Here is a 113707-nt window from a genome sequence, read left to right on the forward strand (position 1 = left end):
CCTGCGCGTGCAGGATGAGGCCGGCGGCATAAAAGAGAGCGGTGATGACCGCGACGCCGGCGAATCGGAGTGCTGCTGGAAGCGCGGCACCGATGAAAAGGGCGCCGGCAGCCACCAGCAGCAGGCTCGCGACGTAGAGGGTGATATTGATGTTCTGCCGATCCCGCTTCTCCTTGCGGGCGGCCCGGTCCGCGGCGTGGTCCTTAGCGGGCAGAAGCGGAGGCACCAACGGACGCCGGGGCGCCGGCAGCGGTGGACGCTGTTCCCGGGAGACCGGGCGCGACTGTGGGAACGGGGGCACTCCGGGCCGGAGGGCTGGAACCGGCCGGTCGACGGGCGGTTGCCGGCGTGGCGGGACGGGAGCCGCCGCGGATACGGGAGCCGGCGCGGATACGGGAGCCGGCGCGGATACGGGAGCCGGCGCTCCGGGAGTTTCTGCCGCACGGCTGTCGGCCCACCCCTGGACGTGGCCGGCGCGGTAGCCGGCGGCGAAGGAGCTGCTGGTAGCTGCTCCGGACCGGGTCTTTTCCCGCTCCTCCCCCCAGCGCCTGCCCAACAGGAGCGCTCCCGCCAGCAACAAAAGCACCAGCAGGAGAGAGACAGCGGTCGACATAGTGGTCCTTCGTAGTTCCGGCTGTCCGTACCCGCCCAGCCTTAGTATCTCCAATGACTAGATAAAATATAGCACCGGGCAGGGGCTCCGTGGTCCCGGCACCAAAAAGAACAGCCCCGCTGCGAGTGCAGCGGGGCTGTTCCTTGCGTTCCGGCGACCGTCAGACGGCCGTTCCGGTCAGCAGCAAACTCTGATCAGCAAGAACTACTTGATGATCTTGGTGACGCGTCCTGAACCAACGGTGCGGCCGCCTTCGCGGATAGCAAAGCCGAGGCCGTCTTCCATGGCGATCGGCTGGATGAGCGCAACGGTCATCTCAGTGTTGTCGCCGGGCATAACCATTTCCGTGCCTTCCGGCAGGGTGATAACGCCGGTTACGTCCGTGGTGCGGAAGTAGAACTGCGGGCGGTAGTTGGAGTAGAACGGGTTGTGACGTCCGCCTTCGTCCTTTGAGAGGATGTAGACGTTAGCCTCGAAGTCGGTGTGCGGGGTAATGGAACCCGGCTTGACGACAACCTGGCCGCGCTCAACATCGTCACGCTTCAGACCGCGAAGCAGCAGGCCACAGTTCTCGCCGGCCCATGCTTCGTCGAGCTGCTTGTGGAACATCTCGATACCGGTCACCGTGGTCTTCTGGACCGGGCGGATGCCGACGATCTCGACCTCGGAGTTGATGGCGAGAGTTCCACGCTCGGCGCGGCCCGTAACAACGGTGCCACGGCCGGTGATCGTGAAGACATCTTCGATCGGCATCAGGAACGGCTTGTCGCGGTCACGAACCGGGTCCGGAACGGACTCGTCGACGGCAGCCATCAGGTCCTCAACGGACTTGACCCACTCCGGGTCGCCTTCGAGTGCCTTCAGGCCAGAAACGCGGACAACCGGTGCTTCGTCGCCATCGAAGCCCTGTGAGCTCAGGAGCTCACGAACTTCCATTTCAACGAGGTCGAGGAGTTCCTCGTCATCGACCATGTCAGCCTTGTTCAGGGCCACCAGCAGGTAGGGAACACCAACCTGGCGGGCGAGCAGAACGTGCTCACGGGTCTGAGCCATCGGACCGTCAGTAGCGGCAACCACGAGGATCGCGCCGTCCATCTGAGCAGCACCGGTGATCATGTTCTTGATGTAGTCAGCGTGACCGGGGGCGTCTACGTGTGCGTAGTGGCGCTTCTCGGTCTGGTACTCAACGTGGGAGATGTTGATGGTGATGCCGCGCTGACGCTCTTCGGGAGCAGAGTCAATGGACGCGAAGTCACGCTTCTCGTTGAGAGTCGGGTACTTGTCGTACAGCACCTTGGAAATCGCGGCCGTCAGCGTCGTCTTACCGTGGTCAACGTGACCAATGGTGCCGATGTTGACGTGCGGCTTAGTCCGCTCGAACTTTGCCTTTGCCACAGGTTCCTCCTAGAACGTTTTCAAATGACTTACTCTTCGACCGCGCTTGTCGCGGCGAAACCTCAGTAAGTCTACTTGGGGGGCTTTGGATTGATGAAATTGCAGATTCAGGAACTAATACTAGTCCCTCGAGTCTGTCGGTGCAGGCAGCCGGCCCGGCGGACCGGAGCCGGCCGTCTGCACCAGGCGGATTTCCGTCACCGGAAAAGCGCCGAGTCTGTTGCTGCGGAAGCCCTGGGGACTACTCGCCGCGGTTCTTCTGGATGATCTCGTCGGCAAATGCCTTCGGGACCTCCGCGTAGCTGTGGAACGTCATGGAGTACACAGCGCGGCCCTGGGTCTTCGAGCGCAGGTCGCCGATGTAGCCGAACATGCCGGACAGCGGAACGTGCGCGCGGATGACCTTGACGCCCTGGGCATCTTCCATGGACTGCATCTGGCCACGGCGGGAGTTGAGGTCACCGATAACTTCACCCATGTATTCCTCAGGGGTGCGGACCTCGACATCCATCAGCGGTTCGAGCAGGACAGGATTCGCCTTGCGTGCAGCTTCCTTGAAAGCCATACGGCCGGCGATCTTGAACGCCATTTCCGAGGAGTCGACATCGTGGTACGCGCCGTCAATCAGCGTCGCCTTAATGCCGACCACCGGGTAACCGGCCAGGACGCCGTCGTTCAGCGCACTCTGGATGCCGGCATCAACCGACGGGATGTATTCACGCGGAATACGGCCACCGGTGACCTTGTTCGAGAACTCGTACATCTCACCATCGGACGTGTCCAGCGGCTCGATCGCGATCTGGATCTTCGCGAACTGGCCTGAACCACCGGTCTGCTTCTTGTGCGTGTAGTCATGACGCTCAACCGCGCGCTTGATGGTTTCGCGGTAGGCAACCTGGGGCTTGCCCACGTTGGCCTCGACCTTGAATTCGCGGCGCATGCGGTCCACCAGGATGTCCAGGTGGAGCTCGCCCATGCCGGCGATGATGGTCTGACCGGTGTCTTCGTTGAGGGAGACCTGGAAGGTCGGGTCCTCAGCGGAGAGCTTCTGAATGGCGGTGGAGAGCTTCTCCTGGTCACCCTTGGTGTTTGGCTCGATCGCAACAGAGATCACAGGCTCCGGGAAGCTCATGGACTCCAGGACGATCTGGTTGCTGGAGTCGCACAGGGTGTCGCCCGTGGTGGTGTCCTTCAACCCGATTGCTGCGTAGATGTGGCCAGCGGTGGCGCCGTCAACCGGCATTTCCTTGTTGGCGTGCATCTGGAACAGCTTGCCGATGCGCTCTTTCTTGCCCTTGGTGGAGTTGACCACCTGGGAGCCTGCTTCAACGTGACCGGAGTACACGCGGATGAAGGTGAGCTGACCGAAGAACGGGTGCGTAGCGATCTTGAACGCCAGAGCCGAGAACGGCTCTTCCGAGGACGGCTTGCGCGTCAGTTCCTTCTCTTCGTCGCGGGGATCGTGACCGATCATCGGCGGGACGTCGAGCGGGTTCGGCAGGTAATCGACAACAGCATCAAGCATCGGCTGGACGCCGCGGTTCTTGAAGGCCGAGCCGCAGAAGACCGGGTACAGTTCGGAGTTGATCGTCATCTTGCGGATGCCGGCCTTGAGCTCGTCTTCGGTGATTTCTTCACCCTCGAGATACTTGTCCATGAGCTCTTCGGAGGACTCTGCGACGGTCTCAACGAGCGTTGCGCGGTACTCTTCGGCCTTTTCCTTGAGGTCAGCCGGGATCTCCTGGATCTCGTACTTCGCACCCATGGTGACGTCACCCTTGGAGTCGCCGGGCCAGACCAGTGCACGCATGTACAGGAGGTCGACGACGCCGACGAAGTCGTTCTCGGCGCCGATAGGCAGCTGCATGACCAGGGGCTTGGCTCCGAGGCGGCTGATGATGGTGTCGACGGTGAAGTAGAAGTCAGCGCCGAGCTTGTCCATCTTGTTGACGAAGCAGATGCGCGGGACGTTGTACTTGTCAGCCTGGCGCCAGACAGTCTCAGACTGCGGCTCCACGCCTTCCTTGCCATCGAACACGGCAACTGCGCCGTCGAGGACGCGCAAGGAGCGCTCAACCTCAACCGTGAAGTCCACGTGGCCGGGGGTGTCAATGATGTTGATCTGGTTGTTTTCCCAGAAGCAGGTCACGGCGGCAGACGTGATGGTGATGCCGCGTTCCTTTTCCTGTTCCATCCAGTCGGTCGTCGAAGCGCCGTCGTGCGTTTCGCCGATTTTGTGGTTCACACCCGTGTAGAACAGGATGCGCTCGGTAGTAGTGGTCTTGCCGGCATCGATGTGGGCCATGATGCCGATATTTCGGACCTTGCTAAGGTCGGTAAGCACGTCCTGTGCCACGGTGTCTCCCTTTCGGATGGACTGCACGTCCGCCGCCGGCTCGGTTGAGCCGGCGGCGTGCGGGAAGTATTACCAGCGGTAGTGTGCGAAGGCCTTGTTGGACTCGGCCATCTTGTGGGTGTCTTCGCGGCGCTTCACAGCGGCACCGAGACCGTTCGAGGCATCCAGGATCTCGTTCTGGAGGCGCTCGGTCATGGTCTTCTCGCGGCGGGCCTTGGAGTAGCCGACCAGCCAGCGGAGTGCGAGGGCGGTGGAGCGGCCCGGCTTGACCTCAACCGGAACCTGGTAGGTTGCGCCACCGACGCGGCGGGAGCGGACCTCGAGGGAAGGCTTGACGTTCTCCATGGCCTTCTTGAGGGCCGCAACGGGGTCGCCGCCGGACTTGGCCCGAGCACCTTCGAGGGCACCGTAAACGATGCGCTCCGCGGTGGACTTCTTGCCGTCAACGAGGACCTTGTTGATGAGCTGGGTGACCAGCGGGGAACCGTAAACGGGATCTAGAACTAGCGGCCGCTTGGGGGCCGGACCCTTGCGAGGCATATTACTTCTTCTCCATCTTTGCGCCGTAGCGGCTACGAGCCTGCTTACGGTTCTTGACACCCTGGGTATCGAGGGCACCACGGACAATCTTGTAACGGACACCCGGGAGGTCCTTAACGCGACCACCGCGGACGAGCACAATGGAGTGCTCCTGCAGGTTGTGGCCTACACCGGGGATGTACGCGGTCACTTCAACGCCGCCGTTGAGGCGAACACGCGCAACCTTACGCAGAGCCGAGTTCGGCTTCTTCGGGGTCGTCGTGTACACGCGGGTGCAAACACCGCGGCGCATCGGGCTGCCGTTAAGCGCGGGGGCCTTGGTCTTTTTGACCTTCGGCGTGCGGCCCTTGCGGACCAGCTGGTTAATCGTAGGCACTCTCGTGTTCTCCGTTTTATCCGGAGCGGCCGTTGGCAGCCGCTCTCTCGTCGCTGCGCCCCGCCGCTCGAGCGTTGAAGATCTCCAGAGCAGCTGGGCGAAGCCTTAATAGTCGGGCCGCACGCCGGGGTCCGTGGATTGCTCCCCGGATTGCCCCTAGGCATGCGAAAATGTGGCATACGCTGCACAAGAACCGTGCAAACCGGAAACGTCGTCCTGGTTCAGCCTTTCAGCTGCACCGGCGCACTCATCCACTGCCACAATAACAATTAGTACCAAGCCTACCACGGGCAAGTCCCAGCCCTTAATCGGCGGGGTCCAGGACCGGAAAAGCCCCGCCCCCACCGAGGTGGGAACGGGGCCTTTCAGTCACTCAGCGGCCGGTAAAGGCAGGGCGGCCGGGTTCCTGCGTGGTGCGGAACGCAACACGTCAGGGAACGCCCTGCCCGCTAGCGGAAGTCGCTGCCCAGGTCGTAGTCATCCAGCGGAATGGCGTGGAACTCAGGAGCTCCGTCGCCGCCCAGGGAATCGTAGGAGAAGTCACTGAACGCGCTGGGGCCGGTGAACAGGTTGGCCTTCGCTTCTTCAGTCGGTTCCACTGTGACCTCGGTGTAGCGCGGGAGACCCGTGCCGGCCGGGATGAGCTTACCGATGATGACGTTTTCCTTGAGGCCGAGCAGCGGATCGCTCTTGCCTTCCATGGCCGCCTGCGTCAGGACGCGGGTGGTTTCCTGGAAGGAAGCTGCGGACAGCCAGGACTCGGTCGCCAGGGAGGCCTTGGTGATGCCCATGAGCTCGGGACGGCCGGAAGCCGGCGTCTTGCCCTCGGACACAACGCGGCGGTTGGCATCTTCGAAGCGGCTGCGCTCGGCGAGCTCGCCGGGCAGCAGGTCCGATTCGCCGGACTCGATGACCGTGACGCGGCGCAGCATCTGGCGGACGATAACCTCGACGTGCTTGTCGTGGATACCGATGCCCTGGCTGCGGTACACGCCCTGGACTTCGTCGACGAGGAACTTCTGCGCGGCACGGGGGCCCATGATGCGCAGCACCTGCTTGGGGTCGACCGGACCGTTGATGAGCTTCTGGCCGACACTGACGTGGTCGCCGTCTTCAATGAGAAGACGTGAACGGCGCAGCACCGGGTAGGCAATCTCTTCAGATCCGTCATCCGGGGTGATGACCAGGCGCATCTGGCGCTCGGACTCTTCGATGGTGATGCGGCCGGCTGCTTCAGCAATCGGCGCAACACCCTTCGGAGTACGGGCTTCGAAGAGCTCCTGGATACGGGGCAGACCCTGGGTGATATCGTCGCCGCCGCTGGAGGAAACAGCACCACCGGTGTGGAACGTACGCATGGTCAGCTGGGTACCCGGCTCACCGATGGACTGTGCGGCGATGATACCGACGGCCTCACCGATGTCCACAGTCTTACCCGTGGCAAGCGAACGGCCGTAGCACAGGGCGCAGGTGCCGACGCTGGACTCACAGGTGAGTACGGAGCGGACCTTGACCTCGGTGATACCGGCAGCGAACAGTTCGGCAATGACGACGTCGCCGCAGTCGGTGCCGCCGGCTGCCAGAACCTTGCCCTTGGAGTCAACGACATCCACGGCCAGGGTCCGGGCGTACGCACTGTTCTCGACGTTCTCGTCCAAAACCAGCTCACCGTTGGCGTCGGCCACGGCGATCGCGGTCATGAGGCCGCGTTCGGTGCCGCAGTCCTCTTCCCGGACGATAACATCCTGCGATACGTCGACCAGACGGCGGGTCAGGTAACCCGAGTTGGCGGTACGAAGCGCGGTGTCAGCCAGTCCCTTACGGGCACCGTGCGTGGCGATGAAGTATTCCAGCACCGACAGGCCCTCGCGGTAGGAGGACTTGATCGGACGCGGGATGATCTCGCCCTTAGGGTTGGCCACCAGGCCACGGATACCCGCGATCTGGCGGACCTGCATCCAGTTACCACGTGCACCGGAGGAGACCATGCGGTTGATGGTGTTCATCGGCGACAGGCTGTCACGCATCGCCTGGGCGATCTCGTTCGTTGCCTTGTTCCAGATCTCGATCAGTTCCTGGCGACGCTCGTCGTCGTCGATCAGGCCCTTGTCGTACTGGCCCTGGATCTTGGCGGCCATGGTTTCGTAACCGGCGAGGATCCGCGGCTTGTCCTTGGGAACCTCAATGTCCGAAATCGCGACGGTGACGCCGGAGCGGGTGGCCCAGTAGAAACCGGCATCCTTGAGGTTATCCAGCGTCGCCGCCGTGATGACCTTCGGGTAGCGCTCGGCGAGATCGTTGACGATCGTGGACAGTTCGCCCTTGTCAGCAACGTTCTCGACCCACGGGTAGTCCGCCGGCAGGGTCTCGTTGAAGAGAACCTGGCCCAGGGAGGTCTGGACGAGTACGGTCTGACCCGGCTCGTAGCCTTCCGGAGCTTCCCAGCCGGCGTAAGGCACGAAGCCTTCGAGCCGGATCTTGACCTGGGAGTTCAGGTGCAGCTCATGCAGGTCGTACGCCATGATGGCTTCCGACACCGAGGAGAAGATCCTGCCTTCGCCAGCTGAACCGACACGCTTGGTGGTCAGGTGGTAAAGGCCGATGATCATATCCTGCGACGGCAGGGTCACCGGGCGGCCGTCGGACGGCTTCAGGATGTTGTTCGAGGACAGCATCAGGATCCGGGCTTCCGCCTGGGCTTCGGGGCTCAGCGGCAGGTGAACTGCCATCTGGTCGCCGTCGAAGTCCGCGTTGAAGGCGCCGCAAACCAGCGGGTGAAGCTGGATTGCCTTGCCTTCGACCAGCTGCGGTTCGAACGCCTGGATACCGAGACGGTGCAGGGTGGGTGCACGGTTCAGCAGCACAGGGTGCTCGGTGATGATCTCTTCCAGGACATCCCAGACCTGCGGGCGGTAGCGCTCAACCATCCGCTTGGCTGACTTGATGTTCTGCGCGTGGTTGAGGTCAACCAGGCGCTTCATCACGAACGGTTTGAAGAGCTCAAGAGCCATCTGCTTCGGCAGACCACACTGGTGCAGCTTCAACTGCGGGCCAACGACGATAACCGAACGGCCGGAGTAGTCGACGCGCTTACCCAGGAGGTTCTGGCGGAAACGGCCTTGCTTGCCCTTGAGCATGTCGGACAGGGACTTCAGCGGACGGTTGCCCGGTCCGGTGACCGGACGGCCGCGGCGGCCGTTGTCAAAGAGGCTGTCAACGGCTTCCTGAAGCATGCGCTTCTCGTTGTTGACGATGATCTCCGGAGCACCCAGATCAAGCAGGCGCTTGAGCCGGTTGTTGCGGTTGATCACACGGCGGTAGAGGTCGTTGAGGTCGGAGGTCGCAAAGCGGCCACCGTCCAGCTGGACCATCGGGCGCAGTTCCGGCGGGATGACCGGGACGGCGTCCAGCACCATGCCCAGCGGGCTGTTGTTGGTGGTCAGGAACGCGTTGACCACCTTGAGCCGCTTCAGGGCACGGGTTTTACGCTGGCCCTTGCCATTGGCAATGATGTCCCGGAGCATGTCCGACTCGGCCTGCATGTCGAAGTTCTCAAGACGCTTCTTGATGGCTTCGGCACCCATGGAGCCTTCGAAGTACATGCCGTAGCGGTCGCGCAGTTCCCGGTACAGGCCTTCGTCACCTTCGAGATCGGCAACCTTGAGGTTCTTGAAGCGGTCCCAGACCTGCTCGAGCCGTTCGATCTCAGCATCCGCACGCTTGCGGACGTTGGCCATCTGGCGGTCAGCGGAGTCGCGGGCCTTCTTCTTGTCCGCAGCCTTGGCGCCTTCGCCTTCGAGACGGGCAAGCTCGTTCTCAAGGTCGCGGGCGATCGTGGCGATGTCCGAGTCGCGGTTGTCGATCAGCTGCTTCTTTTCGATGTCGTGCTCAACCTGGAGGTTGGGCAGTTCTTCGTGGCGGCTGTCGGCGTCGACGCTCGTGATCATGTAGGCAGCGAAGTAGATGACCTTTTCGAGGTCCTTCGGCGCCAGGTCAAGGAGGTAGCCCAGACGGGACGGGACACCCTTGAAGTACCAGATGTGCGTGACCGGGGCGGCCAGTTCGATGTGGCCCATGCGCTCACGGCGGACCTTTGCGCGGGTGACCTCAACGCCACACCGCTCGCAGATGATGCCCTTGAAGCGCACGCGCTTGTACTTGCCGCAGTAGCATTCCCAGTCGCGGGACGGGCCGAAGATCTTCTCGCAGAAGAGGCCGTCCTTCTCAGGCTTGAGCGTGCGGTAGTTGATGGTTTCCGGCTTCTTAACCTCGCCGTAAGACCAGCCACGGATGTCTTCCGCGGTGGCGAGGCCGATCTGCATGAGGCCGAAGGAGGATTCGCTGGACATATGGTCCCTGTTCTCTCTTGTTCTCTAAATTCTGAAGTCTTGGGTTACGGGAAGAGGGAGGAACCCGGGAAAGGCAGCGCGGCGGGCGCATCTGCCTTTCCCGGACGCCTGCTAAACCTCTTCTACGGAACTGGGCTCTGCACGAGACAGATCGATGCCCAGTTCTTCCGCAGCCGTGAAGACTGCGTCATCAGAGTCACGCATTTCAATTGTGGTTCCGTCCGTGGAAAGCACTTCCACGTTCAGGCACAGCGACTGCATTTCCTTGATCAAGACCTTGAAGGACTCAGGAACGCCCGGCTCGGGGATGTTCTCGCCCTTGACGATGGCTTCGTAGACCTTCACGCGGCCGTGGATATCATCGGACTTGATCGTGAGGAGCTCCTGAAGCGTGTAGGCGGCGCCGTAAGCTTCGAGCGCCCACACTTCCATTTCACCGAAGCGCTGGCCACCGAACTGTGCCTTACCACCCAGCGGCTGCTGCGTGATCATGGAGTACGGGCCGGTGGAGCGGGCGTGGATCTTGTCGTCCACCAGGTGGTGGAGCTTCAGGATGTACATGTAGCCGACCGAGATCGGATCCGGGAACGGCTCGCCGGAGCGGCCGTCAAACAGACGGGTCTTGCCTGAGGAGTTGATCAGGCGGACGCCGTCGCGGGTGACGTTGGTGGAATCGAGGAGACCAGTGATTTCCTCTTCGCGCGCACCATCGAAGACCGGCGTTGCAACAGTGGTCGAACCACTCTCGCGCGGCAGGTTCGGCAGCTGCTTGACCCACTCGGGCTCGCCTTCGATCTTCCAACCGGTCTTGGCAACCCAGCCGAGGTGGGTTTCCAGGACCTGGCCGACGTTCATACGGCCCGGAACACCCAGCGGGTTCAGAACGATATCAACGGGGGTGCCGTCGGCAAGGAAGGGCATGTCCTCGATCGGAAGGATCTTGGAGATGACGCCCTTGTTGCCGTGACGGCCGGCCAGCTTGTCGCCGTCGGTGATCTTGCGCTTGGCAGCGACGTAGACGCGGACCAGCTGGTTGACGCCCGGGGGCAGCTCGTCGTCGTTGTCGCGGTCGAAGACGCGGACACCGATGACGGTGCCGGACTCGCCGTGCGGAACCTTCAGGGAGGTGTCGCGCACTTCGCGGGACTTCTCACCGAAGATGGCGCGCAGCAGACGCTCTTCCGGGGTCAGCTCAGTCTCGCCCTTGGGCGTGACCTTGCCGACCAGGATGTCGCCGGCTTCGACTTCGGCACCGATGTGGATGATGCCGCGCTCGTCCAGGCCCGCCAGGACTTCCTCGGACACGTTCGGGATGTCACGGGTGATTTCCTCGGCACCAAGCTTGGTGTCGCGGGCATCGATCTCGTGCTCCTCGATGTGGATGGAGGAAAGAACGTCCTCAGCCACAATCCGCTGGGACAGGATGATGGCATCCTCGAAGTTATGGCCTTCCCATGACATGAACGCCACGAGCAGGTTCTTACCGAGGGCCAGTTCGCCCTGGTCCGTTGCCGGGCCGTCGGCAATGATGCCGCCGACTTCCAGGCGCTGGCCTTCGTTCACCAGAACGCGGTTGTTGTAGCAGTTGCCCTGGTTGGAGCGGGCGAACTTGTTGATGCGGTAGTTGGTTTCCGTACCGTCATCGTTGAGCACGATCACGAGCTCGGCTGAGACCTCGGTCACCACACCGGCCTTCTTCGCGATGGTGACGTCACCGGCGTCGACTGCAGCGGCGCGCTCCATGCCGGTGCCGACGAACGGCGCCTCGGAACGAACCAGCGGCACGGCCTGGCGCTGCATGTTGGCACCCATGAGTGCGCGGTTTGCGTCGTCATGCTCGAGGAACGGGATCAGGGCCGTAGCCACAGACACCATCTGGCGCGGGGAGACGTCCATGAACTCGACGTCGGCGGCGGGAACCAGAACCGGCTCGCCTCCACCGCCGCGGGCACGGACAAGGACGGTCTCTTCGGCGAACTTCTTGTTCTCATCAAGCGGAGCGTTGGCCTGGGCAATCAGGACCTCTGCTTCGTCGTCGGCCGTGAGGTACTGGACCTCGTCGGAGACGACACCCTCGGCGACGAGCCGGTACGGGGTCTCGATGAATCCGAACGGGTTGATGCGTCCGTAGGATGCCAGCGAACCGATCAGGCCAATGTTCGGGCCTTCAGGAGTTTCGATGGGGCACATACGGCCGTAGTGCGACGGGTGGACGTCGCGGACTTCCATGCCTGCACGGTCACGGGACAGACCGCCCGGGCCAAGCGCCGACAGGCGGCGCTTGTGGGTCAAACCCGACAGCGGGTTGTTCTGGTCCATGAACTGGGACAGCTGGGACGTTCCGAAGAACTCCTTGATCGCTGCCACAACAGGGCGGATGTTGATCAGGGTCTGCGGCGTGATGGCCTCGACGTCCTGGGTGGTCATCCGCTCGCGGACAACGCGCTCCATCCGGGACAGGCCGGTGCGGACCTGGTTCTCGATGAGCTCGCCGACGGCGCGGATGCGGCGGTTGCCGAAGTGGTCGATGTCATCGATCTCGACGCGCAGCTCGTGGTCCTGGCCGTCGCGCTTTCCGGTGAGGGTCTTCTCACCGGCGTGCAGGGCAACGAGGAACTTGATCATGGCGACGATGTCTTCAACGTGCAGGACAGACGCTTCCTTGTCACCAAGGGAGCGGTCGATGCCGAGCTTGCGGTTGATCTTGTAACGGCCAACCTTGGCCAGATCGTAGCGCTTGGAGTTGAAGTACAGGTTGTCCAGCAGGGACTGGGCAGCCTCGACCGTGGGCGGCTCGCCCGGTCGCAGCTTCCGGTAGATATCCAGCAAGGCGTCTTCGCGGGTCTCGGTGGCGTCCTTCTCCAGCGTGGCGCGCATGGAGTCGTACTGGCCGAACTCTTCGAGAATCTGGCCTTCGGTCCAGCCGAGGGCCTTCAGCAGCACCGTGACGGACTGCTTGCGCTTCCGGTCGAGGCGGACGCCGACCTGGTCGCGCTTGTCGATTTCGAGTTCGAACCAGGCGCCGCGGGACGGGATGATCTTCGCGGTGAAGATGTCCTTGTCGCTGGTCTTGTCGGCGGTGCGCTCGAAATAGGCGCCCGGGGAGCGGACCAACTGTGAGACGACGACACGCTCGGTGCCGTTGACCACGAACGTGCCCTTCTCGGTCATCAGCGGGAAGTCACCCATGAACACGGTCTGCTGCTTGATTTCGCCCGTGTTGTTGTTCATGAATTCGGCCTTGACGTACAGCGGAGCCGAGTACGTAGCGTCCCGGTCCTTGCACTCAGCCATGGTGTACTTCGGATCAGCGAACTCCGGCTCCGAGAAGCTCAGGGACATGGTGCCCTGGAAATCCTCGATCGGGGAGATCTCTTCGAAGATGTCGGACAGACCCGAGGAGGTGGCGACGCTGAGGTCGCCTTCTTCGACGGCCTTGGCTACGCGGGCCTGCCAGCGTTCGTTTCCGACCAGCCAGTCAAAGCTGTCCGTTTGCAGGGCAAGCAGATTCGGAACGTCAAGAGGTTCGTGAATCTTTGCGAATGAGAGCCGGCGGGTTGCACCGTCGGTGCTGTCGGCGTTGATAGCGGTTGCAGCGTTGTTTACATTAGAGGTGCTCGAGGCGACCAAGAGGGATCCTTCCACAGACCTTCAGGCGTTGTCAGATCTCCCCCGTTATGCACCCTGCGGAGTGACTCCGCAGTGCTACCAATCCGGTTCCGCTATATGACCCGGGACCCGCGCTGGCCATGGGTGGTGCACGTTGTAGACGGCACATTGATGGCGCAGCTGCCAGGCTAAGCCCACCGCTATATGAAGGCTGAAGGTAAACAGGGAAGACGCAAATATCTACGATACGGCAAAGCAACCTACTTGTCTACCCCACTTCGCGCGGGATTGCAAGCACACTCCCCCGCCCCCGATCCCCGCCCCATTCCGGCCGCGGCCCGGCTGCGGCTCTCTGCCGGCAACAGGACAATGGCCCGGCCACTGGCATCGCGATAGCCTTGCTGTACATCGTTCACGATTGGAAGAGAAAACCATGAGCAACTCTGCAGACAACAATGATGTTGTCATCCTCGCCGCCGCACGCACTCCCCAGGGACGCCTCAACGGTCAGCTTGCGAGCTTCACCGCCGTGGAACTCGGCTCCCACGCGATTCGAGCGGCCCTGGCTGCAGGTGGAGTGAAGGCCGAGCAGGTGGACTCGGTGATCATGGGCCAGGTGCTGCAGGCCGGCGCCGGCCAGAATCCCGCCCGCCAGAGCGCCATCGGCGCCGGGATCGGCTGGAACGTCCCGACGCTGACCATCAACAAGGTCTGCCTGTCCGGCTTGACCGCCGTGATCGATGCGGCCCGCATGATCCGCAGCGGTGATGCCACCGTCGTGGTCGCCGGCGGCCAGGAATCCATGACCCGAGCTCCGCACCTCCTCCCTGGATCACGGCAGGGCTGGACCTACGGGTCCATCCAGGCCCTCGACGCCGCCGCCCACGACGGACTGACCGACGCCTTCGACGGGCAGTCCATGGGCCTGTCCACCGAGGCAAAGAACCTGACGCTGGGCATTGACCGGACCTCCCAGGACGAGGTGGCAGCAGCGTCCCACCAGCGCGCCGCCCGGGCCGCCAAGGACGGCGTTTTCGACGGCGAAATTGCTCCGATCAGCGTGAAGCAGCGCAAAGGCGAGCCCATTGTGCTGTCCGCGGATGAGGGCATCAGGCCGGACACGACCGTGAACTCGTTGGCGGGCCTGCGGGCGGCGTTCGTCACGGACGGCACCATCACCGCCGGCAATTCCTCTCCCCTGTCCGACGGCGCCTCCGCCCTGGTGCTGTCCTCCCGGAAATTCGCCGAGGACAACGGCCTTGAGTACCTGGCCGTCGTCGGCAAGCCCGGGCAGGTGGCCGGCCCGGACAACTCCCTGCACTCCCAGCCCTCCAACGCCATCAAGAGCGCCCTGGACAAAGCCGGCTGGTCCGCCACGGATCTGGACTTCATCGAAATCAACGAGGCCTTTGGGTCCGTCGCCGTGCAGTCACTCAAGGACCTCGCCTACCCGCTTGAGCAGTGCAACATCCACGGCGGCGCCATCGCCATGGGCCACCCGATCGGCGCCTCCGGTGCCCGGCTGGCCCTGCATGCAGCGCACGAACTGAAACGGCGCGGCGCTGGCAAGGCTGCTGTGTCCCTTTGCGGCGGCGGCGGCCAAGGCGAAGCGCTCCTGCTGTTCCGCGACTGATCCCCATGACGGGCCCCGCCGTGCCTGACGGTGCCGTTCCGGACGGTGCCGTGGCTGACCACGCAGGGGCGGCCAGCGGTCCCGGCGGCTCCGGCCGGGAACGGCCGGGAACGGTTTCTGGCGGACGCCGCTGCCCGCGGCGTGGACGTTCAGCTCGTGGAGCGTCCCGCCGCCAGCAGCCTCGTGGAAGCGGCCCGGATACTCGGAATCCGAGAGGAAGATATCGTGAAGTCCCTTGTGGTCAAGCGCAAGGACGGCAGGTTCCTCTTCGCCCTCATCCCGGGCGGCCGGCAGATTTCCTGGCCCAAGCTCCGTGCCCTGGTCGGCGTGAACAAGCTGTCACTTCCGGCGGCGGAGGTCGCCCTGGAAGCGACCGGCTACGAGCGCGGCTCCATCACACCGCTTGGAAGTACCGGTGCCTGGCCGGTTTACGCGGACCGGAGCATCGCCGGGCGCAGGATCTCCCTGGGCGCGGGCGACCACGGTTACAGCGCCTTCGTGGACGCAGACGCCCTGACCGCCGCCCTCGACGCCGTCGTCGCGGACATCTCCGAACCGGGCTAGACGGGACTTAGCCCGGCCGGGTTAAATCCCGCTACGGGGTGATGGTGAGGGCCGCTCCGTTGACCGTGAGCCGCCAGTTGGCCTGGCTAAAGACGGCCACATCCAGTGTGCCGCGGTCCACAACGAAGTCGATGATCCGCTGCCGGATTTCCTGCTGGCTGTTGGAGAGCACCGGAGCCGTCTTCACGGCCGGGAAGTTGCCGCCGCCGCTCTGCCGGTAGTTGTTGATGGCCAGGGCGAATTCCTGGTCCATCCGGAGGGCCCCGGTGCCGTAGGTCAGCCCGGTGATGCGCTGCCCCACTGGCTTAGCGAGGTCGATCTCGTAGTTCAACGGTGCGTCGAGGCCGTAGACGACGTCGTAGTTGTAATCCGGTGTCCCTCCCGGTGCTGCGGCGGTGACCGCGTTGGTGACATCAGCAGCGCGGGCCGTTGTGGTGGTGACCGGTTGGAAGAACTGCGCGGACCATTCCAGGTAATCCTTGACCTGGGCGCCAGTGACCTTGATGGAGAGCAACGTGTTGTCGAAAATATACAGTCCGGCGACGTCCCGTATGGTCAGCGGCCCGGCCTTGACGTCCACGGAGCGGGAAAAGGCCGCAGCAATGGAGAGCACCGGGAGGTCGGCGGCCGGCCCGTTGGCAAGCTCGGCCTTGATGGTGATCGCCTGGACATAGTTAATCGCGTCGATGGCCGCGGAGTCCTCCCAACAGGCCGTAGCCGTAGTGAGCGGAGCAGTGGACGTTCCGATGACCTCGTTGACGTACTTCACGGTGGCCTCGTGGCCGGACCGGACGGCACGCACGACGGCGGGGTCAGCATCGACCGTTTTGGCGTCCAGCAGGTGCGAGTGTGCCGCGGTCACCGTCCACTGCCCCTTGTCCTTGGCTAGCTCCAAATCCATGACAGAGACCCGCATGCCCCACTTGAGCGGTTCGGTCAGGAGGACCTGCTTGCCGGAGGATTTGTTGGTGACGAAGCGTTCCGGGATCTCCAGATGGGCGTGGCCGACCAGGATGGCATCGATGCCGGGAACCTCTTCAGCGAGCTGCGTGGAGGCGTTCTCCGGGAACGGCAGGGCATCCCCGTACGAGGAGCCCGGAGTTGCGCCCGAGTGGCTCGTGACAATGACGACGTCGGCGCCCGCCGCCTTAAGCTGCGGGATAACGGTCCTGGCCTCCTCCACGATGCCGTTGAAGTCCAGCTTTCCCTGGACATTGTCACGGTCCCAGAGCGCGCACCCGGGGGTAACGAAGCCGACCAAGCCCACGGTCAGCCAGCCGTTGTCCGTCTTCACGCGTTTGAGGACGTAGGGCGTGAAAGCACGCTGGCCGGTGCCGGCGTCGTGGACATTGGCGGCCAGCAGCGGGAAGTCGAGCTGCCGTTCCCAGGTCCGCAGCAGCGGGATGCCATAGTTGAATTCGTGGTTGCCGAGGCCGGCGGCGTCGTAGCCCACGGCGTTCATGGCCAGGGCCATGGGGTGCGTCACCGTCGCGGAAATGGGGCGGATTTTGGCGAAGTAGTAGGCCAGGGGCGTTCCCTGGATGGTGTCGCCGGCGTCGATGGTGAGTGTTTTCGCGGCTCCACGTTCGGTCCGCATCGCTTTGATCAGGGTGGATGCCTGCGCAATGCCGATCTTGTTTCCCGCGGTATCGGCGTACGGCAGGTTCTTGAAGTAATCCCAGTTGAAGACATTATTGTGCAGGTCGGTGGTGCCCAGCACGGTCAGCGTGAACCGCTTCCGGGCTGATGCAGGGCCGGCTTGGGCGGCCGGGGCTCCGGCCAGCGTCGCGGCGGCAGTGCCGCCACCCACGAGGGCCGCGGCAAGCATGGCGCGGCGGGAGAGCGAGGGGTTGGCGTCGGTCATTTGTGTGAGCTCCTCAACGGTGGCGGCCTGTCGGCACGAAGCCTCAGTCTAGGCGCGCGCCTGCGCGGGAGAACAGAGAGCCAACGGTCTTTTCTAGAATTTCATGTGCCGTTGGTTCGCCCGAAACGCAGGAAACCCCGCCCACCGGAGTGGACGGGGTTTCCCGGAGCGGAACGGGAACTGAAGGTTCCCGGACAGTTCCGGAAGCGGTGAGTTACTTGAGGGTAACGCGTGCGCCGGCTTCTTCGAGCTGTGCAACAGCCTTCTCGGCAGCTTCCTTGGTGACACCTTCGAGGACGGCCTTCGGAGCGCTGTCAACAACGTCCTTAGCTTCCTTCAGACCCAGGGAAGTGATGGCACGAACTTCCTTGATGACTGCAATCTTCTTGTCGCCCGGGTGCTCCAGGATGACGTCGAATGCGGTCTGCTCTTCTTCTTCTGCAGCGGCACCGGCAGCGGGGCCAGCAACAGCAACAGCAGCAGCAGTAACTTCGAAGGTCTCTTCGAAGAGCTTTACGAACTCAGAGAGTTCGATGATGGTCAGTTCCTTGAAAGCTTCAATGAGCTCTTCGTTGGTGAGCTTCGCCATGGTGTGGCGTCCTTCCTATAGTGGTGCTCGGCGGCCGGAGCCGTGCCCTCGCACCGGAGTCTGGTTTAGAGAGTTAGTTCTCTTCGGGGGCTGCGGCGTCAGCCGGAGCTTCAACTGCTGCATCGGCGGCCGGGGCTTCTTCAGCGGCGGGCGCTTCGGCTTCAGCCGGTGCGCCGTTCTCTTCTTCAAGCTTGAGGCGCAGTGCGTCGATGATGCGAACAGCGGCGGCAGCAGGAGCCTTGAGGATGCCTGCAACCTTGGCGAGCTGCAGCTCGCGGGACTCGAGTGCTGCCAGGGCAGCAACTTCGCTGGCGTTCAGAGCCTTGCCCTCGAAGTAACCGGTCTTGATAACCAGCTGCTTGTTGGTCTTGGCAAAATCCGTCAGGCTCTTGGCAGCGGCAACTGCGTCACCCTTGATGAACGCGATTGCAGTGGGGCCGGCGAGCTGGCCGTCGAATGCTTCGACACCAGCTTCCTTGGCTGCAATGGCGGTCAGGGTGTTCTTGACGACCGAGAACTTGGTGTCCTGGCCGAGCGAGACACGCAGCTGCTTGAGCTGTGCAACGGTGAGCCCACGGTATTCGGTCAGGACAGCGGCGTTCGATTCCTTGAAATCGTTAGTGATCTCAGCTACTGCTGAAACCTTGCTAGGCGTTGCCATAACCCTCCTTCCGGGGATAGTGCCGGTGAGTCCCGGTCCCCGCTCAAAAGAGCTAAAAACTAAAAACGCCCCGCGCAGATGCACGGGGCTTGTCTCGACGCAGTCCATGACTGCGGAGCTTTGCTTCGTTCACCTGCGCCGGCCGCCCTCTGTTCAGGGTCCTTCGTCTGGAGATCCACTGGCCCTCCCGGCGCGACTGCAGAAGTGAGCCTTGCCTGGGAGAGTGAATTTCCAACAACCGACGGTCTTTGGTTCACCCAGCCTACGCGAATCGGGGCGGGTGTTCCAAATCGGACCCCGGGTGCCCCGTTCAGCTGGTGCTGGGCCCGAAGTCCGGGAGTTCCTTTTGCCAGAGGCCCGTGACTCCGGCTGTGGTGAACCCCAGCTGCTGGTTGACCTTGAGCAGGTACCGGTTTTCCGGCGCATTCCAGGTGTAGAGGACCCGGGCGCCCGGGAACTGCTCGGCTAGCCGTTCCATGTTTGCGACCTTGATCAGCAGGCCCAGCTTGTTCCCCCGGTGCTGGCGCAGGACCACGGTGTCATCCTGGAAGACGACATCGGGCCTGAGGGCGAGGACGCTGATCGTCGTCAGTCCAACGAGCTCGCCGGTGGCGATCTCCTCGACGGCGGTGACCACCGTCCGGCGGCCCTGCGCGATGGCGACCTCTTCCGCCTCGCGGAGTATGCCGCCGTCGAACACCATATCCGTGTCATCGGCCCCCGGCACGCCGTCTTCGCCCGCACTGTTTTCGAGCTTCACGACGGCCTCAAGCCATTGATCCGGGCACTGATCTGTCCAGTGGTGCAGGCGGTAGCGGCCTGCGTTGGCTTCCTGGGCCTCGGTGTGCAGCTCCTCCACGAGCACGCTGTCCAGGGGCAGAGTGCAGGCACTGAATTGTTCGATGTGCTGAAGGGTATAGCCGCTGTGGCGGGCGAATTCGACCTCCCGGCTGTTCATTGGCACGAAGCCCAGGCCGGCGCCGGGAACCAGCTGCCCGGCGCCGCTCTCACCCAGGGAGGCGCGCGAATGGTTCGTGTCAATCAGGATGGTGTGCCTGCCTTCGCCCCGGGCGAAGTGCTCGGCAGCCTCCAGCAGTCGCCTGCCCACGCCCCGCCCTTGGAATTCCGGCAGAATATCCAGGGCGAACTCCGCGAGGTCCAGGTTGTCCGCCAGAGGCAAGGCAATGTCGACGGTTCCGACGATGTCCCCGTCCACCCTGGCCACCAGAATGACCTGGCGCTCGTAAGGGTCAGCCATCTCGAGCAACTTCTCCTGCGGCGCGTACGCGAGGTCGTCACTCCCCCACGTCTGCATCCGCACCCTGCGTCCGACTTCGACCGCGGTTATGAAGTCGGCAGCGTCCGCGCCGTCCAGCGAATCGGGAATCCACAGCTGTTCTATCCGTACGTCATTTGCCATCACGGGCATCATCCCCAGCTGTTCTGCCATCCATGGGCGCCGGAAACCCGGCGAAAACCGGGCTACCACCGCCAGCATATGCCGGTTTGGGCTGCCGTTCCATCAGCATGTTCGACAAAATTTGTTCCGCCAAAAATGGGCGGCGCAACCTTTTTTGCGCTCCAGGCGGCGCTGACGGTCCACTGCCAGTCCCTGTCCCGGCCGGCGGCCCGGACGTCCAGGGCAACACTGATGGCGGGCATGTGCCCGTTTTCCGCTGCCCCGGTGCCGGGCGGCTGCCACGAGGGACGCCAAGCCGGCGCGCTGCCGGGTGTCCTCGATATGGCGCACCCGTGCTACATCACATTGCTCCGGATCGTGGCTGAGGCCGCCCGTGGGGGCATCCGCGCTCATCGGGGACATCAGCACGGGGAGCTGTCCGGCATACCGTTCCGGGCAGCGGGCGCTCCAGGTCACCAGCGCTGCAGAGGTTGTCCCGCAGTTCACAGCGGACCCAGGACCGGACTGCCACCCGGCCTTCCTGGCCCACGAAAAATAGCTGGATCCGCTGGCAGCCGTCGTCCCGCCAGAATGACAACCCGGCCTCAGGAGGCGTGGACCGGTCGAGGGTTCCCCGGGTCCGCGGTGTCAGCTCATCGCATCATTCTCCGACGTCGAGGAGGTCACCGGCGTCGAGGAGGTCCCCGCCGTCGGGAGCACCAATGCGCCCAGGCAGCTGAAGGCGTTCGATCTGCCAGGGCGCTGTCGTCACCGGGACAGCGTATCCGGGGCCGGAACGCAGGAAAGACCGCCCCGCGAATGCGGGACGGTCTTTCCAACTACCTGGTGCTGCTGCCGACTGAACGGCGGCTGCGATTAGACCTCGGTCAGGACCTTGGTGACGTTGGGGTCAACCGAGATGCCCGGGCCGAACGTGGTGGCAACGGTGGCCTTCTGGATGTACCGGCCCTTGGAAGCGGACGGCTTGAGGCGAAGAACCTCTTCCAGGGCGGCGGCGTAGTTCTCCGCCAGCTTGAGGGCGTCGAAGGAAACCTTGCCAATGATGAAGTGCAGGTTGGAGTGCTTGTCGACGCGGAAGTCGATCTTGCCGCCCTTGATGTCGTTGACGGCCTTGGTGACATCAGCGGTCACGGTACCGGTCTTCGGGTTCGGCATCAGGTTACGCGGACCCAGGACCTTGCCAAGACGGCCAACCTTACCCATGAGGTCAGGGGTCGCGACGGCGGCGTCGAAGTCGGTCCAGCCGGCGGCGATCTTCTCGATCAGGTCATCGGAACCAACGAAGTCGGCGCCGGCAGCAATTGCTGCCTCAGCCTTGTCGCCCGTTGCGAAAACGAGAACGCGGGCGGTCTTACCGGTGCCGTGGGGCAGGATAACGGTGCCGCGGACCATCTGATCGGCCTTGCGGGGATCAACGCCGAGGCGGAAAGCGACCTCAACGGTGGCGTCAAACTTGGACGGGTTGGTGTCCTTGGCGAGCGTCACTGCCTCGAACGGCGCGTAGAACTTCTCCGCGTCGATCTTGGCTGCGGCTGCCTCATATGCTTTGCTGCGCTTTGCCATGCTGCTTATTTCTCCTTGTGCAGTTGTGGTCTGCGGACCGCGCTGGGCCCTGCCACAGCCGGGATTCCTGCAAGGAACCGCCGACATTTCAATGTGTAGGTGGTGCCGGTTGCCCGGCGGGGAAGGCTATTAGCCTTCGACGGTGATACCCATGGAGCGGGCGGTGCCGGCGATGATCTTCGCAGCGCCTTCAAGGCTCGTGGCGTTGAGGTCTTCCATCTTGGTGGTGGCGATCTCAATGACCTGGGCCTGGGTCAGCTTGGCGACCTTGACGGTGTGCGGGGTCGGTGAACCCTTGGCCACGCCTGCAGCCTTCTTGATCAGTTCCGCGGCCGGCGGCGTCTTGGTGATGAACGTGAATGAACGGTCCTCGTAGACCGTGATTTCAACCGGAATAACGTTGCCGCGCTGGGCTTCCGTCGCAGCGTTGTACGCCTTGCAGAATTCCATGATGTTGACACCGTGCTGGCCAAGCGCAGGACCGATCGGCGGGGCCGGGTTAGCGGCACCTGCCTGGATCTGCAGCTTGATGAGGCCGGTGACCTTCTTCTTGGGAGCCAATGTAGGGTCCTTCTCTCAATTACTTCCTGGGACACAGGAGCGTGCCTCAGGTTCTTGGCCGCCATGGCGAGGCGACCGGCCGCCCCTGGCTGCTAAAGCAGGCAGCCCGGAGCGAATTCTGTGGGGAAACTAGATCTTGCTGACCTGGTTGAAGGCCAGCGTGACCGGGGTTTCGCGCTCGAAGATGGACACCAGCACCACGAGGGTCTGGGAATCAACCTTGATCTCGGAGATCGTGGCCGGGAGGGTTTCGAACGGACCCTCCTTGACGATGACCGACTCGCCAACCTCGAAGTCGACGTCGATCTGCGCGGCAGCGTGCTTGACCGGCTTGCCCTTCTCGGCCTGCTCTTCTTCGAAGACCGGGGCGAGCATGGAGAAGACCTCATCAAGGCGCAGCGGTACCGGGTTGTGGGCGTTGCCCACGAAGCCGGTGACACCAGGGGTGTGGCGGACCGCGCCCCAGGAGGCATCCGTCAGGTCCATGCGGACCAGAACGTAACCGGGAATGCGGACGCGGTTGATGACCTTGCGCTGAGCGTTCTTGATCTCAACGACTTCTTCCATCGGAACCTGGATTTCGAAGATGTAATCTTCCATGTCCAGGGTCTGGATGCGGGTTTCCAGATTGGCTTTGACCCGGTTTTCGTAGCCGGCGTAGGAGTGGATGACGTACCAGTCACCCTCCTGGCGGCGCAGCTTGGCTTTGAACTCGTCAGCCGGATCCACCTCAGCGGCAGCGGCGGCGGCGGCCAGCGCGTCGTCCGATCCGGCTTCTTCTTCGCCTGCCGGTTCGTCGCCGGCTACTGCGGCGTCAGAGTCCGCTTCGGCCGACTCATCTGCCGCGGCCTCTTCTTCTGCGTCGGCTTCGGCCGTTTGAGCGGCCTCGTCAGCGACGTCGGATGCGGGCGCAGCGGATACGGCCTCGGACAGCTCCCCGGTTTCCACCGCGGCGTCCTGGCTCTTATCCAGCTCAGTCTCAGTTACCTCGAGCTCCTGCTCAGACACTTGGTCTCCTGCTTCCTCATTGCCTAACATGCCTATTTAAATGACTCAATTCCGCACACCCCGCGGCACCGCCGGAATCCCGGGGGTTGTCCACGCAGTCTGCGGACCGGTCGCCTTAGCGGTCGGAGGGGCCCGTGCCGCCGAAGACCCAGCCCACGCCGACCCCGAAAGCCAGATCCAGCACGGTGACGATGAGCATCATGATGACGACGAACACCAGCACCACGAGCGTGTAGTTGATCAGTTCTTTGCGGGTGGGTGCAACGACCTTCTTCAGCTCGCCGATCACCTGGCGGACGAAAAGCGCGATACGAGCGAAGAAGCCTGCCTTGGGGGCATTCTTGGCGGGGCGGCCACTGGAGCTGCTTGCAGCCGTTTCGGTCACCTGGATCTCACTCATCCTCGCAATGTCGGATTTCCCGGCTCTGAACTGAACCATGGTTGCTGCGCTTGTTCCGGAGAAACCGGAACAGCTTGCGCAGGGCAGACAGGACTCGAACCTGCAACCTGCGGTTTTGGAGACCGCTGCGCTACCAATTGCGCCACTACCCTATGGTTCGAAAACCCGCCGCGGCCGGCATCCCAGACTTTCCTGAGGCGCAGACCATCATCGTGTTTTCAACACCGGAGAACCAGTCTACGCAACAACTGCGGCTACGTCGAACCGGCCCCTCCAGGGCGCGCGAGGCCCCCGGAATTCCCGGGCAGGTACCGAACTAATACCGGGAAGTCCGGGTGTGGGGCGGGCCGGACTGCTGGCCGCCGAAGGACCTCGCGGCGAGGCAGTCACATTTTGCCTGCCGGCACCGCAGTCGATCCGGTGAACGGCTTAGAGTAGATTCTGTCGAATCCCCACCAACAGCCACTGAGGCTGCTAGCGAAGAATGGACCCGCGATGCCTGCCGCCCGCATTTCACAGCGAATTTCCGCTATTGCCGAATCCGCCACGTTGGCTGTCGATGCCAAGGCAAAGGCGCTGAAGGCGGCCGGCCGGCCGGTTATTGGCTTCGGCGCCGGCGAGCCGGACTTCCCGACCCCCGATTACATCGTGCAGGCAGCCATCGCCGCCGCGACGCAGCCCAAGTACCACCGGTATTCCCCGGCCGGCGGCCTGCCTGAGCTGAAGCAGGCAATCGCCGAGAAAACATTCCGCGACTCCGGTTACCGGGCCGACGCAGCTCAGGTGCTCGTCACCAATGGCGGCAAGCAGGCCGTGTACAACACCTTCGCCACACTGTTGGATCCGGGCGACGAGGTCATTGTCCCGACGCCGTTCTGGACCACCTACCCGGAGGCCATCCGCCTCGCGGGCGGCGTGCCGGTCGAGGTGTTCGCCGGACCGGAACAGGGGTACCTGGTGACGGTCCAGCAGCTCGAAGCCGCGCTCACGGACCGCACCAAGATCCTCCTTTTTGTCTCCCCCTCCAACCCCACCGGCGCGGTGTACTCCCCGGAGCAGGTCCGCGAGATCGGCCAGTGGGCGGCAGCCAGGGGCCTGTGGGTGGTTACGGATGAGATCTACGAGCACCTGACTTATGACGGGGTGCCGTTCACCTCGATCGCCACGGCCGTTCCGGAGCTCGGTGACAAGGTGGTCATCCTCAACGGTGTGGCGAAGACCTATGCGATGACCGGCTGGCGTGTGGGCTGGATGATCGGCCCGGCCGATGTCATCAAGGCCGCCACGAACCTGCAGTCGCACGCCACCTCCAATGTCTCGAACATTCCGCAGATGGCGGCCCTCGCTGCGGTCTCGGGCCCCCTGACCGCCGTCGATGAGATGAAGCTCGCTTTCGACCGGCGCCGGAAAGCCATCGTGGCCGGGCTGAACGCAATCGAGGGTGTGGAATGCCCGACGCCGACGGGCGCCTTCTACGTCTACGCCGACGTCCGCGCCCTCCTTGGGAAGGAGTTTCCCTCCGCGAACGGGCCTGTCCGGCCGTCGACGTCCGCGGAGCTGGCTGCCCTGATCCTTGATGAAGTCGAGGTGGCTGTAGTTCCGGGTGAGGCTTTCGGCCCGTCCGGCTATCTGCGCCTCTCCTATGCCCTGGGCGACGATGACCTCGCAACCGGCGTCGCGCGCCTGCAGGACTTCCTCGGCGAGGCCAAGTAACGACCCGCCCGCAGGTTTCGCAACGCGGAGACGAACGCTCCGCACTTTTGCCGCACGAAACCCGAGCGCTCCCGCAGCCGTCGCCTGCTGCTGCGGGAGCGTCCGCCGGATAGCCGGCGGAAGTGCGGGAGCGTCGGTTTTGGTGGCGTCCCGGGTCAGAGGAGCCTGCGTTCGGCGGCCCAGCGGGTAAGTTCGTGGCGGCTGGAGAGCTGGAGCTTGCGTAAGACCGCGGAGACATGTGTCTCGACCGTCTTAATGGAAATGAAGAGCCCCTTGGCGACTTCCTTGTAGCTGTAGCCGCGCGCGATGAGCCGCATCACCTCCAGTTCCCGGACGGACAGCCTGTCCAGTTCGTCGTCGGCAATGTCGGCCGGGGCGGTCCCGAAGGCATCCAGGACGAACCCTGCCAGCCGGGGCGAAAAGACAGCGTCCCCGCCGGCCACCCGGCGGACGGCGTCGGAAATCCCGGCGCCGGAGATGGTTTTTGTGACATAGCCGCGGGCCCCGGCGCGGATAACCGAGACAACGTCCTCGGCCGCGTCCGAGACGCTCAAGGCAAGGAACCGGGTGCTGCCCATCAAGGGCGCCGAACTGGCGAGCACCTCGCGTCCTCCACCGCCCAGCCCGCCGGGCAAGTGGACATCGAGGAGCACGACGTCGGGCCGTACCGCTGCGATCACGGCAAGGGCCTCTTCCACCGTCCCGGCCTCCCCCGCGACCTCGATGGCCGGGTCCAGGTCGGCTTTCAGACCCGAGCGGAAGATCGCATGGTCATCCACGATCACCACGCGGATGACGGGCGGGGCAGCCTCCGCTTCGGCGTTGGTCACAATGTTGCCTCTCGATTGCTGTTGTTGTTGGCGGCGGCGCCGATGGATGGTCCGGCCGAGAGCGGCAGCCTCAGCCGGACCTCGGTGCCCTCCGGGCTGCTGCTGATGCCGGCGGTACCGCCGTGGCGTTTCATCCGGCCCATAATGGATTCCCGGATTCCCAGCCTGTCAGTCGGGACAGCGTCCGGGTCGAAGCCGGGGCCGCGGTCCTTGACGAAGACCTCGGCCGCACCATCGGTGACTTCCAGGTACACCGACACGGCGCCCCCGCCGTGGCGGGCCGCGTTCAGCATCGCCTCACGCGCGGCCTGCACGAGCGCCTCCAGGCTTTCAGTCATGGCACAGTCACCCACGGCCACCACCTCCACCGCGTTGCCCAGGGTGTCCTCCACTTCTGCAGCTGCAGCTTTGACGCCCTCGGACAATTGACCCGCGTCCTTGCCCGGATCCCGGTACAGCCAGCCGCGCAACTCGCGCTCCTGGGCGCGGGCGAGGCGGACGACGTCGGTCTCGTTGCCGGCGCGCCGCTGGATCAGTGCAAGTGTCTGCAGTACGGAGTCGTGGAGGTGCGCGGCGATCTCGGCGCGTTCGGTGGCACGGACCCGGCCGGCGCGTTCTGTTTCCAGATCGCGCCAGAACTTCAGCCCCCAGGGCAGCAGGACCAGGGCCACTCCGCCCAGCACTGCCACCGAGGCCAGCAACGCAAGCCAGGTCTGTTCCCAGGAACCGGAGCCGGACACCATGAGCAGGACCCCGGTCACCACCAGGGCCAGTCCGGCGGCCAGCCTGGCCCAGCCGCCGGCCTGGTCCGCCTTCGTGCGGTCCACAAGGCCAGCCCGCCGTGTCTCGTCCAACTGCATCCACGCGATTGCGGCGCCACCCAGGATGGCCGCAACAGGGATCAAGGTGCCGAGGGGAACCTCCACGCCGAGCAGGCGGGCGATCAGGATGCCGGCGGCCAGCAGCAGGCCCGCCCCGAGGAGGATCTCCTTGCCGTAACGCATGGCGGTGACCCGTCCCTGCCAGGAATTGGCGGACGGGTTGCCTCCCACGGCGGTGGTGGGTCCCGCTGCTGGACTTCCCGCCGCTGCCCCTGCGGCCGCCGGCCCCGGGAAGGTTGCCGCCGTCGGGTGCCACTGACGGGAGCCGGCATTGGGTCCCGGGTACGGCTCGCTCACCGCGGGAGCGATGGGCGACGCCGGGCGGCGGGCGTTGCGTTTGGCGCTTTCGTCCGCGGTGGGGACCATAATCCACAGCCAGGCGTAGAACGCGATGCCGGCGCCGCCGGCGAGCGCCGCAATCGCCATGCCGATCCGCACCATCTTCACCGGCCAGCCCAGGTGCAGCGCGAGGCCGGCGCAGACGCCGGCGATCACCCGGTCGCCGCCGCGGACCAGCGGCGGGCGGGAAGCGGCGGTTGTCATGCGTCAATCCAAACACGGATCAGGGCTCCCCGGAGGTGTGGCCGGCGCGAACCGGGGGCGACTCAGGGGCGGTTCAGGGTGTTCCCCAGTAGAGCGGATCCGGAACGGGCGGGAGGATCGAAGTATGAATCCGCACACTGAGCACCCCGATGACGGTCCCGCCCCGGCGGGCGGCACCGCCGGACAATCTGCCGGACAATCGCTTGGGCCCGTCGCGGCGCCCGTCCCGGACCAAACGACCGGGCAGCCCGGGGCGCCCGTCGCGGACCAAACGACCGGGCAGCCCGGGGCGCCCTCCGCGGGGATCCCAGCAGAGACTGCCGCGACCGCACCGGTGGACATGTCCGCGACCCTTCCGTTGGACTTTTCCGCCGGCGCCGGCGCAGGAACTCCTCCGCCACCGCCCTATCTCGGCCCGTCCTTCGGCCCGTCCTTCGGCCCGACACCCCCGCCGGCTGGCAGCCAGCCGGGGAACTTCTTCGATTGGATCCGCCGCCAGGGCGTCCGCCGCGGCCGGGAGCGGTGGGTCGGCGGGGTGGCCAGCGGCATCGCCGAGCGCTTCGGCGTCGACCCGCTCATTGTCCGCGGCATCCTCATTGTCCTGACCGTCTTCGCCGGCGTAGGCGTCGTCCTCTACGGCATCGCATGGGCACTCCTGCCCGAACCCGACGGCCGGATCCACGTCCAGGAAGCGGCCGCAGGCCGCTGGTCGTCAGGGATGACGGGGGCCCTGATCACCACAGTGATCGGCTTCCCCAGCCTGGGCACCGGGTTTTGGGGCTGGGACCGTTACGGCGTGGGCCCGTTCATCTGGACCGTTTTCTGGGTGGGTGGGGTCATCTACCTCATTTACTACCTGACCCAGCGCAACAAATCCCGGGATGAAGGAACCCCCATGACAGCCACCCCCCCGACGGGTCCCTATACAGCGGCGGATTACCGCGGAACGCCCTTCCCCGGCTACGGCGGCCCGCCAGCGTCCGCAGCCGGTTGGGGCACGCCCCCGCCGTCCACTCCCGCCCCACCGCCCGGCGGCGGCTACCCTCCGGTCCCCGGCGGGCCATCCGTCCCGCCGGTCAAATCCCGGACCCCCGGTCCCGGCTCTCCCGCAGTGGCGGTGACCGTTGGCCTGGCGCTGCTGGTGGGCGGCGGCCTCAAAGCCCTCGACGCCGCGAACGTCATCGATCTCGGCACCTCCAGCAACGCCATCGTCTGGGCCAGCGGCGCCGTCATCCTGGGTCTCGGCATCCTCGTGTCCGGGTTCAGGGGCCGTACCTCGGGCATCCTTGGGTTCTTCGCCGCGGTGGCCCTGATCGTGGGCGGCATCTTCAATGTCCTCCCCAACGGGGACCGCTTCCGCCCGCAAAACGCCGACTGGTACCCGGCGAGCATCGACCAGGCCCGCGGCGGGTTCGACATCACCGCCGGAACCGGAACCGTGGACCTGACCCGGCTCGCGCTGAACCCTCCGTTGGGAACGGACCTTGTGGTCCCTATCGACGCCACGGCCAGCAACCTCACGGTGGTCATCCCGGACACGGTACCGGTGGAGGTCCGCGCCGACATCACCATGGGCAACCTCAATGAAGGCAGCCAAAGCCACGGAGGCATGACCAGCCAGCAGCGCACCTACAACACCGGCAAGCCGGGGGCGGCGCTGATCGTCACCATCGACGGCACCTTCAGCAACGTCACCATCAAGGAAGGCAACTGACATGAGTACTTACGACGCGCCGGCCAGTGGGCGGAAAGGCAGCAGTCCGGGCGCCCCGTCCGGTCCCGACGTACCGCAGCAGGACTCCTCACCCCGCGTGGGTACCGTGGTCTGGGGGCTGATCGTGGTGGCCCTCGCAGCGCTCATCATCGTCGCCCAACTCGGCATCGTGGCCCTCAATGGCACCTACGTGCTGATCGGCCTGATGATCGGCGCGGGCGCCGCACTCGTGGTCGGCGGGCTGATGTCCGCCCGCGGACGTGACAAAGCCACCTCAACACGGAAGTCTTAGGCCATGGAAAAGTTCTACAGCACCGTTAGGGGCCTCGGCCTGAAACGTGGTCCGCAGCGTTGGTTGGGCGGAGTCTGTGGCGGCATCGCCGCCAAGCTCAATGTGGACGTGGCGTTCGTCCGGATTGCTTTCCTGCTCTTCGCGCTGCTCCCCGGACCGGCATTTGTGTTCTATCTCGTGGCCTGGCTGCTCCTGCCCGACCAGCGAAACGGCATCGTCCTTGAGTCATTCCTGGCGAACCGCTCAGCGCGCCCGTAAGAACACCTGTCCCGAAGAAAGAACGACTGCCCGAAACGAACCCCTGTGCCCCTGCCTCCGGCGGGGGCATCTCGGCATGGCCACCGTTTGTGTCCTGCCCCACATGCGCCACTAGACTCTAGGGTGAGCTCAGCGTGGCGCTCTGCCTGTACACCTTCGAACCAGGATTTGAGCCGAGACATGAAAATAGGAATCCTCACCAGTGGCGGCGACTGCCCCGGGCTGAACGCCGTCATCCGCGGCGCCGTCCTGAAGGGCATCGCCGTCCATGGCCACGAATTCGTGGGGTTCCTGGACGGCTGGCGCGGCGTCGTCGAGGGCGACACCATCGAGATCCCCCGCACCATGGTCCGCGGCATCGCCAAGCAGGGCGGGACCATCCTGGGCACCTCCCGCACCAACCCGTTTGAAAACAACGGCGGCCCCGAAGTCATCAAGGCCAACATGGACCGGTTGGGCATCGACGCCCTTATTGCCATTGGCGGCGAAGGTACCCTGGCCGCAGCCAAACGCCTCACGGACGCCGGGCTGAAGATCGTCGGGGTTCCCAAGACCGTCGACAACGACCTCGACGCCACGGACTACACCTTCGGTTTTGACACGGCCGTGGAAATCGCCACCGAGGCGATCGACCGCCTGCGGACCACGGGAGAATCGCATCACCGCTGCATGATCGCGGAGGTGATGGGCCGCCACGTGGGCTGGATCGCCCTGCACGCCGGCATGGCCTCGGGTGCCCACGCCATCCTGATCCCGGAGCAGAAAGCCTCCATGAAGCAGATCGCCGAATGGGTCACCTCGGCCCGCGACCGTGGCCGCGCCCCGCTCGTGGTGGTGGCGGAAGGATTCGTCCCGGACGATCAGGAAACCCCGCACTCAGAACGCGGGCTGGATACCTTTGGCCGTCCGCGCCTCGGCGGAATCTCCGAGCGGCTGGCTCCCGAGCTTGAGGCCATGACCGGCATCGAGACCCGGGCGACTGTCCTGGGCCATATCCAGCGCGGCGGCGTCCCGACCGCGTTCGACCGTGTGCTGGCCACCCGCCTGGGCATGGCCGCGATCGACTCGGTCGTCGAACAGCGCTGGGGCACCATGGTGTCCCTGAACGGAACCGACATCGTCCATGTTGGCTTCGACGCCGCCCTGGGCAACCTCAAGACGGTCCCGCAATACCGTTACGACGAGGCCGCCGTCCTCTTCGGCTGAGCCCCGGACGGGCGACGCCACACCGGTGGGTAGGGTGGATGCATGACACTTGAGCCCGGTTCGGTCGCCATCATCCAGCTCGCCTGGGCCCGCCGTCTGGGACTCGACGACGACGCGTTCGCTACTGCCGCGGGCGAACGCATCTTCCATGCCGACGATTCCGCCCGGGCTGTCCACTTCGTTCGGCTGTTCGGCAATTCCGCTCTGGTGGGCCCGCAATGGGTGCTCGACGCCGCCGCCGGGCTGCCCGACGGCGATCTGGCGCAGCACGGCACCCTGCTGACCCTTACGCGGGACCACGGCGGGCACGGGCTCGGAGCCTCGGCACTGTTCTTTGCGGACGACCTGCCCCTGCGCCAGCCCTCCGGCGAACTGACCGTCTCGCAGGGAAGCCCGGAAGCAGTGGAGCTGGAAGCCTTCTGCCCGCCGGACGACGTCAACGAAGTAAGCCTCTCGGACCTGGAGCACCGCTTCACCATCATGCACATGGAGGACGCCCGGCGGACCCCGGTGGCCTGCGGAGCCTACACCGAGTGGGAGGGCATCCTGGCCCAAATGGGGGTGCTGGTGGCCCCGCAATGGCGCCGCCGCGGGCTGGGCTCCCTGGCCGCCTCAGTAGCGGCACACGAAGCCCTCGCCTCCGGGCTGACACTGCAGTGGCGCGCCGAGGTCAGCAACAAAGGGTCCCTGGCCGTCGCCCGCAGCCTGGGTTTCACCGCCGGCGGCATCCAAACCAGTGTGCTGCTGGGCTGACCCGGCAGCACACCGGTTCAGCGTCAGCGGGACTTTACTGCGGACCCCTCAGGCGTTGCCGGAGCAGAAGCAGGCGCGCCCCAGCTTTGCACCGGCTGGGGCTTGGCGAAGAACAGCGCCACCGCCGCGCCGACCAGGATGACGGCAGCGGGCAACAGGATGGACTGGCCCATCGCCGTTGAGAATCCCTCCTGCAGCGCCTCGGGCAGCGCACCGCCGAAGGCCATGGGGCTGGCCTCGCCGGAGGCACCCGGGGCGGCCGGAAGCTCTGCCGCGAGCCGGGACTGGATCAGGACGGCAATGGCGGCACTGCCCAAAACGGCTCCGATCTGCCGGGTGGTGTTGTAGACACCCGAGCCGGCGCCCGCCTGGCGTGGGGGCAGATTGCGGGTGGCCGTAGAGCTCAGGGGGGCCCAAATGCCCGCGTTCGCGAACCCCAGCACCGCGCTGGGCAGCAGGAACAGCCAAATCGGCGTGTCCGGGTGCATCAGGGTCGCGTTCCAGACCAGCGCCACCGACATCAGGACCAGCCCGGCCGCGGTGATGAACTTCGGGTTGACCCGGTCGATGATCTTGCCGACCACCGGCGCGAGGCCACCGGAAATCAAGGCCATCGGGACCATCATGAGCGCGGACTCGGTGGGGGTCAGGCCACGGACGATCTGGTAGTAGAAGATCAACGGCAGGCTGAACGCAGTCACCGTGAAACCGACGGTGGTGATGCTGATATTGGCCAGCGAGAAGTTGCGGTCCTTGAACAGGGACAGCGGCAGGAGCGGTTCACCCTTGTTCAGCTTCTGCCAGACGACGAAGACCACCAGGACGGCGATCCCGGCGATTATGAGCCCCCATACCGTGATGGGACCGGCGATGGTGCCCCAGTTGTAGGTCTCGCCCTCCTGGATGCCGAACACCAGCAGGAACAGCCCGACCGCACTGAGCAGCACACCGGGGATGTCGAACTTGTGCGGGTGGGTGCTCAGGGACGGCACGTAGCGCAGGGCCAGGAAGAACCCGACGACTCCCACCGGGAGGTTGATGAAGAAAATCCATTCCCAGCCGAGACCGTCGACGAGAACGCCGCCAAGGATCGGTCCCACGAGGGTGGCGACGCCGGCAGTGGCACCCCAGATGCCCATCGCAGCTCCGCGCCGGTCCGGCGGGAAGATCCGGGTGATCACGGCCATGGTCTGCGGCGTCATCAACGCCGCTCCGAAGCCCTGGAAGACGCGGGCCAGAATCAGCGTCTCCACGTTCCCGGAGAGCCCGCACCACAGGGAAGCCAGCGTGAAGACGACCAGCCCCGTCAGGTAGAGCTTCTTCGGGCCGAAACGGTCGCCCAGCCGGCCGGTGATCAGCAGCGGCACGGCGTAGGCCAGCAGGTAGGCACTGGTTACCCAGATGACTGAGTTGATGTCAGCGTTCAAGCCCTCCATGATGCGGGGATTGGCCACCGAGACAATAGTGGTGTCGATCAGGATCATAAAGAACCCGATCACGAGTGACCACAGCGCCGGCCACGGCCTGGCAACGATTTCCATGGGATTCCTTTGAGGTTGAGGAGGTTTAAAGTGTGCGGCGAAGGGTGTTCGTCGGCGCCGGGGTCCGGGATGGGCTACCAGGGAAGTCGGCCGCTGTGCAGCCGGTCCTGCAGGTCCCGGATCCAGCCGATTTCGGCGGTCACCATGACTTGCTGGTAATCCATGTCGATCCAGTACTTGCGCTCGACACCCTTGGTCCGGAGCCGGTCCTCGCCCGCGGAAAGGAACTCCAACTGCTCCGTCAAACCCTTGAGACGGCGGTCGAGCAGTTCGGTTACCACCCCGGCCGGCAGGTTGTACGCCTCCGAGACAGCCAGCGGAAACGCCGGGTACTCGTTGACGGGACTGGACAGCATGTCCTGGATCCTGCGGGTCAGGGCTTCCCGCCCTGCCTCGGAAATCTCGTAGGTGGTGCGTTCCGGACGGTTGCCCTCGCGGTCGGTGCCGGCTGCTGCCACCAGGCCCTGCTCTTCAAGCCGTCCGACGGCGTGGTACAGCGTTCCCGGCCGGACCTTGAGGAGGCGGTCCTCATGCCGCGCCATCAAAAGCTGGTACATCTCGTACGGATGCATGGGCTCCTCGACCAGCAGGGACAGTGCGGCAACGCCGAGCGGTGTCAGGGGTGCGGTTCGGGTCATGAGGCCTTGTCCTTTCCGCGAAGCGTCCTGCGGCGGCGCCATCGGCACCAACCTTATTCCACAGGAACTATTCCACATGGAGTATTACGACGCAAGAGTCCGGTTGGAGGGAGGCGGTCAGCCGAGCAGGGCCAGGATGTCCAAGCGGTCGAACATCTGCGCGGCCGCCCGGGCGGAGGGCGTCCCGGCGTCGGGGTCGGCCCCGGCGGCGAGCAGCACCTGCGCAACATCCGTGTACCCCTTGAAGACCGCGCCGGCGAGCGGTGTCTGGCCGCGGTCATTGGCGGCGCCGGCATCTCCGCCGTGCTCAAGGATGAGCCGGACGGTCCCGGCGTGACCATGGTAGGCGGCGAGCATCAGCAGCGAATCCCCGGCGGCGTTCGTCAGCGTGGCCGGCACCCCGGCGGCCAGGTAGCTGCCAAGAACCGCGGTATCGCCCGCGCGGGCGGCGTCGAGGAGCTTGTGGGCGAGCGCCACGGTCTCCTCGTCAGGCGCCGGGGACTCCCCCGTCATCGGGTTCCCCGCAGGAAACCGGTTTGCCGTCCCACAACCTGGCCTGCATCCGGAGCCACAATAAGTTCCTGCGCCGCGGTGTAGGGCTCGTCGCCGTCAAGGACCGTCAGCACCTCCCCGGGGGCGACCGAGCGCTTGATCACGGCCAGCGCCACCGGACCCATTTCGTAGTGCTGCGCCACGGATGTCACGGTGCCCACCGAGCGGTCCCCGGAACGGACCTCGCTGCCGACCGCGGGCATGGTGTGCTGCGAGCCGTCGAGTTGCAGGAACACCAGCCGGCGCGGCGGGTGGCCCAGATTGTGGACCCGGGCCACGGTCTCCTGGCCTTTGTAGCAGCCTTTGTTCAGGTGCACGGCGGTGCGGAGCAGGTCCAGCTCGTGCGGGATGGTCCGATTGTCAGTTTCGGCACCCCAGCGCGGCCGCCAGGCTGCGATACGCAGGGCCTCGGCCGCCCAGACCCCGGCGAGCGGGCGTTCGCCGGCCGTGGCTTCCAACGCACCGGCCGGGACCAGGTATTCAAACCACGGCCGTTCAAGACCTGGATGGCCGGCCTCATCCACCACCGCGTAGGAGTAGCCGCCTGCGCCGACATGCGGCCACGGATCCTCCCAGACCAGCAGGCCGGAGAATTCAGGCACCCGGCGGGTGGAACCCAGTACGGCCCAGTCCGCCGAGACGTCGGCAATCTCGACCCGGAGCATGAATTTCATCTTGTTGAGCCATTCGGCGAGCGGTCCGGCCTCGGCCGCCTCGACGATCAGCCAGGTGGTGGCGCCGTCGTCCACCACCCGCGCGTCGAATTCGATCCGGCCCTGCACGCTCAGGAGCAGCAGTTCGGTGGACTGACCGGGCGGGAGGTTCGTGAGCTGCTGTGAGGACAGGGTATTGAGCCAGCTCAGCCGGTCCGGTCCGGTCACGGTGACCACACCGCGGTGGGACAGATCCACGACGGCGGCGCCGGCGGCCAGCGCCCGCTGTTCCCGGAGCGGTTCGCCGTAATGGGAGGCGACGCCGGCGTCCGCCCCGGCCGCTTCAACGGCGCCGGGGCGCGCCAACAGGGGGCTTTTGATAGTCATATGTAGTAGAAGTCCTCAGAGATCAGCGGTATTCCGGGTTTTCGAAATCGAACCGTGTTCCGGCCTTCCAGGCTTCGGGCAGGTTTCCGTAGGCGGGGATGCCGCCGGCGTCCTTGAGCATGCGGGCCATGTGCAGCAGGTTCCACGTCATGAAGGTGGCGTTGCGGTTGGTGAAGTCGCTCTCAGGCCCGCCGGAGCCCTCATCAAGGTAGCTCGGGCCGGGGCCGACGGCGCCGATCCAGCCGGCGTCGGCCTGCGGCGGAATGCTGAACCCGATGTGTTGCAGGCTGTAGAGGACGTTCATGGCGCAGTGCTTAATGCCGTCCTCGTTGCCGGTGATGAGGCAGCCGCCCACCTTGGGATAGAACGCCCACTGGCCCTTGTCGTTGAGCTCACCGGAGTGGGCGTAGAGGCGTTCGATCAGCTTCTTGGTCTGCGAGGAGTTGTCACCCAGCCAGATCGGCCCGGCCACAATGACGATGTCGGCTTCCCGGACGGCTGGATACAGTTCCGGCCATTCATCGGTCAGCCAGCCGTGCTCACGCATGTCGGGATAGACGCCGGCAGCGATGTCGTGGTCCACCGTCCGGATCACGCGCGTGGTGACGCCGTGTTTGTCCATGATCCGGCGGCTGACCTCGATCAGTCCCTGGGTGTTGGAGGTCTCGGGGGACTTCTTGAGGGTGCCGTTAAAGAAGACGGCTTTGAGGTCGCTGAAATCGGTGGGCGGTGCGGATGTCTCGTTCACTGTGGTGCTCCCTGCGGTCGCTGCGGACTACGGAAATTCAGTGCGGCCCCTCGGCCGGCCCGTTGGTTGGCACCCGGACCGGTGCGGTCAGCTGACTCTGGAGAGGATGGCGGACGCGTGGGCCTCCAGGCCGCTGCCCGCCGAGGGGCCGTTGCCCGCTGCGACGTCCCAGCGCCAGAGGAGGTTACCGTCCACCAGACCGAAGATCCTGGTGGCGGCCGTGTACTCCTTGGAGTGGCTGCCGCGCATCACCATGTCGGTGCTGAGCTGGATCTGGGGGCCCTTGATTTGGCCGTAGTACAACTCGGAGATACCGCCGGGGTGCGAGATGGACACGGAGATGTCAAAGCCGCCGTCCTCGTTGCGCAGCTCCTCGACTTCGTCGGCGCTCTTAAGCACCGGAACGATGTCGGCCGGGATCAGCCCGGGACCACCGTCCTCTTCGCGCTGTTTGCGCTCCAGCGCCCAGAAACCGGTTTCGACGGTCAGGGGCCGCAAGGTGGCGCCGGCGTCGTCGGTCAGCCAACTCTCGGCCCGGTACTGCAAGTACGGCAACCCGTTGTGCACGAAGGACACGTGTTGCCGGAAATGCTCGGAGTCCTCTTCCCCGGCTCCCAGCCGGCCCCGGCCCTCCCACTCACCAATGAGCCAGGACAGGGGAACGAGTTCGGGCGTCAGATCTGTGGGTATCTCAATCGGCACAGCAGCTACCTCTGGAAACGAAGACGGCTAGATATCTCTGGCGTTTACTTCTGGCCTTTGAAGAGGCGGTAAACAACGAAGCCGGCAAACCACGCCATGGCCAGGCTGGCAACGCCGAGCAGTACGAGGAAGAAGATTTCAAATGCAAGTACGGACATGATGCCATCCTAGCGCGTTAGTAGATGAGTAGTTTGTCAATGAAGTACGCCAGCGAACCGACGGCGGCGACCGGGCCCAAACCCATTCCGAGGGCTGCCGGAAAGTTTAGCGATTCGCCGCGGAGAATGACCAGCCGGCGAAAGCTCATCAACACCGCTCCTACCACCACCCCGACAACCGCGGCCGGCAGAACCGCGATGTCGGAGAAGACCAGGCCCGCCAGCGGCCCTGCCAGCCCGGCGCCGACGACGCCCAGTGGTGCCACCACCCGGTCCGGCCAGCGGATCAAACTGGCCAGGAGGGCAATCGCGGCGCTGATGGCGGCGACCAACACCATTTCACGGACACCGTTGAACCGGGCACAGGCAATCCAGCCGGCACCCAGGCAGGACAACAGCACGCCTGCACTCGAACCCAGTGTCGACTCCAGCCGTTGTGCTTGCCCGGTGCCGCGGATCAGCTGCATCACGAAGACCGCCATCACTCCGGCGGCCAGGAACGACGGCGTCCAGTCAAGGAAGCCCGGCCCGGGAAGGTACGTGGCGGCCACCATAGCCCCCGCGCCCGGCAGCCCGATCAGGACAGCCAGGGTTTTCTTGGCCGGGATACCCAGAAAATGCGGCCAGCCCACCCCGACGGCGACGGCAATGAGAACCCCTACCGCGAGGAGGGCTTCCGGGGAAATGTACGAAGCGCCGACGATGGCGGCGAGTCCGGCCAGCCCGATAACGCCGATGGTCCAAGACTTCACTGTTTAGCCGACATCGTCATATCCGTCATTCGTCTTCCGGTCTTCGTCGTACTTTCGCTCACTGCGGACCCCAATTCGACCTGGTCTTGCGTCAGGGGGCTGCGGGCCCCGACGGTCCAATCCTGCCCTATATGACCGTTTTGTGTCGCAAAGGGGCCGAATGCAGGTGACGGAAGAGTGTCCGGGAAGGGGCCTTTGGGTATACTCAAACCCAGCTAGAGACGCCCAATGATGCGCGGACACCCCTTGGAGGAAACATGTCGCACATCCTGCTACTGACGAACAGCACCGGCTCATCGGTGGACGTCCTGCCTGCTTTGGAACTCCTGAACCACCGGGTCCACATTCTCCCCGCCGAACCGACGGCGCTGCTGGAGACAGACCCGTGCGACATCGTCCTGCTGGACGCCCGCAAAGACCTCGTCGGAGCACGTTCCCTGACGCAGCTGCTCAAGGCTACCGGCCTGAGTGCCCCCTTCATGCTCATTCTGACCGAGGGCGGCATGGCCGCGGTGTCCTCGGCCTGGGCAGTTGATGACATCGTGCTGGAGTCCGCCGGGCCCGCCGAGGTTGAAGCCAGGATCCGGCTGGGTGTGGCCCGGGCCGTGCCGGACAGGGACGAGGCCCCGAGCGAGATCCGCGCGGCCGGTGTCGTCATCGATGAAGCCAGCTACACCGCCAGGGTCAACGGTGCACCGCTCAACCTGACATTCAAGGAATTCGAACTGCTCAAGTATCTGGCCCAGCATCCCGGCCGGGTTTTCACCCGTCAGCAGCTGTTGACGGAGGTGTGGGGCTATGACTACTACGGCGGGACACGCACGGTGGACGTCCACGTCCGGCGCCTGCGGGCGAAGCTCGGCGCCGACCACGAGAACCTCATCAGCACGGTCCGCAACGTCGGGTACCGCCTGACCCTGGTCCGGCAGCCGGAGGAAGAATTCACCGAGGCCTAGACCGGACCGAGGCGCCCGGCAACGCAGAAAGCCCCGGAGCAAGGTCCGGGGCTTTCTCGTTTCAGTGGAGGACATACGGGTCGAACGTATCGAGGCCACCCCAGTGGTGGATCCCCCTCGCACCAGTACTGGCTTTTCCAGAAGAAACGCTTCTGAACCGGTCAGCCGGATGAGATAGCGACTATACGCAACAGTTCCGGGAACCGCCAAATCGGGCCCGCGAGGGCGGCACCGTATAGCCTTGCAGCATGAGTCCTGCGCATCCTGAGAACTGGCCCGTGCTCTCCGCCGAAGGAACCGCGGATCCGCAGCTCCTTCGAGATGTTCGAGCCCTCGCGGCCGCCGCCGAGGAATCCGACGCAAATCCGCCGTTGTCGGAGCAGACGCTCGTGACCCTGCGAGCCGGCGACGGCGGGCACTCGGTGCTGACCCTCGCCCTGTACAGCCCCGACGAAGGGTCCGACCCGGCGACGGCCCAGGACCTGGCCGGGATCGCCGTCGTCATCGAGGAACCGGACGGTACCGGCGTGCTGGAGATTGCCGTCCACCCCAGCTACCGGAACCAGGGCGTCGCGGACCGGCTGGTCCGCGAACTTAAGAGCACCCGCGGCTTCCCGGGCCTTAAGGCCTGGTCCCACGGCAACCACGAAGCCGCGGCACACCTCGCCGCACGCTACGGCTACGGGGCCGTCCGGGAACTCTGGAAGATGCGGCTCACCACCGCCGCCGCTGACCTGCCCGACGTCCCGGTGCCGGCAGGGGTGATGCTGCGCCCCTTCGTCCCGGGCCGGGACGAGGACCCCTGGCTTGCCGCGAACCGCGCCGCCTTCGCGCACCATCCGGAGCAGGGGAATATGACCCGGGGCGACCTGGACGCCAGGATGGCCGAGCCGTGGTTCGACCCCGCGGGGTTCCTGCTGGCCGTCGACCCTGCGGACCGGATCCTTGGCTTCCACTGGACCAAGGTGCACCCCCGCCAGGGCGGTCATCCGGCGATCGGCGAGGTGTACGTGGTGGGTGTGACCCCCGATGCGCAGGGTACCGGGCTGGGAAAAGCCCTGACGGTGGCAGGCATCAGGCACCTGCAGCAGCAGGGTCTGCACGCCGTGATGCTGTATGTGGACGCGGACAACTTTCCGGCAGTTTCACTGTACCGGCGGCTGGGCTTCACCCGTTGGGACGTCGACGTCATGTATGCCCCGCTGGAGGAGTAAAAATCCATTCGGCGTACGACAGATGTCCGCCGGGGGAAATCTGGATCTCTGAAAGCTGACCGCAGCCTGAATGCTTGTAAGGTTGAAGCAAATCGCGCCAGCATTAGGAGAGACCATGCAAGGGGAATCTGCCCGGACCGCCACGTCTGAGGTCGCTACGTCGGACAAGAAAGTCCGGCCCGCGCGTGCCCGGTTTGGCTCTTCCGAAGTGCCCGCCTCGCGTGCCACCCAGGACCGGATCGACATTCCTGAGTTTGCGCCCAACCTGGAGCCGGAAGGTGATTTCAGCCCTGACCGCTTTTTGGACCGCGAACTAAGCTGGCTTTCGTTCAACGCCCGTGTCCTGGAACTCGCCGAGGATCCGAACCTGCACCTGCTGGAACGCGTCAGCTTCCTCTCCATCTTTGCGTCCAACCTGGATGAGTTCTTCATGGTCCGCGTTGCCGGGCTCAAGCGCCGGATCGCCACCGGTCTGGCTGTTCCCTCCCCCGCCGGGCTCAGCCCGATGCAGGTGCTGGAACAGATCGGCGATGAAGCCCATCGGCTGCAGCAGCGCCACGCCCGCGTCTACGCAGAGCAAATCCGACCGGCGCTTGCCTACGAGCACATCCATCTCATGCATTGGGACGAGCTCGATTCCCAGGCCAAGGACCAGCTCAGCGCCATGTTCGCGGAGAAGGTCTTCCCGATCCTGACCCCGCTGGCCGTGGACCCGGCCCACCCGTTCCCGTACATCTCGGGGCTGTCCCTGAACCTCGCCGTCGTGGTCCGCAACCCGGTCAGCGACAAAGAACTGTTCGCCCGCCTGAAAGTCCCGGACCAGCTCCCCCGGCTGATCTCCATTGACGGCCCCCGCGCCGGATCGGTGCCCGGGCGGGTGGCCCGCTTCATCGCCCTCGAGGAAGTCATCGCCGTCCACCTCGACCAGCTGTTTGCCGGGATGGAGGTGCTCGAGCACCACACGTTCCGCGTCACCCGCAACGAGGACGTCGAAGTCGAAGAGGACGACGCCGAGAACCTGCTGCAGGCTCTCGAGAAAGAACTGCTGCGCCGCCGCTTCGGCCCCCCGGTCCGGCTCGAAGTCACCACCGACATCAATCCGAACATCCGGGCGCTGCTGATCCGCGAACTCGGCGTCGAAGAGTCGGAGGTGTACTCGGTCCCCGCACCCCTGGATCTCCGCGGGCTCTCAGTCATCGCCGGAATCGACCGCGCCGACCTGCACTACCCCAAGCACGTCCCGCACACCTCCCGGCACCTGAACGAATCGGAAACGTCCAAGGCAGCGAACGTCTTCGCCGCCATGCGCCGGCGTGACATCCTGCTGCATCACCCGTATGACTCCTTCTCCACCTCGGTGCAGGCGTTCCTGGAGCAGGCGGCCTCGGACCCCAAGGTCCAGGCCATCAAACAGACGCTGTACCGGACCTCGGGCGATTCGCCGATCGTCGATGCCCTGATCGACGCCGCCGAGGCCGGCAAGCAGGTCCTGGCCCTGGTCGAGATCAAGGCCCGCTTCGACGAGCAGGCCAACATTTCGTGGGCCCGGAAACTGGAGCAGGCCGGCGTCCATGTGGTCTACGGCATCGTGGGCCTCAAAACCCACTGCAAGCTCTCCCTCGTGGTACGCCAGGAAGTGGACGGGCTCCGGCGCTACTGCCACATCGGCACCGGAAACTACCACCCGCGCACGGCCCGCTACTACGAGGACCTGGGTCTCCTGACGGCCAACGAACAGGTGGGCGAGGATCTGTCCAAGCTCTTCAACCAGCTCTCCGGCTACGCCCCGAAGTCCACGTTCAAGCGTCTCCTGGTGGCCCCGCGGTCGGTACGTTCCGGCCTGATCGACCGGATCGAAACCGAGATCCGCAACGCCAAGGCCGGCCTCACCGCCCGCGTGCAGATCAAGGTCAACTCCATGGTGGACGAAGCCATCATCGATTCCCTGTACCGGGCATCCCAGGCCGGCGTTCCGGTGGACATCATCGTCCGCGGGATCTGCTCGCTGCGCCCCGGGGTGCCCGGACTCAGCGACAACATCACCGTCCGGTCTGTGCTGGGCCGTTTCCTGGAGCACTCGCGCGTATTCGCCTTCGCCAACGGCGGGGACCCCGTGGTCTACATCGGTTCAGCCGACATGATGCACCGGAACCTTGACCGCCGGGTGGAGGCCCTGGTCCAGCTCACCAGCGGCGACGACACCACCTACGTCATGGATCTGCTGCGCCGCTACATGAATCCGGAAACCGCCAGCTGGCATCTGGACAATGCGGCGGTTTGGACCCGGCACCACCTCGCAGAAGACGGGTCCGATCTCGAGGACATCCAGTCCTGGCTGCTCAACTCGCGCTCGCGGCAGCGGTCGTCTGGTCTGCGGTAGGGGCTCTGGCTTGAGTAGCGATTCACTGGTTGCCGACCAAACAGACCACTCCGGCGATGCAATTGCGGTGGTCGCTGCGGGAGCCCTTCCCTGGCGGGTGGGCCCGGGCGACCAAGGCCAACTCGAGGTCCTGCTGATCCACCGTCCGCGCTATGACGACTGGTCCTGGCCCAAAGGCAAAATCGACCCCGGCGAGACCGTGCCCGAATGTGCCGCGCGGGAGGTCGATGAGGAAATCGGGCTGAAAGCCCCGCTGGGCATCCCCCTGCCCGCCATCCACTACCAGGTTCCCGCCGGCCGGAAGGTGGTCCACTACTGGGCTGTTGACGTCAACGGCGCCGCGCTCCTGCCCGATGGCAAAGAGGTGGACAGCCTCATGTGGTGCTCGCCGGAGAAGGCTGCCCGGTTGCTCAGCAACCCGGGCGACGTTGCCCCGCTGGAGTTTCTGGTGGCCGCCCACGCCCGCGGCGAGCTGAAGACCTGGCCGCTCGTGATTGTGCGCCACGCCAAAGCCAAGCCGCGCTCCTCTTGGTCCAAAGCCGAAGGGGACAGGCCGCTCGCCGCCACCGGCATGCGGCAGGCCCAGGCAGTAGGACGCCTCCTGCAGGCTTGGAAACCCATGCGCGTTGTCTCCAGCCCCTGGCTTCGATGCGTCGCCACCATCGCCCCCTATGCCAAAGCATCGGAGGCGAAGGTGAAGCTTAACGAGGCCCTCACGGAGCACCGGCACAACCGCCACCCGCACAGGACCGCCGCCGCCGTCGAAAACCTTTTCGATAAGCAGCGGGCTGTGGCGGTGTGCACCCACCGTCCGGCCCTGCCCACGGTATTTGCCCAGCTCGGCAAGCATATGGGATCCCGGCTCCGCGCCGAACTGCCGGACTCCGACCCGTTCCTGGCCCCCGGCGAGATCGTGGTGTGCCACGTTGCCCACCACAGCAAGAACAAGGTCGTCGCGGTCGAACGGTTCAGGCCCTTCGACGACTGAGGTCCTTGAGCCCGTCCCTCAACCGCCGGCAATGCATCACGTACCTGATACATTGCCGGCGAATCTTGGGGCATTCCATGCCGGTGCATAGACTGGGTCGGTGAGCATCCCAACGCCCTATGAAGACCTCCTGCGCGATGTCCTGGACCACGGCACGCACAAATCGGACCGGACCGGCACCGGTACCCTGAGCGTGTTCGGCCGGCAGATGCGCTTCGACCTGAGCAAGAGTTTCCCGCTGATCACCACCAAACGCGTGCACTTCAAGTCAGTCGCCGTGGAACTGCTGTGGTTTCTCCGCGGGGACACCAATGTGAAATGGATGCAGGACCAAGGCGTCACCATCTGGAACGAATGGGCAGATGCCGACGGCGAGCTTGGCCCGGTCTACGGCGTCCAGTGGCGTTCCTGGCCGACCCCGGACGGTGACCACATCGACCAAATCGCCGAACTGATGGAAAACCTCAAAACCAACCCGGATTCCCGGCGGCACATCGTCTCGGCCTGGAACGTCGCCGAACTCAAGGACATGGCCCTCCCGCCATGCCACGCGTTCTTCCAGTTCTACGTGGCCGACGGCAAGCTCTCCTGCCAGCTGTACCAGCGCTCCGCGGACACCTTCCTGGGCGTGCCGTTCAACATCGCCTCCTACGCCCTGCTGACCCGCATGATCGCGCAGCAAACCGGGCTGGAACCGGGCGAGTTTGTCTGGACCGGCGGCGACGTTCACATTTACGACAACCATATGGACCAGGTCCTCAAACAGCTTGCGCGCGAGCCCTACGAGTACCCGCAGCTGAACATTATCCGGAAGCCCGATTCCATCTTCGATTACACCCTCGATGACTTCGAAGTGACCGGATACCAGCACCACCCGACGATTAAGGCCCCGATAGCCGTATGAGCGATGACACCATGCCGGGCGAGCAGCCCGCAGACTTTCCCGACAAGCTGGCCGCCCTCGCAGGACTTGGCATGGTCTGGGCCCAAACCAGTACCGGAGTCATCGGCAGGGACGGTGGCATGCCGTGGCACCTCCCCGAAGACATGGCGCACTTCACCCGGCTTACCACCGGCCACCCCGTGATCATGGGCCGCAGGACGTGGGAGTCCTTTCCGGACAAATACCGCCCCCTGCCCGGGCGGACCAACATCGTCATCACCGGCCAGGAAGGCTGGGGGGCAACTCCGGCGGCCGCGGGTGCCACTGCAGTCAGGTCCCTGGATGACGCGCTGCTGGAGTCCCAGTTTGCGCCGGGCAATGAGATGGTGTGGATCATCGGCGGCGGCAAAATCTTTGCGCAGTCCATGGACCTCGCCGATGTCGCCGTGATCACCACCATTGACACCGCCACGGAAGGCGACACGTTCGCGCCGGACCTCGACTACGACTGGACCCTGGAGGGCAGCCTGCCGGTGGACGGCTGGGAGACCGCCGGCAACGGCACGCGTTACCGCATCAGCGTCTGGCGCCGGAGGGAGCACTAAAGCAATGCTGAAGAAACCCGAAACCCTCTTTGTCCTGGGCTACATGCTGCTGCCGCTGCTGGCGCTGCTCTCCGCGATTGTAGGACTGACCATGATCCTGGGCGGCAACAAGATCATCGGCGCGATCGTGTTGGTGGTGATCACCCAGGCCTTCGCCTTCGGCGCGGTGTGGGCGTTGCGCCGGCGCAAGCACGCCCTCCTCACGGAGCGCACGGGCGAATAGAGGCGCCGCTCCAAGAGTTCACTGCCAGCAGACTTCGGCGGCTGAAGGGCCTGCCCAAACCGCGCTTCGCTGCCACCGACGACCAGGCCCGCCGGTGGTTCGAAGAAAACCCCGCCTGGACCAGGTCACCCACGAGAACTTCCCCGACAGCACCTACCCTTTCCCGGCTGTCGGCGAAGCGGCAGTCCCGAGCCCGGCCCGGCAGATTAATTGAGCGGTGACGTAACCGGCTGCGCCGCGAAGCCAGGAAAGTCTAAACTGGGCGAATGACTACAGCAGCTACCCCGTCCGTTGGACTGGTCGGTTGGCGTGGCATGGTCGGTTCCGTCCTGATGCAGCGCATGCAGGATGAGGGCGACTTCGCCACCATCAACCCGGTTTTCTTCTCCACTTCCAACGCCGGAGGCCCCGCCCCTTCGTTGGCTGGTCCCGCCGGGGGTGACACCGGCAGGCTGGAGGACGCGTTCGACGTCGAGACCCTCGCCAAGCTGCCGATGATCGTCACCGCCCAGGGCGGTGAGTACACCAAGCAGATTCACAGCGCGCTGCGCAGCCGCGGCTGGGACGGTCTCTGGATAGATGCTGCGTCCACCCTCCGGATGAACGACGATTCGATCATCGTGCTGGACCCGATTAACCGCGACGTCATCGACAAAGGCCTCGCGAACGGCACCAAGGATTTCATCGGCGGCAACTGCACGGTCTCGTGCATGCTCATGGGCCTCGGCGGACTCTTCAAGAACGGGCTCGTCGAGTGGGGCACCTCCATGACCTACCAGGCTGCCTCCGGCGGCGGTGCCCGGCACATGCGGGAGCTGCTGAGCCAGTTCGGCACGCTCAACGCCCAGGTCAGCTCCGAACTGAGCGATCCGGCGTCGGCCATCCTGGAGATCGACCGCAAGGTCCTGGCGCACCAGCGCAGCGGCATCGACGCCACCCAGTTCGGCGTGCCGCTGGCCGGGTCGCTGATCCCGTGGATCGACGCGGACCTCGGCAACGGCCAGTCCAAGGAAGAGTGGAAAGCCGGGAAGGAAACCAACAAGATCCTTGGCACCTCCGGCGACGAGCACATCATCATGGACGGCCTGTGCATCCGCATCGGTGCCATGCGCTCGCACTCGCAGGCGCTCACGCTGAAGCTGCGCGAGGACCTTTCCGTCCCTGAGATCGAGAAGCTCCTGGACGCGGACAACGAGTGGGCCACCGTGGTGCCCAACACGAAGGAAGCCTCCATGGAGGAGCTCACGCCCGTGGCAGCCTCCGGGACCCTGAAGATCCCGGTGGGCCGCCTCCGGAAACTGGAGATGGGGCCGCAGTACATCAGCGCCTTCACCGTCGGCGACCAGCTGCTCTGGGGTGCGGCGGAACCGTTGCGCCGCATGCTCAAGATCGCCACCGGCAACCTCTAGGACCCTGCCCCGTTCAGGTGCCGAGGAATCTGCGGTACTTCGCGGCCTGCAGCTCAAAGGATCTTTGGGCTGCGGGCCGCAGCCCGTGAACGTCGTCGAACGGTTCGGGCACCCCCATGGCGGTCCGGCCGGTGCGGGAGACAGCCCAGGTGCCAACCACCCGGCCGCCTGCAATCATCGTCCGCCGGAAGATCCCGTTGCCGCCGGGGACGACCCTGTTGGCATGTTCGGGCGCAAGCACCAGCGACCGGTCGGCGTAGCCCAGCAGGAACTCATCAAATCCCGGCAGTGCCAGCACTCCCCGCCCGGCCGGAACGCCCCCGTCCAACAATGCTGCTGTCTCCGGGGATAGCCAGTAGCGGATGCCCTCGAACTCCAACTCCTCCAGCTGGCCACGCACCAGAGCCAGGGCAGCGCGGACTTCCATCAAGGCAATTCCGGACCACCAGGAGAAATCCCGCACGGTGGCGGGGCCGTGGCTGCGCAGGTAGCGCAGCAACCACTCGGCGGTCCCTTCCTCGCGGTCCAGAATCCGCGACTCCGGAATCCAGTCATCGAAAGCCACCACCAGTTGCTGGTTTCCCGCCAGCGGGCCCTGCACCAGCAAGCCCCGCTGGCACAGCATTCCCAGCAGATGAATGCCACGCTGGCCGCCCGCCGGCTGGCCTGCGCGTTCGAATGCCTGGAACACTTCCGCCCTGCTGGCGGCGGCGCCTCCCGCGACCAGCTCCAGTGCGGCTTCCGCCGCAGCGTCAACGTCAGGGGCCGACATGCCCAGCTCACGGTGGCGCCCGGCCATGCCCCGGATATGCCGCTCTGAGGTGATGGCCAACACCCACTTCAGGTCTTCGGGAGCCAGGAGGTGCAGGGTGCCGCGCATTGGCCAGGAACGGACTACTTCCCCGCGGTCAAGGGCGCTGCGGACCTCGGCGATGCGGGAACCCGGCACACGCTGGCCGACTGCCCAGAGTGCGGACTGCAGATCCTGCGCCTGCATCGCGGCCATCCAGCGCACGGCGGCCGGGGCGCTGCCGAGTCCGGGCCCGGCCAGGCCCTGCGAGGCCAGCCGCAGCCGGCCAAGGATCCCCTTGCTTAATCTGGTGCGCGCCGCTGCCATCATGCACACCATGCTAGGACGACGGACGGGCCGTTCACAGCCGCCGTCCAGCCGGACTGCCTACCCTTGAGGGATGACCTTGAGTGAGATGTGGCCCTTGCTGCGGCCCCTGAGCAGGAGGCTGGCCCTGCTTGGCTGGGTTTCCAGCGCCGCCGGCATGACCGCCGGACTCACCGTCGCCATCGCCAGCGGCACCCGGCTCTCGCCCCTGATGAGCACCATGCAGCTCGTATCCGTCGTGTCCATGGCGGTAGCGGTGGCCAGCTTTGTCACGGCCGCCTCCGTCCAACCCAGGTCTCTGCAACAGGATTCCCTTGACGCGCCGGCCGGCCACCACCCGGGCGAGTTGCCCGATACCGTGAAGAGTTTCCTGCTCGGCTCATTGGCGCTGCTGGCCGGGGCCGTCGTCTTCGCACTCGCCGGTTTACTGCTGCGCAGCGGACCCAGTGACCAGTCCGTGGCGTTCTGCCAGGTTTTCTTCCTGGGTGCCGCCGCTTCCGGCTTCACCTTCATGCTGTTCAGCCGGGTCGTAGGGGGCCGCAGCGGGAACTGAGCGGCAACAGCGTGCACGGCGCCGTCCACCGGTTCCCGGCGGTCGAACGACGCCAGGGGTCACCTGCGGAGCAGGCGGGTTCCGCTCCCTAGAGCTCCACACCGATCAGCAGCGGTTCCGGGTGCAGTTCAATGCCGAAACGTTCGACGACGCCGCGGCGCACCTCACGGGCGACGGCCAGCATGTCCGCGGTGCTCGCCGTTCCCCTGTTGGTGATCGCCAGGGTGTGCTTGGTGGACAGCGATGCCCGGCCGCCGGCGACGCTGCCGGGCTCGAGCCCGAACCCCTTGCCGTAGCCGGCCTGGTCGATCAGCCAGGCCGCCGACAGCTTGGTCAGCCCGTCGGTACCGCCCGGGTAGCGGGGTGCACCGTCCGGAAGCCCGGCTGCCACGTCCGCCGGCACGATCGGGTTCGTGAAGAACGAGCCGGTGGAGTACGTGTCCCGGTCCGCGGCGTCCCAAACCATCCCTTTGCTGGCCCGGAGCCGGAGGACCTCGCGCCGAACGTCGTTGGCGTAGGCCCGCTGGCCTACTTCCACGCCCAGCGCGCGGGCCAACTCGGCGTAGCGGATGGGGGCGCTCATCCGGCCCAGGGGCAGCTGGAACTCCACGGTGAGCACCACGTAGCGCGGGGAGCCGTTGACGGTGGTCTGCTTGAGGATGGAATCGCGGTAGCCGAACTTAAGCTCTGAGCTGGTGAAGGTCTGCACGGCGTTGCGTTGCCGGTCCCAGGTACGTACGGCCGCGATGGTCTGGGAAACGTCCGAGCCGTAGGCCCCGACGTTTTGAACCGGGGTGGCGCCCGTGGCGCCGGGGATGCCGGCCAGCGCCTCGATTCCGGACCAGGCGTGCAGCACGGCGTGTTCAACCAGGGCGTCCCAGTTGTGGCCGGCCTGAACCACCACGGCGACACCTCCGCAGGAGTCCTCCGCGTTGACCGTGAACCCTTCCGAGGCGATCTTCAGGACGGTGCCGGGGAACCCGGCGTCGGATACCAGCAGGTTGGAGCCGCCGCCGATGATCAGCAGGGGCCCACCGGCAGCGTCCGCCGAGCGGACAGCGTCGATGATCGCAGCCTCGGTCCGGGCCTCGATGAAGCAACCGGCGGGGCCTCCGACGGCGGCGGTGGTCAGGGCGGAGAGCAGTGTCTGGGTCACCTGACCAGCCTAGCCGCCCTGACCGGACTGCCCTAGGCAGCCCCGGTTCCTAGGGCAGTTTCCGGGCGACCGGCGAGAGCAGGAAACTGACCACGAGCATTACCATCACGGCCAGGAGGGAATGCAGGATTCCGATGTGCTCTGCCAGCAAGCCCAGCAGCGGCGGGCCACAAAGGAATGCTCCGTAACCGATCGTGGACACCACGGACACCCGGGCGGCGGCCTTGACGGGATCATCGGCGGCAGCAGACATGCCCACCGGGAAACCGAGCGAGGCGCCGAGCCCCCAGATTGCCAGGGCCACATAGGCCACCCACGGCACAGGTGCAAAGACGAACAAACCCAGGCCCAGCACGGCCAGGGCCGCACACCACCGCATCACCGGGACACGGCCAAAACGGTCCAGAACCACGGTGCCGGCGAAGCGTCCTACGGTCATGAACGTGACAAAAAGTCCGTAGCCCGCGGCGCCCGCGGCGTCGGACTGGCCGTGGCCGTCAGCGAGCGCGAGGGCCACCCAGTCCCCCGCAGCCCCCTCGGCCAGGGCCAGCCCCAGCACCAGCACCCCGAGCAGCAGGGTCCGGCGGTCCCGCCAGGCCTGGGCTATCTGGCGCTTGCTGTCCAGCGGTGCCTCGGGGCGGTCCGGCCTGACCAAGGGGATGGGTCCGGTGGAGGGGTCCTCGAACGTATCCGGCCCGGCTGCCTGGAACGTCCGCCGCACGTCGACCGGTGTGATGTCCGCGCGGAACCACGCGGCGGCTGCGGCCACGGAACCCGCGACCAGCAGCCCCACTGCGGCGAAGTGCCAGAAGACGGGCACGGCGGCCCCCGCGGCCCACGCACCCGTCGCGGCGCCGGCGACAGTGCCGAGGCTGAACGCGCCGTGCAGCCGCGGCATGATGTGCCGGCGCACCGCCCGTTCCACCGCGGCTCCCTCGACGTTGGATGCGGTATTCCAACTCGCGGTGCCGAGCCCAATGACGGCCAAACCTGCGGCAACGGCCAGCGGGTTGACCAGGACGGAAGTTCCCAGGCCCGCGAGCACCAGACCGGCGCCCACCATGATGCTGCCGATCCGGATGGTCTGCTTGGACCCGAACCGCAGCACGATCAGCCCGGACGCGGAAACAGAAAGAAACGAACCCAGGGTCATGCAGAGCAGCAGCAGCCCCACACTGCCAGGCGTGAGGTCCAGGCCGTCGCGGATGGCGGGCAGCCGGGACACCCAGGTGGCGAACGCGATGCCGCTGACCGCGTACGCAACCACGACCGCGTTGCGCCAGTGCGTAATCTCAGCAGCCTGGCCCGTGCCGACCTCGACGGCATCGGCCATGCGGCTAGGCCAGCCTGACGACGGCCTGGGCCTTCATCAGCACCTTCTGGCCACCCGAGGTGACGGTGAGGTCCACGCGGGCGGTGCCTGCCCCGGCGTCGAGCGCCCCAAGGGCGCCACTGACCTCAATCACGGCGCCGGCCTCGGCCGTTCCTGTGGTATCGGACACCGGAACCGGTTTGGTGAAGCGGGTTTGGAAATCGACGACGGCGGCGGGGTCGCCGGCCCAGTCGGTTACCAACTGGACGACGGAGCCCATGGTGAACATGCCGTGGGCGATCACACCGGGCAGTCCCACCCCGGTGGCGAAGGCCTCGTTCCAGTGGATGGGGTTGAAGTCGCCGGACGCGCCGGCGTACTTGACGAGGTCCGCGCGGGTGACGTCGATGCTGCGGCTGCCGATGGTTTGTCCGACGGCGAGATCTGAAAGTACGGGTGTCATGGCTACTGTCCTTCTCCGCGGACCAGGATGGATGAGGTGGCGGTGGCGACGGGCTCGCGCGCTGCGTCGCCGGCCGTGCCGGCGGAAGCACCGCCGGCGAGGGCGAAAATTTCCGAGCGGGTGGTGATCATGGCTCCCCCGCCCATGGCGCGGACTCCGTCGACGTGCAACTCGGCCACCAGGCGGTCCCCGGCCAGGATGGGCCGGTGATGAACGAACCGCTGGTCCGCGTGCACCACGCGGGAGAAATCGATGCCGGACTCAGGGTCCTCGATCAGCTGGGCGTCGGCCCTTTGCGCGACGATGATAGCGAAGGTGGGCGGGGCCACCACGTCACTGTGTCCCAGGGCTTTGGCCGCGTCGACGTCGAAATGGGCGGGGTGGGTGGCTTTGACCGCGCGGGCGAACTCGCGGATTTTCTCGCGGCCCACGTCGTACACCTCTTTGGCAGGGTAGCTGCGCCCCTGCAGATCCGGATTGATAGTCATGGGTTCCAGCCTAGCGTCAGGGCGCCGGCAGCCGGGAGCATCCGCCTGCGGGCGGAAAGCTGGCGGCCAGGTCCGTACCCCCGCATACGGTATGATGACATTATCATCTCATCATCCCGCGTCCGTTCGGGATTCCAGGCAACGAGAAAGCCCAGGCAGCCATGATTTCGCCCGCGCAAACCCCCCTCTACGAGATCAAAGCCAACCTCTTCAAAGCCCTCGCCCATCCTGCGCGCATCAGGGTGCTTGAGTTGCTGGCCGCCGCGCCGGATCACGCGGCGCCCGTGAGCTATCTGTTGGCGGAGACGGGGCTGGAAGCGTCCCACCTGTCCCAGCACCTCGCCACCTTGCGCCGCCACAAAGTGGTGACCTCGGCCCGCTCCGCGAACGCGGTGACCTACCGGCTCGCCAATCCGAAGATCGCCGAACTGCTGGCGATCGCCCGGGCGTTCCTGCTTGACAGCCTGGCCGACTCCAATGAACAACTGCAACTTGCGCGGACACTCCCCAGCGAGCACCTGAAGGGCTTCACCCCATGAGTGCCGCACGCGCACAGCTCACGAGGTTCCTGCCGTCGCGCCGGGACTACGACGGATTGGGCTCAACCTGGAAAACGGACGTGCTGGCGGGCATCACCGTGGGGATTGTGGCTCTGCCACTGGCGCTGGCGTTTGGTGTAAGTTCCGGCGTCGGCGCCGAGGCCGGACTCGTCACGGCCGTCGTCGCCGGCCTGGTGGCAGCGGTCATGGGCGGCTCACACGTCCAGGTCTCGGGCCCCACCGGGGCGATGGTGGTGGTGCTGGCCCCCGTTGTCGCCCAGCATGGAGTGGGCAGCATCGCCCTGGTTTCACTGCTGGCCGGTCTGCTGGTGGCTATCCTGGGCATCAGCGGGCTGGGACGGGCCGTAGCCTTCATCCCCTGGCCTGTGGTGGAAGGCTTCACCCTCGGCATCGCCGCAATCATCTTCCTGCAGCAGGTCCCGATGGCCACCGGCACCGAGGGGATACCGGGCCACAATACGCTGCTGGCCGCCGTCGAGAGCGCGTCGGCGGCCACGGTGCCCGCTGTTCTGCAGACACTCGCCGTCGTCGCGGGCGTGGCTGCCGTCATGTTCCTGCTCCCGAAGCTGTACAAGCCGCTGCCCGCGAGCCTGGTTGCGGTGCTGCTGGCCACCGTGGGAGCCGAACTGCTCCAGCTGGACATCCCACGGATTGGGGCGCTGCCGCACTCGCTGTCCGCCCCGTCGTTGCCCTCGCTGGATCCGGCCGCGCTGGGCGGGCTGGTCATGCCCGCGGTGTCCATTGCCATGCTGGCCGCTATTGAATCCCTGCTCTCCGCGCGGGTTGCTGCCGGCATGGTGGGGCCGGACGGAAGGCCCTCCGGGGCGTACAGCCCCGACCGGGAACTCATGGGGCAGGGCCTCGCCTCCATCGCGGCGGGATTCTTCGGCGGGATGCCGGCCACCGGCGCCATCGCCCGCACCGCGGTCAACGTCCGTTCCGGAGCCAAAACCCGGCTCTCCGCCATTGTTCACGCCCTGGTGCTGCTGGCCATCATTTATCTGGCGGCCGGCCTGGTGGGAAAGATTCCGCTGGCGGTCCTGGCCGGGATCCTGATGGTCACAGCAGTCCGCATGGTTTCACGGCACACGGTGACCGCTATTCTGCGCTCCACCCGGGCCGATGCCTTTGTGTTCGTCCTGACGGCCCTGATCACCGTGGCCTTCGACCTGATAGTGGCCATCGAAATCGGGCTCATCGCCGCGGCCCTCTTCACGCTGCGGAAGTTTGCTTCGCTCAGCGGAGTCAAGCGTGAGGAGATCCCGGAACCGCATGAGGACGGGGACCAGCACATTGCGATCTTCCGGCTGGACGGGGCCATGTTCTTCGGCGCCGCGGAAAGGGTTCTGCAGGAAATCAGCCAGGTCAAAGACATCCAGGTGGCCATCATCCGGTTGTCCCAGGTACGGATGCTCGACGCGACGGGCGCCCATACCCTGGTCGAGGTCATCTCGGCCCTGGAGCTGCGCGGGGTGACAGTCCTGTTGAAGGGTGTCCAGCCGCAGCATCTGGAACTGGTAACCAATGTCGGGGTGATCCGGTCACTGCGGCACCACAACCACCTGTTTTCGTCCCTGCCCGAGGCGGTGGCGCACGCCCGCAGCCATGTGCGCCGGAACGCTGCTGCTAGCGCTTAAAGTTTTGCCGGATCGTTTGGCCGCGGACCACGATGCCGGCAATGTGCAGGATCAGCCCCAGCCCAATCACGGCCAGGGAACCGACCGCAAGGTCCTGGTTGCCGGAACTGTTGCCAATCACGTTCAGGACGATGCCGACGCCGAGGAACCCCATTGCGCTGAAAACCAGCACCTTGTAGGTGGTTGAAGCGGAGTCCCAGAATTCTTTCAGCACCGCACCAGTCTACCGGGAAGCGCCGCCACCCCGGCGGGCCGGAATATGCCTGGCGACACTCAGAATTCCTGGCGCCACTCAGAATTCCTGGCGACGCGGGAATCCGGGCGCGTCCGGTATTTTGCGCGTCGCGGGGCAATATCAGCATCAGAACAGGGACTCCTGGACCGCCGGGACGCACGAGCCATGGTCGCCGAGCACAATTGTCCGTGCCTTCAGCTGGCCGAGGTTGACGATGAATTCAAGATCGGCGCCGTCGAGCCGGGCCAGCGCGACGCTGCCGCTCAGCGAGTCGATCCGGAAGCCGTGGGCACCGGTACTGAGCTCATGCGGGTACGCATGCCGGGCAGCCGGGGCGCAGACCGCATCCGACAAGCCCGGCCGCAGCCAGCGCTCCTCCACGACCTCGAATCCGCCGCCGCCGGCACCGGCCAACAGCACGCGGACCTCCGCGGCCAGCCGGCTGTTCCGGGCATCGAGTTCGACGGCGGGCGCCGGGCTGACCAGTGCTGCGGCCTTGGCTGCGGCGCGGATCTGCTGCGGGATACCGGCGTCGCGGGTCACCAGGTCCTCGAGGAGCCTTACTACCCGGCCGTCGTCGGCCCGGGCGACGTAGCGGGCGGCGACGGCCCCCTGCTCCGCGAGTCTCTTCCATTTCCGCAGGTTCGCGGCAGTGCCCACCTTGCTGGCACCGTTGGCGAAGCTGGCGATGTACAGCCAGTGCGGCTGCATCAGGTAGGTCCGCAGTCCGGCCGGCACGCGGCCGCCGCGGTGGAAATCGTGGATGAGCCGCGAATCGTCCATGACGAAGCACCGCTCACACTGGCTGCCTTTCACGGCCGGGGCACTCTCCGGGCACAGAACGTGATCGCGGTCGGCCGGCCCGTGGACCACGTAGTGCCCGAGGCACTTCTTCCCTGCGGCGGCGAGTCTGAAACCGAGCCGGGTTCCGGCGTCGAGCGGCAGTTCGGTAAAGCCGCCCTCAGGGTTCTGCAATCGCATTGCCGGGCTCCCGGCGGCGGGCACCGCTGAGCCCGCCGGGCCGGCCGGCCCGGAATCCCAAAAGACCCCGTGGACCAGATAGCAGGTATCGGGCACGGGGTCTCCTCGGTTCGGTCCGGCTATTGGGCCGGCTGCACCCCAAAGGCTACCGCGAGCTTCATGATCTTCTCGGCTCGGCCCAGGCGGGGCAGGTCCGAGCCGTCCCGGATGACGCGGCCGTTGGCCTCAAAATCGGCCATGAAGTCAGTGGCCCAGGCGACGTCGGACGGCGTCGGGCTGATGACCTCGTTGATAACGTTCGTTTGATCGGCGGCGAGGCACAGCTTGCCGGTCATGCCCATCATCACCGTGATGCCGGTCTGCTCGCGCAGGATCGGGTGGTTGGTGCCGACGGTGGGGCCGTCGATGGGGCCGGGCAGGTTCCCGACGCGGCTGGCCACCACAAGCTTGGCGCGCGGGTACGCCATCGCTTCCGGGGTGGCGGCCATGCCGGTGTCGCGGCGGAAGTCACCGGAGCCGAACGCGAGCCGGAACGCGCCCTGGGCCTTGGCGATGTTGTTGGCTTCCTCGATGCCGACGGCGGACTCGACGAGCGCGATGACCGGGGTTTTGCCGTCCATCCGGTGGTAGCTCTCGGTGACCTGGTCCGCAGACTCGGTCTTGGCCAGCATCACACCGAGCAGACCCGGGGTGCCGCGGAGTCCGGCGAGGTCATCAGCCCAGAACGGGCTGGTGGCGTCATTGATGCGGACCCAGGCGCTGCCGCCGGCCGTCAGCCAGTCCACGACGTTGCCGCGGGCTTCATCCTTCTGGGAGGGATCCACCGCATCCTCGATGTCCAGGATGACGGCGTCCGCGCGGGAGACGGAGGACTGGTCGAAAAGCTCGGTTTTCATAGCGTTGACCAGCAGCCAGGAACGGGCGATTTCAGCTGGAATGTTGCGTTGAGGCCGGACGGTCCCGGCGGTGGTGGTGGAGGTCATGTCTCTACGCTATCCGTTCCGGGGTGTCCCCCGCGAAGTATTTGGGCCCCCGCAGGCGACCATTACGACCAAAAACGCGTCCCGACCCAACTGACTGGCGGCTGACGCCGTTTTCAGCCCTCGAAGGAGCCTTTGCCGCCAGGTCAGCCGGGTCAGGGGATGTTGCTGCCCCGCGCGCTCACCCAGAGCCGGTACCACTGGGCCCGGGTCATCCCCGCGGCCACCTCCGCCGCTTCCGCGCAGGCGCGGATGCGGTCCGGATTGGCGGTGCCGATCACCGGGGAGATCCCGGCCGGGTGCTTCATGATCCAGCCCAGCAGGATTGATTCCCCGGTGGTATTTTTCTCCGCCGCCAGTTCGGCCACCAGCCCGGTGGTCGCTTCTTCCGCGCCAGACGGTAGGGCGCCGGCCGAGCCGGTGTAGAGGCCACGGGCCAGGGCACCGTAGGCCTGCAGCGTGATACCGTGCCGGACGCAGTGCTCCACCGTCCCGTGCGGGAAGCTGTAATCGGTACCCTCGGCATGGTTGACTAGGACCGCGCTCTCCAGCCAGGCGCGGTTGTGCAGGCTCATCTCCAGCTGGTTGGCCACCACCGGCGTTTCCAGCCGGTCCTGCAGCATCTCGATCTGCGGCCCGGACATGTTGGACACACCCAGGGCCCGGACCTTGCCTTCCGCCATCAGCTGCCCGACGGCGGATGCGACCTCGGCAGCGTTCATCAGCGGGTCGGGGCGGTGCAGCAGCAGCACGTCCACGTAATCCGTGCGAAGCCGGGCGAGGCTTTCGTTAACCCTCGTCAGGATGCTGTCCCGGCTGAGATCGTAATACGTCTGCAGGCCCTGTTCATTGAGCCGGATGCCGCACTTGGTCTGCAGCCGGATCTTCTCCCGCAGTCCGGGCGTCTGCGCCAGCACCTCGCCAAAAACCGCCTCGGACTTTCCGCTACGGTATATGTCGGCATGGTCGAACACGGTGATGCCGGCCGCGCGGGCAGCGGCGATCGCGGCAGCCGCCTGGTCCACGTGAGCGGATCCGTACGGCTCCGGTGACCAGCTGCCGCCCAGGCCCATGCAGCCATATATCAGTTCCTGGGCGGGCTGCCCGGCCGGTCCTCGTCCGGACGTGGAGCTCACCGCAGCCAGACGGTGGTGTTGCCGGGCAGGAGGTTACCGTCCAGGGGTCCGCTGATGAGCAGCACCGTTCCGGCCGGCAGCTCCACGGGTTCCGCACCGAAGTTCGTCACGGTCTGCCAGCCACCGGGACGGGTGAAGTGCAGAATGTGGGCGTTGCCGGTCTCCAGCCACTGCAGTTCCTCCGAGGTCTGCAGCTCGCGGCGCAGTTTCAACGCCCGGCGGTAGAACTCGAGGGTGGATCCTTCCACGCCGTCCTCGGCCTCGACGGCGAAGCGGCCGAACCAGGCCGGCTGCGGCAGATGCGCTCCGGCGTCGCCGAACCCGAAGGAGGTTCCCCCGGCCGCCCACGGCAACGGCACGCGGCAGCCGTCCCGGCCGATCTCCACACCCTTGTTGCGGAAGAACGTGGGGTCCTGGCGCTCGGAATCGGGGATGTCCGCGACCTCCTGCAGCCCGAGCTCCTCGCCCTGGTACAGGTACGCGGAGCCCGGGAGTGCCAGCATCAGCTGGGTGGCCGCACGGGCGCGGCGCAGTCCGAGGTCGACGTCGAGTTCCCCGGCCGGGGCACCGGCCAGCAGCCAGCCCTTGCCGTCCTGGCCCTTGGCGTGCCTGCCGCCGCCCTGGGGCAGGCCGTAGCGGGTGGCGTGCCGGACGACGTCGTGGTTGGAGAACACCCAGGTGGACGAGGCGCCGGATTCGGTGGCTTCGGCCAAGTTGCGGGTGATGATTTCGCGGAACTCGTCGGCGTCGAAGTCGGCCTGGAGCAGGTCGAAGTTAAACGCCTGGCCCAGGCCCTCGGGGCTTGCGTAGCGGCCGCGGCGGCTGGCGTGCACCCACGCCTCCGCGACGGCGGTGCGGGGCGGGTTGTATTCGTTGAAGACCTCGCGCCACTCGACGTAGATCTCGTGGACTTCGTCGCGGTCCCAGAACGGGTGCGAACCGTCAGCGTGGCCGTCGGCGCCGGTGTTGGCCTCGCCCAGCTCCAGCCGGGACAGCAGCGGCTCGGTCAGGTCTTTGGTCAGGGCGTGGGCCACGTCGACGCGGAAGCCGTCCACGCCGCGGTCTGACCAAAACCGCAGGGTCTTGAGGAAGTCGTCGCGGATCTCGCGGTTGGACCAGTTCAGGTCCGGCTGTTCCGTGGCGAAGATGTGCATGTACCACTGGCCAGGGGTGCCGTCGGGTTCGGTGATGCGTTCCCAGGCCGGGCCGCCGAACACCGATATCCAGTCCGACGGCGGGAGCTCGCCGTTTTCGCCTTTGCCGTCCCGGAAGATGTAGCGCTCACGGGCGTCGGAGCCGCGGGGGGAAGCGAGGGCCTCCTTGAACCATTCGTGCCGGTTGGAGGAGTGGTTCGGAACGATGTCCGCGATCAGCTTGATGCCGGCCGCGTGCAGCGCGGCGGACATTTCGGCGAAGTCTTCCAGAGTTCCGAGCTTGGGGTCCACGTCGCGGTAGTCGTCGACGTCGTAGCCGCCGTCGGCCAGGGCCGAGGGATAGAACGGGGAGAGCCAGACGGCGTCGATCCCAAGGTCCTTCAGGTAGGGGACCTTGGCCGTGATGCCGTTGATGTCGCCCAGCCCATCACCGTTGGAATCGGAAAAGCTGCGCGGGTAAATCTGGTAAACGGACGCCTGGCGCCACCAGTTCGGGTCGGCGGCGAGTTCGGATCCGGACAGGGTTGCCAGCGTGGCGGTGTTGGACAAGGGGTAATCCTTCGGGGCTCGAAACAGGCTTCTGGTAATTTAGATACAAGCTAAATATATTGCCTGAACAATTATGGGTCCGGATCCGGAAGAGGTCAAGATGTTGCAGCCGAGCTCAGCCGCCGCCACACCCCAGCTGCTGCGACGGGTCAACGCCCAATCCGTCCTCGGCGTCATCCGCGCCACGGACGTGGCCACGGGAAGTGAGCTCATGGGCCGGACCGGCCTGTCCCGGGCCTCGGTCATAGCCGTCTGTGAAGACCTGATCCGGCGCGGCTGGATCCGCGAACTGGGCCCCCGCGGCGGAGACCATCCCGGCAATCCCGGCAAGGGACGTCCCGCGCGGCGCTTCGAGCTCAACAGTGCGGCCGGTTTCGTGCTGGGCCTTGACATAGGTGCAGCCACCACCACCGCTGCGGTCGCGGATTTGCGCGGGACCGTCGTCGGGCGCGCCAGCGGAAGTTTCCGCGCCGCCGACATCCCCGCCGCGGAGCGGATCGCCGTCGTCGACCGCGCCTGCCGGCAGGCACTGGCGGACGCCGGGACCGGCCCGGACGCCGTCCTGGCCGTCGGCGCGGGCATCGCCGCGCCGGTGGACCGGGACGGGAACGTGCTGGTGAGCCAGCATTTCTGGAGCCTGTTCGACGTCGGTCTCCGCACGGCGCTGAAGGACCTGCACGGCTGGACGGTGCTCTTGGAGAACGACGCCAACCTGGCCGTCCTGGGCGAACGCTGGCGGGGTTCCGGCACCGGCGTCGATGACCTTGTGGTCCTGCTGGCCGGCGAGCGGCTGGGGGCCGGCGTGCTCGAGTCCGGCCGGCTGCTCCACGGCCGGGGCGGCGCGGCGGGCGAAATGGGGTACCTGGACCTGGTGGAGGGCGTTGGTTCCAGCGACGGCATCGCCAGCCTGGCACGGCAGTGGTCGGCGGCCGGGGGCGGCCCCGCAGCAGGGGGCGAGGCCAGCGCCCGCCGCGTCTTTCAGGATGCAGCCGCCGGGGATCCGGCGGCACTGGCCATCCTGGACCGGATCGCGGAGCGGATGGCCCGGATCATCGCCTCCCTGGCGAGCTTCATCAACCCGGAGCAGGTGGTGATCGGCGGGGCCGTGGCTGCCTCGGCGGGGGTCCTGCTGCCGCGCATCACCGCCCTGCTCCCCCGTTTCACGGCCACTCCCCCGGTTGTGACGGTCTCATCCCTTGGGGCCTCGATTGTCACCGTCGGCGCTGTCCGCCATGCGCTGGACTACGTCGAGGCGAACGCCTTGGAGCTCGAGCTGGAGCGTCCGGGGAGCTAGCTCACCTCTTCCAGGGCGGCCGCGACAGTCAGGTCGCCGTCCCGGAATTCGATGGTGCGCCCCGCGGTTGACGGCAGGCCCAGCACGGCCGCGGCGACAAGGGCAACGTTGGCGCGGGCCGTATCCCGGCTTCCGGCATCTTCCGCGGGGTTGACGTCGATCAGGCCACTGCCGGGCCCGTCGGTGAGCGTTCCCGGGCCCAGGATGGTCCAGGCGAGGCTGGTGCCGCGCAGGTAGGTGTCGGCCGCCGCCTTAGCTTCCGCGTAGGCGAAGAAGTTGTTGTCCTCGGGCACGCCGTGGTCCGCTCCGGCACCAAGGTAGGAGACCATAACGTACCGGCCGACGCCGGCCTCCGCTGCCGCGTCCATCGACCGGATCGCTGCGTCCCGGTCCACCGCGTAGGTCCGCTCCGGACTTGCCCCGCCGGCGCCGGCGGACCAGACCACAGCATCGTGGTTCCGCAGCGCGTCGGCGATCTCCGCCGTCGTGGACTGTTCAACGTCGAGGACCACCGGGGTGGCCCCCGTTTCCGTGACGTCCGCCCCCTGGTCCGGGTTCCGGATAACAGATGTGACGTCCGCGCCCTCCGCGGAGAGGATGCGGGACAATTCCAGAGCCACTTTGCCGTGGCCGCCAATGATTATTATTCGAGTCATGGTCCCATTCTGTCCCACAACCCTGCCGGGCGGTTAAACAAAAAGACCCTCCAGGCTGGGCCTGCAGGGTCATTCTGTAGCGGCGGGGAGGCTCGATCTCCCGACCTCACGATTATGAGTCGTGCGCTCTAACCAACTGAGCTACGCCGCCATAAATGAGGAAAACCTGTGTCAAGCCGGTCAAAAACCGCCTTGACACAGGCCCTCATTCCGAGCCCCCCACCGGAATCGATCCGGTGACCTCGTTCTTACCAAGAACGCGCTCTACCACTGAGCTAGGGGGGCAACGAGTAAATACTCTACCGGATGATTCCGCTCCCAACAAATCGGTGCCGGGCACGCCCGCAGAGAGCCAAAACCGGCAGAAATACGCGGCTGCGAAGGCCTTGGGCCGGCGCCACGGGAGCTTCCCGCACCCGGCCCCGCGCACGCATGTGACCAAGGGAACTTAACGAAGAACGGGCCGGCAGAAGAGCCGGCCCGTTCTCAGGGTGAATCAGTGCTTAGTGGCTGGAGATTACCACTTGGTCCGCGGTTTGCGGGCTGCGTCGGTGCCGACGCCGCGCTCGTTGCGGTCACTGAAGGAGCGCCCGCCGCGGTCAGCGGAGGACCGCTCGCCGTCGTTCTTGCGGAACTCGCGCTTGAAGCCGCCGTTGCCCTTGAAGTTCCCGCCACGGTCACCGCCACGGTCACCGCCGCCGGAGTACCCGCCGCGCTCTCCGCCACGGCTGCCGCCCTGGTAGCCGCCACGGTCACCGGAGGGCTTGCGGCCGTTGTCCAGTTCGAGGTGGATCAGCTCGCCGCCGATCCGGGTGCGGGACAGGGCCTTGAGCTGGTCGGCGCTGAGATCCGCCGGGAGCTCCACGAGGGAGTGGTCGGCGCGGATGTCGATGCCGCCGATCTGGGCCGAGGAGATGCCGCCTTCGTTGGCAATAGCGCCAACGATCGAACCGGGCATCACGCGCTGACGGCGTCCGACGGCGATCCGGTAGGTGGCGTTGCCCTCGGTCAGGGTGCGGGTGGGGCCGCGGGAGCCGAAGCCGTCCTTGGCGCGCTCGCGCTTCTGGAATTCAGGAGCTGCGGGCAGTTCCTTGACCAGCAGCGGCTGGCCGCCCTGTGCCATGACTGCCAGTGCGGCAGCGATTTCCGAGGCCGGGACGTTGTGCTCTTCCTCGTAGGAAGCGATGAGGTCGCGGAACGCCGCCACGTCTTCGGAGGCCAGGGTTTCGGTGATCTTTTCCGCGAACTTGCCCAGGCGAAGAGTGTTGACTGACTCGGCGGTAGGCAGGTGCATCTGCTCCACCGGCTGGCGGGTCGCCTTCTCGATGGACCGCAGCAGGTACTTCTCCCGCGGCGTCATGAAGAGGATCGCGTCACCGGACCGGCCTGCGCGGCCGGTGCGGCCGATGCGGTGCACGTAGGACTCGGTGTCATGCGGGATGTCGTAGTTGACCACGTGGCTGACGCGCTCGACGTCGAGGCCGCGGGCCGCGACGTCGGTCGCGACGAGGATGTCGATCTTGCCGTCACGCAGGGCCTCGACCGTACGCTCACGCTGCTGCTGCGGGATGTCGCCGTTGATGGCGGCCGCCTGGAAACCGCGAGCGCGGAGCTTGTCGGCGAGGTCCTCGGTGGCCATCTTGGTCCGCACGAAGGCAATAACGCCCTCGAACTCTTCCACCTCGAGGATGCGGGTCAGCGCGTCGAGCTTGTGCGGGCCCATGACCTGCAGGTAGCGCTGGCGGGTGTTGGCGCCCGTGGTGGTCTTGGACTTGACCTGCACCTCGGCCGGGTTGTTCAGGTACTGCTTGGACAACCGCCGGATCTGGCTCGGCATCGTGGCGGAGAACAGGGCAACCTGGCGGCCCGCGGGGGTCTGCTGGAAGATCTGCTCCACGTCTTCGGCGAAGCCCATGCGGAGCATTTCGTCGGCTTCATCCAGGACGAGGTACTGGAGCTCGGACAGGTCCAGGGACCCCTTGGTGATGTGGTCGATCACGCGGCCGGGGGTACCGACGACTACCTGGGCTCCGCGGCGCAGGCCGTTGAGCTGGGGGCCGTAGGCGGAGCCGCCGTACACCGGAAGGACGGTGAAGTCGTCGATGTGCTTGGCGTAGGAGGTGAAGGCCTCTGCAACCTGGAGCGCGAGCTCACGGGTTGGTGCGAGCACCAGGGCCTGGGTCTTGCGGGACGGGCCGTTGAGGTCGTGGAGCTCGGCGAGACGGGACAGTGCCGGTACTGCGAATGCTGCAGTCTTACCGGTACCGGTCTGGGCCAGGCCCACGACGTCGCGGCCTTCGAGCAGCAGCGGGATGGTTGCTGCCTGGATCGGCGAAGGCTTCTCGTAGCCCACATCCTGCAGGGCAGCGAGAACGCGGCCGTCAATGCCGAGGTCTACGAACTTGACGCCCTCTTCTTCGGCGTCGTCTTCCTTCGCCGGAGCTGACGCGGTTTCGGGCTTGGATTCGGTCTGCGGTGCGGCTTCGGCGGCGGCCGGAGCTTCGTGGTCCGCAGGCGCCTCGGTGAATTCCGGGGCGGAGCCGGCTGCGGGGGCAGCCGTTTCAGAAGTCTCGACGTCGCTCTGAAGGTTTTCGGTGTCGACGGAGTTGTTCTGATTTTCGGGCATAGGTGAATATCCTCATTCATAGGGGCCAAGCGGCACAACCCGAGGTGAGCGGAGCCGCAGTACGCGTGACCGGAGTGCCGGACGTACTTGACCGGCAGGTCACATAGAAGCCCGGCGCTTTCGCAATCCCGTGGCAGGACTTCCCGCTGCATCTCTTGGCTGCTATCCCAGCAGTCTGTACAGCGTTTTCTTTAGCCGGCTCTCCCTATGAAAATGCCCGCATCTCATGTGCGCGGGCCCCAACACTTACCAGTCTTGCCTCAAGAATTGGGCAGGAAATAAGGGATTTCCGGAGTGGGGGATAGTTCAATTGTAGGCCATGAATCCGCGCATGGGTAACCCGGGGGCCCGGAACGGCGGTGAGCTTGCGCACACGGGCCCGGCCCGGCTACACGCTGAGGCGGCGCTTCAACTTCGCGAACTCCCCCTGATACTCGGGCTGCAAACGGATTTCTCCGTCGGCGTCGGCGTCCCGCAGGGCCTCCATGTCCGCCAGCGTGGGGCTGCTGAACCACTTCCCGACGGTGACGCCGTGGGTGGGAACAAAGATCCGGTGGACGTGGTCTCCCGCCTGGATACTGCCGACCCGCACCACCCGCAGGTACGTTCCCACCCGCCCCGCGTCAGCAAACCGCTTGACCCAGTGCTCTTCGTGCATCCGCCGCTGGAAGGTTGCACAGGGGATCCGGGGCGACGTCACCTCGACCTCGACGTCGAGTCCGATTTTCCAGCGTTCTCCGATTATGGCGTCGGTGGCGCTGATGCCGGCAACACGCAGGTTTTCGCCGAAGATCCCGGGCGGCAACTCCCGGCCGAGCTCCGCCGCCCAGTAGTCGGTGTCCTCCTGCGTGTAGGCGTAAAGCGCCTGGTCCTCGCCGCCATGATCGATGCGGCTGGCCTGGATGTCACCGCGCAGTCCGAGCCTGTGCACCTTGACCGGTCCGGCGACGGGCCGTTTGTCGATGGCCGTCACACCCACGCTTCCGGGGTCGCTGAGCAGCTGATGCACCCGGCATACGGCAAGAACAGAGGCAGTGTCCATGGCACTAGTGTAGGCCGGGCCCGCGGGCACCTCCGCGGCAGACATGGGGGATCTGCGCGCGATTTTGGTGGCTGGGGGAACTGATGGCGGTTAGGCTGGCTCCGGCCCTACGGCCGTGAGTTTAGGAATGCAGGCCAGGGGAACGCAGGGGGAGCATGGACAAGCAGGAAAACCCGGGGAAAGCGACGCCGGGGCGTGGTCCAACAGAAGGAGTGCAGCCGGCGGAGGGAACTGCGCCGGAGGACTTCACGCCGCCGCCCCCGGGCGAAGACGGGCACCAGCCCCCGTGGCAGGTGCCCAAGCCCGCCCTCCGGCCCGAGTTGGTGGACAAGCCCCAGCCAGCAGCGGCCGGTGCCCTCCCGTCTCCGGCGGGTCCCGTCCCGTCGATCCCCCTCGAGGACCCATTTGGCCGTGAACGTGCGAAGAAGCTGGCATCCGCTCCGCGCCGGAAGAAGCGCAACCAGCGGCGTACCGTGGTGGTGGCGCTTGGCGTGACAGCGCTGCTGGCCGGAACGATCACCGCGATGGTGGCCAGCAACGAGGACGACGCCGACTACGCCCAGGTGTGCATCGACGACAGCACCGGCGAGCGCGTCGCTGACACCCAGTGCGGCAACAGCAGCACCGGGGGACGCAGCTCCGGCGCCTACGCCTGGTATTTCTACTCCCGGGGTGGAAGTGTGCCGGCGCTGGGACAGAACCGGTCCAGCTACCCCGGCTACACCAAGAGTGTCCCGTCCGGCGCGAAAGCGTCGACGGGGTACAGCACCAAGGGCGGGACCGTGAGCCGTGGCGGCTTCGGATCCAGTTCCAAGGGCGGAAGCACAGGCGGCTAGGCATGAAACGACACATTTCCGTGCCCAGGCAGGACTGGAAGCAGCGGATTGAACAGCAGGGCCTCGTCTTCTCCACAACCACCCTGCAGGGCGGCAGCACCGTCGAGTACTGGAACGAGGGCGCCTACTACGAGTTCGCCATGGACGAGGTGGAGGCCCTGGAGCAGACCGCGGAGGAAATGCACCTCATGTCGGTGGAAGCGGCGAAGTTCCTCGCGACCGGCGCCATGGGCACCATCGGGATCGGGCCGCAGGCACTCGAGCTCGCCGCCGAGTCCCTGCAGGCCGGCGACGCTGACGTGTACGGGCGCTTCGACTTCATCTACGACGGCCGGGGCGGCCCGGCCAAGATGCTCGAATACAACGCGGACACCCCCACCGGGCTCATCGAGGCGGCCGTGGCGCAGTGGTTCTGGCTGCAGGACGTCTTCCCCGGCAAGGACCAGTGGAACGGCATCCACGAGGCCCTGGTGCGGCAGTGGAAGAACCTGCAGGTCCGGACCGGCATGAGTACCCTGCATGTCGCCCACGCCGAAGCGGAGGAATCCGGTGAGGACTGGATGACGGCTGCGTACATGCGCGACGTCGCGGGCCAGGGCGGGTGGACCACGATCGGAATCAACATGTCCGATATCGGCTGGGATCCGTTCCTCAACCGTTTCGTGGACCTGGACAACTTCATGATCAGCACCATGTTCAAGCTCTATCCCTGGGAGCTGATGATGAAAGAGCCGTTCGGCCAGCGGCTGCTCCAGCGAGCCCACAACCCGCGCTGGGTTGAGCCGGCCTGGAAGATGCTGCTGTCCAACAAGGCTCTGCTCGCGGCCCTGTGGCACCTGTACCCGGACCATCCCAACCTGCTGCCGGCGTACCTGGACAGCCCCGGCCCGCTCACCGAATGGGTGGCCAAGCCGCTGCACGGCCGCGAAGGGGACAACATCAAGATCCACGCCGCCGGCATCAATCTCGAACAGCCCGGCGGGTACGGCCGCGAAGGCTGGTGCTACCAGCAGTTCCACGCCTTGCCGGATTTTGACGGCAACCGTCCGGTGCTCGGGCTCTGGGTGGTGGACGGCGAATCCGTCGGTTGCGGCATCCGCGAATCCGATGGCCCCATCACCGACTACTTCTGCCGCTTCGTCCCGAACACCATCGACTCGCCAGCCCCGCCCACCCCTCCATCGAACGCCCATTCCAGCAAGGCAGGCACCGCATGATGAGTACCACGACGACGGCCGGCAGCCCCGGCGGACAGCGCGCCGTCCCTTCCAAGGGGCTGCGCGCCGGAATCCTGGATCTCGGCGACTCGGTCATGCTGGGCCTGGCGTCCACCGCCCCGGTCTATTCGCTCGCCGCCACCCTGGGCCTGATCGTGGCGGTAAACGGAAACTACACCCCCCTGATCCTGCTCCTGGGCTTCATCCCGGTGCTGTTCATCGCCTACGCCTTCCGCGAACTCAACAGCGCCATACCGGACTGCGGCACCACGTTCATCTGGACCCGGCGCGCATTCGGCCCCTGGGCCGGCTGGCTGGGCGGCTGGGGCGTGGCGCTGGCCGGCGTCGTGGTACTGGCGAACCTTGGCCAGGTCGCCGGGCAGTACCTGTGGCTGCTGGTCGGGGACGGCTCGCTGGCAGCGAACAGCCTCGTGGTGACCGCCACAGGGGTGGCGTTCATTGCTTTCATGACCGTGGTGAACTACCGGGGCATCCGGCTCGGTGAGCATGTCCAGCGGGTCCTGACCTACGTCCAGTACATCTCGCTGGGCATCTTCGCCGTCGCGATTGTGTTCAGGATCGCCGGTGGCGTCCCCGAAGGCCAGGCCTTCGACTTTGAGTGGTTCAACCCGGCCGGCGCCTTCGCCGATCCGGGCGCCGTCGTTCATGGCTCGCTGCTGGCACTGTTCATCTACTGGGGCTGGGACACCTGCCTCGCGCTGAACGAGGAGACGGAAAACCCTGCCACGACGCCTGGCCGCGGCGCGATCATTTCGGCGTTGGTCCTGGTGGCCATTTACGTATCCGTGGCCCTGCTGGTGATGATGTACGCCACCGTCGGCACGGAAGGAATCGGCCTGGGCAACGACGCCAACAAAGGCGACGTCTTCCTGGCGATGAAAGACGTGGTTCTCGGGCCCTGGGGCTGGCTGATGGTCGTCGCCGTCCTGGCCTCCGTGCTGTCCTCCACCCAGACCACCATCCTGCCCACGGCCCGCGGCACGTTGTCCATGGCGGCGCATGGGGCGCTGCCCGCGAAGTTCCGCGAAGTCCACCCGCGCTACCAGACCCCCGGGTTCTCGACCAAGGTGATGGGCGCCGCCGCCATCCTCTACTACGTGCTGATGAGCCTGCTGAGTGAGAACCTGCTCTCCGACTCGATCAGCTCCATCAGCCTCTTCATCGCCTTCTATTACGCGCTGACCGGGTTCGCCTGCGTCTGGTACTTCCGCGCAACGCTGCGCAGTTCGGCCCGCAATCTCTGGTTCCGGGGCATCCTGCCGCTCCTGGGCGCTCTGGCACTGACCGGCGCGTTCTGCATCTCAGCCGTGCAGATGTGGGATCCGGGCTACGGCGGCACCACTATCCTGGGCGTCGGCGGGGCTTTCGTCAGCGGCGTGGTGCTGCTGGCTCTCGGCGCGGTGCTGGCCGCGGTGTGCCGTTTTGCGCCGTCAACCAGGGACTATTTCCGCCAGGGCAAGAAGACCGCCGTCGCCGCTGTTTAGCGGGTGCCGCCGTAGGATGCTGGAATGAGCAACGACGCTGATCTTCCTGCTGGTCCTGACCTTTCCGATGTCCTGGCAATTGATTCCCTCTTCAGCGCCGAAGAGCTGGCTGTCCGGGAGCGCATCCGCGACTTTACGGACAGCCGGATCCGGCCCGGCATCGCAGGCTGGTACGACGACGGCGTGTTTCCGCTGGAACTGGCCCCCGAGCTGGGCGAACTCGGCGTCCTGGGCATGCATCTGGAGGGTTACGGCTGCCCGGGCCGTTCCGCCGTGGAATACGGTTTGGCCGCGATGGAGCTTGAAGCCGGCGATTCCGGCATCCGCACGTTCGTCTCTGTGCAGGGCTCACTGGCCATGACGGCCATCCACAGGTGGGGCTCCGAGGAGCAGAAACTGCAGTGGCTCCCCCGCATGGCCGCCGGTGAACTGATCGGTGGTTTCGCTCTGACCGAGCCGGCCGCCGGCTCCGACCCAGCTTCGATGAAGACCTTCGCCCGCCGCGACGGAACCGGAGAGAACGCCGGTTGGATCCTGGATGGAGCCAAACGCTGGATCGGTCTCGCCTCGGTGGCCGATGTGCTGGTGGTGTGGGCCATGACCGACGACGGCGTCCACGGCTTCCTGGTCCCCGCCGGCACGCCCGGGGTCACCGCGACGCCGATCGGCCGGAAGCTCTCGATGCGAGCCTCCATCCAGTGCGATGTCACGTTCGACGGCGTCCGGCTGGGTCCGGAAGCCATGCTCCCGGCAGCCCGCGGCCTGCGCGCCCCGTTCACCTGCCTCAACGAGGCCCGGTACGGGATCGTGTGGGGCTCCATGGGCGCGGCCCGCGACTCCTACGAGGCTGCGTTGAAGTACTCCCAGGAGCGGCTGCAGTTTGGCAAGCCGCTCGCCGGGTACCAGCTGACCCAGGAGAAACTCGTGAACATGTTGGTGGAGATCCAGAAGGGCACCCTGCTGGCGCTGCAGCTGGGCCGGCTCAAGGACGCCGGGACGCTGCGGCCGGAGCAGATCTCGCTGGGCAAACTGAACAACGTGCGGGAGGCGATCGCGATCGCCCGCGAGGCCCGGACCGTCCTGGGCGGGAACGGCATCACCTTGGACTATTCCCCGCTGCGGCACGCCGCCAACCTGGAGTCGGTCCGTACCTACGAGGGCACTGACGAGGTCCACACCCTGATCCTGGGCCAGCACATCACCGGGCTGGCCGCCTTCCGCTAGCCCGGGTTGGCACGCCGCGGCGATCTCCTGCAGGCCTACTGCCGCGACGTGCCGTCTCGGCGGGGTTCCGTTCCCGGCCCTGGTCCACATCAGCGGCCGGGGCCACGGCTCCGCGCCGCAGGACCATCAGCCAGCACACCAGGATCGCCACGGCACAGAACACTCCGGCGCTGGCGGCCATGATCCACAGTCCGGGGGTTTGAACGTTGAGGTCCTCTGCCCCGAGAGCCGTGCCAATGGTCTTCGGCGAGAACAGGAACACCATCACGGACACCCCCAGCACCCCGCCCATCAACCAGCGCAGCCCGCGGTAGCGGTGCGGGGTCTCGCGCAGGGTCCATGCGAAGGCCGGCAGCACGGCGGCAACCCAGACCCAGTGGTGGGACCACGAGACCGGGCTGATCAGCAGCATGGCCAGCGCCGTCGTCGAGACTGCGACCACCCGGGCCCCCTGGCTGCTGGCGGCTTTGATGATCCGGGCGGCCAGCACCACGACGAGCATGCTTAGCGCCAGCCAGGGGACGGTCACGGATGCTTCGGGGACGCCGAAGTGCAGCAGGGCGCCTTTGAGGGAGAGGTTGTCGACGTAGCCTGCGCCGCCGATCCGGGACGTGTCGGGCAGAATCTGAAACCAGAACTCCAGGGATTCCGCCGGCCGCACCAGCCAGCCAAGAAGCACGGTGCAGGCGAACCCCGCCCCCATGTTGAACAGTCCACGCCAGTCCTTGCGGACCAGGAAGTACAGGCCAAAAACCAGCGGGGTCAGCTTGATGCCGGCGGCGATACCTACGAGGAAGCCGCTGCCGGGGAAGCCGACCATCCAGCGCTGGTTGCGGGCCAGCAGGTCCAGCGCCATCATGCCCATCAGCAGGATGTTGATTTGACCGAACGCCAGAGTCTCGCGCCACGGGCCCAGGTTCAGTACCGCCAGGACCAGCACAGCTGCCGCCCACCGGTTGCCCGGAGCCTGGAAGGTGGTGCGCCAGCCCGAAGCGGCATTCCAGTACCGGACACCGCGGACGGCCACCCACGCCGCCACGCCGGCGCCGGCGGCATTGAAGAGGGTGAGGGCAGTTTCTTGCGGCACCCTGGCCAGCAGGCTGAAGAGCAGCGCGGCAAACGGCGGATAGGTGAACGGAAGCTGCGGCCCGCCGGCCCAGTCAATGTTGCCCCGGTAGAGATCCGACGGCGCCGGCCCCGCCTCGTTAAGGATGGTTCCGCCGAACCAATAGACGCTGAAGTCCAGACCTTGTGCACCCCAGACGCCGAGCCAGTGCCACACGAGGTAGATCAGGCCGGCCAGGGCCAGGACTGTGGAGACCTGAAGCAGCTGCGGGACGTAGAGCCGCTCCGGGATCCGGGCAAGCGTCCGTCCGGGCCTCGCCGCGCGTGCAGGGTCTTCGGCCGTGACTGGTTCCGGAATTGGCCGGGTTTCGGCATCAGGCGCTGGCATGCATCCCCCAGGTATGTGTGGTCGGGGTGCCAGCCGCAGGCGGGATCCCTGCTGCCAGCCTACCGAACCCCTACCCCGGGACCGGGACCGGGTCCGTCTTGCCGGCGTCCCTGCGGATGGTCGCGCTGATGACTGCCGCTAGGGTGCACCTCGCGGCGGCGGGCGGGCCGGGTAGCGGGCTAGGCGTCCGGGCGGAGCGAGGCGCGGGAGGGCCGGTACGCCAGCGCCCAGTACACCAGCATGGCGATGCCGCAGAGTACGCCCAGGCTGGCCACGATGAGCTGCCACTGGGTCTGCGGGTCCTTCCCCCATTCGGCGGCACCGGCCATCACCGCCAGGTACTTGGGCGTGAGGTAAAAGGACAAGGCCGAGAACGCGACGATGATCCATCCGGCGAGGCGCATCCGTCCGTTCCGGGACGGCACCCGGTGGATGGCGAACCCCATGCACGGCAGTGCCACTGCCATCCACACCCAGTGGTGGGACCAGGACACCGGGCTGACCAGGAGCATCAGCACGGCCGTGGCGGAGACGGCGACGAAGTTCTCCTCCGCGTCGACCGCCCACTTGATCACGAGCGCAGCCACGGCGGCCAGGCCGAGTGCGAGCACCAGCCACACAAGGCTCGTCAAGCCGGAGTCCGGCAGTCCCAGGTGCAGCAACAAGCCTTTAACCGAGAGGTTGTCCACGTAGGCAGGCCCGCCGATGCGCCCGGTGTCCGGCAGGATCCTGGTCCAGAACGTGAGGGAAGCCGTGGGCAGCACCGCCCAGGCCAGGCCAATCGAGCCAAAGAATCCTGCCGCCATCCAGCCGAGGGCCTTGAAGTCGCGGCGGACCAAAAAATAGAGCCCAAAGGCAAGCGGGGTCAGCTTGATGCCTGCCGCAATGCCGATCAGTAGCCCCGCGGGCCAGCGTATCTGGGCGGCCCGCGCTTTTCCGTAGAGCGCGAAGTCGGCCAGGATCAGGCCCATCAGGATGATGTTGATCTGACCAAAGTCGAAGGTGTCCCGCCAGGGACCCAGGAGCAGAATCGCGGCGGTACCGGCCAGCGCAACGGCACGAAAGCGCCAATCCGCGACGGCGTTCCGCCAGCTGCCGAGCCGGAAGTAGTGCCGCGCGAGCCAGGCGGACACGATGGCGGCGCCCAGCAGCGCCGTGGTGATGAACACCAGGCTGCCGCCGCCCTGCCCCAGCGCAGCCATGGCCGCGAACAGCAGAGCGGCGAACGGCGGGTAGGTGAACGGCAGGCCGTCCCTGGGCGCGTAGAGCTCGTTGACCCCGGTTTCACCGGTCTGGAGCACCCGGTTGCCGCCGTAGAAGTAGACCTCAAAGTCGTTCATCAGCGGTATGTACGCCGAGTACAGCACCACCAGGGCGACGACGACGGCGAGCGCGCCAGCCGCCGTCGCGAGCCAGCCGCGGGTGGTGGAGGGCGTGGCCCTGGCGGTGGTGGTGGTCACGGGTGGTTAGCTGCCTGACTCGCCGGCCGCGGCATCGATCTGCGCGAAGGCGTGCTCCAGGTCAGCGATCAGGTCCTCAACGTCCTCAATGCCACAGGAGAGCCGGATCAGGTTGACCGGAACGGCCAGCTCGGTGCCCTTGACCGAGGCATGCGTCATTTCCGAGGGGTAGTTCATCAGTGACTCGATGCCGCCGAGGGACTCCGCGAGGGTGAACACCGATGTGGATTCGGCCACCTTCCGGGCTGCCGCTTCGCCGCCCTTGAACTGCACCGAGATCATGCCGCCAAACTTCTTCATCTGCTTTTTGGCCAGCTCATGCCCCGGGTGTGAGGGCAGGCCCGGGTACAGCACGGCCTCGACCTCGGGGCGCTGCAGCAGCCATTCGGCCACGGCCTGGGCGTTGTCGCTGTGCCGGTCCATCCGCACGCCCAGGGTCTTGAGGCCCCGGGTGGTGAGGAACGCGTCCATCGGGCCGGACACGGCACCGACAGCGAACTGGACGAAGCCGATTTTCTCGGCCAGCCCTGCGTCGTTGACCACGATCGCGCCGCCGACGACATCGGAGTGCCCGCCAATGTATTTCGTGGTGGAGTGCACCACGACGTCAGCGCCCAGGGCCAGGGGATTCTGCAGGTACGGGGACGCGAAGGTGTTGTCCACGACCAGGAGGGCCCCGGCGTCGTGCGCCACCGTGGCGAGGGCCGCGATGTCGGTGATCTTCATCATCGGGTTCGACGGCGTCTCCACCCAGACGAGGCGGGTCCTGCCACCGTCCGGCCCACCGGCCGCCACGGCCGTCGCCACGGCGTCAAGGTTGGACATGTCCACGGGGGTGTTGCCGATGCCCCACTCCCCCAGCACCCGGCTGATCAACCGGTAGGTGCCGCCGTAGGCGTCGTTGCCGAGCACGATGTGGTCACCCGGACGGGTGAGCGCCCGGATCATCGAGTCCTCGGCCGCGAGCCCCGAGCTGAAGGAAAACGCGGCGGTCCCGCCTTCGAGCGCGGCCAGTTGTTCCTGCAGCGAGTCACGGGTGGGGTTGGTGCCGCGGCCGTATTCGTACCCGGCACGCAGCACACCAATCGCTTCCTGGGCGTAGGTGGTGGAGAAATGCACTGGCGGTACGACGGCGCCGGTGCGGGGCTCAAACGCCTGGCCGGCATGCACGGCCCGGGTGTTGAAGCCTGCGGCTTTCGCGGAGTGGCTCTCTGGCAAAGTCATATGCGTTCCTTTCGGCCGGCCGCCGGGAGGCCCGGCGAGGGCGCTCCGGCATCCGGGTCGGTGGATGAGGTGCTGGGAAAAGCCGGTGAGTCAGCTGCTCAGGTAGGCGAGGAGGTCGTGGCGGGTCAGGATCCCCACCGGCGCGCCGACGAAGGTCACCATGAGGGTGTCCGAGCCGGAGAGGAGCTCCCGGGCCGTCGAAAGCGATTCGAGGGAGCCGATCACCGGAAGCCGGGGCTCCATGTGTTCGGAAATCTTGTCCGAGAGCTTGGCCTCCCCGCGGAAGAGCTTCGCGGTCAGGGTCCGCTCATCGACGGAGCCGAGGACCTCGCCCATGACCACGGGAGGTTCCTGGGACAGCACCGGGATGTTCGAGACGCCGTACTCGTTCATGATGTTGATGACATCGCGGACGGTCTCGTTCGGGTGGATGTGCACCAGGTCCGGCATCTTCCCGGTCTTGGCCTTGAGGATCTCGCCGACGGACGCTTCGTCCCCGCCGGCGAGGAAGCCGTAGGAGCGCATCCACTGGTCATTAAAGATCTTGGCCAGGTAGCCACGGCCGGAGTCCGGCAGGATGACGACGACGACGGCGTCCTCGGGCAGGTCCTTGGCGACCTGCAGTGCAGCGACGACGGCCATGCCGGACGAGCCGCCCACCAGCAGGCCTTCTTCGCGGGCCAGCCGTCGGGTCATCTCGAAGGAGTCGGCGTCGGTCACCGCGATGACGCCGTCCGGGACGGCTTTTTCGTAGTTGGCGGGCCACATGTCCTCGCCAACACCTTCGACGAAGTACGGCCGGCCGGTGCCGCCGGAATAGACCGAACCGGACGGGTCGGCGCCGATGATCTTGACCACGCCGCCGTCGGCTTCCGCGCGTCCGGCGGAGACTTCCTTAAGGTACCGGCCGGTGCCGGTGATGGTGCCCCCGGTGCCGGCACCGATCACACAGTGGGTGATCCTGCCGTCCGTGTCGCGCCAGATTTCCGGGCCGGTCGATTCGTAGTGGCTGGCCGGGGCGGCCGGGTTGGAGAACTGGTCGGGCTTGTAGGCGCCGGGGATTTCACTGACCAGCCGGTCCGAGACACCGTAGTAGCTTTGCGGGCTGTCGGGGGCGACGGCGGTGGGCGTCACCACCACCTCGGCGCCGTAAGCCTGGAGCACGGCCCGTTTGTCCTCGCCCACCTTGTCCGGCACCACGAAGACGCACCGGTAGCCCTTCTGCTGGGCGACGAGGGCAAGGCCGACGCCGGTATTTCCGGAGGTGGGTTCCACGATGGTCCCACCCGGCAGGAGTTTGCCGCTGCGTTCGGCCTCCTCAATCATTTTCACCGCGATGCGGTCTTTGATGGAACCGCCGGGGTTCAGGTATTCCAGCTTCACCAGGACCGTGGCCCCGATGCCGTGGGTAACGTGGTGCAGCTTGACGAGCGGCGTGTTGCCGATGAGGTCCAGAACGGACTGGGCGTACTTCATACATACAAAGTTACCGTCTCCACCCGCCAAGGGCGGATTCAGTCACGTCCGGTGGGTTAGCCGGCGCCATCTGGTGCGAAGATTATGCGGTGACGAGCTGGCGTTGGCCCCAGGGGCTGAAGAGCTATCTGCTCCCCGTCGGCATGCTGGCGGTGGGCGCCGCGGCGCTGCTTACGGGCCTGTTGCCCTGGCTGGCCTTCGAGGACCTGGCCGGCCGGACCGTCCCGGTGCTGACCTTCGTCGTGGCGATGTCCCTGGTGACGGAATTGGTTGACGAGGCCGGCCTGTTCCGGGTGGTCACGCAGCGGCTCGCGTTCCTGGGCAGGGGCCGGGTTTTCCTGTTGTGGCTGCTGGTGATCGGCCTGGCCACGGTCTCTACCGTGTTCTTGTCCCTGGATACGACGGCGGTGCTCGTGACTCCCGTCGTGGTCCTCCTTGCCATCCACGCCCGGATCCCGCCGCTGCCGTTTGCCCTGACCACCATCTGGCTGGCCAACACCGCATCCTTGTTGCTGCCCGTGTCGAACCTGACGAATCTGCTGGCCCGGGACCGGCTGGGGCTGAGTCCGGCCACTTTCGCCGGACTCGTCTGGGCCCCGGCCCTGGCGGGGATCCTGGTCCCGATCGGGCTGTTGTGGCTGGCCTTCCGGAAAGACCTCGCCGGCCGGTACGGGCCGCAGCCGGTCCGCAAAGCGCGGGACAAGGTGTTGCTGTACTCGGCGTCCGGGGTGATGGTGCTGCTGCTGCCTGCCCTCGTTTCCGGCATCCCCGTGCAGTTCCCGGCGCTGGCTGCGGCGGCGGTACTGTTGGGCCTCTTCCTCTGGCGCCGCCGCTCGGCGCTGCGCTGGTCCATGATTCCCTGGCGGCCGCTTCTGCTCACCGCGGGGCTGTTTGAACCGCACCGGGTTTGATGGAGACATCGATTACCCGGAAGGATGATTCCCATGCCAGCACAACGAAAGTACCCAAACGAGTTGCGTGAGCGCGCAACGCGGATGGCCATTGATGCAAGGAAAGACCCTGCGACCAGGACCGGCGCCTTCCGCCGGATAGGTGAGCAGCTCGGGGTGAATCCCGAGGCGCTGCGGACCTGGGTGAGCCGGGCCGAGATCGACGAGGGCCTGCGGCCGGGAACGACAACGGCGGACACGGACCGGATCACCGAACTCGAGCGTGAGGTCCGCGAGCTGCGCCGGGCGAACACGATCCTGAAGCAGGCCTCGGCTTTCTTCGCGGCGGAGCTCGACCGCCCGTCGAGGTGATGTGCGCCTTCGTGGACAAACACCGCGATGAACACGGGGTCGAGCCGATCTGTAAGGCGCTGCAGATCGCCCCGAGCGCGTACTACGCCCGCCGTTCCCGGCCGGAGTCCGCCAGAGCAGTCAGCGACCGCGAGTTGGGGGAAAAGATCGAGAGCGTCCACGCTCAAAACTACGGCGTCTACGGAGTCCGGAAGATCCACAAGGAGCTGCACCGGCAGGACATCCCGGCGGCGCGCTGCACCGTCGAGCGGCTGATGCGCCAGAAGGGCCTGCGCGGGATCTCGCGGTCCAAGGGGCCGCGCACCACGAAGCCAGCACCGGAGACCGGCAGGCCCGCGGACCTGGTCGAGCGCCGGTTCCAGGCCACGGCGCCAAACCGGCTGTGGGTCGCAGACATCACGTATGTCCGCACGTTCGCCGGCTGGGTCTACGCGGCGTTTATCATCGACGTCTTCTCCCGCAGAGTCGTCGGCTGGCAGGTGGCCACCAGCCTCTACACCGATCTGGCACTGGACGCTTTGGAAATGGGCATCTGGGCCAGGACCCGGGACGGCGCCGACCTTACCGGGCTCGTGCACCATTCCGACCGCGGAGTCCAGTACCGTGCGATCCGCTACACCCAGCGGCTGGAAGAAGCAGACGCTGTGGCCTCCGTTGGGTCCAAGGGCGATAGCTATGACAATGCCCTCGCCGAGGCGTTCAACTCACTGTTCAAGGCCGAACTTGTCCGCAACAAGGGCCCATGGCGGGACATCAGCCACCTCGAGGTCGCCGTGGCTGAGTACGTAGATTGGTTCAACCACCGGCGTCTCCACGGCGAGATCGGCCATGTCCCGCCAGTCGAATACGAGCAGCTCCACGCAATCCACCCGGCCCCGGAACTGCTCTCAATTTCCAACTAAAAACGCCTCCACAAAACCCGGGGCTTGACAGTTTATGGTGGTGGAGACCCTGCACGCGCACGGCCTGACGCGGTTCCTGGCCGGCGTCGCGGGTTCCGGCGAAACCCTGCCGGCACTGCTGCAACTCGCGGGCCTGGGGGCCGGGGCGGCGAATGCAGTGAACAACCTGCCGGCGTACCTTGCGCTGGAGCCGGTGGGCGACTCGCCGGTGCGGCTCGCGGCCCTGCTGATCGGGGTGAACCTCGGCCCTTTGGTCACCCCGTGGGCATCGCTGGCCACCCTGCTCTGGCACGAACGGCTCCGCACACTTAACGTCGAGGTCCGCTGGGGCGGGTTCGCGGTCGCCGGCCTTGCCGCCGTCGTCCTTACCGTGCCACTGGCGGTGGTGGCGCTGTGGCTCACCGCGGGGATGCGCTGACCGGGCCAGGGCCCGTACCCTCGCTGTCAGGCGTTCGTGGAATCATGGTCAGATGACCATCGCAGAGGTGCCCGCCGGCGTTGCCGCCGCGGCGGACGCCTCACTGCGCTGGCACCCGGGCGCCCCTTTCGACCTGTCCCAGACCCTGGGCACACTCCTGCGCGGGCACGGCGACCCGTCCATCCGCACAGCACCGGACGGACTCTGGCTGGGATTCACGACGCCGGCGGGCCCGGCCACACTCCGCCTTACTGCCGCCGGGCCCCGGGCGGACCCGGCCATCGACGTCCAGGCGTGGGGGCCCGGCGCGTGCGCCGCCGCCGAGTCCGTGCCCCGGATGCTGGGCCGCGATGACGACTGGTCAGGCTTCGACGAGCCTTCCTTCCACGCTACGCTCCCCCGGATGGTGGTCGAGGCACGCCGCCGGAACCACACTGTGCGGCTGCCCGCCACGGGCCGCATGATCGATTCCCTCGTGCCGACCATTCTGGAGCAAAAGGTCACCGTCATTGAGGCCCGGCGCGGCTACCGGTACCTGGTATACCGCTTCGGAACGCCGGCACCGGGGGCCGGCACCGTCGCCCCCGGCAATCTGATGATCCAGCCCACCGCTGAGCAGTGGCTGCGCATCCCGTCCTGGGAGTGGCACCAGGCGGGGGTGGGACCACAGCGGTCGGCAACCATCATGCGGGCGCTGCGCTCCGCCGCCGCGCTGGAACGGCTCGCCGGAGTCCCGGCCGCGGAGGCGTCCGCGAAGCTGCAGACTTTGCCCGGCATCGGGGTGTGGACCGCGGCTGAGGTGGTCCAGCGCACCCATGGGTGCCCGGACTCCATCGCCGTAGGCGACTACCACCTCGCGGCCTATGTGGGCGCGGCACTCACGGGCCGCCGCACGGACGACGCCGGGATGCTCCGGCTGCTGGCCCCGTGGACCGGCCACCGCCAGCGCGTGGTCCGGATGATCGGCCTCAGCGGCTACCGGAAACCCACGTTCGGCCCGCGGATGACCATCCAGGACCACCGCACCCACTAGCCCCACCACAACGCGGGGTCAAAGCCCCAGCCGGGCCACCGCCTCCTGCCGCATGTCCACCTTGCGGATCTTGCCGGAGACGGTCATGGGAAAACTTTCGCGCACGTCCACATAGCGGGGAATTTTGTAGTGCGAGAGCTTGCCGCGGCAGTACTCGGCCAGGCTCGCGGCATCCAGCCGGGCCGCGCCGGCCTTCAGGATGATGCAGGCCATCAGTTCCTCACCGTACTTGGCGTCCGGCACCCCAATGACCTGCACGTCCTGGATGTCCGGGTGGGTGTAGAGGAATTCCTCAATCTCGCGGGGATAGACGTTCTCACCCCCGCGGATCACCATGTCCTTGATCCGGCCCTCGATCACGATGTAGCCGTCTTCGTCCATCCGGGCCAGGTCCCCGGTGTGCATCCAGTGCCCGGCGTCAATAGCCTCTGCGGTTTTGTCGGGTTGGTTCCAGTAACCCTTCATGACGGAGTAGCCGCGCGTGCACAACTCGCCGATTTCCCCGCGCTGCAGCACCTCGCCGGTCATCGGGTCCACGATCTGGCTTTCCAGGTGCGGCATGGTCCGGCCGACGGTCTGCGTCCGCTGGGCCATGGTGTCGACGCTGCGGGTCATGGTGGACACCGGCGAGGTCTCCGTCATCCCGTAACAGATGGCCACATCGCGCATGTTCATCTCCGAGATGACCCGGTTCATCACCTCGATGGGGCACAGCGATCCCGCCATGACCCCGGTGCGCAGGGTGGACAGGTCGTAGGAGGAAAAATCCGGCAGGGCGAGTTCGGCGATGAACATGGTGGGCACGCCGTAGAGGGACGTCCCGCCAAAATCCTGCACCGCTTCCAGCGCTGCGGCGGGCGTGAACCCCCGGCCCGGAATAATGGTGGCACAGCCGTGGCTCAGCGCGGCAAGGTTGCCAATCACCATGCCGAAGCAATGGTAAAACGGCACGGGAAGCACCACACGGTCGTGCTCGGTGTAGTCCAGCAGCTCACCGATGGAGTAGCCGTTATTCAGGATGTTGTAGTGCGAGAGCGTGGCGCCCTTGGGAAAACCGGTGGTGCCCGAGGTGTACTGCAGGTTGATGGCGTCGTGGGGATCCAGCTCGGCCATGCGCGCCTTCAACGCGGAGTGGGCAACGTCGTCGGCCCGTGTGAGCAGCTCCGCGAACGTCCGCTCCGCCGGCGTTTCGGGGACGCCGGCGGTGAGCGCCGGCAGGCCGGCGCCGGGCAGGAAAACGAGTTCGCGCAGGTCGGGACACCCGGCCAGCGCCTGCCGGGCCATGCCGGTGTAGTCGTTGTTACGGTCCGAAGGTGCCGAGACCAGCATCCGCATGCCGTTCTGCCTGACCACGAACTCCAGTTCATGGCTGCGGTACGCGGGATTGACGTTGACCAGGATCGCGCCCACCTTGGCCGTCGCGTACTGCAGCATGGTCCATTCTGCGCAGTTCGGGCTCCAGATGCCGATCCGCTCGCCCTTGGCTACGCCCAGGGCCAGCAACGCCCGCGCCACCCTGTCGACGTCGTCGTTGAGCTTGGTGTAGCTCCAGCGCCGCGCCTCTTCCCCCGGCACCGCCGCGGCCTCGATCAGGGCGTCCTGGTACGGGTACCTGGCCACAATCCGTTCGAAGTTATCGCCGATGGTTTCCTCGAGCAGCGGAACGTCAGTGTCCCCGGCTGTGTATGCAAGCATGCTGGAACGCTACCAATACTCGGCCGGCAAAAGAAGACCAAAGCTTGGATGTCCTACAAAATCGTCGGGATATGAAGCCGCGGGCCGGTAGGGTGAAAACCATGAGCACACCCATCGACCTCCAGGCCACCTTCATCCCCAACGACGGCGAGTTCTTCCGTGTGAAGCTCGCACTGGAGATCGCGATTGAGGAGGTAGTCAACGAACCCGGCTGCATCCGCTATGAACTTACCGAGGCCAGCGAGGACAAACTGGTGCTCACCGAGCAGTGGGCGTCCCAGGAGGACCTGGACAAGCACTCGAAAGGCACCGCGGTGCAGGACCTCAATGAATCACTCAGCGCGCTGCTTGCCGAGCCGGTCAAGCTCGTGAAGCTCTAAACCCCCGGAGCCGGTGAGCCCGGGCGCCTAGACCTCGGGGATCTGGCTGCCGTCCTGCTTGTTAGTCGCCGCGGCGGCTTCGGCCTGGGACCTGGCCACGTGCGCGTGGACTTCCTCCATGTCCAACGCTTTGACGGCGTCGACAACCTGCTCGAGCTGCTGGGCGTTCAGGGCGCCCGGCTGGGAGAAGACCAGCACCTTCTCGCGGAAAGCCATCAGGGTGGGGATGGAAGTGATGCCCGCCTCAGCGGCGAGCTGCTGCTCGGCCTCGGTATCCACCTTGGTGAAAACGACGTCCTGGTGCTTCTCGGAAACTGCGGCGTAAGTGGGTCCGAACTGCTTGCACGGGCCACACCATTCAGCCCAGAAATCGACGAGGACAATGTCGTTGTCCTCGACAGTTGATGCGAACTGTTCACCTGTAATGTTTACGGTTGCCATGTGTCCACGGTACGCGAGCAGCCGGGGCTTGTCCCCCGCATTTCGCTGTTGGCATGTCCTGTGACGGCCTAGGCCCAGACGTGGGGGGCGGGGCGCCGCGCCCCGGGAAGGGCATTGGTTTCGCGCCATTCGTGGATCCAGGCGGGAAGATCCAGGTCCGCCGGCGGCGCTCCGAACTCGCGGATGATGTCCTCCTGGCTGACCGGCTTGCCTTTGCTGACCATACGCGTGGCAATGAAGGCCCGGGCGTAAATTTCCCCGTCAACCACCATGCGCTGCTCGAAGTAGATCGCCTTCTCATCGAGTCCGATAATTTTCGTTTCGATGGTGTACCGCTGCCACAATTGCAGCGAGCGGCGGAAGGCGATGGTTTCCCCGGCCGCCACGGGGCTCCATCCGCGGCGGCGCATGGCCTTCCACGTTCCGCTGCGGGCCATCAGGTCAAACCGGCCCAGGTCCATCAGCGAAAAGTACATCCCGTTATTGACGTGCATCGCGATGTCGATGTCGGTGGGGAGAACCTTTAGGGGCAAGGACGCGGTGTCCCAAATGCCCAATGCCGGGCGGCGGGAAGACGTAAAGAGCAGCAGGAGGGTGCGCAGGAGCAGGTGCATGGCCACCATGTTACCCGTGGGTAACAATGCTGCCAAGGAGCGGGCCGGGGCCGTGCGCCCGTATTAGGCTGTGCGAATGGAAACGGACCTGACCGTAAGGGCGGCCGTGGCGGATGACGCCGCGGCCATTGCCCGGGTGCACCTCCAGGCCTGGCGCGAAAGCTACGCCCACCTCCTGCCGGCCGCTGCCTTGGCGGCCCTGCGCCAGGGTCCGCGGGAAGCCAGATGGAGCCAAATCATCGCCACTGCCGACTCAGACATCTGGGTGGCCTGCGCCGGGACTGACATCATCGGTTGGGCCAGCGCCGGAACGGGACGCGACGACGACGCACCGCGCCCCAGGGAGTTGAATGGAATCTACGTGCTGGCCAGTCATTACGGCTCGGGGGCAGGACAGCTGCTCCTGGACGCAGCGGTGGGTGACGGCGGCGCCTACCTCTGGATTGCGCAGGACAACCCCCGCGCTTTCGCCTTCTACCGGCGCAACGGCTTTGCCCTTGACGGGTCGACCGCCGAGCATGAGCTGGCCGGCACGCCGGTCCCGATTCAGCGGATGGTGCGCTGAACGGGGCACTGCGCCCGACGTCGGCCGGCGTCGGGCCCGCCGTGCCCGGCCGGGAGGGTCACGCCAAAATGCGTTGGAAGAGGATGTGGTCCTGCCAGGACCCGGCGATGTTGAGGTAGGACCGCGCCACGCCGATCTCCGAAAAGCCGGAGCGCCGGAGGACTTTCTGCGAAGCGCCATTGTGCAGAAGCGTCGCAGCCTGCAGCCGGTGCAGTCCCAGATCGTTGCGCGCCGCGGCGACGGCGAATTCGACGGCCGCGGATCCGATGCCTCGGCCGGTGTAATCCTTGTCCACCCAGTACCCGAGGTGGGCACTGAGAAACGGCCCGCGGACGATCCCACTGAGGGTCATCAGCCCCACAATCGCATCGCCGTCCGTCAGGACCCAGGGAACATCGGACCCCGCGATGAACAGGGCCAGCTTGGACTGCACGCTCATCATCTGACCATCGACGGTGTAGAACTCTTCTGCCCGCAGCGGCTCCCACGGCGCCAAGTGTTCCCGGTTGCGCCGATACGCGGCGCTCATGGCGTCCGCGTCGGACACCCGCAGTACCCGCACCCGGACGCTGCCGGCCAGGACCGGGCCGCTGGAAGGCGGAAGCTCAGGTTTCGTCATCGTCATCATCATCGTCCTCGTCATCGTCCTCGCTTGAGTCGGTTCCCCGCACGGTCACGCTTGCGACGCCGTGCAAGTCCATAAGCGGGAGGACAAGGTTGCGCAGCGGATGGCGTCCGAAAAACCGCACCTCCATCGATACCATCGGTTTCTGCTCGTCGCCGGTTCGCCGGGTGCGCAGGATGGAGGAGCTGAACCCCATGGTGGTGGCGATTTCGAGGATCTGCCGCAACACCCCCTGGCCGTCGGCATAGTCGATGTGCATGACACGGTTCCTGTCCACGGACGGTATCCTGCGCACCGCGGGGGCAATGATGAACAACGTGATGAGGTGGAAGATGGTCAACACAACACCCAGGGACACCATGCCGGCTCCGCAGGCCATGCCCACCGCCGCGGATACCCAGATGGTGGCGGCCGTCGTGAGGCCCCGCACCACGTCCCGGCCTTTGAAGATGACGCCGGCGCCCAGGAAACCGATCCCGCTCACAATCTGGGCCGCGATGCGGGATGGATCCAGGACGGCTCCGGGCTCCCGTACGAATGCAAAGCCGTAGGCGGAGACCAACGTGAAGGCACACGAGCCGAGTCCCACCAGCACGTGCGTCCGGTAGCCCGCACTCTTTTGCCGGACTTGGCGCTCGATGCCGATCAGCGAACACAACACAAACGTCGCCAGCAGGAGTCCGGCTTCCACCAGGCTTGTGTCCGTGAAGAATGCGAACATGCTGTCCCCTTCCTCAACCCTCGCAGCAGCGGACCGGCCGAGGATCACGATCCGGAATCACTGTCCCCGGTGCTGACTCTAGCAAGAGGAGGTCAGCGCTCTCCGGACTCCTTTTCCGGCCCCCCGCCTGCTTGGCCGCCGGCCTCATCGTCAGGCGTTTGGTCGGGAGCTTCCCTGGGACTGTCGACGCTGTAGGGCGCCCGGGGCGCCCCGGAGTGCAGCTCATCCAGGCGCTCGTTCAGGGCGTGGGCGAGAATGTCCCGCTGGAGGGCCGGCAGGGCGATGGCCCCGTGAATGTATGCTTCGACCTCGAACTGTCCGGCATGGCCGCCCAGCGTAAAATATCTCAGCCAGAGCTCTTCGATGCTGACGTCGGCGTGCCGCAGCGAGTCGGCAAACCGCCGCCGTTGCTCGCTCTCTTCGCCGCCCAGGGCCATGCCGTCGTCCTGCGCTCAGTCTTCGAAGGCCTTGGCCGCAGCCGTCAGTTCGGCCGCGACCAAGGCCAGAGGCTTGCCCGTCTGCCGCGAGATCATCATCAGTTCCCGGAGGGCCACTTCATCGTTGGTTCCGTTCCGGGCCATCAGCAGGCCTTTGGCCATGCTGATCGCGTCCCTCTGCGCCAAGGAATCCTGCAGGCGGTCACTCAGTGTCCGGGCAGCCTCGCGGGCGAGGGAGTGGACCACGAAGAGTGTCGCTTGTTGAGCGAAGAGTTCGGCGAGCCGGACCGTGCCATGGCCGGCGAGGTGTCCGCCGTCCGCGTAGACCTTCACGACCCCCAGCGCCAGCCCTCCGGACACCAGGGGGCAACTCACCGAGGACGAAATGCCAAGCGCCGCCGCTGCGGGCGCCCAACGCGACCAGCGCTGGTCGGAAGCGAGATGTTCCACCAGGACCGTCTCCCCGCTCGCCCACGCCGTAACACAGGGGCCTTCCTCCAGTTCGTACTGGAGCCCGTCCGCGGTGGCCACAACAGCGTCGGACGCTGCCGCCGTCGCGGGCTGCCCGGAGCGGTCCATAAGGGTTACTCCGGCACCGATCGCACCGGGGATCGACGCCGTCGCGGCGTCCGTAATGAGCCGGAGCGCCTGGGCCACCGTCTCTTCGGTCAGCAGCAGCTTCGAGGCCCGGGCGAACACAGCGGTGACCTCGTCGGCCAGCGGCAGTTCCACGCTCATGTCCACCTCGGAAGTCCAGTACCAGCGCAATGCCTGCCGGCGCACATCGCCGCAGGATCCAAGCATACGGCGGCCTGGCGGGGCGCCTGTATTCACCGGCCCCCGCACAGCGTAGTGTCGCGGGGAGTGACTGCCGGCTCTCACCGGGTCAAGGCGCGCTATTTGGGTTGCGGGCGACCAAGAGTCCCCAGCCGCTGAGCCTTCGTGTCACACATGCCTGGGCGTTCGTAGGATTGAGGCCGGCATGGTTTCCGGTACCGGCACATCTCCAACATCCGAGCAACTGCAGGACCTCCTCCTGGAGAGTCCGGGCTTCGCTGAGTTCCTCCTTGGGCTAACCACGCTTTCGGCGACGGTCCGTGCCTCATTGCCCTCCGGCAGGGCATCACTGTGCTGGTTCCCGATGTGGCGGATACCGTCCGGTGGGAACACTACGCCACCACAGTCTCCGGCGAGGGCATCGTTTCGGTCCTGGCCGTACCGATCGCTACGGGCCCAGGGGCGGCCGCGGCACTGAATTGTTACGCACGCTCGAAGGGCATCTTTGACCCCGCCACAGTGACAGGGGTGGAGCGCCATGCCGCGTCGATCTCGCGGATCCTGCGGCTGGCCCTCAGGGTCCACCCACCGGAAATCTACCCCGGGCATCTCCGCTCCGCCTTGAAGTCCCGGGCTATCGTGGACGCCGCCGTCGCCCTGATCATGGTCCAGAACAGGTGCAGCAGGGACCGGGCCATGGAGCGGCTGCACGTGGCGGCCAGGGCAACGGACACCACGGTCCACTCCATAGCCGCCGACATTCTGCAGGGGCGTCCCTCCCGCCAGCCGATGCCCCGCCATAAGATGGAAGAAGCGGCCGCCTTGTCAGTACGCGGCGGAAATTTGGGGGCAGGCATGCAGGATGACCACGCCATATCAGCAGCACGGCCGAAGGTAGCTACCGACGGCACGCTGCTGGATCTAGTGCTGGAAAGCACCGACGCCGACTCCGGGGTGCAGGACTTCCTCGCCGCGCTGGCCAGCCTCGCGGCCAAGGAAATGTCCCAGCCGAAACGCAAGGTGACGTGTGGAATTACCCTCACCCGGCCAAAGCAGCCGTCCCTGGACTCGGGGAGCACCGGAGCCGGATCCGCCAGCATCCTCCAGGGCCTCCTGGTCCTCGACGGTGGTGACTCCGCCGCCGTCCGCCTCTTTTCGGTGCCCGCCGCGGCCTTTGCCCCGGATGAGGTGGCGCAGGCCCGGCAGTTCTTCGCTGACGCTTCCCGGGCGCTTCGCTTGGCCTTGAGGTTTTCCCGGCTCAGGGAATCCCGGGGCGACATCGCCGCCGCCATGCAGTCCAGGACCCCCATCGATTTGGCCATCGGAGCCATCATGGCCCAGAACCGCTGCACCCGGGAGGCCGCCTTCAAGATTCTGCGGAACACCTCCAACAACCGGAACCGGAAGATCCGCGACGTCGCGGCCGCTGTCGTGGCGTCCATCGCCGGCGATACCGACATCACGGCTCGGTTCGAGGCGTGACGTCCAGCAAAAGCGGGGAAGATCCAGCGGGGGATCCCTACGGGCTGGATCGGTTCGTGACCGCGCAGAACTCGGGCGGAACCTACCGGCGCGCCCTCAAGGAGCTCCGGGGCGGGTTGAAGCGCACCCACTGGATGTGGTTTGTGTTCCCGCAGATCGCAGGGCTGGGCCAGAGCGCCACGGCGAGGAAATATGCCGTGGCGTCGCTGGATGAGGCCAAGGCGTTTCTGCAGCATCCGGTGCTGGGTCCCCGGCTGCTCGAATGCGCCCGGGCGGTGGCGGGTGTTAAGGGGCGCACGGCGGAACAGATCTTCGGCGGCGTCGATGAGCGGAAGCTGCACTCGTCGATGACTCTCTTTCTACGGGCGGACTCCGGCGAGCGCGTGTTCCAGGAGGTCCTGGCAGAATACTTCGACGGGCTCCCTGATGCGGGCACCGACCGGCTCCTTGGTGCCGCCTAGGGCGTCCCGCTGCTTCTTCCGTCCCACCGTCCTTCCGCCGGGGCCGGACAGGGCTACTCCCCCGGTGCCGCCAGCGCCGTGATCATCCGTTCCATGCGTGCGACGCCGGCGTAGCGCCCGGCGTTGTCCGTCACCAACAGGGGCTCGAACCGGCTGGAAGAGGTCCGCGTCATGGACCGGGCCAATGCCTCGTTCAGCGGTGTGTCAAGGTTCACGCGCATCCCCTGGCTCACCATTCCCAGCCCGGCAGCTGCAGGGCTCAGCACCGAAATCGGCCGGAGTTGATCCCCGATCAGAACCACCAACTGAAGTTCCGGGTTTTCCGCGAAGACGTCCGCGGCGAGCGCGGCAGTGGTGGCAGTCGTGGCGGATTCGAGGACATCGCGAATCACCCCCTTGTGGGTCACCGGCGGCTTCGAGGCGAGGCGGTGTGCCACGTCCAGGTCGATGCCCGCCCAGTCCGGGGCCGGTCTGGCAAGGCAATAGCCCTGAACCAGGGGCACCCCCAGGGACACCAGGGTGTCCAGTTCCTCCAGCCGTTCCACTCCCTCGGCCAGGATCCATGCGTCGACCCGGCCTGCGAAGGTTCCCAGCATCTCAATCAGGGCGCGCTTCGCTTCATCGCGGTCGACGTCCTGGATCAGTTCGCGGTCAATCTTGATCAGCGAAGGACGCAGCGCCAGAAGGTGCCGCAACCCCGCATAGCCAGCGCCGGCGTCGTCGACGGCGATCAGCGCACCGGCCGCGCGCAACTGGTTCAGGTCCGGCTCCAGCCCCACGTAGGAATCGATGGGCGTCTGTTCGGTGAGTTCGACGACAAGGCCGCCGAGGTTCCCCTGGTCCCGCCAGACGCTTCGGATTTCCTCAGTGGTCAGCAGTTCGGGAGAGACGTTGAGGGTCAGGAAGCAGTTCGGCGGCAGGGTGGAGCGGGCCGCGAGCGCAGTCCGCAGCGCCGCCGATTCCAGCTGCGCGGATTTCCCGTGGGCACGGGCGGCCGAGAACCACACCTCGGGGTTCTTTTCGGTGAAGCCCGGGAAACGGGCGAGCGCTTCGTACCCCACCACAGTCCCGCGTGACGTATCAACAATCGGCTGATACGCGGCGGCCAGCCCGTCTCCGCGGCAGGCGGCTGCCAGCAGTTCTTCCCAGTCCGGCCCAGGCGCGGCACCGGGCCCGTCACCGGACGACGGGCCGCCTGCCGCGGGACCGCTCAACTCACCGGAACGATTGCTCGGTGGACCGACTGGACGAGTTCATCCGGCAGGTTCACCAGGCCGTGCGTGGATGCGGCATGCGCGGCAACGTTGACGAGGATTTCATCTTCGGTGCTGCAAACCCATCGGGCTTCACAACCGGGTACTACGTCTCCACAGGCAAACGATTTCACTAAGGCTCCTTAGATTCGACGGTGAACGGCACCAGACTACTGCCTGGCTGGCGGGGACACGGCGACATTCACCTGTCCGCTGGCCGGCGCTTAGGTAATCACTTCTGCGTGGTGGATGCCGCGGGACGATAGCAGGGCAGCGCTACGGGCGCTTCTCCGCGGCAGCAGCAGCCCGGGCTGCCGCCTCAATACTCGCGCGGTGGAGGGCCCATTCCCCTGGCGTCCGGTGCGAGAGGTTGGGGTCACCGGCACTCTGACCGGCAGTTCCGTCGATCAGCTCACGCAGGATATCGGCGTGTCCGAGGTGATGGGCGGTTTCCACGCACATGTGCACCAGTATCTGCTGCAGGGTCACATGCCGGCGCTGCGCATTCCACCATGGCACTTCTCCGACCGCGTCCAGCGGCAGCGCCTCGATCGTGGCATCGCTGTGCCCGGCGGCGAGCCGGTGGAGGTCAATGATCTGTTGCCGGGTCTGGTTTGCGGGCACCCACAGGTCGGCGTCCGGCGCAGCGCCTTCAGCAAGCCACGGCAGTTCCACACCACTTGGCCGGCCGAAGACCTCGCCGAAGTAGCCGAGCTCCACGCTGGCCACGTGCTTGACCAGGCCCAGAAGGTTGGTCCCCGTTGGTGTGATCGGCCTGCGGGCGTCGTATTCGCTCAGTCCGTCGAGTTTTCCGAGCAGGTTGGCGCGCCGTGTCCGCAGGTAGCTGTGCAACGCCGCTTTGTCATCCATGACGGGAACTCTATCGAAGGACTCCCGGACTTCCTCGTCGCCGCCAAGGGGACCTGCGCCGCCGTCGCCCTCAAGAATGCGGGGTATCGACACCGGGAGGGATGCGGCGGAGGACTATCAGGCGCCCGCAGCCGAGGACCCGGCAACGTCAGTCCGGACCCGGGAGAGCGGGTCGACGACGTTCAGCGGACCGGCAAGGGTGCGGGAGACTGGAATCCCCGGATCACGAAGGTAGGACACATTGATTAATCTTCAGCAGGACGCCGAAGGCTTCATCCGCATGAACAGGCACTACCCCGGCAGCACCGTCATCACCGTCACCTTCCGCGATGGATCGTCGGAGGAGTTTTCCGGTCAGCAACTCAACGCCGTCTATGACGAGGCTTTGGCCGCGTTCCGGGCCGGAAACCACCTGGACGCCAAAGGATTCTCCCGGGCGCCGAAAAAGACGGTCCAGCCCGCGCACAAGATCGAGTTCGTCGCGGTGCGCCCCGGGATGAACAAGTAGGCGCGGCCCTTCCATTGACATAGCAGAGCCGGCTAGCTATTCTACAACCAAATGGTTGTAGATCAGCTTTCGGAGACCGGCCTTGACCGCCTGTTCCACGCGTTCGCCGACGCTACCCGGCGGGACATCGTTACGCGGGTGACGGCCGGCGAAGCGTCAGTGTCCAGGCTCGCGGAGCACTACGCCATGAGTTTTGCCGCCGTACAGAAGCACGTGGCGGTATTGGAGCGCGCCTCCCTCGTTACGAAGGAAAAGCGCGGACGAGAGCAGATCGTGCGGGCCCACCACGGGGGCCTTGAGAGGGCTCGACGGCTGCTCGATGAGTACGAGGCCATCTGGCGGCAGCGGGCCGGCCGGATCGCTGAAATTCTCGCAGAGGAATAGGGAGAGTGTCGCCATGACAGTTGTCAGTTCACAGAAGAACGCCGAAGCCCTGAGCATTACCTTCGTCGCCGAGTTCGACGCCGCCGTCGAACGGGTGTGGCAGGTCTGGGAAGACCCTCGCCAGCTGGAGCGCTGGTGGGGCCCTCCCACCTGGCCCGCGACGTTCGAAAGCCACGATTTTGCTTCCGGAGGCAGCGCCAGTTATTACATGACCGGGCCCGACGGCGGGAAGAGCCGTGGTTGGTGGCGGTTCACGGCAATCGAGCCGCCGCACCGCCTTGAGTTCGATGATGGTTTTGCCGACGACAACGGCGATCCGGTCCCCGACATGGGCACGAGTCACGCCGTGATGAGGCTTGAAGCGGTGGACCACCGCACCCGCATGACCATCGTTTCGACCTTTGATTCAGCGGATGCACTGGAAAAGGTTCTCGCCATGGGGATGGAGGAGGGAATGAGGCAGGCGCTCGGCCAGATCGACGCCATCCTCGCCGGTTCGACGGTCGGCTGACCCCGCCCGGGCCGACTAACCCGCAAAAACGCCCCCGTCTTGCTTCACCGGCAGGACGGGGGTGGATTGCGGGTCAGGTCCTAACGACGACCCTAACCGCCGAGGATCTTCGCCTTTTGGGTCGAGAACTCCTCTTCCGTCAGGATCCCTTGCGCCTTCAGGGCTCCGAGTTCCTTGAGCTGCGCGATGGCCTCGTTCGAGATTCCGCCGGCGGCAGGCGGTTGCAGAGGCGGGGCCGCCTCCTGATACACAGCCTGCTGCTGCCCCATCTGCGCCTGGTATGCCTGCTGCTGCTTGGCAGCGATCTCGGCGTCCCTGTCAGCGAACCTCGACGCCTGCCGGCGCTGGACGCGGCCGCTGACCGCTGATGCGGTCCCGGCAACCACTGCGGTCCGTGCCATACCCCTTAGCAGACCCATAATCTCTTTCCTTCCATCGTGTCTTACCGGTCAGGAGACGGGCGGCGCAGCGTCCAGGGCTTCAAGCGCTGCCATCACGTCCGGCGCAGGGATCCGCACGCTCGCCACCAGCTCGCCCCCACCGTCCCGGACGGCAGCCACAAAAGGTGCCGCCCAGATATTCTCGTAGACAATCAGTGCGGCCAGGTTTCCCGGAAGAATCGCAGCCGCCGCTTCCGCGATTTCCTCTTCACCGAGAAGGCCCGAATGCGCACCATCAAAGAATGCGAACGCTTCGGCCGGACCGCCCGGGTCGCTGAGTTCGAGCACTTCGACCGTGCCGGCCTCGTTCTTCGCGACCACGAGGAAATCGAACAGCCGGATAACGCCTTGATCAACGAGCCGCACCAGTTCTTCTCCTGCCCGTTCCGTCAGCCCTTTCATAGGGAACTCGAGGAGCACAAAGTCGACGGGACCGTGGGCCTCTGTCTCCGGAGTGGTTGTCACGGGCTTCTCCGTTCTGTTGTGAGCGAGGCATCGGCGCCCGCCCACTTTCCGACGGCACAGGCCGGGGCCGCAGCCCGCACCCAAATACGGTCGACGCCGGCGCCGCGGGTGGGCGGGATCATTCACCTTGTCGTGCCAGGTGGATCCTGTGACCACTACAGCGCCAATAGGGGGCCGCCGCATCATCCCCTGCGGGTGAGTCCACGCTTCCGGACTGCGTTCCCGGCTGGTGAATGGCCGCTCCCGGGCAAAGAAAAAGCCTCCGGAACCTGGGTTCCGGAGGCTTTTCAAGGGTGGCAGATGAGGGATTCGAACCCCCGTAGGCGTTGCCAGCTGATTTACAGTCAGCCCCCTTTGGCCGCTCGGGTAATCTGCCGAACTTCAAAAGAAGATCACACGCGGTCCCCATGCTCAGAACGCCTGTTTCCAGGACGTTCCGCTTCCGGTAACCGCGGGCAAGACAACTTTACAGAACTTCCGCCGAAGAATCGAATCGGCGCCCGGCAGCCGAGAAAAGCCCGGATGTCAGCCCTCAAACTCAGGACTCACCGAGGATGCGATCGGCGAGTTTTGATTCGAACTTCGCGGCCTGCTCCTGCGTGATCTGGTTCAGCTGCACCGCCCGGGCAAGGTCTTCGTGCACGCCGTCCAGCCGGGATGAGGCATCCGCGGCCGGGCTGAAGATGATCGAGGCCGCCAGCGTTGCGGCCGCGACCGACGTCGCGGCCGCTGCGATGCCGCCGGCCGCTGTCGCGGTGGAGCGGATGACGTACCGGACGGCCTGGTTTGGCATGAGCTGCACCTTTCGAGTGGATCTTCCCGCCCGTGCAACTTTGCCGTCCGTAGCTTCGTACCCGCCCTGACTCAGCTATGAGCGGACTGTGAATCGGGCAGCGCTCCGCCAGCCGTCACATCGCAGGCATCCGTACTAGGCTTGATTGCAGACACCACAGCCCTTTTCCGGCACCCCCCAACCATCAGGAGGACAGTCATGGCAGGCGAATCTACATTCGACGTCGTCAGCAAGGTCGACAAGCAGGAGGTTGCCAACGCGCTGAACCAGGCGCAGAAAGAACTGGTCCAGCGCTACGACTTCAAGGGCGTCGGCGCGGAGGTCGACTTCAGCGGCGAGAAGATCCTCATGAAGGCCAACTCCGAAGAACGTGTGCTTGCGGTCCTGGACGTGCTGCAGTCCAAGCTCATCCGCCGCGGTATTTCGCTGAAATCCCTCGATACGGGCGAGCCGTACCCCTCCGGCAAGGAGTTCCGGCTGGAGTCCACCATCAAGGAGGGCATCGCCCAGGACCTCGCGAAGAAAATCAACAAGCTCATCCGCGACGAAGGTCCCAAATCGGTCAAGTCGCAAATCCAGGGCGACGAGCTCCGGGTGACATCCAAGTCCCGCGACGACCTGCAGGAAACCATGAACCTGCTGAAGGGCTTCGACGAGGCCGACCTGCAGTTCGTGAACTTCCGCAGCTAGCAGTTCATCGCGGCGCAAAGGGCCTCACGCGGAGAAAGAGGGTTGCCGCTACTGGCGTTCCGGTAGCGCCAGCCCTTTTTCGCATCACTGAGCCTCTTACGCACCATGGGAGCAGCCGGGTTCCAGCGTCACCCCCGACGCCGGGACCCGGCTTTTTGCGTCCCGGCGTTTGCGGTTCACGGCGGGGTTGCCACGGCTCGCGTTCGGGCGGCTGCGGCGGCTGCTGGATCTCAACCCGTACCGGCCGGCGCCTGACCGGTGCACACGGACCGCCGGATAATTAGGTCACGTCTTATTTTCGTATTTCGGGGAGTAGGGGCTACCTTTGTTCTTAGGCAACCCTTACTTAGCTACCTTTACCCGAGAGCATCACTATGAGCGCGAACTTCCTGATCGGCCTCCGAGAGGGCCTTGAAGCCGCCATGATCGTGGTCCTGCTGCTGGCCTACCTGGCGCGGACCGGACGAAGGCACCTTGTTCCCCGCATCTGGGCCGGCGTTGGCCTGGCGGTGGCGGTCTCCATCGGTTTCGGTGCCCTCCTGACCTTCGGCCCGCGTGGACTCACCTTCCAGGCCCAAGAGGCGATTGGGGGCAGCCTGTCAATTGCTGCCGTCGCACTCGTCACCTGGATGGTCTTCTGGATGGCCCGCACGTCGCGCACCCTCGGCTCCGATCTCCGCGGCAGGATCGACAAGGTCGCCGACGGCGCCGCCTGGGGCCTCGTCGCCGCCGCTGCCCTGGCCGTGGGCCGGGAAGGACTGGAAACGGCCCTCTTTCTCTGGGCCGCGGCCCAGTCGGCCGGGCAGTCGTCCTCACCACTGCTGGGAGCCATCCTCGGCCTGGCCGCGGCCACCGGGCTCGGCTACCTGCTCCACCGAGGCGCCCTGCGGGTCAATCTGGCCAAGTTCTTCACGTGGACCGGGGCAGCGCTCATCGTGGTGGCCGGCGGTGTCCTGGCGTACGGCATCCATGACCTTCAGGAGGCCGGCCTGCTCCCGGGCCTGCAGTCCCTTGCCTTTGACGTGACGGCGGCGGTGCCGCCCTCGTCCTGGTACGGCACCCTGCTGAAGGGAACGCTCAACTTCTCCCCCGCCACCACCTGGCTTGAGGCCAGCGCCTGGATCCTCTATGTGGTGCCGGTGGTGGGGCTCTACCTTTACTCATACCGCCGCAGCCTCCGCCGCACCCCGGGGGAAACGGCCGTCCCGTCAGTCTCCGCCGCGGCCTGACACCCCAGTCCGCGCCTCTCCGCCCGCACCACCGCCCGCACCCCGAAGGATCCCCATGACTGCCCTCCGCACTTCCCCGCGCCGTTTTCCAGCCCGGCTCGGGATCGCCGCCACCGCGGCGCTGCTACCCTTCACGCTCGCCGCCTGCACCGATAACGCAGCGCCCGCTGCCTCCACGGACGCCGCAGCGATCACCGTTTCCAGCACCAATGGTGCGTGCGCGATCTCGGCAACCGAGGCTCCAAGTGGCAACTTGACCTTCGCCATCAAGAACGACGGCGACCGGGTCACCGAGTTCTACCTCCTCGCCGAGGACGGGCTTCGGATTCTGGCCGAAGTCGAGAACATTGGTCCTGGCATCACCCGCAACCTGGTGGCCACAGTGCCCGCCGGAAAGTACCTCACTGCCTGCAAGCCGGGGATGGAAGGGGACGGCCTCCGTGCCGCGTTCACGGTCACCGGCTCGAACCAGTCCGTCACGGTCGACGACGACGTGCAGAAACTTACTGACACTGCCGCTGCCCAGTACACCGCCTACGTCAAGGACCAGACCGAGCAATTGCTGGCCGGAACCCGTTCTTTCGCCGAGGCGTTCGCTACCGGGGATTCCACGTCCGCCCGTGGGCTGTATGCCTCCACACGCATGCATTGGGAACGGATCGAACCCGTGGCCGAATCCTTCGGCGACCTGGATCCCAAACTTGACCTGCGCGAGGCTGATCTGGAATCCGGGGAAGCCTGGACCGGCTGGCACCGCGCCGAGAAGGATCTCTTCGCCCCGGCAGGCTACACGGCAATGACCAGCGCGGAACGCGCCGCCCTGTCCACGCAACTCGTCGCGGACACTGAGGACCTCTACCAGCGAACGCGCACCCTCACGTTGACGGCGGACAAACTGGGCAACGGAGCCAAGGAACTCCTCGACGAGGTAGCCACCGGCAAGGTGACCGGCGAGGAAGAGATCTGGTCGCATACGGATCTTTGGGACTTCCAGGCGAACGTCGACGGCGCCCGGATCGCCTTTGAGAGCCTTAGCCCCGCCCTTGAGAAGAAAGATCCTGCTCTGGCCGTGGAGCTCGAGACCAAGTTTTCCGCCCTGCAGACCGAACTCACGACCCATGCCCGAGGGGAGCAATTCGCCCTCTACAACGAGCTGACCCCGGAACAGGTCCGGACGCTCGCAGCCCTGGTGGACACCCTGGGCGAACCCCTGTCCCGGCTGACTGCAGCCGTCGTCCTGTGAGTACGGTATCCCGCCGCGGCATCCTGTCCCTGGCCGGAGCCGGCGGTATCGGTGCTGCGGCGGGTCTCGCCGCCGGAATCATCGGCTCGGACGCCGCCGCGGATCACGCCGAGGTGCCGCCGGCCGACACGGTGCCCTTCTACGGCGAGCGCCAGGCCGGCATCACGACCCCCGCCCAGGACAGGCTCCACATGGCGGCCTTCGATGTCCTGACCGAAGACCGCGCCGAGCTCATTACCCTGCTGAAGGACTGGACGGAGGCCGCCGCGGACCTGACGGCCGGCAAGGAAGCCGGAGCCACCGGCGCGGTGAACGGGCCCTATGACGCTCCTCCGGAGGACACCGGAGAAGCGATGGGCCTCGCCGCCGGGCGGCTGACGCTGACCTTTGGTTTCGGTGCCTCCCTCTTCGAGAAGGGTGGCAGTGTCCGCTTCGGGCTGGAAGGCCGCCGGCCCGCGGCCCTTATCGACCTGCCGCATTTCCCCGCCGACCAGCTTCAGGAGCAACGGACCGGCGGGGACCTCGTGGTCCAGGCCTGCTCGGACGATCCCCAGGTGGCCGTCCACGCCATCCGCAATTTGGCGCGCATTGCCTTTGGGAAGGCGCAGGTGCGCTGGTCCCAGCTCGGCTTTGGGCGCACAGCCTCAACCTCGCGCGCCCAGCAGACGCCACGCAACCTGTTCGGTTTTAAGGACGGCACTAACAACGTGAAGTCTGAGGACGCCGGGCTCCTGAACGACCACGTGTGTGTGCCCGCCGGGGCGCGTGTGCCGGAAGCCTGGATGGAGGGCGGCAGCTACCTGGTGGCACGCCGTATCCGGATGCACATTGAGGTCTGGGACCGGACCTCGCTGCGGGAGCAGGAAGGCCTCATCGGCAGGACCAAGTCCGAGGGCGCCCCATTATCCGGCGGGACCGAGTTCACCGCCCCGGACTTTACTGCCAAGGGCCGGGCCGGCGAACCACTGATCGATGCGAGTTCCCATGTGCGGCTGGCGCATCCTTCGCATAACAACGGCGTGCACATGCTGCGCCGCGGCTACAACTACACGGACGGCTCAGATGGACTGGGGCATCTGGACGCCGGGCTCTTCTTTATTGCTTTCGTCCGGGATCCGCGCACCCACTATGTGCCAATGCAACTGGCCATGGCCCGGCAGGACACCCTGGCCGTGGAATATCTGGAACACACAGGTTCCGGCCTGTTTGCCGTCCCCCCGGGTGCGCGGCCCGGCGGCTTCGTGGGCGAGCGACTCTTCGCCAGTTGAGGCGCCGGCGCCGGGCTGTGGGCTCAAACCGACCCAGGACGGCGGCATCGGCTGCTGCGCCGTGGCAGAGAGCTCCCGGACGATCGGGACAAGCTGCGGCGCCTCGGCTTCCGTTACCGGATAGCTACGGTACCGGGTTCCGCGCGTCATACTTCGGGAAGCCTGACTGCCAGTGCGCCGCAGCCCAGGCCACGGCGATGCACAACAGCCCGCCCCACAGCAGTACCCAGCCTTCACTCAGGATTTTAGTCGCACCGCCCGCCAGCATGTCCCCCACCCGCGGGCCGCCCGCCACCACCACGACGAACACGCCCTGCAGTCTGCCGCGCAGGTGGTCCGGTGCTGAGGCTTGCAGGATGGTGGTGCGGAAGACGGCACTGACCGAGTCTGCGATGCCCGCCAGCGCACAGCACAGCGCGGCGGGCAGCAGCCACCACGTCACTCCGCCGGCGCCGGCGTTCCCGGCGAGGACCACCACCAGGCCAAAACCGGCGATGGAAGCTCCCCAACCCATGACCGACCAGACGACGGCGGCTCCCTGCCGCCGTACCGCCCCGAGCGGTCCGGAGAAGAGGCCGGCGAGGAACGCGCCGACGGCGGTGGAAGCCAGCAGGATTCCCACCGTCGTTTCACCGCCGCCGATCATCACGGCGCCGATTGCGGGCAGTAACGCCCGGGGCTGGGCCAAAATCATGGCGACGAGGTCGATGACGAACGTCATCCGCAGGTTGGGGCGTGTGCCCAGAAAGCGGAAACCTTCGAGGACGGACCGCAGCCCGGCCGGCCGCGCGTGTTCGCCGGGCGGCATGGCGGGCAGCCTCAGCAGGACCCACAAGGCGAAAACGAACGTGCCGACGTCGATCGTGTAGGTCCAGGCGAACCCCACGGTGGCCACGAGCAATCCTGCCAGCAGGGGCCCGGCCGTGAGGCTGAGGCCGAAACTGATCATGCTCAGCGCGTTGGCCGCCGGCAGGAGTTCCTTGCGGACCAGCACCGGAATGATGGCGCTGCGGGCCGGCTGGTTGATGGCCTGCGCGCCGCTCTGCACAGCGACCAGGACGTAGAGCAGCCACACATTTCCCAGGTGCAGCCAGGCCTGCAGGGCGAGGCAGACGGTGGTCAGCCACAGCACCGAGGAAGCCAGCAGCGCCACCCTGCGGCGGTCGTGGGCATCCGCGATCGCACCGCCCAGCAGGCCGCCGAAAATCAGCGGGACAAGGGCAAAGATGCTCAGCAAGCCGACGTAGAGGCTGTCCTGGGTGAGCCGGTAAACCTCCAGGCTGACGGCCACCAGGGTCAGCTGGCTCCCCAGGGCTGCGACGGCGGATCCCAGCCACAGGCGACGGAACGCCGGGCTTTCGCGCAAGGGCGTAATGTCCGCCAGATATTTCCCCACCGGGCAACTCTAGTAGGACACTAAGGCAACTAAGTCACACCTTATTGTGAATTGCTAAAAATAAATGCTTGAATGAGGGCATGACGGATTCGGCAGGCACCCACGAGGCATGGGCCGGCGCCCTGCGTGCCCACGGCCGCCGGGTGACCAAACAGCGGCTGGCGGTGCTCACCGCCGTCGAACATCACCCGCATTCCCCGGCCGAGCAGATCCTCGCGGCCGCCCGTCAGGATCTTCCCGAGCTGACCGCCCAGTCGGTCTACGTGGTCCTGGGTGATTTGACCGATCTGCACATGCTGCGCCGCTTCGAACCCCCGCACTCGCCGGCCCTGTATGAGACACGGGTGGGCGATAACCACCACCACGCCGTGTGCATCAGCTGCGGCCGGGTGGAGGACGTCGAATGCGCCGTGGGCCACGCCCCCTGCCTGACCCCGCACTGGGACGCGAACGCCACGCCTATGACCATCCAGATCGCAGACGTGCTGTACCAGGGCGTCTGCCAGGACTGCCAGCGCAGCCAACAACTTCCCGCCGAACGTAAATAAGCACAACAAGAAATAGGAGAACGATGACTCAGAACATTTCTGCGCCCGCAGTGTCCACGACACAGTCCGGTGCCCCGGTCACGTCCGATGCCCACTCGCAGTCCGTCGGCGCCGACGGCGCGATTATCCTCACCGATCACTACCTGATCGAAAAGCTCGCGCAGTTCAACCGTGAGCGCGTGCCGGAGCGTGTAGTCCACGCCAAGGGCGGCGGTGCCTTCGGTACCTTCACGACCACCGAGGACGTTTCCCGCTACACCAAAGCCGCATTGTTCCAGCCGGGCACCGAGACGGACATGCTCATCCGCTTCTCTTCCGTCGCCGGCGAGGCCGGCTCCCCCGACACCTGGCGCGACCCCCGCGGGTTCGCCGTGAAGTTCTACACCACCGAGGGCAACTACGACCTCGTCGGCAACAACACCCCGGTCTTCTTCATCCGCGACGGCATCAAGTTCCCGGACTTCATCCACTCGCAGAAGCGCCTCCCGGGCAGCCACCTGCGCGACGCGGACATGCAGTGGGACTTCTGGACCCTGTCCCCCGAGTCCGCCCACCAGGTCACCTGGCTCATGGGCGACCGCGGCCTGCCGGCCTCCTGGCGTGAAATGCAGGGCTACGGATCGCACACCTACCAGTGGATCAACGCCGCGGGAGAGCGCTTCTGGGTCAAGTACCACTTCAAGTCCAACCAGGGCGTCAATTCCATGACGGGCGACGAGGCAGAGGCACTGGCAGGCGCCGACGGCGACTTCTACATCCGCGACCTGCAGGAAAACATCGCGGCCGGAAACTTCCCGTCCTGGGACCTCCACGTCCAGGTCATGCCGTACGAAGACGCCAAGACGTACCGCTTCAACCCGTTCGACCTGACCAAGGTATGGCCGCATTCGGATTACCCGCTGATCAAGGTGGGCACCATGGAGCTTAACAAGAACCCGGAAAACTACTTCGCGCAGATCGAGCAGGCAGCCTTTGCGCCGTCGAACTTCGTGCCGGGCATCGCCGCGTCCCCGGACAAGATGCTGCAGGCCCGCATCTTCTCCTACGCGGACGCACACCGCTACCGCGTGGGCACCAACCACGCCCAGCTGCCGGTCAACCTGCCCAAGAACCAGGTCAACAACTACAGCCAGGACGGCCAGGGCCGGTACCAGTTCAACGCCCCGTCGGTTCCGGTCTACGCACCGAACTCGGTCGGCGGCCCGGCTGCTGTGGAGCCGCAGAGTCCGGCCGGCGGCTGGGAGAACGACGGCGAGCTGACGCTCTCCGCGCACTCCCTGCACGCTGAGGACGGCGACTTCGGCCAGGCAGGCGCCTTGTACCGCGAGGTGTTCGACGACGGTGCCAAGGCCCGCCTGCTGGACACCGTCACCGGTGCCGTCAGCGGTGTCAAGAACGCCGGGATCAAGGAACGCGCCATCCAGTATTGGACCAACGTCGACGCCGGGTTCGGCGCCAAGCTGCGCGCCAACCTCGGCGCCGGCCAGGTCGAGTCCGACGCCGAGGCCGCCAACAAGGTCTAACCGCCCAGCAACAGTCCTGGCCGGGCGCCCCGGCTTTGCAGCTGTTACGCCCCGCAACGGATGTCCTCCCCGGACGTCCGCGGCGGGGCGTTTTGCTGTTTTCCACTTCGGCGTTTCCTGCCCTCGCCACGACGCGCGCCGGGTCCATAGGATTCGGGCATGACCACATTCGCAGGCATTCCGGATGACGCCTTCCGGTTCTACGCAGACCTTGAGCAAAACAACAACCGTGACTGGTGGCTGGCGCACAGGGCAGCCTACGACTCCGCAGTGAAAGGGCCGCTGACTTTGCTGCTTGCCGAGCTGGAACCGTCCTTCGGTGCGGCCAAGCTCTTCCGGCCGAACAGGGACATCCGGTTCTCGCTGGACAAGTCGCCGTACAAGACTGCCCAGGGAGCGTTCGCCTCAACTGACGACGGTGTGGGGTTCTACATCCAGCTCAGCGCCGACGGCCTCCTCATCGGGGGCGGCTGCCACACCCACACGCCTGCCCAGCTGACGCGTTTTCGCAGCGCCGTCGATGCGCCGGCCAGCGGAGAGGCCCTGCAAGCGATCGTTGACGCCATCGAGGCTGCCGGCTTTGCTGTGGAGGGCGACAGCCTCAAAACTGTCCCCCGCGGCTTTGACAAGGGCCACCCCCGGGCGGACCTCCTCAAACACAAGTCCCTGACCGCGGGTGTCAACGTGGGCCAACCCGGCTGGCTCGCGACCCCCGGGGCGCCAGCTGAAGTGGCCCACCGCTGGGCGGAACTGCGGCCCCTGGTGGAGTGGATCGGCCGTTACGCCGCCCCCTGACCGGCAGCGGCGAGGGTCCTGTCCATCAGCGAGGCACCAGCCAAGGCACCACGCCTCTGCTGTCGCTTCGCGGACCTGTGCTCGACCATCTCATCCCGCCGTCTTCCGGGTTCTGCTCTTCTGGGTTCTGTCCGGGCTCGAAGCCGGTGGTCGCGGGACAATACCCGAAAGCGAGCCGTCCTGACGCTGTCGGTGGACGGCTCGAAGCCTACCGCCGGGAACGGACCATCTGTGGCTGGCCTGGGGAGCCTCGAAGTCACCGGTCCAAAATGTCACAGGTGCCCGTTAGTCTGTTTCCATGGACGGCAAGAAGGGACCCGAAAGGGTCCGGCCAGGGCAGGTCACGGTCACGGAGGTGGCCCGGTTGCTGGCGGCCGTCCGCCCGTCCGACGGCGGTGCTGGGCTGATCTGCCAGCTCCGGGAACTTGAGGACCTGAAGTCCGCCGCCGCGGCACTGCAGGCAAGAGTCACGGTCGCGTCCGACCTGTACCAGCGCCGTGAACAGCAGAAACTCGGGGTGCCGGCCGGGGAGCTCGGTGCCGGGGTCGGTGCGCAGATCGCCCTGGCCCGCCGCGAGTCCCCGGCCAAAGGCGGCCGGCTCCTGGGCCTGGCGAAAGCACTCGTCACCGAAATGCCCCACACCCTGGCCGCGCTGGAGACCGGGCAGCTCAATGAATGGCGCGCCACCCTCCTCGTGAAGGAGACCGCGTGCCTGCCCGCCGCGGACCGGGCCGCCGTGGACGCCGAACTCGCCCCCGACACCGGAACGTTCGAGGGCGCCGGAGACCGCGCGCTGATCGCCGCTGCCCGGACCGCCGCCTACCGGCGCGACCCGCGCTCCGTGACCCAGCGCGCCAGCCACGCGGTGACCGAACGGCACGTCAGCCTCCGCCCGGCCCCGGACACCATGTGCTACCTCACCGCCCTGCTCCCCGTCGCCGCGGGCGTTGCCGTCCATGCCGCCCTGACCCGGCACGCTGACACCGCCCGCTCCGGCGGGGACCCCCGCACCCGCGGACAACTCATGGCCGACGCCCTGATCGAACGCACCACCGGAACCCCCGGCGGGCTAGGCGGGATCGAGATCCAGCTCGTCATGTCCGACCGCACCCTCTTCCAGGGCGACAGTGAACCCGCCCGCCTGCCAGGCTACGGAATCGTCCCCGCCGGCTGGGCCCGGGACCTCCTCACCGGCACCGGCGGGGGCACCGGCGGGGGCACGGGCACCGGCAGGGGCAACGAAGCCCCCGCCCGCGACACCTCCGGCGACGCTGCCGGGCAAAAGGCGGGCATCGCCGCCGGGGAGAACGAGCTGAGCGTCTGGCTCCGTCGGCTCTACACCGCCCCCGGCACCGGCACCCTCACCGCCCTGGACTCCCGCGCCCGGCTCTTCCCGCCCGGGCTCCGCCGCTTCCTCACCCTCCGGGACGACACCTGCCGCACCCCGTACTGCGACGCCCCCATCCGCCACTTCGACCACATCACCCCCTGGCACAGCGGCGGAACCACTATCGACACCAACGGCGCCGGACTCTGCGAAGCCTGCAACCACACCAAAGAGACCCCCGGCTGGTCCGCACAACCGCGCCCCGGACCAACGCCCGGCCGCCGGCACACCCTCGACCTCACCACCCCCACCGGCCACACCTACCAATCCACCGCACCCCCGCTACCGGGAACAAGCGCCAGAACAGCTGCCGGTGCCGGGACCGGTTCCCGCTCCGATGGTGGGGCCGGGGCTGAAAACACGAAACGGGACCCGGCCGCGGCCGCGGGCCACAAGCTACGCCGAACGTATCGCCGCGAACACCGCCAACGGGCGACGACACTCCTCCGTGGCCGGTCGAATAGCCAGCTCCCTGCATGAACAAACGGACCGAGTGGGCGCCGGCGCCGCCGTCGCCGGCGTGCCGGTGGCGTCAGCACCGGATGCACAAAACCGCCCGCCGATCCGGGGATCGGCGGGCGGTTTCGGGCGGGCTGCTGGATGATGCAGCAGCCCCCCAGGCAACGCGGCTAGGAACGCGTGAGCGTCTGCAGGTTTTCGACTGCCGCCTCGGACTCGGCAGCGTTCTTATTGCCTGGCCCGTTCACAGACGCCTTGGCCTCGGCGAACTTCTCGTTCAGGCGGGAGTGACGCTGGCCGTAGGAGAAGTAGATGGCCACGCCGATCACGAGCCAGCCGGCGAAGAAGATCCAGGTCTCCACGGCCAGGTTGGTCATGAGGTACAGGCAGAGGACCGCCGAGACAACCGGGACCACTTTGCCGAACGGGACACGGAATGCCGGTTTGAGGTCCGGGCGCTTCTTGCGCAGCACGAGGATGCCCAGGCTGACCGTCACGAACGCGGACAGCGTGCCGATGTTGATCATTTCTTCCAGGAGGTCCACTTTGGTGAGTCCCGCGACTACCGCCACGGCGGCGCCGCAGATGACCTGGAGCCGGACCGGCGTCGCACGGATGGTGCTGGTCTTGGACAGGGAGCGGGGCAGCAGCCCGTCGCGGCTCATGGCAAGCACGACGCGGGAGAGACCCATGAGCAGCACCATAATGACGGTGGTCAGGCCGATCAGGGAGCCGAAGGCGATGACCTTGGCGGCGTCGGTGTTGCCGACGGCTTCGAACGCCGTGGTGAGAGTGGGGTTCTCCGCCTCGGCCAGCTTGGTGTACGGGACCATGCCGGTGAGCGCGAGCGACACCAGGATGTAGAGCACGGTCACGACGGCCAGGCCGCCGAAAATGCCGCGGGGCAGCGTCTTCTGCGGGTTTTTGACCTCCTCCGCCGACGTGGCCACCACGTCAAAACCGATAAACGCGAAGAAGACCAGCGCAGCCCCGGCGAAGATGCCGAGAGTGCCGTACTGCGCGGGGGCGGCACCTGTGAGGAAGCCGAAGAAGGACTGCTTCAGGACGTCGGCGGTACCGTTGCCGCCGGTCGGCTGGGAGGCCGGGACGAAGGGGGCGTAGTTCTCGAACTTCACGTAGCTGAAGCCCACCACGATGACAAAGAGTACGACACCGATCTTGATCAGCGTGAAGATGTTGCCGACGCGGGCGGACAGCTTTGTCCCCAGCACCAGCAGCACGGTGAATACAGCGACGATCAGGAAGGCGCCCCAGTAAAGGTCGACGCCGCCCAGCGAAATCGACGGCGGAATGTCTACGCCCATCAGCGCGAACACCTTGCTGAGGTAAATGCCCCAGTACTTGGCGATTACCGCACCGGCGGTGAACAGCTCAAGGATGAGGTTCCAGCCGATGATCCACGCCAGCAGCTCACCCATGGTGGCGTAGGTAAAGACATAGGCGGAGCCGGCCACCGGGATGGCTGTGGCGAACTCTGCGTAGCACATGATGGCCAAGGCGCACGTGACGGCGGCGATGGCGAAGGAGAGGGTGACGGCCGGGCCGGCGAAATTCGCTGCAGCCTTCGCGCCCACCGAGAAAATCCCGGCGCCGACGGCAACGGCGACGCCCATGATCATCAGGTCCCAGGAGCTGAGTGAGCGCTTCAGCTTGCGTCCGGGTTCATCGGCGTCCGACATGGACTGCTCGATTGATTTGGTCCGGAATAGGTTCATAGCAAAGTCCATAATCTCGGTAGCTGGTTGGAAACAGACCTATCCATAGTAGTGTCCATCCACTGGATGGTCTGTCCGATTCCAGATAGTGAGACGAAAGGGCGGGTCGTGCAGGCTTCCCTGCACGACCCGCCCGCGATCCATCCACCCGGTTCCAGACGCGCTAGACCGGCCAGTCCATCAGCTTGGACCGGATCAGGAACCGCTTGCCCTCGGGGGCCTCCACCGAGAAGCCGCTCCCCCGGCCCGGCACCACATCCACTGTCAGGTGGGTGTGGCTCCAGTAGTTGAATTGTTCTTTTGACATCCAGAACTCAACCGGCTGGGGCTGCAGGCCATCGGAGATGTCGAACAGGCCGAGCTGCACGTCCGAGTCCCCCGTGATGAACTCCCCTGCGGGGTAGCACATGGGCGAGGAACCATCGCAGCAGCCGCCGGACTGGTGAAACATCAGTGGTCCGTGTTGGCGCCACATTTTGCGCAGGAGCTCCACGGCCACCGGGGTGAGCGCCACCCGGGAGAAATCCTCCCCGGGGAGAGTCACTGCGGCGTCGAGGTTTGTCGGGGGCATCAGAGTCCTTTCCGTATCAGTATTTGATAACCACACGGCCGTCGATTTTGGCGTGCTTCATTTCGTCGAGGACGGCATTGACGTCCGAGAGCTCCCGGGTTGAGACGGTGGGGTGGATCTTGCCCTGGGCATAGAAGTCCAGGGCCTCCTCCAGGTCCTGCCGGGTTCCCACGATGGAGCCGCGGACGGTCAGGCCTTTGAGCACAATCTCGAAAATCGGCGCCGGAAAGTCACCCGGCGGAAGGCCGTTGAACACAATCGTTCCGCCGCGGCGGGCCATCCCGATCGCCTGGCCGAATGCTGACGGGTGCACCGCAGTAACCAGGACTCCGTGGCAACCTCCGGTTTCGCGCTGGATGACTTCGACGGGATCTTCGTGCAGGGCGTTAACGGTCAGCTCCGCGCCGTGTTTCTTGGCCAGGGCGAGCTTGTCGTCGGCGATGTCCACCGCGGCAACCCGGAGGCCCATGGCGACGGCGTATTGCACGGCGATGTGTCCCAGTCCGCCGATGCCCGAGATCGTGACCCATTGGCCGGGCCGCGCTTCGGTCATCTTCAGGCCCTTGTACACGGTCACTCCGGCGCAGAGGACGGGGGCAACCTCGACGGGGTCCGATCCTGCCGGGATTCTGGCCGCGAAGCGCGTGTCCACCAGCATGTACTCGCCGAAGGAGCCGTCGACGCTGTAGCCGGCGTTCTGCTGGGCTTCGCAGAGGGTTTCCCAACCTGTGCGGCAGTACTGGCAGTCACCGCACGCGGACCAAAGCCAGGCGTTGCCGACGAGATCGCCAACGGCCAGGTCGGTCACGCCTTCGCCGAGGGCAGCCACCTCGCCGACGCCTTCGTGGCCGGGAATGAACGGCGGGGTCGGCTTCACGGGCCAATCACCTTCCGCGGCGTGAAGGTCGGTGTGGCAGACGCCGGTGGTGAGGACCTTGACCAGCGCCTGCCCCCGGCCCGGCACAGGAACGGGGAGGGTCTGGATCTGCAGGTCCTTACCAAATTCGGTTACTACTGCTGCCTGCATCGTCGTCGTTGTCGTCGTCATAGCGAAATCCTTGCGTCATCATGCGTGGGGTGTGACTGAAGGGTTTGTGCAGAACGCGGGGCGGATCAGTGCTGATCCGCCCCGCATAGGACTGTTGCGGTTTAGAAGAAGCCGAGCTTGTTCTCGTTGTAGCTGACCAGGAGGTTCTTGGTCTGCTGGTAGTGGTCCAGCATCATCGAGTGGTTCTCACGGCCGATGCCGGAGGACTTGTAGCCGCCGAACGCAGCGCCTGCAGGGTAGGCGTGGTAGTTGTTGACCCACACCCGGCCGGCCTGGATTTCGCGGCCGGCACGGTAGGCGACGTTGCCGTTACGGGACCAGACGCCGGCGCCGAGCCCGTAGAGGGTGTCGTTGGCGATGCCCATGGCGTCGTTGTAGTCGCTGAAGCGGGTCACGGACACCACCGGGCCGAAGATCTCCTCCTGGAAAATCCGCATTTTGTTGTGGCCCTCGAAAATGGTCGGCTGCATGTAGTAGCCGCCGGCCAGGTCCCCGGGCATCTCGGCCCGGGCGCCGCCGGTGAGGATCTTGGCACCCTCCTGCTTTCCGATGTCGATGTAGGAGAGGATCTTCTCCAACTGGTCGTTGGAGGCCTGGGCGCCGAGCTGGGTTTCGGTGTCCAGCGGGTTGCCCTGGATGATCTTCTCGACCCGGGCGACGGCGTCGGCCATGAAGGAATCGTAGATGTCCTCCTGGACCAGGGCCCGTGACGGGCAGGTGCAGACTTCTCCCTGGTTGAAGGCGAAGAGCGTGAACCCTTCCTGGGCTTTGTCGTAGAACGCATCGTCGGTCTTGTCGGCGACGTCGTTGAAGAAGATGTTAGGGCTCTTGCCGCCCAGTTCGAGCGTGACCGGGATCAGGTTCTGGCTGGCGTACTGGCTGATCAGGCGGCCGGTGGAGGTTTCGCCGGTGAACGCGATCTTGCGGATCCGGGGGCTGGAGGCCAACGGCTTGCCCGCCTCGACGCCGAAGCCGTTGACGACGTTGAGGACCCCGGCCGGCAGGAGGTCGCCGATCAGTTCCATCAGGACCAGGATCGAGGACGGGGTCTGCTCGGCAGGCTTGAGGACGACGGCGTTGCCGGCGGCGAGCGCCGGGGCCAGCTTCCAGACCGCCATCAGGATCGGGAAGTTCCAGGGGATGATCTGGCCGACAACGCCGAGCGGTTCGTGGTAGTGATAGGCAGTGGTGTCCTCGTCGAGCTGGGACAGCCGGCCTTCCTGGGCGCGGACGGCGGACGCGAAGTAACGGAAGTGATCGGCTGCGAGGGGGATATCCGCGTTGAGGGTCTCGCGGATCGGCTTGCCGTTGTCCCAGGATTCGGCAACGGCAAGCATTTCGAGGTTCTCGTCGATGCGGTCGGCGATCTTGTTCAGGACGGCAGCGCGCTCGGCGACGGAGGTCTTGCCCCAGGACGGGGCGGCCTTGTGGGCGGCGTCCAGGGCGAGCTCGATGTCCTCGGCGGTGCCGCGGGCCACCTCACAGAAGACCTTGCCCGTGACCGGGGTGATGTTCTCAAAGTACTGGCCCTTGACCGGGGCAACCCACTCGCCGCCGATCCAGTTCTCGTAGCGGTCCTTGAAGGTGACCTTCGAGCCCTCGGTACCGGGCTGTGCGTAGACAGTCATTGCAGCTCCTTTGCTGTGCAAGATTGATAGCGGCCAGTTGGTGGCGCCGCCGATGCGTTCAGCTTAGGAGTCGGGAGGTTGCAGTCAGGTTGCAGTGGGCGTGACCGGGATCACCGTGCTGCGAATTGTCCGGCTCATGCGCCCAGTTCTGCCTCAAGCCGTTCCAGGTCGGCGACGACGGCAGCCCGCTTGGGTGAGCGCAGTGGCAGGAGTTTCAGGGCCGCCGCCCGGACCTCGACGTCGTCCTTGGCCTCGGGGAGCCCGGCGTACCTCAGCAGCGACTCGGCGCTGCCGTCCGTGAGGACAGCATCCCGGAGCAACGAGGAGACCCGGTGCCGCAACTCGATGATCCCGGGAGCCTCGGAGCGGGGCAACACGGCGCCGCGGTAGATTTCCAGGGCGATCCGGTGGGCGCCGCGCTGCAGACAGTTCAAGACCTGGCCTGAGTCGGGAACCAGATCCAGCGGCAGCCGGTAGGGGCGGGACTCCGGGACAGCATCCGGGTTCAGCTGCTGGAGGACCTTGCGGAGCCGGACCATCTCAGCCCGGAGCGTCATGGTTGAGGCGCTGCCCGGGTACAGGAGCGTGCACAGCTCCTCCGCGTTCAGGCCTTCCGGATGCGTGCTGAGCAGAGCCAGGATTTCGCTGTGCCGGGCGGACAACGGCACAGTGCGCCCGTCAATACTGAGCAGCGCCTGGTCTCTGCCGAGGAGTTGCAGGCTGTTGCGGTACAGGCTGCCGGCCCCATCCCTGCCGGCCGCCCCGGCGGGGCCCCGGCGCCGGGCCGGAGGAGACTGATGCGCGGCAGCGAGCTGCAGCCGCTCAACGCGGAGGTGCGCCTGGGCGGCGGCCACCGTTGCCTCGACGAGCGAAAGCGCGTGCGGTGCGACGGCGGATTCCGTCCCGGTGATGTCCACGACGCCCAGCAGGGCGCCCGAATCGGGATCGTGGAACGGCACGGCTGTGCAGCTCCACGGGTGGACGGAACGCTTGTAGTGCTCTGCGCCGGAGATTTGAATACCGCGGCCCAGGGCCAGGGCGGTGCCCGGCGCGCTGGTGCCCACGGTGGCCTCGGACCAGTCGGCGCCCGGCACGAACATCATCCGTTCCGCCCGGCGCTGCATGGCGGCGTCGCCTTCCACCCAGAGCAACCGGCCAACCTCATCGCCCACGGCCACCAGCATGCCGCTGTCGTGGCTGGGCAAAACCAGGAGCTTGTGGATCACGGGCATGATGGCGGCCAGCGGATGCTGGCGCCGGTACTCCTCAAGTTCGTCGCGGTCCATGGCCAGCGGGGCTTCCGGGTTGTCCGGATTGGCCCGCAGCTCAGCGGAGCGGCGCCAGGACTCCTGAATCAGGCTGCTGAGGCCGGGCAGTTGCACATCCTCGGGAAATTCGGATCTCCTCGAGTCCAGCTGCTCGTGGCCGGCCCTGGCATACTGCTGGCGCAACGCTGCGGGCAGCCCGCCTGCCGGCGGGTACAGCGGTGCCGGATGGATCACTTTCGTCATCGAACTCCCACCGGACGGGCGCAACGGCGTGCCGGAGGCAACCATAGTCGTTTCAGTGTAGTGCGGGGTCCGGGCAGCCGCCAGAGGCTCCCCCGGTCCGGCTCGTGGCGACGCGCGAACGCATTCTGGCTGCGCCACGGCTCTTTCGACGCCCGAATACCCTGGGCGTCGGCGTCTTTCCCCGTCGCGGAACAAGCAACGCGTCGCGGGAGAACGCACTAGCCGCGGGAAATCCGGACCATCTCCTCGCGGGGAACCACCTTAATGCGTTCCCGAACAACGCCGTTGGCGTCGCTGGAAGCGGACCACTGCGCACCGAGAGCACGTTCATGGGAGTCAAGGTTGTTCCAGCCTTCCCAGGTGGTGTACTCGATCCCGCGCGCCTCAAGGAGGTCGATGATCGCCTGGGGGTCCGGGTTTTGCGCCGGCGGCAGGCTCAGCCGGTCCTCCAGCAGAAAGCCGACAGTTTCCAGCGCGTCGCCCTTGGTGTGGCCGATCAGGCCCACAGGCCCGCGTTTGATCCACCCTGTCGCGTAGATGCCCGGGACGGGATTGCCCTCGGCGTCGAGCACCCGGCCGCCCTCGTTGGGGATGACACCGCGGCGGGCATCATATTCCAACTCATCCAGCGGCGAGCCGTGGTAGCCGATGGCGCGGTAGACCGCCTGGACCGGGTAGTCCAGGTATTCCCCCGTGCCTTTGACGTTGCCGGTGCCGTCCAGCTGCATCCGCTCAAATTTGATGCCGGTAACCGTGCCGGGGCGGTCGGCGTCGCCGGCTGTTCCCAGGACGGCCACCGGGTTGTGCAGGAAGTGCAGGTGCAAACGGCGCGAGGAAGGATGCTCCGCTTCGGCGTGCTCCTCGACGAGCCAGTTCGTCAGGGTGTTGACCATGGTGCGGATCTGGTTGTTGCTGCGGATCGCCTCGTCCGAGGCTTCGTCGAATTCGAAGTCTTCCGGATACAGGACGATGTCGACGTCCCGGGCGTGGGAGAGTTCGCGCAGCTCCAGCGGCGTGAACTTGATCTGCGCCGGTCCGCGGCGCCCAAACACGTGCACGTCCGTGACCGGGGAGTTCTTCAGCGCCTGATAGACGTTGTCCGGGATTTCTGTCACCTGCAACTCGTCGGCGTGCTTGACCAGCATGCGGGCCACGTCAAGGGCCACGTTGCCGTTCCCGATCACCGCAATCTCCTTGGCCTCCAGCGGCCAGTCACGCGGCACGTCGGGATGCCCGTCGTACCAGGAGACGAAGTCGGCCCCGCCAAAGGATCCCTCGAGGTTGATGCCCGGGATCTCCAGGTCAGCATCCTTGATGGCTCCGGTGGAGAAAATCACGGCGTCGTAGAACGCGCGGAAGTCGTGCAGGGTCAGGTCGCGGCCGTAGGTGACGTTGCCAAGGAAGCGGATGTCGCCGCGGTCCAGGACCTTGTGCAGGGCGTTGACGATCCCCTTGATCCGGGGGTGGTCCGGGGCCACGCCGTACCGGATCAGGCCGTACGGGGCGGGGTAGGCCTCAAAGAGGTCGATGCTGACGTCGAAGTCGCCGTCCTTGACTTCGTTGGACTTGGTCAGGATATCCGCGGCGTAGACGCCGGCCGGTCCGGCGCCGACAATCGCAACGCGGAGCGGACGTCTGGACGGTCTGTGAGGCGAAGTTTTGGCTGAGGTGGACACCGGTTGCCCTTCTGAGTCTTAGCGGCGGCGCCAGCACTTGCAGCGCACAGTTCCCCATTCTAAATGTCCGCGGGAAGCTATGGGTCCCCACGTGGCGGACATCGCAGGCATCCTTTCCGGCCGCAGGCCGCCTCCGAACCGATAGGCAGGAATAGCGACCCGGCCGGTGGTGTTATTGACCGTGTGCCTACACCCGACGGATCCCTCCCCTCCCCAACCGCGCTGACCACACCGGGCGCCCCGGCCCCGGGCGGAAGCACCTCGCAGCGTCCGACGGCGGCCCTGAAAGCGGTGGACGCAGACACGACGGCGGGAATCGTCTTCGGGATCGGCGCGTACGGCCTGTGGGGGCTGATGCCCCTGTACTTCTTTGTGCTGCAACCGGCCGGGGCGGTTGAAATTGTAGCCAACCGGGTCTTGTGGTCGCTCATTTTCTGCATCCTGCTGATCACCGTCACCCGATCCTGGCGGGTCCTCGGTGCCGCCTTCCGGAACCGGACGCTGATCGTTCCCTTGATGATCGCGGCGGTCCTGATCGCGGTGAACTGGCTGACCTATGTTTACGGTGTGACCACCGGACAGGCTGTAGAAGCGTCTCTGGGATATTTCATTAATCCCCTTGTCTCGGTCCTTCTTGGGGTGGTGGCGCTGAAGGAGAAGTTGCGTCCGCTGCAGTGGGCCGCCGTCGGAATCGGTTTCATCGCCGTGGGGGTCCTCACGGTGTCCTACGGCAAACTTCCGTGGATCGCCCTGACGCTTGCGTTCAGCTTTGGCCTCTACGGCTTCGTCAAGAAGCGCGTCGGCCCGCGCGTTGATGCGATCACCAGCCTCTCGGTCGAGACAATCGTGCTGGCGCCGGTGGCTGCCGCCGCGATGGTGGTCCTGGCCCTGACCGGCGCCGCAACACTGACCGTGAACGGCGCCGGGCACTTCTGGCTCCTCGCGGCGTCGGGAATTATCACCGCTGTGCCGCTTCTGTTCTTTGGCGCCTCGGCCCGGCGGTTGCCGATGACCACGATCGGCCTGCTGCAGTACTTCGCCCCCGTGCTGCAGTTCATTGTGGCCCTGGCCGTATTCCACGAACCGATGACAGCCGACCGCTGGATTGGTTTCGGCGTTGTCTGGCTGGCGTTGCTGGTGCTCACGGTGGACATGCTGCTGGCCACCCGGAAGAACTCGGTCATGCGCAAACGGGCCCGCGCCGCCGCCTGAGACCGGCCCAGGCGGCGGGACGCGCACGCTCCGGCGCTCAGTCCCGGGGGCTGGTGTTGATCCGCTCGTAGTCGCGCGGCACCACCACCATGGGGACCGGCAGCGCCAGGAGCACCTTGTGGGCGGTGCTGCCGATGAACAGTTTGTTCTTCTCTGCCAGACGGGAGGAGCCCACAATGAGGATTTCGCCCTCGTCCCAGTCGAGGTCATCGATCGCTTCCTCGATGCTGCGCCCGTGGGCTACTTCGACGCTCACGTGGTGCCCGGCCGGGAGCCGCTGCGCGGCGTCGGTCAGGACGGTATTGGCGTGAACGTGGGCCGCGTTGGTGATTTCACCGCTGTCACCCTCGACGTCGAGTTCCAGAAGGGACACCAGCCGCAGCGGGACCCCGCGGCGCTCGGCGGAATCGATGGCGACGTCGATCGCTGCCTCCGCGCCGGTGCGCTGGCCCACTGCGAGGGTCAGCCGGGTGATTGGCTCCGTCCTCCGGTAGCCCCGCGGGGCCAGTGCCACCGGAACCGGCGAGGCGTGGAGCAGGGCGTTCGCGGCGCTGCCGATGGTGTACCGCTTGAACAGCCCTGAACTGGCGGCGCCCACGACGATCAGGCCGGCTTTGTATTCCACCGCCGCATCGATGAGGCCTGCGGCGTGCGAGTCGGCCTGGCGGACGTGGAACCGGGCTTCGATGTCCTTGGGGATGAGGGACAGCCCCTCCCGCTCCGCGCTGAGCACTTCCTGCTCGGCGGCGCTGACTCGGCTTCCCTCCGGGTTCATCGCGACGTAGGGGGTTTTCCGGCCCACGACGTAGACCAGATCAAGGTGTGCGCCCTGGGCGCGGGCCATGGCGGAGGCCAGGGCAACGGCGTCGGCGCCGCGGTCGCTGGGGGTGTAGCCAACTACGTATCGCATGTATGAACCCCTTATGGGTCTGGGGCAGAAGCCGGCCTTGCTCCGGGGATCCCGGGCGCCGTCGGCCGGTCTGCGTTCCTGCAGTGGTAGGAACGACTCTAGCCCAGCAGGGCGTGGAATTGGCCGTGACGGGTCGTGACTTTCGGCCCTGAACAGGGCGATCGCCCGCGCCTACGCTTGCAGGGTCTAGGGAGCAGATCATGAGCGCAATGAGCGGCGTAAAGATCCACGTCAGTGCACGGAACGCCGGGGTGGGGATGCTGGCCCTGCTGCTGGCCCTCACCGCCTGTACGCCCTCCACCCCACAACCCGGCGGAACCAGCCAGCCTGCTGCCTCTCCCGCCTCTTCTTCGGCCGCCCCTTCCACGACGTCGGCCCCTTCAGCGTCCGCCACCGTCCCGGCCGACTCCGACGGAACCGCACCACCGCAATCGGGCGACAAGGTGATCTCCTCCAAAATCGTCCTGGACTGGACCTGGCCGGGCCCGGGGAACCCGTTCAAGGCCACGCATGAGAACCCGGTCCCGATTTCTCCGCCGCCGGCCGCACCCCTGCCCACGCTGTACGCGATCGGAGCCGGGAAGCACCCGGCGGACACGCCGCCCTACGACCAGCTGAGCTTCCGGTTCCAGGGCGGGTTCCCGGGCTACGACATCGAGTTTGTGCCCGAACTGATCGCCGATGGCAGCGGCCTGCCGGTTCCCATGCCGGGCACCGGGGCCATCCTCAAGGTGGCGTTCCGCGGCGCCCAGGCGCACACGGCGGACGGCACCGCCAGCACAATCACCAGCACTCCCGCCCCGGCCATCGGCTACCCGGCCCTGACCAGCTACGCCGCGGCCGGGGACTTCGAGGGCATCCTCAGCTACGGGATCGGCGTCGGCCGGCCGGTGGGCACGGTACCGCAGACCAAGATGCGGGTTTACGAGGTCGAGAAGATCGAGGCGGGCCGGCACCTCTACGTGGTCGCGGTCCAGCTCGACACCACGCCCTGGAAATAGCCCAGGAAATAGCCCTGGAAATAGC

At 66.1% G+C, this 113707-nt stretch carries 107 protein-coding genes, 4 tRNA genes, 1 pseudogene and 1 other annotated feature (1 of these 113 cut by a window edge); of the genes and pseudogenes, 45 read left to right on the plus strand and 67 right to left on the minus strand.

Annotated features, from left to right (window positions below; genetic code table 11):
- From VUN84_13945 to rpoB, 7 genes are all read right to left on the minus strand, one after another.
- Positions 1–613, minus strand: the 5' portion of a protein-coding gene (locus VUN84_13945) for a hypothetical protein (GenBank protein XAS63390.1). The gene continues 3539 nt to the left of window position 1, outside the view; only the first 613 of its 4152 coding nucleotides appear in the window; the start codon lies at positions 611–613; its stop codon lies beyond the left edge, outside the window.
- A 204-nt stretch (positions 614–817) separates the two neighbouring features.
- Positions 818–2008: an elongation factor Tu gene (tuf, locus tag VUN84_13950; GenBank protein ID XAS63391.1), complete on the minus strand. Its 1191-nt coding sequence runs from the start codon at positions 2006–2008 to the stop codon at positions 818–820.
- Positions 2009–2249: 241 nt separating this feature from the next.
- On the minus strand, positions 2250–4364 hold the full coding sequence (gene fusA, locus VUN84_13955) for an elongation factor G (protein XAS63392.1): 2115 nt from the start codon (positions 4362–4364) through the stop codon (positions 2250–2252).
- A 69-nt stretch (positions 4365–4433) separates the two neighbouring features.
- Positions 4434–4904, minus strand: a complete 471-nt coding sequence (gene rpsG, locus VUN84_13960; protein ID XAS63393.1) for a 30S ribosomal protein S7 — start codon at positions 4902–4904, stop codon at positions 4434–4436.
- Position 4905: 1 nt separating this feature from the next.
- Positions 4906–5280, minus strand: a complete 375-nt coding sequence (gene rpsL / locus VUN84_13965) for a 30S ribosomal protein S12 (GenBank protein XAS63394.1) — start codon at positions 5278–5280, stop codon at positions 4906–4908.
- A 449-nt stretch (positions 5281–5729) separates the two neighbouring features.
- Positions 5730–9629: a DNA-directed RNA polymerase subunit beta' gene (locus tag VUN84_13970; protein XAS63395.1), complete on the minus strand. Its 3900-nt coding sequence runs from the start codon at positions 9627–9629 to the stop codon at positions 5730–5732.
- Positions 9630–9740: 111 nt separating this feature from the next.
- Positions 9741–13259, minus strand: a complete 3519-nt coding sequence (rpoB, locus tag VUN84_13975; protein ID XAS63396.1) for a DNA-directed RNA polymerase subunit beta — start codon at positions 13257–13259, stop codon at positions 9741–9743.
- 412 nt (positions 13260–13671) lie between these two features.
- Here rpoB and VUN84_13980 point away from each other — a divergent pair, with 412 nt between their 5' ends.
- Together VUN84_13980 and VUN84_13985 are read left to right on the plus strand one after the other, a co-directional pair.
- The gene (locus VUN84_13980) at positions 13672–14871 is read left to right on the plus strand and encodes an acetyl-CoA C-acetyltransferase (GenBank protein XAS63397.1); all 1200 of its coding nucleotides are present in this window, start codon (positions 13672–13674) and stop codon (positions 14869–14871) included.
- A 54-nt stretch (positions 14872–14925) separates the two neighbouring features.
- Complete coding sequence (locus VUN84_13985; GenBank protein ID XAS65867.1) at positions 14926–15435, plus strand: YbaK/EbsC family protein; 510 nt, start codon at positions 14926–14928, stop codon at positions 15433–15435.
- 31 nt (positions 15436–15466) lie between these two features.
- Here VUN84_13985 and VUN84_13990 read toward each other — a convergent pair whose 3' ends face one another.
- The 9 genes from VUN84_13990 to VUN84_14030 all read right to left on the minus strand — a co-directional run bounded on the left by VUN84_13990 (position 15467) and on the right by VUN84_14030 (position 23653).
- The gene (locus VUN84_13990) at positions 15467–17299 is read right to left on the minus strand and encodes a 5'-nucleotidase C-terminal domain-containing protein (protein XAS63398.1); all 1833 of its coding nucleotides are present in this window, start codon (positions 17297–17299) and stop codon (positions 15467–15469) included.
- Between the two features lie 214 nt (positions 17300–17513).
- Positions 17514–17888 carry a 50S ribosomal protein L7/L12 gene (gene rplL / locus VUN84_13995; protein XAS63399.1) on the minus strand — a complete coding sequence of 125 codons (375 nt, stop codon included), beginning with the start codon at positions 17886–17888 and terminating at the stop codon, positions 17514–17516.
- A gap of 73 nt (positions 17889–17961) precedes the next feature.
- A complete protein-coding gene (gene rplJ / locus VUN84_14000; protein ID XAS63400.1) occupies positions 17962–18549 on the minus strand; it encodes a 50S ribosomal protein L10 in 588 nt (195 codons plus the stop codon).
- 310 nt (positions 18550–18859) lie between these two features.
- Positions 18860–19969 (minus strand): GNAT family N-acetyltransferase, encoded by a 1110-nt coding sequence (locus VUN84_14005; protein ID XAS63401.1) that lies wholly within the window; start codon positions 19967–19969, stop codon positions 18860–18862.
- Positions 19970–20824: 855 nt separating this feature from the next.
- The gene (rplA, locus tag VUN84_14010; GenBank protein XAS63402.1) at positions 20825–21532 is read right to left on the minus strand and encodes a 50S ribosomal protein L1; all 708 of its coding nucleotides are present in this window, start codon (positions 21530–21532) and stop codon (positions 20825–20827) included.
- A 129-nt stretch (positions 21533–21661) separates the two neighbouring features.
- Positions 21662–22093, minus strand: coding sequence for a 50S ribosomal protein L11 (gene rplK / locus VUN84_14015; protein XAS63403.1), 432 nt, complete (start codon positions 22091–22093; stop codon positions 21662–21664).
- A gap of 129 nt (positions 22094–22222) precedes the next feature.
- Entirely contained in the window at positions 22223–23101 is an 879-nt protein-coding gene (gene nusG, locus VUN84_14020) for a transcription termination/antitermination protein NusG (protein XAS63404.1), read from the minus strand.
- A 115-nt stretch (positions 23102–23216) separates the two neighbouring features.
- Positions 23217–23501, minus strand: a complete 285-nt coding sequence (secE, locus tag VUN84_14025) for a preprotein translocase subunit SecE (protein XAS63405.1) — start codon at positions 23499–23501, stop codon at positions 23217–23219.
- Between the two features lie 79 nt (positions 23502–23580).
- A tRNA-Trp gene (locus VUN84_14030) sits at positions 23581–23653 on the minus strand.
- A gap of 343 nt (positions 23654–23996) precedes the next feature.
- Here VUN84_14030 and VUN84_14035 point away from each other — a divergent pair.
- Entirely contained in the window at positions 23997–25214 is a 1218-nt protein-coding gene (locus VUN84_14035) for a pyridoxal phosphate-dependent aminotransferase (GenBank protein ID XAS63406.1), read from the plus strand.
- A 155-nt stretch (positions 25215–25369) separates the two neighbouring features.
- On the opposite strand, the gene VUN84_14040 is transcribed toward VUN84_14035, so the two are convergent.
- Complete coding sequence (locus VUN84_14040) at positions 25370–26044, minus strand: response regulator transcription factor (GenBank protein ID XAS63407.1); 675 nt, start codon at positions 26042–26044, stop codon at positions 25370–25372.
- Complete coding sequence (locus VUN84_14045) at positions 26041–27468, minus strand: PspC domain-containing protein (GenBank protein XAS63408.1); 1428 nt, start codon at positions 27466–27468, stop codon at positions 26041–26043. The genes VUN84_14040 and VUN84_14045 overlap by 4 nt, the downstream gene beginning before the upstream one ends.
- A 124-nt stretch (positions 27469–27592) precedes the next feature.
- On the opposite strand from VUN84_14045, the gene VUN84_14050 reads away from it, so the two are divergent.
- The 5 genes from VUN84_14050 (at position 27593) to VUN84_14070 (ending at position 31691) form a co-directional block, all read left to right on the plus strand.
- Positions 27593–29182, plus strand: a complete 1590-nt coding sequence (locus tag VUN84_14050; GenBank protein ID XAS63409.1) for a PspC domain-containing protein — start codon at positions 27593–27595, stop codon at positions 29180–29182.
- Between the two features lies 1 nt (position 29183).
- A complete protein-coding gene (locus VUN84_14055) occupies positions 29184–29474 on the plus strand; it encodes a hypothetical protein (GenBank protein XAS63410.1) in 291 nt (96 codons plus the stop codon).
- A gap of 3 nt (positions 29475–29477) precedes the next feature.
- On the plus strand, positions 29478–29732 hold the full coding sequence (locus VUN84_14060) for a PspC domain-containing protein (GenBank protein ID XAS63411.1): 255 nt from the start codon (positions 29478–29480) through the stop codon (positions 29730–29732).
- A 180-nt stretch (positions 29733–29912) separates the two neighbouring features.
- Positions 29913–30938: a 6-phosphofructokinase gene (locus tag VUN84_14065; protein XAS63412.1), complete on the plus strand. Its 1026-nt coding sequence runs from the start codon at positions 29913–29915 to the stop codon at positions 30936–30938.
- A 42-nt stretch (positions 30939–30980) separates the two neighbouring features.
- On the plus strand, positions 30981–31691 hold the full coding sequence (locus VUN84_14070; GenBank protein ID XAS63413.1) for a GNAT family N-acetyltransferase: 711 nt from the start codon (positions 30981–30983) through the stop codon (positions 31689–31691).
- Positions 31692–31714: 23 nt separating this feature from the next.
- On the opposite strand, the gene VUN84_14075 is transcribed toward VUN84_14070, so the two are convergent.
- The 7 genes from VUN84_14075 to VUN84_14105 form a co-directional block, all read right to left on the minus strand.
- A complete protein-coding gene (locus VUN84_14075; protein ID XAS63414.1) occupies positions 31715–33232 on the minus strand; it encodes a DHA2 family efflux MFS transporter permease subunit in 1518 nt (505 codons plus the stop codon).
- Positions 33233–33306: 74 nt separating this feature from the next.
- A complete protein-coding gene (locus VUN84_14080) occupies positions 33307–33870 on the minus strand; it encodes a PadR family transcriptional regulator (GenBank protein ID XAS63415.1) in 564 nt (187 codons plus the stop codon).
- A gap of 117 nt (positions 33871–33987) precedes the next feature.
- Complete coding sequence (locus tag VUN84_14085; protein ID XAS63416.1) at positions 33988–34383, minus strand: ankyrin repeat domain-containing protein; 396 nt, start codon at positions 34381–34383, stop codon at positions 33988–33990.
- Entirely contained in the window at positions 34380–35462 is a 1083-nt protein-coding gene (locus tag VUN84_14090; GenBank protein XAS63417.1) for a folate-binding protein, read from the minus strand. The genes VUN84_14085 and VUN84_14090 overlap by 4 nt, the downstream gene beginning before the upstream one ends.
- A gap of 22 nt (positions 35463–35484) precedes the next feature.
- Positions 35485–36210: a flavodoxin family protein gene (locus VUN84_14095; protein ID XAS63418.1), complete on the minus strand. Its 726-nt coding sequence runs from the start codon at positions 36208–36210 to the stop codon at positions 35485–35487.
- A gap of 87 nt (positions 36211–36297) precedes the next feature.
- Complete coding sequence (locus VUN84_14100; protein XAS63419.1) at positions 36298–36912, minus strand: FABP family protein; 615 nt, start codon at positions 36910–36912, stop codon at positions 36298–36300.
- Positions 36913–37087: 175 nt separating this feature from the next.
- Positions 37088–37822 carry a permease gene (locus VUN84_14105; protein ID XAS63420.1) on the minus strand — a complete coding sequence of 245 codons (735 nt, stop codon included), beginning with the start codon at positions 37820–37822 and terminating at the stop codon, positions 37088–37090.
- 257 nt (positions 37823–38079) lie between these two features.
- Here VUN84_14105 and VUN84_14110 point away from each other — a divergent pair, with 257 nt between their 5' ends.
- From VUN84_14110 to asd, 8 genes are all read left to right on the plus strand, one after another.
- Positions 38080–38778, plus strand: coding sequence for a response regulator transcription factor (locus VUN84_14110; protein ID XAS63421.1), 699 nt, complete (start codon positions 38080–38082; stop codon positions 38776–38778).
- A 248-nt stretch (positions 38779–39026) separates the two neighbouring features.
- Positions 39027–39992: a mycothiol synthase gene (gene mshD, locus VUN84_14115; GenBank protein XAS63422.1), complete on the plus strand. Its 966-nt coding sequence runs from the start codon at positions 39027–39029 to the stop codon at positions 39990–39992.
- 115 nt (positions 39993–40107) lie between these two features.
- Positions 40108–42372, plus strand: a complete 2265-nt coding sequence (locus VUN84_14120; protein XAS63423.1) for an RNA degradosome polyphosphate kinase — start codon at positions 40108–40110, stop codon at positions 42370–42372.
- Between the two features lie 10 nt (positions 42373–42382).
- Positions 42383–43360, plus strand: coding sequence for an NUDIX hydrolase (locus VUN84_14125; GenBank protein XAS63424.1), 978 nt, complete (start codon positions 42383–42385; stop codon positions 43358–43360).
- 100 nt (positions 43361–43460) lie between these two features.
- Positions 43461–44264 (plus strand): thymidylate synthase, encoded by an 804-nt coding sequence (locus VUN84_14130; protein XAS63425.1) that lies wholly within the window; start codon positions 43461–43463, stop codon positions 44262–44264.
- Positions 44261–44848 (plus strand): dihydrofolate reductase, encoded by a 588-nt coding sequence (locus VUN84_14135; protein XAS63426.1) that lies wholly within the window; start codon positions 44261–44263, stop codon positions 44846–44848. The genes VUN84_14130 and VUN84_14135 overlap by 4 nt, the downstream gene beginning before the upstream one ends.
- A gap of 4 nt (positions 44849–44852) precedes the next feature.
- Positions 44853–45071, plus strand: coding sequence for an NF038396 family protein (locus VUN84_14140; GenBank protein XAS63427.1), 219 nt, complete (start codon positions 44853–44855; stop codon positions 45069–45071).
- A 266-nt stretch (positions 45072–45337) separates the two neighbouring features.
- Positions 45338–46480: an aspartate-semialdehyde dehydrogenase gene (gene asd / locus VUN84_14145; protein ID XAS63428.1), complete on the plus strand. Its 1143-nt coding sequence runs from the start codon at positions 45338–45340 to the stop codon at positions 46478–46480.
- A gap of 13 nt (positions 46481–46493) precedes the next feature.
- Here the strand turns inward: asd and VUN84_14150 are convergent, their stop codons facing one another.
- Complete coding sequence (locus VUN84_14150; protein ID XAS65868.1) at positions 46494–47597, minus strand: winged helix DNA-binding domain-containing protein; 1104 nt, start codon at positions 47595–47597, stop codon at positions 46494–46496.
- Positions 47598–47670: 73 nt separating this feature from the next.
- Here VUN84_14150 and VUN84_14155 point away from each other — a divergent pair, with 73 nt between their 5' ends.
- Positions 47671–48150 carry a hypothetical protein gene (locus VUN84_14155; GenBank protein XAS63429.1) on the plus strand — a complete coding sequence of 160 codons (480 nt, stop codon included), beginning with the start codon at positions 47671–47673 and terminating at the stop codon, positions 48148–48150.
- An 88-nt stretch (positions 48151–48238) separates the two neighbouring features.
- Here the strand turns inward: VUN84_14155 and VUN84_14160 are convergent, their stop codons facing one another.
- The 4 genes from VUN84_14160 to VUN84_14175 are packed head-to-tail and all read right to left on the minus strand — an operon-like array spanning position 48239 to position 51569.
- Positions 48239–49306 (minus strand): UDP-N-acetylmuramate dehydrogenase, encoded by a 1068-nt coding sequence (locus VUN84_14160; GenBank protein XAS63430.1) that lies wholly within the window; start codon positions 49304–49306, stop codon positions 48239–48241.
- Positions 49307–49355: 49 nt separating this feature from the next.
- Positions 49356–50639, minus strand: a complete 1284-nt coding sequence (locus VUN84_14165) for an MFS transporter (GenBank protein ID XAS63431.1) — start codon at positions 50637–50639, stop codon at positions 49356–49358.
- Between the two features lie 4 nt (positions 50640–50643).
- Entirely contained in the window at positions 50644–51081 is a 438-nt protein-coding gene (locus VUN84_14170) for a MaoC family dehydratase (protein XAS63432.1), read from the minus strand.
- 2 nt (positions 51082–51083) lie between these two features.
- Positions 51084–51569, minus strand: coding sequence for a MaoC family dehydratase N-terminal domain-containing protein (locus VUN84_14175; protein ID XAS63433.1), 486 nt, complete (start codon positions 51567–51569; stop codon positions 51084–51086).
- A gap of 161 nt (positions 51570–51730) precedes the next feature.
- Here VUN84_14175 and VUN84_14180 point away from each other — a divergent pair, with 161 nt between their 5' ends.
- A complete protein-coding gene (locus tag VUN84_14180; protein ID XAS63434.1) occupies positions 51731–52108 on the plus strand; it encodes a metalloregulator ArsR/SmtB family transcription factor in 378 nt (125 codons plus the stop codon).
- Positions 52105–53766, plus strand: coding sequence for a SulP family inorganic anion transporter (locus VUN84_14185; GenBank protein ID XAS63435.1), 1662 nt, complete (start codon positions 52105–52107; stop codon positions 53764–53766). Before VUN84_14180 ends, VUN84_14185 begins: the two co-directional genes overlap by 4 nt.
- On the opposite strand, the gene VUN84_14190 is transcribed toward VUN84_14185, so the two are convergent.
- From VUN84_14190 to VUN84_14210, 5 genes are all read right to left on the minus strand, one after another.
- Positions 53756–53980, minus strand: coding sequence for a DUF3188 domain-containing protein (locus VUN84_14190; protein XAS63436.1), 225 nt, complete (start codon positions 53978–53980; stop codon positions 53756–53758). The genes VUN84_14185 and VUN84_14190 overlap by 11 nt on opposite strands.
- Before the next feature lie 147 nt (positions 53981–54127).
- Positions 54128–55078, minus strand: a complete 951-nt coding sequence (locus tag VUN84_14195; GenBank protein XAS63437.1) for a DUF2797 domain-containing protein — start codon at positions 55076–55078, stop codon at positions 54128–54130.
- 23 nt (positions 55079–55101) lie between these two features.
- Positions 55102–55965 (minus strand): CoA ester lyase, encoded by an 864-nt coding sequence (locus VUN84_14200; protein ID XAS63438.1) that lies wholly within the window; start codon positions 55963–55965, stop codon positions 55102–55104.
- A 152-nt stretch (positions 55966–56117) separates the two neighbouring features.
- The gene (locus tag VUN84_14205; GenBank protein ID XAS63439.1) at positions 56118–57098 is read right to left on the minus strand and encodes an aldo/keto reductase; all 981 of its coding nucleotides are present in this window, start codon (positions 57096–57098) and stop codon (positions 56118–56120) included.
- Positions 57095–58801, minus strand: coding sequence for a glycoside hydrolase family 13 protein (locus tag VUN84_14210; GenBank protein ID XAS63440.1), 1707 nt, complete (start codon positions 58799–58801; stop codon positions 57095–57097). Before VUN84_14210 ends, VUN84_14205 begins: the two co-directional genes overlap by 4 nt.
- Before the next feature lie 73 nt (positions 58802–58874).
- Here VUN84_14210 and VUN84_14215 point away from each other — a divergent pair, with 73 nt between their 5' ends.
- Positions 58875–60095, plus strand: a complete 1221-nt coding sequence (locus VUN84_14215; protein ID XAS63441.1) for an ROK family protein — start codon at positions 58875–58877, stop codon at positions 60093–60095.
- Here VUN84_14215 and VUN84_14220 read toward each other — a convergent pair.
- The 5 genes from VUN84_14220 to VUN84_14240 form a co-directional block, all read right to left on the minus strand.
- A complete protein-coding gene (locus VUN84_14220; protein XAS63442.1) occupies positions 60092–60751 on the minus strand; it encodes an NAD(P)H-binding protein in 660 nt (219 codons plus the stop codon). The genes VUN84_14215 and VUN84_14220 overlap by 4 nt on opposite strands.
- Before the next feature lie 77 nt (positions 60752–60828).
- A tRNA-Met gene (locus tag VUN84_14225) sits at positions 60829–60902 on the minus strand.
- Positions 60903–60964: 62 nt separating this feature from the next.
- A tRNA-Thr gene (locus tag VUN84_14230) sits at positions 60965–61036 on the minus strand.
- Positions 61037–61268: 232 nt separating this feature from the next.
- On the minus strand, positions 61269–63377 hold the full coding sequence (locus VUN84_14235) for a DEAD/DEAH box helicase (protein ID XAS63443.1): 2109 nt from the start codon (positions 63375–63377) through the stop codon (positions 61269–61271).
- A gap of 388 nt (positions 63378–63765) precedes the next feature.
- Positions 63766–64419 carry an MOSC domain-containing protein gene (locus VUN84_14240; GenBank protein XAS63444.1) on the minus strand — a complete coding sequence of 218 codons (654 nt, stop codon included), beginning with the start codon at positions 64417–64419 and terminating at the stop codon, positions 63766–63768.
- 155 nt (positions 64420–64574) lie between these two features.
- Between VUN84_14240 and VUN84_14245 the strand changes: the two genes are divergently transcribed.
- From VUN84_14245 to VUN84_14260, 4 genes are read left to right on the plus strand one after another with little or no spacing between them, the layout of a single operon-like run.
- Positions 64575–65255 carry a Tat pathway signal protein gene (locus VUN84_14245; protein ID XAS63445.1) on the plus strand — a complete coding sequence of 227 codons (681 nt, stop codon included), beginning with the start codon at positions 64575–64577 and terminating at the stop codon, positions 65253–65255.
- Positions 65256–65257: 2 nt separating this feature from the next.
- Entirely contained in the window at positions 65258–66472 is a 1215-nt protein-coding gene (locus tag VUN84_14250; protein XAS63446.1) for a glutathionylspermidine synthase family protein, read from the plus strand.
- Positions 66472–67977: an APC family permease gene (locus VUN84_14255; GenBank protein XAS65869.1), complete on the plus strand. Its 1506-nt coding sequence runs from the start codon at positions 66472–66474 to the stop codon at positions 67975–67977. Before VUN84_14250 ends, VUN84_14255 begins: the two co-directional genes overlap by 1 nt.
- 24 nt (positions 67978–68001) lie before the next feature.
- Positions 68002–69201: an acyl-CoA dehydrogenase family protein gene (locus VUN84_14260; protein XAS63447.1), complete on the plus strand. Its 1200-nt coding sequence runs from the start codon at positions 68002–68004 to the stop codon at positions 69199–69201.
- Here VUN84_14260 and VUN84_14265 read toward each other — a convergent pair.
- From VUN84_14265 to VUN84_14280, 4 genes are all read right to left on the minus strand, one after another.
- Positions 69176–70654: a glycosyltransferase 87 family protein gene (locus tag VUN84_14265; GenBank protein XAS63448.1), complete on the minus strand. Its 1479-nt coding sequence runs from the start codon at positions 70652–70654 to the stop codon at positions 69176–69178. The two genes, VUN84_14260 and VUN84_14265, sit on opposite strands and share 26 nt — an antisense overlap.
- Positions 70655–70833: 179 nt before the next feature.
- Complete coding sequence (locus tag VUN84_14270; protein XAS63449.1) at positions 70834–72114, minus strand: glycosyltransferase 87 family protein; 1281 nt, start codon at positions 72112–72114, stop codon at positions 70834–70836.
- Between the two features lie 6 nt (positions 72115–72120).
- Complete coding sequence (locus tag VUN84_14275) at positions 72121–73338, minus strand: cystathionine gamma-synthase (GenBank protein ID XAS63450.1); 1218 nt, start codon at positions 73336–73338, stop codon at positions 72121–72123.
- Positions 73339–73428: 90 nt separating this feature from the next.
- Complete coding sequence (locus tag VUN84_14280; GenBank protein ID XAS63451.1) at positions 73429–74814, minus strand: cystathionine beta-synthase; 1386 nt, start codon at positions 74812–74814, stop codon at positions 73429–73431.
- An 89-nt stretch (positions 74815–74903) separates the two neighbouring features.
- Here VUN84_14280 and VUN84_14285 point away from each other — a divergent pair, with 89 nt between their 5' ends.
- The 4 genes and pseudogenes from VUN84_14285 to VUN84_14300 all read left to right on the plus strand — a co-directional run bounded on the left by VUN84_14285 (position 74904) and on the right by VUN84_14300 (position 78429).
- Positions 74904–75725: an SLC13 family permease gene (locus tag VUN84_14285; GenBank protein XAS63452.1), complete on the plus strand. Its 822-nt coding sequence runs from the start codon at positions 74904–74906 to the stop codon at positions 75723–75725.
- A gap of 33 nt (positions 75726–75758) precedes the next feature.
- Positions 75759–76978, plus strand: a protein-coding gene (locus VUN84_14290) for an IS3 family transposase (GenBank protein ID XAS63453.1) whose coding sequence is annotated in 2 segments (ribosomal slippage) — positions 75759–76038 and positions 76038–76978 — 1221 coding nt in all. Because the reading frame shifts where the segments join, the coding sequence is not laid out codon by codon here.
- Positions 76037–76150: a sequence feature (AL1L pseudoknot), on the plus strand. (Overlaps the previous gene by 114 nt.)
- 15 nt (positions 76979–76993) lie before the next feature.
- Positions 76994–77396: pseudogene (locus VUN84_14295) on the plus strand (ArsB/NhaD family transporter).
- A gap of 52 nt (positions 77397–77448) precedes the next feature.
- Positions 77449–78429, plus strand: coding sequence for a 3-methyladenine DNA glycosylase (locus VUN84_14300; GenBank protein XAS63454.1), 981 nt, complete (start codon positions 77449–77451; stop codon positions 78427–78429).
- A gap of 18 nt (positions 78430–78447) precedes the next feature.
- Here the strand turns inward: VUN84_14300 and VUN84_14305 are convergent, their stop codons facing one another.
- Positions 78448–80124 (minus strand): AMP-binding protein, encoded by a 1677-nt coding sequence (locus VUN84_14305; protein ID XAS63455.1) that lies wholly within the window; start codon positions 80122–80124, stop codon positions 78448–78450.
- A 101-nt stretch (positions 80125–80225) separates the two neighbouring features.
- Here VUN84_14305 and VUN84_14310 point away from each other — a divergent pair, with 101 nt between their 5' ends.
- Positions 80226–80504 (plus strand): putative quinol monooxygenase, encoded by a 279-nt coding sequence (locus tag VUN84_14310; GenBank protein XAS63456.1) that lies wholly within the window; start codon positions 80226–80228, stop codon positions 80502–80504.
- A 27-nt stretch (positions 80505–80531) separates the two neighbouring features.
- Here the strand turns inward: VUN84_14310 and trxA are convergent, their stop codons facing one another.
- Positions 80532–80945 carry a thioredoxin gene (gene trxA / locus VUN84_14315; GenBank protein ID XAS63457.1) on the minus strand — a complete coding sequence of 138 codons (414 nt, stop codon included), beginning with the start codon at positions 80943–80945 and terminating at the stop codon, positions 80532–80534.
- A gap of 68 nt (positions 80946–81013) precedes the next feature.
- Positions 81014–81559, minus strand: a complete 546-nt coding sequence (locus tag VUN84_14320; protein XAS65870.1) for an acyl-CoA thioesterase — start codon at positions 81557–81559, stop codon at positions 81014–81016.
- Positions 81560–81635: 76 nt separating this feature from the next.
- On the opposite strand from VUN84_14320, the gene VUN84_14325 reads away from it, so the two are divergent.
- A complete protein-coding gene (locus VUN84_14325; protein XAS63458.1) occupies positions 81636–82124 on the plus strand; it encodes a GNAT family N-acetyltransferase in 489 nt (162 codons plus the stop codon).
- Positions 82125–82182: 58 nt separating this feature from the next.
- On the opposite strand, the gene VUN84_14330 is transcribed toward VUN84_14325, so the two are convergent.
- The 4 genes from VUN84_14330 to VUN84_14345 all read right to left on the minus strand — a co-directional run bounded on the left by VUN84_14330 (position 82183) and on the right by VUN84_14345 (position 84711).
- On the minus strand, positions 82183–82743 hold the full coding sequence (locus VUN84_14330; protein XAS63459.1) for a GNAT family N-acetyltransferase: 561 nt from the start codon (positions 82741–82743) through the stop codon (positions 82183–82185).
- The gene (locus VUN84_14335) at positions 82730–83470 is read right to left on the minus strand and encodes an MgtC/SapB family protein (protein XAS63460.1); all 741 of its coding nucleotides are present in this window, start codon (positions 83468–83470) and stop codon (positions 82730–82732) included. The genes VUN84_14330 and VUN84_14335 overlap by 14 nt, the downstream gene beginning before the upstream one ends.
- A 92-nt stretch (positions 83471–83562) precedes the next feature.
- Positions 83563–83907, minus strand: coding sequence for a hypothetical protein (locus VUN84_14340; GenBank protein XAS63461.1), 345 nt, complete (start codon positions 83905–83907; stop codon positions 83563–83565).
- Positions 83908–83922: 15 nt separating this feature from the next.
- A complete protein-coding gene (locus VUN84_14345) occupies positions 83923–84711 on the minus strand; it encodes a GAF and ANTAR domain-containing protein (GenBank protein XAS63462.1) in 789 nt (262 codons plus the stop codon).
- Positions 84712–85035: 324 nt separating this feature from the next.
- Between VUN84_14345 and VUN84_14350 the strand changes: the two genes are divergently transcribed.
- On the plus strand, positions 85036–86166 hold the full coding sequence (locus VUN84_14350; protein ID XAS63463.1) for an ANTAR domain-containing protein: 1131 nt from the start codon (positions 85036–85038) through the stop codon (positions 86164–86166).
- The gene (locus VUN84_14355; GenBank protein XAS63464.1) at positions 86163–86627 is read left to right on the plus strand and encodes a DUF1810 domain-containing protein; all 465 of its coding nucleotides are present in this window, start codon (positions 86163–86165) and stop codon (positions 86625–86627) included. Before VUN84_14350 ends, VUN84_14355 begins: the two co-directional genes overlap by 4 nt.
- Before the next feature lie 53 nt (positions 86628–86680).
- Here VUN84_14355 and VUN84_14360 read toward each other — a convergent pair whose 3' ends face one another.
- The 4 genes from VUN84_14360 to VUN84_14375 all read right to left on the minus strand — a co-directional run bounded on the left by VUN84_14360 (position 86681) and on the right by VUN84_14375 (position 88990).
- On the minus strand, positions 86681–87841 hold the full coding sequence (locus tag VUN84_14360; protein XAS63465.1) for an EAL domain-containing protein: 1161 nt from the start codon (positions 87839–87841) through the stop codon (positions 86681–86683).
- Positions 87838–88014 carry a DUF1059 domain-containing protein gene (locus VUN84_14365; GenBank protein XAS63466.1) on the minus strand — a complete coding sequence of 59 codons (177 nt, stop codon included), beginning with the start codon at positions 88012–88014 and terminating at the stop codon, positions 87838–87840. Before VUN84_14365 ends, VUN84_14360 begins: the two co-directional genes overlap by 4 nt.
- Before the next feature lie 142 nt (positions 88015–88156).
- Entirely contained in the window at positions 88157–88750 is a 594-nt protein-coding gene (locus VUN84_14370; protein XAS65871.1) for a DinB family protein, read from the minus strand.
- Between the two features lie 117 nt (positions 88751–88867).
- Positions 88868–88990 carry a hypothetical protein gene (locus VUN84_14375; protein ID XAS63467.1) on the minus strand — a complete coding sequence of 41 codons (123 nt, stop codon included), beginning with the start codon at positions 88988–88990 and terminating at the stop codon, positions 88868–88870.
- A 1-nt stretch (position 88991) separates the two neighbouring features.
- Between VUN84_14375 and VUN84_14380 the strand changes: the two genes are divergently transcribed.
- Genes VUN84_14380 through VUN84_14390 form a run of 3 tightly spaced genes read left to right on the plus strand, consistent with a single transcriptional unit; the run spans position 88992 to position 90153 of the window.
- The gene (locus tag VUN84_14380) at positions 88992–89258 is read left to right on the plus strand and encodes a hypothetical protein (protein ID XAS63468.1); all 267 of its coding nucleotides are present in this window, start codon (positions 88992–88994) and stop codon (positions 89256–89258) included.
- A 51-nt stretch (positions 89259–89309) separates the two neighbouring features.
- Positions 89310–89642, plus strand: a complete 333-nt coding sequence (locus VUN84_14385; GenBank protein XAS63469.1) for a metalloregulator ArsR/SmtB family transcription factor — start codon at positions 89310–89312, stop codon at positions 89640–89642.
- Positions 89643–89655: 13 nt separating this feature from the next.
- Positions 89656–90153: an SRPBCC domain-containing protein gene (locus VUN84_14390; GenBank protein ID XAS63470.1), complete on the plus strand. Its 498-nt coding sequence runs from the start codon at positions 89656–89658 to the stop codon at positions 90151–90153.
- A gap of 92 nt (positions 90154–90245) precedes the next feature.
- Here VUN84_14390 and VUN84_14395 read toward each other — a convergent pair whose 3' ends face one another.
- The 4 genes from VUN84_14395 to VUN84_14410 all read right to left on the minus strand — a co-directional run bounded on the left by VUN84_14395 (position 90246) and on the right by VUN84_14410 (position 91851).
- Positions 90246–90554 carry an SHOCT domain-containing protein gene (locus VUN84_14395; GenBank protein XAS63471.1) on the minus strand — a complete coding sequence of 103 codons (309 nt, stop codon included), beginning with the start codon at positions 90552–90554 and terminating at the stop codon, positions 90246–90248.
- A gap of 48 nt (positions 90555–90602) precedes the next feature.
- Positions 90603–91058, minus strand: a complete 456-nt coding sequence (locus tag VUN84_14400; GenBank protein ID XAS63472.1) for a DUF6325 family protein — start codon at positions 91056–91058, stop codon at positions 90603–90605.
- A gap of 294 nt (positions 91059–91352) precedes the next feature.
- Positions 91353–91434 (minus strand) — tRNA-Tyr (locus VUN84_14405).
- 162 nt (positions 91435–91596) lie between these two features.
- The gene (locus VUN84_14410) at positions 91597–91851 is read right to left on the minus strand and encodes a hypothetical protein (protein XAS63473.1); all 255 of its coding nucleotides are present in this window, start codon (positions 91849–91851) and stop codon (positions 91597–91599) included.
- 198 nt (positions 91852–92049) lie between these two features.
- On the opposite strand from VUN84_14410, the gene VUN84_14415 reads away from it, so the two are divergent.
- The 4 genes from VUN84_14415 to efeB all read left to right on the plus strand — a co-directional run bounded on the left by VUN84_14415 (position 92050) and on the right by efeB (position 96281).
- Complete coding sequence (locus VUN84_14415) at positions 92050–92541, plus strand: YajQ family cyclic di-GMP-binding protein (GenBank protein ID XAS63474.1); 492 nt, start codon at positions 92050–92052, stop codon at positions 92539–92541.
- Positions 92542–92915: 374 nt separating this feature from the next.
- Positions 92916–93770 carry an iron uptake transporter permease EfeU gene (gene efeU / locus VUN84_14420; protein XAS63475.1) on the plus strand — a complete coding sequence of 285 codons (855 nt, stop codon included), beginning with the start codon at positions 92916–92918 and terminating at the stop codon, positions 93768–93770.
- Positions 93771–93825: 55 nt separating this feature from the next.
- Positions 93826–95013 (plus strand): iron uptake system protein EfeO, encoded by a 1188-nt coding sequence (efeO, locus tag VUN84_14425; protein ID XAS63476.1) that lies wholly within the window; start codon positions 93826–93828, stop codon positions 95011–95013.
- Positions 95010–96281: an iron uptake transporter deferrochelatase/peroxidase subunit gene (efeB, locus tag VUN84_14430; GenBank protein XAS63477.1), complete on the plus strand. Its 1272-nt coding sequence runs from the start codon at positions 95010–95012 to the stop codon at positions 96279–96281. Before efeO ends, efeB begins: the two co-directional genes overlap by 4 nt.
- 124 nt (positions 96282–96405) lie before the next feature.
- Here the strand turns inward: efeB and VUN84_14435 are convergent, their stop codons facing one another.
- Positions 96406–97677: an MFS transporter gene (locus VUN84_14435; protein XAS63478.1), complete on the minus strand. Its 1272-nt coding sequence runs from the start codon at positions 97675–97677 to the stop codon at positions 96406–96408.
- An 80-nt stretch (positions 97678–97757) separates the two neighbouring features.
- Between VUN84_14435 and VUN84_14440 the strand changes: the two genes are divergently transcribed.
- The 4 genes from VUN84_14440 (at position 97758) to VUN84_14455 (ending at position 102410) form a co-directional block, all read left to right on the plus strand.
- The gene (locus tag VUN84_14440) at positions 97758–98225 is read left to right on the plus strand and encodes a Fur family transcriptional regulator (protein XAS63479.1); all 468 of its coding nucleotides are present in this window, start codon (positions 97758–97760) and stop codon (positions 98223–98225) included.
- A gap of 23 nt (positions 98226–98248) precedes the next feature.
- A complete protein-coding gene (locus tag VUN84_14445) occupies positions 98249–99748 on the plus strand; it encodes a catalase (GenBank protein XAS63480.1) in 1500 nt (499 codons plus the stop codon).
- A gap of 159 nt (positions 99749–99907) precedes the next feature.
- A complete protein-coding gene (locus VUN84_14450; protein ID XAS63481.1) occupies positions 99908–100543 on the plus strand; it encodes a DUF2461 domain-containing protein in 636 nt (211 codons plus the stop codon).
- A 298-nt stretch (positions 100544–100841) separates the two neighbouring features.
- A complete protein-coding gene (locus VUN84_14455) occupies positions 100842–102410 on the plus strand; it encodes a DUF222 domain-containing protein (protein XAS63482.1) in 1569 nt (522 codons plus the stop codon).
- Between the two features lie 149 nt (positions 102411–102559).
- Here the strand turns inward: VUN84_14455 and VUN84_14460 are convergent, their stop codons facing one another.
- The 6 genes from VUN84_14460 to VUN84_14485 all read right to left on the minus strand — a co-directional run bounded on the left by VUN84_14460 (position 102560) and on the right by VUN84_14485 (position 110559).
- Positions 102560–104125 carry an amino acid permease gene (locus VUN84_14460; GenBank protein ID XAS63483.1) on the minus strand — a complete coding sequence of 522 codons (1566 nt, stop codon included), beginning with the start codon at positions 104123–104125 and terminating at the stop codon, positions 102560–102562.
- A 163-nt stretch (positions 104126–104288) separates the two neighbouring features.
- A complete protein-coding gene (locus VUN84_14465) occupies positions 104289–104696 on the minus strand; it encodes a DUF779 domain-containing protein (protein XAS63484.1) in 408 nt (135 codons plus the stop codon).
- Between the two features lie 16 nt (positions 104697–104712).
- Positions 104713–105723: an alcohol dehydrogenase AdhP gene (adhP, locus tag VUN84_14470; GenBank protein ID XAS65872.1), complete on the minus strand. Its 1011-nt coding sequence runs from the start codon at positions 105721–105723 to the stop codon at positions 104713–104715.
- Between the two features lie 122 nt (positions 105724–105845).
- Entirely contained in the window at positions 105846–107372 is a 1527-nt protein-coding gene (locus VUN84_14475) for an aldehyde dehydrogenase family protein (GenBank protein XAS63485.1), read from the minus strand.
- 134 nt (positions 107373–107506) lie between these two features.
- Positions 107507–108883: a GAF domain-containing protein gene (locus tag VUN84_14480; GenBank protein XAS63486.1), complete on the minus strand. Its 1377-nt coding sequence runs from the start codon at positions 108881–108883 to the stop codon at positions 107507–107509.
- Positions 108884–109101: 218 nt separating this feature from the next.
- Positions 109102–110559, minus strand: coding sequence for an FAD-dependent oxidoreductase (locus tag VUN84_14485; protein ID XAS63487.1), 1458 nt, complete (start codon positions 110557–110559; stop codon positions 109102–109104).
- A gap of 183 nt (positions 110560–110742) precedes the next feature.
- Between VUN84_14485 and rarD the strand changes: the two genes are divergently transcribed.
- Positions 110743–111771, plus strand: coding sequence for an EamA family transporter RarD (gene rarD, locus VUN84_14490; GenBank protein XAS63488.1), 1029 nt, complete (start codon positions 110743–110745; stop codon positions 111769–111771).
- A gap of 37 nt (positions 111772–111808) precedes the next feature.
- Here rarD and VUN84_14495 read toward each other — a convergent pair whose 3' ends face one another.
- The gene (locus VUN84_14495; GenBank protein XAS63489.1) at positions 111809–112681 is read right to left on the minus strand and encodes a universal stress protein; all 873 of its coding nucleotides are present in this window, start codon (positions 112679–112681) and stop codon (positions 111809–111811) included.
- Between the two features lie 200 nt (positions 112682–112881).
- Between VUN84_14495 and VUN84_14500 the strand changes: the two genes are divergently transcribed.
- On the plus strand, positions 112882–113682 hold the full coding sequence (locus tag VUN84_14500; protein XAS63490.1) for a hypothetical protein: 801 nt from the start codon (positions 112882–112884) through the stop codon (positions 113680–113682).
- Positions 113683–113707: the final 25 nt, after the last annotated feature.

Source organism: Micrococcaceae bacterium Sec5.8, from assembly GCA_039636775.1.
Lineage (GTDB): Bacteria > Actinomycetota > Actinomycetes > Actinomycetales > Micrococcaceae > Arthrobacter.

What these genes read in the sequence shown, in the direction of transcription:
- VUN84_14235 (XAS63443.1), bottom strand. Translation starts at nt 63,377, where the DNA reads ATGCCCGAAAATCAGAACAACTCCGTCGACACCGAAAACCTTCAGAGC.
- VUN84_14215 (XAS63441.1), top strand. Translation starts at nt 58,875, where the DNA reads ATGGGTCCGGATCCGGAAGAGGTCAAGATGTTGCAGCCGAGCTCAGCC.
- VUN84_14325 (XAS63458.1), top strand. Translation starts at nt 81,636, where the DNA reads ATGGAAACGGACCTGACCGTAAGGGCGGCCGTGGCGGATGACGCCGCG.
- VUN84_14110 (XAS63421.1), top strand. Translation starts at nt 38,080, where the DNA reads ATGTCGCACATCCTGCTACTGACGAACAGCACCGGCTCATCGGTGGAC.
- VUN84_14450 (XAS63481.1), top strand. Translation starts at nt 99,908, where the DNA reads ATGACCACATTCGCAGGCATTCCGGATGACGCCTTCCGGTTCTACGCA.
- VUN84_14120 (XAS63423.1), top strand. Translation starts at nt 40,108, where the DNA reads ATGCAAGGGGAATCTGCCCGGACCGCCACGTCTGAGGTCGCTACGTCG.
- VUN84_14465 (XAS63484.1), bottom strand. Translation starts at nt 104,696, where the DNA reads ATGCCCCCGACAAACCTCGACGCCGCAGTGACTCTCCCCGGGGAGGAT.
- VUN84_14305 (XAS63455.1), bottom strand. Translation starts at nt 80,124, where the DNA reads ATGCTTGCATACACAGCCGGGGACACTGACGTTCCGCTGCTCGAGGAA.
- VUN84_14165 (XAS63431.1), bottom strand. Translation starts at nt 50,639, where the DNA reads ATGGCCGATGCCGTCGAGGTCGGCACGGGCCAGGCTGCTGAGATTACG.
- rplJ (XAS63400.1), bottom strand. Translation starts at nt 18,549, where the DNA reads ATGGCAACGCCTAGCAAGGTTTCAGCAGTAGCTGAGATCACTAACGAT.
- VUN84_14255 (XAS65869.1), top strand. Translation starts at nt 66,472, where the DNA reads ATGAGTACCACGACGACGGCCGGCAGCCCCGGCGGACAGCGCGCCGTC.
- rpsG (XAS63393.1), bottom strand. Translation starts at nt 4,904, where the DNA reads ATGCCTCGCAAGGGTCCGGCCCCCAAGCGGCCGCTAGTTCTAGATCCC.
- VUN84_14310 (XAS63456.1), top strand. Translation starts at nt 80,226, where the DNA reads ATGAGCACACCCATCGACCTCCAGGCCACCTTCATCCCCAACGACGGC.
- VUN84_14265 (XAS63448.1), bottom strand. Translation starts at nt 70,654, where the DNA reads ATGCCAGCGCCTGATGCCGAAACCCGGCCAATTCCGGAACCAGTCACG.
- VUN84_14045 (XAS63408.1), bottom strand. Translation starts at nt 27,468, where the DNA reads ATGACAACCGCCGCTTCCCGCCCGCCGCTGGTCCGCGGCGGCGACCGG.
- VUN84_14455 (XAS63482.1), top strand. Translation starts at nt 100,842, where the DNA reads ATGGACGGCAAGAAGGGACCCGAAAGGGTCCGGCCAGGGCAGGTCACG.
- VUN84_14275 (XAS63450.1), bottom strand. Translation starts at nt 73,338, where the DNA reads ATGACTTTGCCAGAGAGCCACTCCGCGAAAGCCGCAGGCTTCAACACC.
- VUN84_14070 (XAS63413.1), top strand. Translation starts at nt 30,981, where the DNA reads ATGACACTTGAGCCCGGTTCGGTCGCCATCATCCAGCTCGCCTGGGCC.
- VUN84_14415 (XAS63474.1), top strand. Translation starts at nt 92,050, where the DNA reads ATGGCAGGCGAATCTACATTCGACGTCGTCAGCAAGGTCGACAAGCAG.
- VUN84_14445 (XAS63480.1), top strand. Translation starts at nt 98,249, where the DNA reads ATGACTCAGAACATTTCTGCGCCCGCAGTGTCCACGACACAGTCCGGT.
- VUN84_14395 (XAS63471.1), bottom strand. Translation starts at nt 90,554, where the DNA reads ATGGCACGGACCGCAGTGGTTGCCGGGACCGCATCAGCGGTCAGCGGC.
- VUN84_14220 (XAS63442.1), bottom strand. Translation starts at nt 60,751, where the DNA reads ATGACTCGAATAATAATCATTGGCGGCCACGGCAAAGTGGCTCTGGAA.
- adhP (XAS65872.1), bottom strand. Translation starts at nt 105,723, where the DNA reads ATGCAGGCAGCAGTAGTAACCGAATTTGGTAAGGACCTGCAGATCCAG.
- VUN84_14340 (XAS63461.1), bottom strand. Translation starts at nt 83,907, where the DNA reads ATGGCCCTGGGCGGCGAAGAGAGCGAGCAACGGCGGCGGTTTGCCGAC.
- VUN84_14050 (XAS63409.1), top strand. Translation starts at nt 27,593, where the DNA reads ATGAATCCGCACACTGAGCACCCCGATGACGGTCCCGCCCCGGCGGGC.
- VUN84_14245 (XAS63445.1), top strand. Translation starts at nt 64,575, where the DNA reads ATGGACAAGCAGGAAAACCCGGGGAAAGCGACGCCGGGGCGTGGTCCA.
- VUN84_14335 (XAS63460.1), bottom strand. Translation starts at nt 83,470, where the DNA reads ATGTTCGCATTCTTCACGGACACAAGCCTGGTGGAAGCCGGACTCCTG.
- VUN84_13980 (XAS63397.1), top strand. Translation starts at nt 13,672, where the DNA reads ATGAGCAACTCTGCAGACAACAATGATGTTGTCATCCTCGCCGCCGCA.
- efeU (XAS63475.1), top strand. Translation starts at nt 92,916, where the DNA reads ATGAGCGCGAACTTCCTGATCGGCCTCCGAGAGGGCCTTGAAGCCGCC.
- VUN84_14060 (XAS63411.1), top strand. Translation starts at nt 29,478, where the DNA reads ATGGAAAAGTTCTACAGCACCGTTAGGGGCCTCGGCCTGAAACGTGGT.
- VUN84_14090 (XAS63417.1), bottom strand. Translation starts at nt 35,462, where the DNA reads ATGACTATCAAAAGCCCCCTGTTGGCGCGCCCCGGCGCCGTTGAAGCG.
- VUN84_14065 (XAS63412.1), top strand. Translation starts at nt 29,913, where the DNA reads ATGAAAATAGGAATCCTCACCAGTGGCGGCGACTGCCCCGGGCTGAAC.
- VUN84_14330 (XAS63459.1), bottom strand. Translation starts at nt 82,743, where the DNA reads ATGACGAAACCTGAGCTTCCGCCTTCCAGCGGCCCGGTCCTGGCCGGC.
- VUN84_14075 (XAS63414.1), bottom strand. Translation starts at nt 33,232, where the DNA reads ATGGAAATCGTTGCCAGGCCGTGGCCGGCGCTGTGGTCACTCGTGATC.
- VUN84_14170 (XAS63432.1), bottom strand. Translation starts at nt 51,081, where the DNA reads ATGACACCCGTACTTTCAGATCTCGCCGTCGGACAAACCATCGGCAGC.
- VUN84_14320 (XAS65870.1), bottom strand. Translation starts at nt 81,559, where the DNA reads ATGCACCTGCTCCTGCGCACCCTCCTGCTGCTCTTTACGTCTTCCCGC.
- VUN84_13970 (XAS63395.1), bottom strand. Translation starts at nt 9,629, where the DNA reads ATGTCCAGCGAATCCTCCTTCGGCCTCATGCAGATCGGCCTCGCCACC.
- VUN84_13990 (XAS63398.1), bottom strand. Translation starts at nt 17,299, where the DNA reads ATGACCGACGCCAACCCCTCGCTCTCCCGCCGCGCCATGCTTGCCGCG.
- VUN84_14300 (XAS63454.1), top strand. Translation starts at nt 77,449, where the DNA reads ATGACCATCGCAGAGGTGCCCGCCGGCGTTGCCGCCGCGGCGGACGCC.
- efeO (XAS63476.1), top strand. Translation starts at nt 93,826, where the DNA reads ATGACTGCCCTCCGCACTTCCCCGCGCCGTTTTCCAGCCCGGCTCGGG.
- rplL (XAS63399.1), bottom strand. Translation starts at nt 17,888, where the DNA reads ATGGCGAAGCTCACCAACGAAGAGCTCATTGAAGCTTTCAAGGAACTG.
- VUN84_14500 (XAS63490.1), top strand. Translation starts at nt 112,882, where the DNA reads ATGAGCGCAATGAGCGGCGTAAAGATCCACGTCAGTGCACGGAACGCC.
- VUN84_14035 (XAS63406.1), top strand. Translation starts at nt 23,997, where the DNA reads ATGCCTGCCGCCCGCATTTCACAGCGAATTTCCGCTATTGCCGAATCC.
- VUN84_14410 (XAS63473.1), bottom strand. Translation starts at nt 91,851, where the DNA reads ATGCCAAACCAGGCCGTCCGGTACGTCATCCGCTCCACCGCGACAGCG.
- VUN84_14080 (XAS63415.1), bottom strand. Translation starts at nt 33,870, where the DNA reads ATGACCCGAACCGCACCCCTGACACCGCTCGGCGTTGCCGCACTGTCC.
- VUN84_14480 (XAS63486.1), bottom strand. Translation starts at nt 108,883, where the DNA reads ATGACGAAAGTGATCCATCCGGCACCGCTGTACCCGCCGGCAGGCGGG.
- VUN84_14135 (XAS63426.1), top strand. Translation starts at nt 44,261, where the DNA reads ATGAGCGATGACACCATGCCGGGCGAGCAGCCCGCAGACTTTCCCGAC.
- VUN84_14385 (XAS63469.1), top strand. Translation starts at nt 89,310, where the DNA reads ATGGTTGTAGATCAGCTTTCGGAGACCGGCCTTGACCGCCTGTTCCAC.
- VUN84_14440 (XAS63479.1), top strand. Translation starts at nt 97,758, where the DNA reads ATGACGGATTCGGCAGGCACCCACGAGGCATGGGCCGGCGCCCTGCGT.
- VUN84_14185 (XAS63435.1), top strand. Translation starts at nt 52,105, where the DNA reads ATGAGTGCCGCACGCGCACAGCTCACGAGGTTCCTGCCGTCGCGCCGG.
- VUN84_14260 (XAS63447.1), top strand. Translation starts at nt 68,002, where the DNA reads ATGAGCAACGACGCTGATCTTCCTGCTGGTCCTGACCTTTCCGATGTC.
- rplA (XAS63402.1), bottom strand. Translation starts at nt 21,532, where the DNA reads ATGGCAAAGCGCAGCAAAGCATATGAGGCAGCCGCAGCCAAGATCGAC.
- secE (XAS63405.1), bottom strand. Translation starts at nt 23,501, where the DNA reads ATGAGTGAGATCCAGGTGACCGAAACGGCTGCAAGCAGCTCCAGTGGC.
- VUN84_14390 (XAS63470.1), top strand. Translation starts at nt 89,656, where the DNA reads ATGACAGTTGTCAGTTCACAGAAGAACGCCGAAGCCCTGAGCATTACC.
- trxA (XAS63457.1), bottom strand. Translation starts at nt 80,945, where the DNA reads ATGGCAACCGTAAACATTACAGGTGAACAGTTCGCATCAACTGTCGAG.
- VUN84_14345 (XAS63462.1), bottom strand. Translation starts at nt 84,711, where the DNA reads ATGCTTGGATCCTGCGGCGATGTGCGCCGGCAGGCATTGCGCTGGTAC.
- VUN84_14055 (XAS63410.1), top strand. Translation starts at nt 29,184, where the DNA reads ATGAGTACTTACGACGCGCCGGCCAGTGGGCGGAAAGGCAGCAGTCCG.
- VUN84_14155 (XAS63429.1), top strand. Translation starts at nt 47,671, where the DNA reads ATGACCTTGAGTGAGATGTGGCCCTTGCTGCGGCCCCTGAGCAGGAGG.
- VUN84_14005 (XAS63401.1), bottom strand. Translation starts at nt 19,969, where the DNA reads ATGGCAAATGACGTACGGATAGAACAGCTGTGGATTCCCGATTCGCTG.
- VUN84_14475 (XAS63485.1), bottom strand. Translation starts at nt 107,372, where the DNA reads ATGACTGTCTACGCACAGCCCGGTACCGAGGGCTCGAAGGTCACCTTC.
- VUN84_14495 (XAS63489.1), bottom strand. Translation starts at nt 112,681, where the DNA reads ATGCGATACGTAGTTGGCTACACCCCCAGCGACCGCGGCGCCGACGCC.
- mshD (XAS63422.1), top strand. Translation starts at nt 39,027, where the DNA reads ATGAGTCCTGCGCATCCTGAGAACTGGCCCGTGCTCTCCGCCGAAGGA.
- VUN84_14085 (XAS63416.1), bottom strand. Translation starts at nt 34,383, where the DNA reads ATGACGGGGGAGTCCCCGGCGCCTGACGAGGAGACCGTGGCGCTCGCC.
- asd (XAS63428.1), top strand. Translation starts at nt 45,338, where the DNA reads ATGACTACAGCAGCTACCCCGTCCGTTGGACTGGTCGGTTGGCGTGGC.
- VUN84_14370 (XAS65871.1), bottom strand. Translation starts at nt 88,750, where the DNA reads ATGGATGACAAAGCGGCGTTGCACAGCTACCTGCGGACACGGCGCGCC.
- VUN84_14240 (XAS63444.1), bottom strand. Translation starts at nt 64,419, where the DNA reads ATGGACACTGCCTCTGTTCTTGCCGTATGCCGGGTGCATCAGCTGCTC.
- VUN84_14175 (XAS63433.1), bottom strand. Translation starts at nt 51,569, where the DNA reads ATGACTATCAATCCGGATCTGCAGGGGCGCAGCTACCCTGCCAAAGAG.
- VUN84_14150 (XAS65868.1), bottom strand. Translation starts at nt 47,597, where the DNA reads ATGGCAGCGGCGCGCACCAGATTAAGCAAGGGGATCCTTGGCCGGCTG.
- VUN84_14250 (XAS63446.1), top strand. Translation starts at nt 65,258, where the DNA reads ATGAAACGACACATTTCCGTGCCCAGGCAGGACTGGAAGCAGCGGATT.
- VUN84_14140 (XAS63427.1), top strand. Translation starts at nt 44,853, where the DNA reads ATGCTGAAGAAACCCGAAACCCTCTTTGTCCTGGGCTACATGCTGCTG.
- VUN84_14180 (XAS63434.1), top strand. Translation starts at nt 51,731, where the DNA reads ATGATTTCGCCCGCGCAAACCCCCCTCTACGAGATCAAAGCCAACCTC.
- VUN84_14200 (XAS63438.1), bottom strand. Translation starts at nt 55,965, where the DNA reads ATGACCTCCACCACCACCGCCGGGACCGTCCGGCCTCAACGCAACATT.
- VUN84_14280 (XAS63451.1), bottom strand. Translation starts at nt 74,814, where the DNA reads ATGAAGTACGCCCAGTCCGTTCTGGACCTCATCGGCAACACGCCGCTC.
- VUN84_14460 (XAS63483.1), bottom strand. Translation starts at nt 104,125, where the DNA reads ATGAACCTATTCCGGACCAAATCAATCGAGCAGTCCATGTCGGACGCC.